The following is a 115,343-nucleotide window of genomic DNA, read 5'->3' on the forward strand; positions in this document are numbered from 1 at the left end:
ACACCGGCGGGTCGATCCGGATACCCGCCGCGCTCACCGGCGTGGTCGGCCTCAAACCCACCTACGGCCTGGTCTCCCGGCACGGCGTCGCCTCGCTGTCCTGGTCCCTCGACCACGTCGGCCCGATCACCCGCACCGTGCGCGACGCGGCCCTGGTGCTGGACACGATCGCCGGACACGACCCGCGCGACGAGGCGAGCCTGGACGTCGTGCGCGGCACGTACGTCCCGCGACGCGACGGCGACATCGCGGGCCTGCGCGTCGGCGTGCCCACCAACTTCTACTTCGACCGGGTGCACCCCGAGATCGAGGGCGCGGTGCGCGCGGCCGTCGACGACCTGGTCGCGCTCGGCGCCACCGCCGTCCCGGTCGAGATCCCGATGGCGAGGTACGTCCAGGCCGCGGAATCCGCCCTGATGGTCCCCGAGGCCACCGCCTACCACCGGGAAACCCTGCGCACCGTCCCCGAGTTGTACTCGGACGAGGTGCGGATCCTGCTGGAGGCGGGCGAGTTCGTCCCGGCCACCGACTACATCCGGGCCCAGCGCGCCAGGACGTTGATGCGCCGCGCCTGGTGCGACCTCTTCCACGACGTCGACCTCGTCGCCGCGCCCACCGTCGCCTCGCCGGCGGCGCGCGTGGGCGAGACATCCCTGGAGTGGCCCGACGGGAGCGTGGAGTCGGTGTCCGACGCCTATGTACGCCTGTCGGCGCCCGCGAACCTGACCGGACTGCCGGCGTTGTCGCTGCCGGTGGGCTTCGACGGGCACGGCCTGCCGATCGGCATGCAGCTCATCGGCAGGCCGCTCGGCGAGGCGCTGCTGCTGCGGGCCGGCGACGTGTACGAGAGCGCGCACCGCCCGACGGCGCGGCTCGCGCCGCTGCGGGTGGGCACACCCGCAGGAGGTCCGCCGGGTACGGCGGGGTGATCCGCCGCTCTTCCCGAACGGCGGGGAGGCCCGACGTCCGCCCGGCGCGGCGTCGACCATGGCGTCCGAGTGAACCGGTGGGGCGTGTCCGGGGATTCGGCGGGACGTGGAGACGTATCGCGCGGAGACTGGGAGCGGCCGGGCGCACGCGCGGCATGCCGGACAGCAGGAGGTGACCCCATGCGGGTGACGTTGGCGACGTGGAACCTCGAGAACCTGTTCCTGCCGGGGGAGCAGGACGGCCCGAAGACGCAAGCCGAGTTCGACGCGAAGCTGGATTCGCTCGCGGCCACGATCGATCGGCTGAAGCCGGACCTGCTCGGGGTGCAGGAGGTCGGCAACCCGGACGCGCTGCAGGACCTGGTCGCCCGCCTGGACGGGACGTGGCACACCGAGTTGTCCGCGCACCCGGACGGCCGGCGCATCCGGGTGGGGTTCCTCAGCCGCCACCCGCTCACGGTGACCGCCGATGTCACCGCCTTCCCGAGCCAGTTCGCCCCGCTGCAGACCGCCGACACCGGGGCGCCGCTGAACGCGATGGGTCGCGGCGGGCTCGCGGTATCCCTGGAACCGGTGCCCGGCCGGACCCTGCACGCGGCGGTGTGCCACCTGAAGTCGAAGCTGCTGACCTATCCGGGAAATCGGCACAACCCGAAGAACGAGGGCGAACGCGCCCGCTACGCCGCGTACGCGCTGTGGCGGCGCGGCGCCGAGGCGACCACGATGCGCGCCCTCGCGGACGAACTCCTGGGCGGCGACGGTCGCACCCGCGACGTGATCGTGATGGGCGACCTCAACGACACCCCGCTGGCCGCGACCACGCAGATCCTGTACGGCCCGCCCGGATCGCAGATCGGCACCGGCGGATTCCACACGCCGGACAAGGGGGACGCGGCGCGGTTGTGGAACCTCGGCCTGAAGATCCCCGTGGAGCACCGGGTCTCCCGCGTCTTCGAGGGCCAGGGCGAACTGATCGACCATCTCCTGGTCAGCCACCAACTGCTGCAACGCCTCGAGGAGGTGTTCACCGGCGCCGACGGCCCCCTGCCGTCGATCAACGCGCAACCCGTCGAACGCCAGGGCGCGGCCGGCTCCGACCACGCCCCGGTGGCCGCGCGTCTGACCTTCTGAACCCCGCCCGCGCGGCGCCGCGATCGACCCGTCGACGGCCGGGCGGCATCGAAAGCCGGCCTCGGGGCAGGCGCGAGGAGACCGACACGAAAGGGTCTCTTCGCGATGAGGACAACGACGACCGGACTACGAAACACCGCCGTGGGGCGTTCCGCGGTGGGCGGTACCGCGGTGGCCGCCGCGGGGCGCGCGGGGTTCGTGGCGCGCGGCGTGGTGTACCTCCTGGTCGGCGTCCTGGCCCTGCGCATCGCCGTCGGCGATGGCGGCCGGCAGGCCGACCGGGGCGGTGCGGTCCAGGAGTTGGCCGGGCGGCCGTTCGGCGGCTTCCTGGTCTGGGCACTGGGGATCGGCCTGGCCGGCATGGCGCTGTGGCGGCTGTCCGAGGCGGTGTTCGGCGCGGCCGGGCCCGGCGGGCGCGACGCCTCCACACGGCTCGCGTCGCTGGCCCGATTCGGGTTCTACGCGTTCGTCGCCGCCTCGGTGATCGCGCTGGCCGCCGGGCGCAAGGACGGCTCCGGCGGCTCGGGCGGCTCCGAGGAGGGAGCGTCCGACGCGCAGTCCAAGGGCGCCACCGCCGAGGCGCTGGATCTGCCCGCCGGCCGCTGGCTGGTGGCCGGGGCCGGGCTCGTGGTGGTCGTCGTCGGGGTCTGCGTCGGGGTCCGGGCGCTGCTGCGCAAGTATCGCGACCACCTCGAACTCGGGCGCATGTCGGCCCGCACCGAGCGGCTGGTCGACACGCTCGGCGTCGCCGGCGGGGCCAGCCGGGGCGCCGTGTTCACCGCGGCCGGGGTGTTCGTCCTGGTCGCGGCGGCCAGGTACGACCCGGACAGGGCCAAGGGCCTCGACGACACGCTGCGCACGTTCGCCGACACGCCGGTGGGTCCGCCGCTGCTCGGGGTGATCGCGGTCGGGCTGATGTTGTTCGGAGCGTTCTCGTTCGCCATGGCACGGTGGCGAAAGGTGTGACGCCGCCCCCGGCCCGGCGGGCGGGGTCGGCTCCCGCGGATGCGCTTTTGTAGGAGTCTACGGAAAGCCGCCCCCGGCCCCCGGGCGATTTCGGGTCTTCGACCGCTGACCGGGGCCACCGGACCTGCTGTGTACTCCTCGCACAGGTATCCGGACAGTGGAGGCTCCCCGATGGTCGTTCCGACCTCACCCGCGCGCAGCCCGCAGGACCTCGACGAGGTGATCACCGGCGGGATCGGCGACAGCCCGCCGCGGCCGGACGGCACGCTCAAGGTGCGCGGGGAGTTCGCCTACTCCTCCGACCTGTGGGCGCGGGACATGTTGTGGGGCGCGACGCTGCGCAGCCCGCACCCCTACGCGCGGATCGTCTCGATCGACATCGGCCCGGCGCTCGCGCATCCGGGCGTGTACGCGGTGCTGACCCACGAGGACGTGCCCGGCGAGAACGTCTACGGCCTCAAGGTCGCCGACACGCCGGCGCTCGCCGAGGACGTCGTGCGCTACGAGGGCGAGCCGATCGCGCTGGTGGCCGCCGACCACCCGGAGACGGCGCGGCGCGCGCTGCGGGCGATCGTGGTCGACTACGAGGTGTTCGAGCCGATCACCGACCCGGAACGGGCCGCGCACGACGACACGTTGCCCCACCTGCATCCCGGTGGCAACGTGGTGCGCCACCAGCCGATCACCCGGGGCGACCCGAACGCCCGAGCCGACGTCGTGGTGTCGGACGTGTACACCGTGGGCATGCAGGACCAGGCGTTCCTCGGGCCCGAATCCGGCCTCGCCGTCCCGGACGAGGACGGCGGCGTCGACCTGTTCCTGGCCACGCAGTGGCTGCACGTGGACCAGCGGCAGACCGCGCGGGCGCTCGGACTCCCGTTGGAGAAGGTGCGCTTCACCATGTCCGGGGTCGGCGGCGCCTTCGGGGGCCGCGAGGACCTGTCCATGCAGATCCACTGCTGCATGTTGGCACTGCGCACCGGCCGCCCGGTGAAGATGGTCTACAACCGCGAGGAGTCCTTCTTCGGCCACGTGCACCGGCACCCGGCGAAGATGTACTACGAGCACGGCGCGACCAGGGACGGCAGACTCGTCTACGTCAAGGCCCGGATGTACTTCGACGGCGGCGCGTACGCCTCCAAGACCCCGGTCGTGGTCGGCAACGCCACCTCGCTCGGCGTGGGACCGTACGAGGTGCCCAACGTCGCGATCGAGGCGTGGGGCCTGTACACCAACAACCCGCCGTGCGGCGCGATGCGCGGACTGGGCGCGGTACAGCCCGCCTTCGCCTACGAGTCGCAGATGGACAGGCTCGCGGACGCGTTGGGCATGGACCCGGTGCGGCTGCGCCGGATCAACGCCGTCGCCGAGGGCTCGACCACGCACACCGGGCAGGTGCTGGACTACCCGGCGCCGGTCGCCGAGTTGTTGGAACGCCTGGAACGCCTCCCCCTGCCGCCGGAGCACCGGGCCGGGCCGGTGGACGTGCGGGAGTTGCCGGGCGGCGGATCCAACACCACGCACGGCGAGGGCGTCGTGCGCGGCGTCGGCTACGGCGTGATCATCAAGAACATCTCCTACGCGGAGGGCGCCGACGACTACTCCACGGCGCGGGTGCGGTTGGAGGTCGTCGGCGGCGCCCCGATCGCGATGGTGCACACCGCGGCGGCCGAGGTCGGCCAGGGCCTGGTCACCGTGCAGCAGCAGATCGCACGCAGCGAACTCGGGGTGGAGCGGGTGAACATCCACCCGAACGACACCGACGTCGGTGACGCGGGCTCGAGTTCGGCGTCCCGGCAGACCTACCTCACCGGCGGCGCGGTCCGTGACGCGTGTCGGGCGGTGCGCGAGACGCTCTTCGCGCGCGTCGCCCGGCGGTTCGGCGAGGACCCCGCCGACCTGTCGCTGAGCGGCGGCAAGGTCGTCTCCGCGACGGCCGGTGTGCTCGCCGATCTCGTCGACGTGCTCGGCGACGACGCGATCGAGGAGACCCGGGAGTACCACCATCGGCCGACCTGGGCGATGGACCCGGTGAGCGGGCAGAGTCCACGCGTGCATGTGCAACACGCCTTCTCCGCACACCGGGCGGTGGTGGACGTGGACACCGAACTGGGCCTGGTCAAGGTCGTGCGACTGGACTGCGCGCAGGACGTCGGCAGGGCGGTCAACCCGGACGCCGTCGTCGGGCAGATCCACGGCGGCTCCGCGCAGGGCCTGGGTCTCGCGGTGATGGAGGAGATCCGGGTGCGGGACGGCCGGGTGCGCAATCCCTCGTTCACCGACTATCTGATCCCGACCATCGTGGACATGCCGCCGATGACGGTGGACGTGATCGAGCGGGCCGACCCGCACGCGCCCTATGGGGTGCGCGGTGTCGGTGAGCCGCCGACGATCTCCGCCACCCCGGCGATCGTGAACGCCATCCGCGACGCGACGGGACTGAATCTCACGCACATCCCGGTCGGCCCGGAGCACATCTGCCGCATCGAGCCGTGACGACCGCGCCGAGACGGCGCGTCCCCGCGCCCTCGACGCACCCTCGATTCCCCGAACCCACGAATGGAGTCACCGTGACCGCGCATGCCCGGGAAACACCCGTCCGAGAGCTCGAACGCGCCTGGATGGACGAGGCGATCAGGGTCGCCACCACCAGCGTGAGCGATGGCGGCGGTCCGTTCGGCGCGCTCGTCGCCAAGGCCGACAAGGTGATCGCGATCGGACACAACCGGGTCACCGCGACGCTGGACCCGACCGCCCACGCCGAGGTGAGCGCGATGCGGGCCGCCTGCCGGGAGTTGCGCACCTTCTCGCTGGAGGGCTGTGTCCTGGTCACCTCGTGCGAGCCGTGTCCGATGTGCCTGTCCTCCGCGCTGTGGGCGCGTGTCGACCGGATCGTCTACTCCGCCGACCGGCACGACGCCGCGGTGGCCGGTTTCGACGACCGCAAGTTCCACGACCTGTTCGAGAAGAAGCCGAGGTCGATGTGGCCGACGCGGGTCGAGCGGTTGGAACTGCCCGACCGCACCGCGCCGTTCGACGCGTGGCTGGCCAAACCCGACCGCGTCGACTACTGACCCGGCGGCCGCCGCGGCTCGGAGCGGCGATACCCGGGGTCGCGTCGGCACCCCGCCGTGGCGGGGTGCCGACGCGGACGGGGATCCGGGGGTCAACGTGTCCAGGCCTGGTTCCAGGTGCCGTGGCAGGCGTAGAGGCGGATCGCCGCGCCGTCGCCGGAGTTGTTGTTCCAGATGTCGGCGCACATGTTGGCGGTCTTCGTGTAGAGCGTGTTGTTGCGCAGCGCGAACTGCTGGGCGGGATTGCCGCTGCAGTAGGCGAGTTGCACGACGGTGCCGGACGCGGTGCCGCCCCAGGCCGCGTCCATGCACAGGCCCTTGGTGCGGATCGTGCCGTCGGAGCGGATGTCCCACTTCTGGTTCACGTCGCCGTTGCACGACCACAGGATCAGTGGCGTGCCGTCGGAACCCGCCGAGCCGCTCAGGCACTTCCCTGAGGCCGGGTTGCGCAGGGGGCTGCCGGGGGCGTCGTTCTTCGGCGGCGGCATTAGCGGCCCCGGGCCGCCGACCATGGGTTTGGGCGCCTCGCTCCGCGGTTCCTGCCTGGCCGGCGTCTGCTTGGGCGCGGGCGGCGCGGCGGGGCGCTGCGTCGTGGGCGGCGGATCGGCGGCGGGCGGGGTCGTCGCCGCGGCGCCGGCCTGGCCGGGCGCGCCCGGTGCGCCCGGCGATCCGTCGGCTCCGGGCAGACCGTTCGCCCCGGGCAGTCCGTCCGCCCCGGGGGCTCCCGGTGCCCCGGGCGCTCCGGGTGATCCCGGCAGGCCGTTCGCCCCGTTCGCCCCGGGTGTGCCGCCCTTGCCGGGCGCGCCGGTCTTGGCGCCGACGGCCGAGACCGTGCGGTTGTGGGTCGCCGTGTCGCCGCTCGCGCTGCTCTGGGCCAGGGTCACCGCCAGCGTGCTGACGGTGACGATGCCGGCGGCGGAGGCGAGGGAGATCCACACCCGCCGCCCGGGCAGGAGGCCGCGCGCGGGACGGGGCGGCCGGCGGGCGTACGCCTGCGCGAACGACGGCGCGGCCCCGGCCGCCGCCGAGGGCGCCGACGAACTGCCCGGCGGGGCAGGGGTGTTGGGTTCATTGGGTTCGGACACGAAGTACTCCTCTATCAGCCACGGCCATCGGCCACAAGCCATGCGTCGGCACCGGGATCGGCCGACGGAACCCGGTCAATCGGAGCCCACCAACCGCGGCAGATCCATGTCGTCCAGGACCATCAACTGCCGCGCGTCCGGAGCGTCGAGATCGGCCATCCGCATTGCCTGACGTTCCGTCATCTGCTGGAACACCTGCCGCGCGGTCCGGCCGTTGCCGAACTGCGCGCCACGCGGCATCGCGGTGAACAGCTCGCCGAGCGCCTTGCGCGCGGCGGTGCTCAGTTCGTAGCGGTGCAGGCCCGCGTGGTGTTCGACGATGCGCACCAGGTCGTCGGCGGAGTAGTCGTCGAACAGCAGGCTGCGGGTGAAGCGGGAGGACAGACCCGGGTTCGACGCGATGAACCGCTCCATCTCGTCCGGGTATCCGGCGACGATCACCACGACCTCGTCCCGGTGGTCCTCCATGAGTTTGACGAGGGTCGCGACGGCCTCGCCGCCGAAGTCGTTCGCCACGCCGGCGGGTACGAGGGCGTACGCCTCGTCGATGAACAACACGCCGCCCCGGGCCCGATTGAACGACTCGGTCGTCTTCGGGCCGGTGTGTCCGACGTATTCGCCGACCAGGGCGCTGCGGTCGACCTCGACGAGGTGGCCGCGCTCCAGCAGCCCGAGGGCCTTGAGCAGTCGGCCGTACAGGCGGGCGATGGTGGTCTTGCCGGTGCCGGGGTTGCCCGCGAAGACCAGGTGGCGGCTGAGCGGCGGCGCGGGCAGACCGGCCTCCTGGCGCATGCGGACCGTCTGCATCAGCTTGACCATGCCGCCGACGTCGCGCTTGACGCCGCCGAGGCCGACGAGTTCGTCGAGTTCGGCGAGCAGGTCGTCCAGGGTCTCCGGCGGCGGCGGTGCCTCGCCGAGTTCGGCCAGGTCGACCACCGCCGGCGCGGCGGGGGCGGGGCCCGCGCCGCCCGGGGCGACCCCGCCGACCGGGGCCGGTGTCGTGGGCCGGGGCGGCGCGCCCGGGGCGCCCGGCGACGACTCGGGCAGGGTCGAGGTCTCGACCCGGACGGACACGCAGTCCTCGAACACCGGGCGGGCGCCGTCGGAGTGGCCGACGTCGCGCGCGCAGTCGAAGATTCGGCAGCCGACGAACCTCGGCTCGGCGTCGCGGCCGATGTGCAGCGCGGGGTAGGCGCACGCCGACAGGTCGCTGTGTTCGATCAGGCCGCCCGCGCCGTCGCCGAACAGGATGCCGTTCTTGCCGGTCCCGTCCACCCGGATGCCGCGCACGGTCGGTGTCGTGTCGCGCCCGAGCACCAGGCCGCTGCCGGCGACGGCGAAGATGCCGCCGCCGTCCATGCGCAGCCGGGCACCGGACTCGACGCTGACCCCGGCGCTGCCGCTCTCGGCGATCCGGGTCGCGTACAGCGTGGCGACCGCGTCCGCCCCGATCTCGACGCCGGTGCGGCGGGATCGGCTCACCACACACTCGCGCAGTTCGGATTCGCCGGCCGAGCGCAGCCGAACCCCCGTCTCGCCACCCTCGATCCGGGAGGCGACCATGGTCAGCCCGGCCGCGTCGGCCACATGCACCCCGCACATGCCGGCGTCGGTGACGGTGAGGTCGGCGATCTTCGCCTCGGCGTACGCGACCACCGCGAGACCGTGTTCGTCGCTGCGGTCGAGTCGGCAACCGCCGATGCGGGCGCGGGAGTTCTCGCCGAGATGGACCGCGGTGAAGCCGGAGCGGGCGATCAGCGACGCGGTCATCGTCACCTCGGAGACGCCGAGCGCGACGACGCCGTTGCCGGCCGGGGCCTCGATCCGGCAGCCGTCCGCGCTCAGGTGCGCCGCACCGCCCGTGGCGATCGCGCTGGCCCCGGCGTCGGTGATCCGGCAGTCGTTCAGGTGTACGCGGGCCTCGTGGTCGGCCTGCACGCCGCTGCGGCCCGCCGCGCGGATCCGGCAGTCGAGCAGGCGCAGTTCGCCCCGGTCCTCGACCAGGGTGCCGTTGCGGCCGGCGCGGTCGAGGGTGGTGTCCAGGGCGAACAGCCGGGCGTCGCCGCGTATCCGCAGCGCCGAGCCGGAGGTGTCGCGCACCCGCAACCGGTCGGCGATCAGCACCGCGTGGTCCGACAGTGCCACGCCGATGCCGTCGATCGTCTCCAGGAGCGTGTCCTCGACGCGGGCCCGGGCATCGCCCGCCAGGACCAGCGCGCCGTGCCGGGCCCCGCGCAGCCGGCCGCGACGGATCACCAGGACGCCGCCGCCGGTCGGATCGCCGAGATCGGCCTCCAGGGTGTCGGCGAACCCGAGCGCGGCGTTGTGCGCGGCGCCGGCCGCGCTCGTCGAGCCGACCACCTCCACCCGGCCCTGCTCGAGTTCGCACCCGTCCAGGGTCAGGCCCGCCGCGTCCTCGACCCGCACCACCGGCTCCGCCGGGTCGGCGCCGCGCAGCACGAGGCCGCGGACCACGCAGTCGGGGGCGGCCGCGGTCAGCGCGACGCCGCCGGGCGCGCGCAGCACGACCGTGCCCGCGCCGTGCTCCGCGCGCAGCACCACACGCCGCTCCAGGCGCAGCGTCTCCGGGTACTCGCCGGGGGCGATCAGGATCTCGGCGCCGGCGGGCGCGGCGGCGAGCGCCGCCGCGATGGTGCGCCGGCTCCGGCGGCCCCCGGGGTCGACGTGGATTGCCGTAGTGCTCATCCGCTACCCGTTCCCGATCCCGGCAGGAGGTTGTCGGACGACGTCCCGTCCGGTACATGGCCGATCCAGCGCACGGTCGCGGGGCTGACCACCAGCAGGCCGAAGAGTTTCTCGACCATCTTGCCCAGTCCGCCGATGACGAAGATGTCCATCGGACCCTGGCGGTGGATCAACCGGCTACCCATCGAGTGCTGGATCAGCGCTCGTAGCGCGCCCACGGAGACGGTGCCGAGGACCCCGCCGACCGAGGAGGCCAGACCCGCCAACGCGGCGTCGCCGCCGGTGAGTTTGATGATCGCGCCGTCGGCGCCGCGGACCCCGAAGATCGCCGACTGCGCCGCGCCGCTGACGAACCCGGCCACCGAGCCGGTACCCAGGCCCAGGGCGAACTCGTAGGTGCCCCCGCGCCAGCGCACCGGGCGCTCGTTCGCTCCCCACTCGGTGTTGTGACTGTCGTCGTTGGGCCGCCAACTCCCGGGCATCCCATAGTCGATGTTCGACCAGTACACCTTCCAGCCGCCCCGGTCGGCGGCCAGGTGCGCGGCCGCGACGGTGCCCTTGGTCATCGAGCTCAACGCGGCGCCGAACGCGGCGCGGCCGACGTCGACCATGCTCAACCCGCCGCCGGAGAGCACCCGGACCATGGAGAGCACCACGAGGTTCACGGTGAAGTCGAGCAGGAACTCGTGGGTCATGTCGATGCCGATGGACTGGATCGCCCTGAGCATGAAGGGCTCCGGCACCACCTCGCCGTCCCTGGACGGGCCGTAGCCCCAGCGGTTCGGCTCGCGGAACGTGCGGTTCAGGGCGCGGTATTCGTTGGCGAGACCGGTGAAGTGGGTCTCGCGGCCGATGATGAGACCGCCGTCGGCGTTGTACTCGTGGATGTAGCCGGGGATCGTGCGCTCGTTGATGACGGTGATGCCGTCGATGTCGTAGCGCCGGGCGTGCTTGTTGAAGTTGTTGATCTCCAGGAACGTGTCGTCCGCGAGTTTGATCTTCGCCTGCGCGATGATGCCCTGGTCGGACTCCTGCCACAGGTGCCGGTTGAACTGCGTCGTGGGGGTGGGGCGGAAGTCGCGGACCCGGAACGGGCTGTCGGTGAAGAAGTCCCGGAAGGCGTTGGTGTACTTGCGCGCCGGGATCTCCTGGACGACCTGATGGTCCAGACTGGTGATCCGATCGGACCACCGGGCGCCCTTCTCCCAGCCGGGGAGCGGGTTGCCGTTCCGGTCGAACCAGTGCCGGACCCGATCGCCCACCCCGTCGCCGAAGTGCATCACGTTGTTGTTCGCGTCCAGCTTGTTCCAGTGCCACACCGTGTTGCCCGCGCCGTCGACGCCGCGCCAACCCTGGACGCTCAGGCCCTCGCCGAGTTGTCGGTGGTCGCGGATGAGGTTGCCGCCCGCGTCGAAGTCCTGGAACGACTCGCGGTCGAAGTGCCACGGCGTGATCTGCCGTTCGAACGCGGTGATGCGCTTGCCGCCGATGGTGGGATCGAGCGCGTCGTGCCACCGGAACTCGCGCGAGTTGCGTCCCATGGTGCCGATGATGTCGACGCGTCCCACCCCGTCGGGCGCGGGGAAGGCGTCCATGCGGGCGACGACCACGCCGTGGTGGTCGTACCGGATCCAGTTCCCGGCGTGGGTGTCGATCAGGCCGCGGGTGTTGGGCCCCGTGCCGCCGGCGGCGCCGGGGGTGGGCCTGGGCCGGTAGTCGATGAACGTGCCGTCGGAGAGGCCGGTGCGCACGACCCGCCACTCCTTGGTGCCGGGGGAATACCAGTCGCCGTCTTCCACGTCGTCGGTGACCCGGTCCTGCCAGGTGATCTGCCGATCACCCGTGCCCGGGGTGACGGCGAAGTCGCCCTCGTGGAAGGTGCGGTGGCCGTGCAGGCCGTCGACGCCCTCGGTCCACGGCAGGTAGCCGGGGCGGTGCGCCACCTGTGCTCCGGCGACGTCGGGCAGCCGGACGTCACCGACGGTGAGGGTGCTGCCGTTGTGCAGGGGCCGCACCTCGCGGACGATGTCGCCGGTGTGCGCGACGTCGATGACCGTCTTGTTGTTGGAGATGAACTGTACGCCGTGCCCCTCGGGACCGCCGCCCGCCGGCTCCTGCTTCCAGGTGCCCACGCGCAGCCGGTTGTCCTGGGCCAGCCACGGGTGCCGGGTCAGGTCGGCGACGCGGAACTCGCCGCTGAACAGGTTGCGGAAGAACACGGGGGGCCGCTGCTCGGCGAAACGTTCGAACTTGAGGAAGTCGCCGTTGTGCAGGGTCTTGCCGAGCCCGTTGATGTTGCCGTCGGCGTGCCGGGAGACCCAGTCGCGCGAGGGGACACCGTCCGGTCCCAGTTCGAGCTGGTGGTAGCGGCGCACGTCGTGCAGGCCGAATTGGAAGCGGCTGAACTTCTTCTGGGCGGTGACGATCTCGTTGGTGATCGGGTGGCGCATGGTGTCGGTCCAGCCGCGCCCGAGGCCGGAGTCCCAGTGCCGGTCGCCGGACGCGATGGCCCGGAAGTCGGCGTCGAACCGCACCCACCTGGTGTCGGCGGCGAACCCCTGGGTCGCCGGCAGGTGGCGCAGATCGGCCAGCACGTGCCCGCCGTCCGCGCTGAGCTGGAAGTGCCGGATCCGCACGTCGAAGCCGAACACGCTCTTGACGTCGAACCAGCTGCGGGTGCTCTCGCCCCAGTGCCGGGTGCCGTCGTGCACGAGGTTGCCGTCGATGTCGAACTCGGCCCACCGACCCCGCTGATTGACCAGACTGAACGTGCCAAGGGAGGCGGACGAGTGGTGGGCGTCGAGGATGCCGCCCTCGGGCAGGATACGACGTTCGAACACGGTGACCTTGAGGTGGCTGATCAGGTGCACGTGGCCGGCGTCCGCCCCCTTCGTGTCCACCACGCCGCCTTCGAACCACTTCGGTCGGCCCGGCGTGGGGACATGGACACCGTGGGCGTCGGTGCGTATCAGCGACCACGTGGCCTCGCCGCCGCCCGCCGGGTACGTGACCTCGAAGTGCCGGTTCGGGTCGATGCCGCCCCGGGCGCCGACCACGTCGATGCGCTGGAACTCCAGGCGTCCGCCCGGGTCGAACCGCTGGAACTCGCCGGCGCGCGCGCCGACACCGCCGATCCGGTATCCGCCGCCGGGCTCCGGGGTCGCGCGCAGGCCCGGGAGGTGGTCGAGATGGCCGCTCAGGACCCGCAGGTCGCCCGGTGTGGTGCTGAGGAACCGGGTGTGCAGGGGGTCGCCGATGCGGGCGTCGGACAGCCCGATCATGTCGAACCGGTGGACCCCCGCGCCGTCGTCCACCCGGAACACGGTGATGCCGCCTTCCTCGGTCACCGGGCGCGTGGTCACGTGGAAGTCGAGGCGGCCGTTCGGGCCGAACAGACGGAACTCGCCGTCGGCGCCGCCGACCCGGAACCCGCCGCCGGGGCGGATGTGCACGGTGGTGTTCGCGATGCCGGCGAGCGTGTCGTCGACCAGCGTGTGTGCCCCGCCGGGGTGTACCCGGACGAGTTGCGACAGGTCGACGCCGTCCACGCCGGTCAGGCGCAAAACCTGGAACTCGAACGCGCCGCCGGCGGAGAACCCCCGGACCATGCCGGTGTCCCCGTGGACGACCCGGAGCGTGCCGTCGGGGCGGGCGACCACCGAGAATCCGAGGTTGTGGCCATCGGCGCCCTTGAGCACGGGCAGCGGGCCGGGCGCCGCCTCCCCGGCGACCGGGGCCGGGGTGAAGACGAACTCGTGTGTCGCGGCGCCGTCGGCCCCGCGCAGGCCGACCACGTCGTAGCGGTGTGCGCCGCGCATGTCGACGACGACGTGGCCGGTGCCGTCGCCGATCCGGAATCCGCTCCCCGTCGTCGCCCCCTCCCGCCGGAACCCCTCGGTGATGATCCCCGGTTGGCGTACGACGTGTGCGTCGGGGACCGCGGCGAGGTGCCCGTCGACGAGCGTGTCGGTGCCGCGTTCGATGCGCACGAACCGGCCGTCGAACGGGCCGCCGCTCAGGTGCTTCGCGTCGTAGCGGTGCGCGCCGTCGAGACCGTGTGCGGTGAACGACCCGTCGGGGTCGGTGAGGCGCAACTCGTCGCCGGCCCGGGTGACGGTGAGGTTCGTGTCGGGTACGCCGTTCAGGTCGCTCGGGTGCGGCACGGGGACGTCGGGGGTGCCCACCGGGGTGTGCACGAACCGTCCGGCCTCGGGACCGCCGGTCAGCGTGAGCGTGTTGTGGGTGTGCGCCCCGACGTTGTTCACGACGATCTTGCCGCCGGGGTGATCCACCAGGTATCCGCCGCCGTGTTGGGGGGTGACGGTGGCGCCCGGCACGATCCGGCCGTCGCCGTGCACCAGTTGCGGCGCTCCGCCGGCGGCGTCGGGCAGTCGGATGAAGCCGCCGGGCGCGCCGCCGCCGGTCAGCGGCAGCGCGTCGTGCGAGAACGCCCCTCCCGGGGTGTACACCCGCACCACATGGGGCTGCCCGCTCGTGCCGGTGACGTGGAAGGTGTGGTCGACGGTGCCCACGTGAGCGGTCGTGGACGGTGTGCCGTCGTCCGCGCGCAGGTGCGGCAGCCGGCCCTGGCCGCCGATCGGGGTGAACACGTGCAGGCCCGTGCCGGTGCCGCCGGGGGTGGTGAGGGTCACCACGTCGTGGGCGCGGGCACCGCCGGCGTCGACGTGGAACCGGCCGCCGGGGTGCTCGATCCGGAACTCGTTGCCGATCTGGCGGATGACGTTCGTGTCGGGCACCGGCCTGCCGTCGGCGTGGGCGATCTGCGGTGTGCCGACGTGCGGCGAGCGGATGTGGCCGCCGGCCAGGCCCAGTCGGTCGATGCCGGTCAGCGTCAGCGAGTTGTGCGAGAACCGGCCGTCGGCGCCGAAGACCCGTACGGTCGGGCCGGTGCCGGTCGGGACGACGTGGAGCATGCCGCCCGCGTGTTCCGGCACGGACACGACGCCGAGTGTCCGGGTGGCGTCGGGGCCGACGAGGGTGCGGCCGCCGACGCCGTCCGGGGTCAGTACGTGCAGCGCCAGGGGGTGGCCGTCGGAGCCGATCAGGCGCAGGCCGGTGCCCGACGGGGCACCGGTCGCCGGATCGTAGAGCCGGAAACCCCCGGGTGAGGGCACCACGATGCCCGCGTCGTTGAACCGCACGGGCGGTCCGCCCGCGTTCAGGATGTTGCCCTCGTCGTCGAAGTGGGTGACGCCGAGGGTGCGGTTGTCCGGATCGACATGGATCGCGACCAGGGTGTCGCCGTGTTCACCGCCCGTGAGGGTGATGCGCCGCTCGATGCGGTCGAGCCGCCCGCTCTCGCCCGACACGTCGAAGTCCCAGCGGCGCACCTCGACGTTCGGCACGACCTGCCGCTCGACCCGCACGATGTCGTTCCCGGACGGGCCGGTCACGCGCGTGGGGGTCGGGTGTGCCGCGTCCGCGCCGCCGGTGATCCGGATGCCGTCGATGCCGCCGCCGTCGCCGACGCGGTATTCGAGGCGGGCGCCGGACAGCCCGGGGATGTCGACGACACGCTGCCCGGGGCCGGCGACGGTCGGCACGGTCGACCCGGTGGTGGTGACGTGCGGGAGCTGCGGGGCGGGCAGCGTGGTCAGTTCGACGGCCTGCCCGGGGACGGGGCCGGTCACGTGGGTGTCGATGATCTGGTCGTCGAGGAGGCGATGGTTGTTCGCCGCGCTCAGCTCGTAGTCCCAGCGTTGGGTGCCGCCGTCCCCGAGGTGGCGCTCGATCCGCAGCACCTCCCGGTCGCCGACGGTGATGTGGTTCGCGGAGAGGTCGGTGCGACCGCCGGGCTCGATGTGGATGTCGACGGTGCGGCCGGCCTGCGTGCTCGGCAGGACCCGCACCTCGATGCCGTTCAGGCCGGGGATGGTGCGGAACGTGTGCGCGAAGTCGTAGCTCACGCCCTGCATCATGAACACGTTCAGGTTGTGGGTCGCCCCGTTCGCCGGGACGAAGTGCGCGCCGCCGGTGAGGCCGCCGGACACGGTCGGCACACCCGGCAGGCCGCCCGGAGTGGTGTGGACCACCGGGCCCGACGCCGGGCCGCCGAGGACCACCCGGCTGCCGTTGAGGTCGATGTGCGTGCCGGTGCCGCCCAGGCCCTGGACACCCTTGACGTCGACCCCGCTCGCGCCGGGCCCGACCAGTGCGGTCTCGCCGTCGGCGCCGGTACGCAACCCGCCGAGGTGGGACGAGTTCACGTCGGCCACGTGGATCGGCGCGCCGGTGTGGGCGGTCGCCGGCTGGGCGATCGCGGGCAGGCCGCCGACGTTGGGCGTCGCGACGTGTCCGAGGGCGCCGACGCCGGTCACCGAGGGGACCGTGACGTGGCCGGTGTTCGGTATCGCGCCGACGTTCGGAGTCTGGATGTGGCCGGTGAGCGGGAGGGCGCCGACCCCGGACACATTGACGTGCGGCAGGGCCGGCGTGGTGACGTCCGGCATCGCGATGTGGCCCGGTTGCGGGAGGGCGACGGTGCCGAGGCCGTCGAGTCCGGTGTGCGTGTTCGTCCCGGGCGTGGGCAGGTCGTGCACCAGCGCGCTCGAAGCGGGCAGGCCCAGTTGGATCTTGCCGGCCACGCCGGCGCCGACGGTGTCCAGGTTGGGGATGCTGACGTGTCCGAGCGCGGGCGGCAGCGCGTGCACGCCGGTGACGCCGAGGCCGGTGATCCCCTGCGGGATCGAGAAGTTGCCGGAGAGGTGGGTCAGGCCCAACCCGGTGAACGAGAACGAGGGGATGTCGGCGATTCGGGCGCCGACTCCGGGAAGGTGCGCGAGCGCGTTCAGGCCGCCCGCGTCGTTGATGAAGGTGCCCAGGCCGGGGAGGTTTCCGGCGTGGAAACCGGTGCCGAACGTGTTCAGGGACGGCAGGTTGATCACGTCGAAGTGACCGAAGCCGTTGGTGAACTTCGCGGACAGCGGCGGCATGTCGAACGCGCCGCCGAGCGGACCCGTGTGCACCGAGTCGAACGAGCCCAGGTGCACGTTGGGCAGCTTGACCAGATCGCCGCCGTGCCCGAAGGCGTTGAACCCGGCGTTGGCGCCGGCGGAGATCTTGGAGCCCGCACCGATGAACTTGCCGTCGAGGAAGGCCCCGTAGCGGTACATGCCGAACACGCCGCGGTCGATGAAGCCGATCCGGAAGGCGAGCCCGAGGCCGTTGGGCATCTCGTCGACCGCCACCGGCAGGAACAGCCGCAGACCCTTGAAGCCGCTCAGACCGTGCGCGATGGAGGTGCCCAGATTCTTGAACGTGTTGAGCGTGGTCGCCACCGCCCGCAGGCCGAAGAACGTCTTGGCCCCGGCCAGATTGATCACGGTGAGTTCGGCGGCGAGCGGGAAGAACTTGAGACCGCCGCCCAGTTTCGCGAAACCGGGCCCCATGGTCAGCAGCGGACCCAGCTTGAGTCCCTGCGCGCCGCCCTTGATCCACGCGCCCGCCGCGGCCACCGCGTCGTCGATGCCCAACCCGACCCGGCCGAACAGGCCGAACGAGTTGGCGCCGCCGCCGAAGAAGTTCTTGGTGCCGGTGATCCCGCGTCCGCCGATGCCCTTGATGCCGCTCCACAGCTGACCCAGGTGCAGGCCCTTGGTCGTGGGCGCGATCATGCCCAGGATGCCCAACACGAGCTGGGTGACGCTCGCCTTGCCGTGCGCGAAGTCGATCGCGGTCTTGATCAGGAGCGCGACGTTGAGGGCGATGCTGAGCAGCGCCAGCGGCCCGCCGATGAAGATCGCGGGAATGGCCAGGATCAACGCGATCCAGCCGAGCGCCTTCCAGAACTCCTCGCACTCGTCCACGGGGGAGGCGATGGACTGGCCGGCGGCCATGATCTTGCGCGCGGCGGTGTCGGCCGCGGTCGACAGGATCGACTTGGCGTCCTCCGCGGTGGTCTTGTGCGCGGCCCGCCCCTCCTTGTCGTCCTCCGACAGCGCGGCGGCGGCGGACAACGCGGTGTCCGCGCGGTGTTGCTCGTGACGCATGACGCCGACGTAGGCGGTCAGCGCGGCGCGCACGTCCTCGTGGGCCTTCTTGAACGTGGAGATGTAGTTGCGCAGATTCCCGTCGATGACGCCGCGCAGCGCCTCGGCGGTCTTGCCGACGAAGATCACGCTGGAGGTGTTCTTGACCTCGGTCAGACCGCTGTCGATGGTCTTGGCGAGTTCGACGAACGTCAGTTCCGCGGCGATCACGCGGTCGATGCGATCGGCGTCGCCGGGAGTCGGATCGTTGTCGAGGCCGAGCGCACTCCAGTCCCCGGGACGAGCCATCGAAGCGCCTCTCGCTCGATTCGTGCAACCACGGCGCTCTTTTGTACGCGCCATTGGTTCGCCGGGTTCATTCTTCCTCGCGACAATCTCGGTTGAACCCTCGATGGTTGCGACGCGTACAGAAATGGGAGCGGTTCGCGGCGCGGGCACGCACCACGCGAGTCGGGCGAGGAACAGGAGGTCCGAATGGCGGATTTCGCCATCGACTACACCAACCTGCACGAGATCAACACCAAGCTCAGAGAACTCGCCAAGCAGGCCGATTCGGGCTCCGGCGGGGCTTTTCGCGAACTGGGCGACGCCGGCGCCGCCGAACGCCGCGCCGCCCTGGGCACCTCCGGCCTCTCGACCTCGTTCAACAGCTTCTTTCACCATTCCAAGTCCCGTACCGCCAAGGCCAAGGAGGGGCTGAACAAGCTCGCCGACAGCTTCAAGGCGGTCTCCGACCTCTTCTTCGACCAGGACTCCAGGATCTCCGGCTCGGCGGGACTGATCACCACCGGACTGGGCATCGACCAATGGCGCAACACCAAGGCCGCGCACGACAAGTGGCTCGCGGACAAGGCCAAGTGGGACGACTACCTGGCCTCGATCGGGGCCACCCAGTACTTCCGCGATCACCCGAACGAGAGCATCCGACACGTATGCCACGATCCGGAGGCGCCCGCGTGGTGTGCCGCCTGGATCGCCAAGGGCGAGGACAGCGCACCCCCCAAGCCCGGCGACGAGCCCCCCAAGCCCAGTGACAAGCCGCCGACTTCGCACCACTACGAGGACGAACACGGCAAGATCGACGTCAGTGTCGAGTTGGACAAGGACAACAACATCGTCAAGGAGACGTCGAAGATCACCAATCCGCAGGGGCAGACCTACGAGACGACCACCACGTACAAGGGTCCCCCGGAATGGGTCGACAACGTACCGGGCGCCGGCAAGGACGGAAGGCCGGGACGGATCGACGTCCGCGACTACTCGATCACCACCACGTTGAGCGACGGCACCAAGAGCACGTCGGACTTCACCATCGACAAGGACGGCAGTGGCACCATGATCAGCCACTCCGGGAAGACGACCGAGCACTACATTCGCGACGGACCCAAGGGCGAGTGGAAGCGCGATCCCAAGTACGCCGACGAGGACGCCGGCAGGGACGGTACCGAAAAGGGCGGGGGCGTGCAGAAGCCGCCGCCCGGAGGCAAGCTCAACTGATCCCCGTCACACCGTCGTTCATGACGACCCATCCGATTCCGCTCCCGAGGAGACGCACCATGGGCGCCAACATCAAACTCACCTACTCCGAGATCACCCGGGTGTCCAACCTCTTGGACAACAGCGTCGAGCACACGCTCGTGCCCCGGATGAAGGAGGCCAAGACCGAGGTCGACAACGTGCTGACCACCAACCTCGTGCTCGTCAAGGCCAGTCCCGCGCTCCAGGCGCAGTACGAGAAGTTCAGCACGGCGCTCCAGGCCGCGACGGAGAGCATCAAGGGCTACGCGCAGCAGTTCCGGCAGATCATGCAGTCGGTCCAGGACATGGACAAGGACATCGCCGACAAGGTCAACTCCTCCCAGTAGCGGCCCGCCCGCGCGTCCCCACCCGACAACCGAACCCTCGGAGGACCCGATGGCCGACATCAAGGTCGACTACGACGAGATCCGCAGCGCCGCCACCAGGATGGGCGCCAAGCTGACCGACATCTCCAAGGAGCTCGGCGACCTGGAGCACCAGGTCGCCACCCTGCTCCACGACGGCCTGGTGTTCGAGAAGGCCAGCCCCGCCCTGCAGGAGGCGTACCAGACCTTCAGCACGCAGATGAAGAACTCGGCGGGCAACATCCAGGCCTACGCCAAGAACTTCACCGACATCGCCGACTCGTTGAGCAGCTCCGACACCAAGCTGATGGGCGACATCAACGCCGCCATCGCGAAGATGAAGGCGGAGGCCGCGGCCCACAAGTAGTCGCCGGGCGGCCCCACTTCGGGTGGGGCGCCGCGCCAGGGCCGGTCGGCACGTCCCGCGATTCGCAGTGGACGCGAACGTGCCGACGGGCCCGGCGCCTCCGGTCAGCCGTCCAGGACCGTCAGCGGCACCTGGACCGCGATCGCCGCGCCCGAGTCGCCCGCGGTCCAGCCCCGGCCCGGGCCGAGCGCCGTGCGCACCTGCTCGGCCGACAGCCGGGCCCCGATCAGGTCCGCCTCGCCGAGCGTCTTGGGCCCGAGCAGCAGGCCGCGCCGCGAGCGCCGGGCCATGCCGACCCAACCCAGCGAACTCATCGACTCGGCCAACCCGGCCAACAGCAGCCCCTGACCGTGGTCCCGGCCGGACGTCGCGATCCGGCGCAACACCGAGTCGGCGGCGCAGGCCAGCATCAGATCGGCGTCGTCCACCACGACCACCACCGGATGCTCGCGCACCGAGGTCAACGCCTCCACCAACACCTCCGGCTCCGGATCGGGGTCGGTGAGCACCTGCGCCAGGCCGTGCGCGGACAACTTGCGCAACTGCGAGTCGCGCGGGGTGAGTACGACCAGCCGGGTGCCGCCCATCAGCAGCGACACACACATCGCGGCCAGTGCCGTGGTGCGCCCGCTGCGCGGTGGACCGGCGACCATGAACGACCCGCCGCCGTCCGCGAAGTCGTAGGTCAGCGGTGCGACCGCGTCGCCGCCCACGCCCAACAACGCGTGGAACGGCTTGCGCAGCGACTGCGGCATCCGGTCGTGCGCCTCCTGGAAGCCGATCAGCGTCGGCATCTCGTCGACCCGGAACGGGCGCCGTGCGTCCGGCACGGTGCTGTCGCGGACGGTCGCCCGTCGACCCAACTCCCGCATCGCCTCGGCCTGGTCGCTCTGGTCGTTCGCCGACGGGTCCTCCCCGTCGACGCCCGCCGCGACCGGCGTCTCGGCGATCGACGGCAACAACGCGATCTGCGCCTCGATCGCCCCCGGCGCGAGCCAACCCCGCCCCGGCGCCACCGCCGCCGGGATGCTGTTGCGGGGCATCCCGATGAGCGTGTAGTCGCCCGGGTCGGTCTGGCGCAGCAGCAGCCGATGGTCGTTGTGCGCGGCCAGGCGTCCGCCCAGCAACAGTCGCTCCGACGTGGCGATCACGTGGATCCCGGCACCCTGGCCCTCGCGCAGGAGTCGGACGACGTCGGCGTACAACCGGCCGCCGTCGTAGTCGTCGAGCATGGTGCTCAGCGCGTCCCAGCCGTCCACCATGAGCACCAGGTGCGCGGGCCGTTGGTCCTTGCCGACCTTGCCCCGGAGTTCGGTGACGTCCGCGCAGTCGTGCCGGGCGATCAGCCGCTGCCGAAGGGTCAGTTCGGCGGTCAGCCGGTTGATCAGCCGCTCCATGCGCTCCGCGTCGTGGCGGGAGACGACCGCGCCGCAGTGCGGAAGCGCCTCCAGCACACTCAGGCCCCCGCCGGCCGCGTCGATCGCGTAGATGTGCAGGTCGGAGCATGGGATGGTGAGCGCCGCCGCGCCCGCGACGGTGCGCAGCACCTGGGTGCGGCCCGAGCGTGGTGCGCCGATGACGTACAGGTGACCGAAGGACGCGAAGTCGATCGCGGCCAGCCGCCGGGCCTGCAACTGCGGGATGTCGAGCAGGGCGTAGGGGACCATCGGCAGTGCGCCGGGCGCCGGCTCCGGGATGGCGGGCAACTCGTCCAGCCGCATGCGGTCGTCCAGCGGCGGCAGCCAGGGGCTGGGCTGCGGCCGGAAGTCGGGCAGCCGGTCCGCGGCCTCGCGCAGCGCGTCCACCAGGGCGCGCAGGTCCGTCGGCAATTCCTCGGACTGCCCGGTCATCGGGTTCTCGTGCGGGTCGAACCGCGACTCGGGTCCGGTGTCCACGTCGGTCTCGGCGTCGGCTTCGGAGAAGTCGAGCGGGCGGCCCAGGCGCTGCCAGCCGACCCGGATGCCGCGTACCGGCCGGGACACGGCGGCCTTGGCCACCGAACTCGGCAGCGCGCCGGGGCGTTCCGCGCCGACGAACGCGGTCTGGAACGGCGTGGGCGGGCCCTCGCCGCGGCGGACCAGGGCCCGTCCCGGGTTGTTCGGCGAGATGCCGGCGGCCTCGATGCCGTCGATGATGTCCTGGCTCTCCGAGCGGTCGGTCACCCGCAGGGCCATCCGCAGGTTGGTGTTGGCCTTGATCTCGTTGCTGACCGAGCCGCCGGGCCGCTGGGTGGCCAGCAGCAGATGCAGCCCCAGCGAACGGCCGCGCTGGGCGAGGCTGATCAAGCCGGGTACGAAGTCCGGCAGTTCCCGGACCAGGGTGGCGAACTCGTCGATCACCAGCAGCAGTCGGGGCAGCGGGGCCAGGCGCGGATCACGCGCGCGCTTGATCCGGTACTCGGTGTGGTCCTTGGCCTCGACCTCGTTCAGGACCGTCTCGCGGCGGCGGAGTTCGGCGTCGAGGGAGGCCAGCGCGCGTTTGACCAGGTGGCCGTCGAGGTCGGTGATCATGCCGAGCGTGTGCGGGAGTTCGGCGCATTCGCGGAACGCGCTGCCGCCCTTGTAGTCGACCAGTACGAAGGTCAGTTCGTCGGGCCGGTTGACCGCGGCCAGCGACGCGATCATCGTCTGGAGCAGTTCCGACTTGCCCGAGCCGGTGGTGCCGCCGATCAGGCCGTGCGGGCCGTCGCGGACCAGGTCCAGGCGCAACACGCCCTCGTACCCGCTGCCCAGGACGAACGAGGTGGACGCCGGGCGGCGCGCCCAGGTCCGGAGCAGCACCTCGGCGTCCGGCGGTTCCTGGCCGATCAGCGGCAACAGCGCGACCTCGGAGGGCAGTCCGGAATCGCTCTCCACGGTGACGTCGAGCACCGGCGCGAGGGCACGCGCGACCTCCTCGCACCAGGCGGGGTCGACCAGATCCGCCCGGATGCCCTTCACCTCCGGCACGTGTGACGCCTTCAGGTCGAGCCGGCCGCCGTTCGCCGTCACCACCGCCGTGCACTCCTCCGGCAGCATGTGTTCGCGCTCCTCCAGGCACAGGCTGAACACCCGCACGGCCGGGCCGTTGCTCAACACGTCGATCATGCCCGGCACATCGCGCAGGCGGCGGGCGCCGTCCAGGATCACCAGCACGTCGGGCTCGCGCTGCAACGTGGGGCCGAGCGCCGACTGCGAGGAGTCCAGGCGGGTCTGCACGTCGGAGATCAACTCGTTGACCCGGTGTGCGGTGCTCTCCGGGTCGGTGCCCAGGGCCACCACCGCGGCGCCGGCCCGGCCGGGCCGCAGGTGCGGCAGCCACCGTACCCACTGCCAGGCGTCGGCGTGTTCGTCCTCGGTCAACACGACGATGCGCACGTCGCGCGGGCTGTGCAGGACGGCGGTCTGGATCACCGCCCAACTCGCGATCCGGCGCGGCAACTCCCCGGAAGCGCCGATCCCGACCACCCCGAAGGCGGTCATCTCGACCCCGAACGGCACGTCCGCGATGCGCCAGTTGACGTTGCGGTAGTGGTTTTCCCGGGCCTGGTCGTCGATGCTCTTGAGGGACGCGCGGGTGAGTGTGCCCAGTCGGATGGTCAGATGGTCGGAGTCGCGCCGCCGGCGCTGCCACAGGGCCAGGCCCGGGCCGGTCGCGGTCAGCAACAACGCCGCGGGGTCGGGGAACGTCGAGTTGCGCAGCCCGCGTTCGTCCACGGTCGCCCGGCGCATCTCGGTTTCGAGGGCCGAGCGGCGGATGCGGTAGACCCGCTTCGCCTCCTGGTAGTCCCGGCGTCCGGTGCGTTTGCCGGAGATCCAGTTGCCGACCGCCATCAGCGGGGTGAAGAACACGAAGATGACGAAGAACAGGCTCCGGAACAGGAACATCATCGCCAGGCCCATCAGGAGCGGGGCGATCATCATCAGGAAGGGGAACGGCCGCTTGCTGTTGTCCGTCGGCGGACCCATCATCCGGATGGACTCGGCGTCCAGGTGCGGGGCGATGCGCGGCGGCCGGTTGTATTCGATGCCGAGGCCGTCCGGGGCCGGGCGGACCGCGGCCTCGGGTTCGTCCGGTGGGCCCGGACGCAGCAGGTGCTCGCCGAGGGACAGGTCGGCGTAGGTCGGCCAGGGCAGCGAGCCGTCGTCGAGTGCCGGCAGCCGGCCGACGGGTGGCGGCGGGGGCACTACGGGTTGTCCGTCCGGGCCCGTCGGCGGGGGCTCCGTCGAGTGCCCGCCGGGGCCGCCCTCCTGCGTGCCGGCGGGCTCCTCGGCGGACAGCGGCGTGCCGGTGATCGGGTCGACGGGCGGGGGCGGGGTGAGGCTGCGCAGGCCGCAGTCGTCCGCGTCGACGTCGTCCGGGAGGGTGACCGTGACGGAGCCGTCCGCGCCGACCGTGATCCAGGTGCCCTGCGCGGGGGCTCCGCCGCCGTCCAGGCGCAACGCGCACGCGCGATCGGTGCCGACCTCGTGCCGGCCGGGGCCGAGTCGCCATACCCGGCCCGCGCCGGGGCCCGAGACGTGCCGGACGGTGACCAGGACCGGATCGGACCCGGGCGGTCGCCACGCGCGGGTCGCGGTCTCGGTCGGCGCGGGACCGCCGAGGCCGATCACCGCGCCGGCGCGGATGCCGCTCGCGCCCACGCGCGCGTCGGGATTGAGCCGCCGATCGCCCAGGAACAGATCGGCGGCGCCCAGCACCGCCCCGAGGTCGGCGACGGTCGCCGAATCGGGCACGTCCAGCAGGTGATCGGAGCGTCGGCCCTGCGGATCGGTGGTGGTGAGAGCGAGATTCACGGGCATGCAACTCTCTCGCGGGGTGGGGGAGGGGGGAGTGGGCCCCGCCCCGCCCCCCGGCGGGGGTGGTCCGGGGGTGGGGCGGGGCCGCGGTGGGCCTGTGCGGCGGATCTCGGTGGATCGGCCGCGCCGTTCGGTACCGGTTGGCGCGGCCCCTTCGAGATCCCGCGGGACAGGCCCTCAGGCCCGAGAGCCGGGGGGGAACGGCTCCCGGGCGGGATCGGGGGTTTGGTCGGTGGGGGTGTCGGTGGCCGGATCGGGTCCGTCGGGGGTCGGTTCGTCGGGGGGAGACGCGTCGGGCCCGGGAGTCGGTTCGTCGGGGGGAGACGCGTCGAGCCGGTGGGTCGGTTCGGCGGGGGGAGACGCGTCGGGTCCGTGGGTCGGTTCGGTCGGGGGAGAGGGGTCGGGCCTGTGGGTGGGCTCGATGATCGGGGCGGGATCGCGGCCGGTGGGCGGTTCGGTGATGGGAGGTCGGCCGGAGGTGCCGGCCGGTTCCCGGCGGGGGGTTGCCTCTCGGCGGGCCGAGACGGCGGGTGATCCCGTGGGTGTGGTGGGGGCCGGGGCGCGGAACGTGCCCGCCGCCGTCGATTCGTGTGCGGGGCGGGCCGAGGCGGGCTCGGCGGTCGAGGATCGTGCCGAGACGGCCGAGGCCATGGATTCGACCGGTTCCGTGACGGCCGCGGGCGCCGCCGTCCGCGGTTGGGCGACGGGGGTTTCGGCCCCGCTCTCCTCCTCGGCGAACCACGTGGCGTGGTCCGCTCCGGAGCGGGCCACGGGCGCGGGTACCGGTGGCAGCACCGGCGGAACGGTCGGCAGTACCCGGGCCAGCGCCGCGCCGAGGGCGTGGCACACCACCAGCAGCGGGGTGCCGGGCAGACCGACCCGACCGTGTCGATCGGTGAGCAGCGTCCGGATGTGTCCCCGTCCCGGCCCGCCGAGCAGCAGCCGCAACGGGAGTTCGTCGCCGGGTGGTTCGGTCAGCTCGGGCGGCAGTGGATCGGGCAGCTCCGGGGTCACCAGGAACACGGGCAGCCCCAGCCGTGGCGGTCGGCCGCGGGCGGTCCGGTACGCCTCCCGCACCGGCTGTCCGGCCACATCGCGGTGCACCCCGTCGGCGACCACGACCTGTCCGCTCGGCAGCCTGGCGTCCAATTGGGCCGCGACCGCCTGGAACAGGGCCGGTCCCGAACGCGGATCGCCCTGTACGCACACCATCGCCGGGCCGACCACGAGGTCGAGGAACACGCACTCCCGGTCGCGCTCGCCCAGGGTGACGACGATCGGCCTGGCCCCGTCCGCGTCCGGCGTGACCGACGGCAACTCCGCCCGGACGGCCGTCCAGGACCAAGGGTCGTCGGGCACCGGCCGCCAGACGCCCCGAGGCGACGGCATCCCGGCGGCGGCGAACAGCACCGTCACCGTGTCCTCGCCGACGACGGCGGCGTACGGTTGGGCGGGCGCGGCGGCGAACTTCGCGGCCACCAGGGCACGTTCCGCGTCCCGCCAGGTCGCCCCCGCACCCAGGCCCCGTACCAGCACCCGAACCGAGCGCCGATATCGCAGCCAGGCCCGCACCGGGCCGGCGAACGCGTAGGCCGTCAGCGCGATTTCCCGCCACAACCGCCGTGTCGCCGCCTTCCATCCGCCCATTCGCATCGCGAAGAACCGGAGGATCAGGAAGACCACGAGCGCGGCGGCCGAGATGCCGCCCCAACGGAGGATCGTTTCGCGGTGGTTCGCGAAGAAGTCGAGCGGATCGGTGTTCCTCATCTGCCGGGTAGCTCCCCACATCGGGCATCCACGACAGCACCCGACCGTGCTGCCGCGTGGTCCGCGCGAAACTGTATGGAATTTCGGGTGTTCATCCGCCGCCGCGCTCCTCCAGAGCCTGCCGCAGGGCGCGGATCGCGTAGTACGTACGGGATTTCGCCGTGCCGACCGGGATGCCGAGCAGTTCGGCGGCCTGTTTGAGATCGCGATCGCTCAACACCGTCTCGGCGATGATCTCGCGATGCGCGGCGGTGAGCGAGGGCAGTGCGTCGGCGACGGCCATCTTCCAGAGCAGGGGCTCCCATTGGTCGTCGGCCAAAACGTACTCCAGGGGCTCCGGGCTGCACTCCTGCGGCCGGGAACGGCGCGCGCGGCGGTCGTCCATCACGATCCGGCGCGCCACCGTCGCCAGCCACGGCATCAGGTTGGACGTGTCGTCGGCGATCGTGCCCGCGTGCCGCCACGCGCGCAACATGGTCTCCTGGACCACGTCCTCGGCCCACGGCCGGTCCCCGCCGGTGAGCTTGAGGCAGAACGACAACAGGGGGGTGGAGTATTGCCGATAGACGCGTTCGGCGAGGTCCGCGGGTTCCGCGAGGTCCGCGGGCTCGCCGTCGGGTGTCGAGCAGGCCTGGCCGCCGGTGTCACGGCCTCGGGTACAAAAAGACGTCACGGGCCCGGACCCTCGCTTCCCGGATGTGTGTCGGCTCGAACCGCGAACACTAACCACGGCGCGTTACAAGGTTGTTGGATCTGCGCTGAATTTGAGGATTCGCAACCACCGCCGAAAAGGCCGAGTACCGGCCTCGACAGGGCCGTTGGCGAGCGTCGATCTCGTGTGTTCCCATCCGGAACCCCCTCTCTCCGGCGACCGCGACAAACCGTGTTCATCCACACCTCTCCGAACCGAGGTTTCCCTCCGCACACGCGCTCCGCCGCTCGCGGGTTGCATCCCGGTCGACGTGAGGAACACGGGCGGAGGACAGACGTGTCCGAGGCCGCCGGTACCTTCCCCGCGTGGATCGGACGGCCGTCGGCCGGCCGAACAGGCGGAAGGGAAGCCGAGAGCGCATGTCCATGTGGTTGACCCTCGCGAAGGTCGAACCGTCGGTGCCGGCGGCGGTACGGGAGCGGCCCGAACTGATCGGGACACTCTTCTTCGACCCGTCCGACGAACCCGACCGAAACGACCCGTCCGACGGATCCGATCCGGAGGAAGCGGCCGTGCTCCCCGGCGCGTTTCGTCCGCGCGCGGACTCCTACATGTGCGACTACCGCCTCCTGGCCGCGGTCGCCGAGAGCCGGGCGCGGGCCGAGGAGGGCACGGCCGACTGGGAGTCGGCCTACCCGTGGCTGGCCAGGGCGACCGGGAACGATGGCGACGTCGTCGAGGAGTACGAGTTCTGCTACGGGCCCGCCTTCGTCCTCGCCCCGGACGAGGTCCGTCGGGTGGCCGAGGGTCTGGTCGCCGAAGGCTGGGTCCGCGGCGGCCGGGCGGCTCGGTGGGAGGAGGAGCGCGAGGACCACGAATTGGAGGACCTGGGCCCGTTCTTCGCCGCCGCCGCGGCCGAGGGCAGGGCCGTGATCGGCGGGGTGGACTGAGCCGGGTGGGCCCTGTCGTATCCACCGATGAGCGCAGCCCGGCGCGCCTTCGACCGATTCGGGGGTAAAGCTTGCGATAACACAGGGTATGCGTCACCGGCACGCGGGACGCACGGGTCGCCGGGAGATGTGGCTGTATGACGATCGATCGACGAGGATTCCTGACCGCCCTGGGGGTCGGCGGCGCGTTGGTGCTCACGGGGTCGACGGCCGGCGGATCGGTGCGGGGCGCCGTGAGCCGGCCGGCGCCCTGGGCCGGGACGCCGGCCGGGACGCGGGCGCCGACGGCCGGGCCGCCGGACTGGTCGGCGTTGAAGGCGCGCCTCGACGGTCGGTTGCTGCTGCCCGCGGACCAGGGATACGACGTGGCCCGGCTCGGCTTCAACGAGCTGTACGACGGCCGAATGCCGGCGGCGGTGGCCCGATGTACCTCGGCGACGGATGTACAGAGCTGCCTGGACGCGGCCCGAGGGCACGGCGTGCCGATCGCCGCGCGCAGCGGAGGGCACAGCTACCTCGGATACAGCGTGCCCGACGACGGGCTGGTGATGGACCTGCGACCGATGGCGCGGATCGAGGTGCGCGACGACGGGACGGTGGACGTCGGCGCGGGCGCCCGGCTGATCGAGGTCTACGCCGGACTGGCGCAGGCGGGCCGGCTGCTGCCGGGCGGCTCGTGCCCGACGGTGGGGATCGGCGGGCTGACCCTGGGCGGCGGGATCGGGGTGCTGACCCGCAAGTACGGGCTCACCTGCGACCGGCTGGTCGCGGCCGAGGTGGTCACCGCCGACTCGCGCGTGCTCACCGTGTCCGAGTGCGCCGAGCCGGACCTGTACTGGGCGCTGCGCGGTGGGGGCGGCGGCAACTTCGGCGTGGTCACGCGGTTCACGTTCCGCACGGAGCCGGCGCCCCCGCTCACCGTGTTCTCGCTGCGTTTCCCGGCCGGCGCGACGCCCTCGGTGGTCGGGGCCTGGCAGGCATGGATCGCGGACGCGCGACCGGAGTTGTGGTCGAACTGCGTGATCTCCGGCGGCACGCCGCCGACGTGTCGGGTGGGCGGCTGCTACGTCGGCACGCCCGACGCGCTGAACCCGCTCCTGGACGCGCTGATCGCGGCCGTCGGAACGCAGCCCGGAACCCGCGGTGTGCAGCCGAAGAACTACCTGGACGCGATGAAGTACATGGCCGGCTGTTCGACGGACACCATCGCCCAGTGCCACCCGACGTTCGAGGGCGGACGACTGACCCGCGCGGCCTTCGTCGCCGTCTCCCGCGTACTGACCGCCGCGGTGGACGGCGAGGCGGTGGTGGGTCTGATGGCCGGCCGCGTCGGGCTGGACCTGCTCCTCGACTCGATGGGCGGCGCCGTGGCCGAACTCGCCCCCGACGCGACCGCCTTCCCGCACCGCAACGCCCTGGCCACCGCCCAGATCTACGCGAACACCACGCCGGCCGGCCAGGCGGCGGCCACCGAGGCGGTGGACGCGGTCCGCGACGGCCTCGCCGCACTGGGCGCGACGGGCGCCTACGTCAACTACATCGACGCGACCCTCCCCGACTGGGGCACCGCCTACTACGCCGGCAACCTCCCACGCCTGAAGTCGGTGGCCCACCGCTACGACCCGACGGGCGTCCTCGCCTTCCCGCAGTCGGTCGCCAACGCCTGATCGGCTGCCGGGCCCTCGACGCGGGAGCGCTCCCGTCGCGGCGCGGATGTGCGCCCGGATCCGGCCGTCGCGGTGGGCCTCGAGGAGGTCGCCGCACCAGCCCGGGTCGATGTCGCCCCGACACAGGGGGCAGCCGATCCGCTCCGGATCGGCCCCGCGGTCGACGGCGTTCGGCGCGTCGTGCCACGTCACGTCGATCTCCGCGGCCACGCCCTCGTACGAACCCCGTCGACCGTCGCGGGGTCGGCGGCCGACGGGTGCGGAGGCCGGGGGCGCGCCGTGGCGCCTCCGCGCGGCCTCCGCACCGGGCCTGTCCCGCGTCCGCGCGAGCGCGTCCGGGTCAGTGCGCCGCCTGGTACTTCGCCACGATGTCACCCGGTACCCGGCCGCGTGCGTTGATCTCGATGCCCTGTGCCTTGGCCCACTCCCTGACCTTCACCGGGTCCGGACCGTCGCCGGTCCTGTGGGCCTTGACGGCGGTGCGGCGCGACGTGCCGGTCTTGCGGCCGGCGTGGAAGTACGGGCCGAGGGCGTCCAGCAGTTGCTGGTACGTGTCCTGGCCGAGGTCGATCTCGTAGGTGACGCCGTCCAAGCCGAAGGTGTGCGTTGCGATGTCTTCACCCTCGTTGCCGGTGATGTCATCCGTGTAGAGCGTGACTACGCGCTGAGCCATTGGTGAGAATCCCCTTCCTGGGAGCGGGCTGATCGTAACGGAAAGGGGGTCCACGTCGCCTACCCGACGACCGGGAGATCAGGTGATTCGGTTCGCTTCGGAATTGTCGGGCGGCGAAAACGGCTTTGGATACGATCCGATCTTTATCCCGATCGCGCATCGGAGAGAGGGATCGCATTTCCACGCGTCGCTATTGTCGTCGGGACGAAGTGCCGGCGTCGACACTTTTGGCATTGCCCCGGAAGTGGCGGGGGATCGGGTTGCCGGCGCGGGGTCAGCCGGCGCGGGTGGTCCAGGTCGTGCGTCGGGTTCGCAGGGCCAGGTCGTCGCGGTTGCGCAGGCTTTGCGGGGACTCGGGGTCGAGGAGGCGGTCCAGGGCGGTGCGGTCCTCGGGGGTCAGCAGCCGGCCGATCCTGGTGCGCAGCCCGGTGAAGGTGGTGTGGGCGTAGCGGGTCACCGCCGGGTTCCGCGCGGCGGGGACGTGCAGAGTTCGGGTGTTCTCGGATTCGATGGTGAAGCCGGCGGCGGTGAGTTTGGGGGTCCAGTCCGCGCCGCGGTGGGAGGTCGTCGCCGCGTGTTCGCGATCGATCGCGGCGTGGCAGCGGTCTTCGAGGCCGGGGCTGTCCGCCGGGGCCGCGGGGGGCAGGAAGCGCGGGAAGGCGGCCAGTTCGATCATCAGGAACACGCCGCCCGGGGAAAGCAGTTCGCGGACCTGACGCAGGGTTCGGTCGGGGTCGCTCATGTGGTGCATCGAGGCGGACGCCCAGACCAGCTCCGGGCGGCCGAGGTCGGGCAGGGTCGGGGTGTCGAGGTCGGCCCGCACGATGCGCAGACGCTCGTCCACGCCGTCGGCGACCGCCTTGTCCCGCAGGCGATCCAGGTGGGCGGGGGCGGAGTCGACGGCCGTCACCCGGGAGTTCGGGAAACGTCGGAGCAGGGCGAGCGTACCGGCGCCGGTTCCGCAGCCCAGGTCCACGATGTGCCGGGGGTCGGTTTCCGTGGGCAGCGACGCGGTGACGGCCGCGATGTGCTCGGCGAGGACTTCCGCGTCCAGGTCCAGGATCTCCGCGAGGTCGGTCTCGACGTGTACGTGCTCGTGGGCGGTGTGCGTGCCGTGGGGCGCGGGGTGGGTCATGCCGTCACGCTAGGCGGATCGCGCGCCGCCGACCCGATGGGTTGCCGGATGCGCAAGGCGATGCCGAGCCGGGTTGCCCGGTACGCAAGACGACGGCCCGGGACGGGTGGCCCGGCGCGCGAGGCGCGCGGCGGTGCGCGCACGCGGCGGCGGGCCGGGCGCGAATCCGCGCCCGGCCCGCCGCCCGTACCGCCGTGCTCAGACGCCCGCCGAGTCCTTCGCGCTCGCCGCGCCGACCAGTGGCTTGGGCGCGGTGGCCGGCGCCGGGCCGCCCTCGCTCAGGCCGAAGCGGTCGTGGAACCTGCGCAGCGGGCCGGGCGCGTACCAGGCCGCGCGGCCGAGCAGCCGCATCGCGACGGGGACCAGCACGCCCCGCACGGCGATCGCGTCGATCAGGATGGCCAGTCCCGTACCCATGCCGAACATCTGCATGAAGCCGATCTCGGCCGTTCCGAAGGCGAAGAAGCTGACCGCGAGCAGCGCGGCCGCGGCGCTGACGATGCGTCCCGTGTGGCCGAGGCCGTTGACCACGGCCGACTCGGTGCCCTCGCCCTCGTCGTGCAGTTCCTTGATCCGGCTGAGGACGAACACCTCGTAGTCCATCGACAGGCCGAAGGCGATGCAGAACATCAACACGGTCATCGACGTGTCCATCGGCTGCGCGGTGAAGCCGAACAGGGAGGCGAGGTGACCGTCCTGGAACATCCAGGTCATCACGCCCAGGGCCGCGCCCAGGCTGATCATGTTCAGGAGCAGTGCGCGCAGCGGCTGTACGACGCTGCCGGTGAACAGGAAGAGCAGGAGGAAGGTGGTGACGGCGACCAGGGCGATCGCGGCGGGGAGTCGGCCGCCGATCGAGTCCTTGGAGTCGACCAGTTCGGCGTCGGTGCCGCTGACCAGCGGATGGGTCCCCGGGGGCGGCGTGACCGACCGTACGTCGGCGACCAGGTCCTGGGCGGCGTCCGACTTGGGGGCCAGGGCGCTCACCACGTCGATGCGCTGGGCGTCCGGGCGGCCCATCGCCGGGTTGCCGGTGCCGGGCGCGGCGGGCCGGCCGCCGATGTACGTGCCGGCGGAGGTCGCCACGCGGACCACGTTCTCGTGCCGGGACAGTTCGCTCGCGTACGCCGCCAACGGGCCCTCGGTCACCGGACCGTCGATGACGATGTGTACGGCCGCGGCGTCGTTGCCGTCGAAGTTCGCCCGCAGCGCGGTCGAGACCTCACGGCTCTGCGCGTCCTCGGGCAGCACCCGTTCGTCGGCCGTGCCGAAGGTGATGCCGAGCAGCGGGCTCGCGGCCAGCAGCAGTACGGCGAGCACCGGAATCGCGGTGAGCGCGGGACGCCGCATGACGGTGCCGGCGATCCGTCCCCACAGGGGCGTGCGGGCGGAGGCGGGGCGGTCGAACCTCACCCACGGCATGCGGCCGCTGTTGACCCGGTGCCCCAGGAGGGCGAGCAGCGCGGGCATCACGAACAGGGTGGCGACCGCGGCGACGACGATCACGCCGACCCCGGCGTAGGCGAACGAGCGGAGGAAGAACTGCGGGAACACCAGGAGTGAGCCGAGCGCGGCGGCGACCGTGGCCGCGGAGAACGCCACCGTGCGGCCCGCGGTGCGCACGGTGTGCCGGACGGCGTCGTCCACCTCCGCCCCGGCCGCGAGGTGTTCGCGGAATCGGTTGATCATCAACAGGGCGTAGTCGATGCCCAGGCCGAGGCCGAGGGCCGTGGTCAGGTTGATCGCGAAGACCGAGACGTCGGTGAGGCCGCCGAGGACCGCGAGTTCGGCGAACGTGCCGACGACCGCGACGGTACCGATCACCAGCGGCAGCAGCGCCGCGACCACGCTGCCGAAGACGACCAGGAGCAGCAGCAGGGTCAGCGGTACGGCGATCGCCTCGGCCAGGACGAGGTCCTTCACCACCTGCTTGGACAACTCGTCGCCCACGGCGGTGGCGCCGCCGGCCCGGACGGTGAGCCCGGGCCCGTAGTGTCCGGTGTAGTGCTCGAGGATGCCCTTGACGTTCTCCGCACGCTCGCTGTCGTCGCCCTTCACGTGGGCGAGCACCATGGCCTGTTGGCCGTTCTTGGAGCGCAGTTCCGGGATGCCCGCGTCCCAGTAGGAGATCACGTTGTCGAGGTGTTTCTCCTTCTTGAGGTCGGCGACCAGGTTCTGCCCGCCCTGCTTGGCCGCGGGGCCGTCGACGCCGCCGCCGTCGGGGGCGCGGACCAGCAGGACCAGGTTGGTCTCCCCGCCGAACTTCTTGTCGATGATCTGTTTGGCGCGGGTGGACTCCGAGGCCGAGTCGTCGAACCCGCCCCCGCTCAGCAGTTTGCCGAACGCGCCGGTGCCCAGGACGCCCATCAGGACCACGAGCAGACCCGCGACGACGAGTACCGATTTCGGCCGGCGAACCGTGAGTTCGGCTATGCGTTCAAACACGGGTTGTCTCCTTGGGCTCTTGCCGTAAACAACAGAAAAGACAGGAAATGCGCCGATCGCGGCGCGCGTGGGTGGGTGGCCCATCGGCGGTGTCCGGGTCCGGGAGGGGAGGCGCTTCCGCTTTCCCCGTCGCCCTTGACGACCCTAGTGAGGTACAAGAAACTTTGGCAGTGTTAGATTTTCTTCACAGGGCTCGCCCGGGTCGTGGCGTGCCGGAACCTTCGTCGTAAGGTCGTCGCATGTCTCCAGTCGAAGCCGGTTCGACCGGGCCCACGCCGCCCGCGTCGTCCGAGCCGTCCGCGTCGTCCGCCCCGCCGGCACCCGCGCCGCCCACGCTGCGTGAGCGGCGCCGGGCCGTCGCCGTGCGGGAGATCCTGAGCGCCGCCGAGGACCACATCGACCGGGAGGGGCCGCACTCGTTGTCGCTGCGCGCGGTCGCGCGCGGCCTGGGGATGACCGTGCAGGCGCTCTACCACTACTTCCCGAGCCGGGACGACCTCGTCACCGCGCTCATCACCAAGGCGTACGACGACCTGGCCGACGCGGTACAGGTCGCGGTGGACGCCGTGGCCGAACCGGGCCTGTCACGCATGGTGGCGGCGGCGGAGGGCTACCGCCGGTGGGCCGTCGCCAATCCGGAACGCTTCCAGCTGATCTACGGCGCGCCGCTGCGCCACTACGCGGCACCCACCGACGGCCCGACCACCCAGGCCGTGCGTCGGATGAGCGCGATCTTCGAGCGCGAACTGTTCGGCGGGTCGACCACCGAGCAATTGGCCGCCGCGGACATCCCACCGCTGTCGCCGGCGCTGCTCGAGGAGTTGGAGCGGCTGCCACCGGACGGGCTGGGCTCGCTGCCGCCGCCCGCCGTCGCCATCATCCTGAGCGCCTGGGGACACATGCACGGCCTGGTCGCCCTGGAGGTGTTCGGCCACACCTCGTTCCTGGACACCCACCAGGCGGAGATCTTCCGCATCGCGATGCACACGATGCTCGCCGACATCCACCACCGCATCCCCCCGGCGGATCGGGCCGTTCGGGCACGAAAGCCCCGCCCGTGAGCGGTGCGGCCCGCCGGGGACGGCGTCGGGGGCGTGGTCAGGGGATGATCGGGACGTCCGCGTCGACCAGGCCGTTGCCGCCGACGACCGTGTTGTCGGCGGTGACGGTGGTGGGGCAGGCGGCGGTGTACGAGAAGGCGTGGATGGCGAGTCGGTCCGGGCCCGTCGCGCCGGTCAGGTCGGCACGGTTGGCGTGAAAGACGGTGCCGCAGCCCCAACCCGGGAACTGCGCGTGCACCTGGAAGCCGTCGTTCGTGCTGTTGCGGCCCGTGTTGTCCTCGATCAGGTAGCCGTTGCCCTTCACGTCGACCCACGAGTCGTCGTAGTTGTTCCCGGTCAGGCCCGTGCCGTCGAAGACGTTGCCCGCGACCCGGCCGCCGGTGGTGCCCTCCTTCAGGTCCACCGCCTCGCCGCGCACGTCGGGGCCGATCACGTTGCGCAGGATCTGCACCCGATCGCTGCGGTCGGCAAGCGTGTTGGCGGTGCCGACGTACACGCCCTCGCCCATGCCGCGATCGTCCCGGCCGGTGTCGTGGATCCGTGAGTCGACGATCGCGCCGTCGCTGCTGGAGTTGCGGAAGTGCACGCCCTCCATGGTGAGTTCGTGCACGGTGACGGAGTCGATCAGGACGCCGCGGGCGGCGTCGATCATGATGCCCTTCTGGGCGTGGGTGAGGGTGACGCCGCGCACGGTCCAGTAGGCGGCGCCGTCGAGGTGCAGGGCGTTGCCGCCGCCGGTGTTGGTGCGCAGTACGGCGTTCGCGGAGCCGACGAGGGTGATCCGGGCGTCGGCGCGACCGGCCCTGGTGGTCCGGAAGTTGCCGGTGTACGTGCCGTCGGCGAGGCGGATGGTGGTGCCCGGGACGACCGCGGCCAACGCCGACTTGAGCTGCGCCGAGGTCGACACGAGCAGGACCGGGTCGGTCGCGGACGCGGCGGCGTGGCCGGGCGGCGCGGCGGCGAGCACGGTGCCGAGCGTGGTCACCAGGGCGAGCGACAGGGTACGGATGCGCATCGGGCAACCTTCCGTCGAGACGGTGACGGGACGCGTGCGGGCGATTCGGGCCGGTGCCTCCACCAGCGTGCGGCATGAGCGTGCAGAGGTCTAGACCAGCGCGGGCCGGATACCTGCTCCTCGGCGAATTCTGCGGCACGACCCCCCCGTCACCCGGCGCTCACAGGCCGGCCACCCACGCACCCAGGACCGCGTAGTCGGCCGCGGTGAGCCCGTGCACGGCGTCGACGCGGTGCAGCAGGGCCGGCGCGGGATGGTGCGCGGCCACCCAGGCCCGGTCGGCGTCGCCGATCTCGTCGTCGACCCACACGAACGGCCGCCCCGCCGCCCAGGCGACGAGCGCCCGAGTCTTCCAGTGCGTCCCGACCCGCTCGGCGTGCGCGGCGGCATCGACATGATCCGGCTCCGGCCAAATCACCACGGGCAGCCGGGAAAGCCCGATCCGGGGCGACACACACTCGTTCGCCTCGTGCATCCAGGACGTCGCCCACACCACGTCACAGCCCAGCGCCGTCAACCGTGCACCGTGCGTGGGATCGATCCTGGCCAACAGCGGATTCGCGAAGGCGTCCGGGAGTCGGGGAACGAATCGGTAGGTCGGATAGCCATCCGGATACTGCTCCGCCGACGCACCGAAGGGTATGAGGGGTCCGTCGACATCGAGAAAGAGAAGCGGCCGGCCGCCGGAGTCGATCACATGTGCACGATAGCGGCGAACGGGTCGAAGGTGGGGGCGACTTGACTTCAAGCCAAGTTGAACTTCTAGCGTCGTTGGAAACGAGAGGGGTTCGGCTGTGACGACGCTTGTTACGGGTGCCACCGGGAACACCGGTCGGCATGTGGTGGCGGAGTTGGTTCGGCGAGGGGAGAAGGTTCGGGCGTTGACGCGCGATCCGGCCGCAGCCGCGGGGAGGCTGCCGGCGGGGGTCGAAGTGGTGGCCGGGACGCATACGGCGCCGGAGGGATTGGGTGCCGCCCTCGACGGTGTGGATCGGCTGCACGTCACGGTGACGGCGGGAACGGCCGAGGCCGGGCCGGAGTTGGTGCGGCGAGCGGTCGACGCGGGTGTACGACGCATCACGGTGGTGTGGGGCGGTTGGGTCGGGCCGGCCGAGCAGGCCGTGGCGGACTCGGGGGTGGAGTGGACGCGCCTGGAGCCGCAGGAGTTCATGTCCAACACCTTGACCTGGATCGACTCGATCCGGGCCGAGGGCGTGGTGCGCGAGCCGTACGACTTCCCCAGCGCGATGGTGCACGAGGCCGACATCGGCGCGGTGGCCGCGGTCGCCCTGCTCGACGACGGCCACGCGGGGCGCGCGTACAACCTCACCGGGCCCGAAGTGCTGACCACACGCGAGCGGATCGCGATCCTGGCCCGGGCGATCCGCCGCGACGTCGACTTCGTCGCGATCACGCACGAACAGGCCGTGGACAGGCTGACGGCCGCCGGCGTGTCGCGGCAGGACGCCGACTACGTGATCGGCTGGTACGCCGACCCGCCCGTCGACGCCGGCACGGTGGTCGACACCGTCGAACGGGTCACCGGTCGGCCCGCCCGCACGTTCGGTCGGTGGAGTGCCGATCACGCGGATCGGTTCCGGTGAGGGTGACGCTGTCGGCGAAGGCTCGGGCCAGGGGGGTCAGGTCCTCCCAGCGGCGCACGGCCCAGCCGACCGGCAGGCGGGGCAGGGCCGGTATGGGCAGGAAGCGCACCGGGTCGGTGTCCGCGGGGGCCCGCCGGTCGGGCAGGGCGGGCACGATGGCGTGTCCCAGGCCCAGTTCGACCAGCAGGACGGCGGTGTCCCAGTCGGCGACGCCCGATTCGGCCGCGATACGGATGTCCAGTCTCGTGAAGGCCGCGTCGAGGTGGGCCCGCGAGGAGGAGTCCTCCGGAGGTCGGATGTAGCGGATGCCGGCCAGGTCGGCGGTGTCGACGTGGGCGCGTTCGGCCAGCGGGTCGTCGGCCCGGACCGCCAACACCCAGGGCAGTTCGGCCACGCGGCGCTGTTGGATGCCGGGAATCGCACCTCCGACGGTGATCCAGGCGAGGTCGAGGGTGTTGGAGGCGAGCGCGTCGAAGCAGCCGCGGCTGGACGTCTCGGTGCGAAACTCCAGACTGGCCCTCGGGTATCGGCCGCGGAAGGCGACGACCGCCTCGGACATGAAGTGCCGCACGGTCGTCGCCCCCGTGGTGACCCGGACCGATCCCGTTTCCCCACGGGCCAGTTCGTCGAGCCGACGAAGGGCCACGTCCAGTCCGGCGATCCCGTCGGCCGCTGCCGCGTGCAGCAGTCGACCCGCCGCCGTGGGGGCCGCTCCAGGAGTTGCACCTTCGTCTCCCGTTCCAACCGCTTCACGTGCTGGCTCACCGCCGACTGGGTGCACGAGAGGTCCCGGGCGACGGCGCTCAGGCTCCCGGCCCGGCACACCGCGACGAAGATGCGAAGGTCATCGAGGGTCATGGCCCCAAGGTAAGGCTTGGGAAGTCGGCAGTGAACCCGAGGATTGACTCGGGTCGCCGCTCGGTTCGATCATCGGAACCGGGCGGCAACCCGACCCGACCACGCGTCCCCGTCCGGACGGGGGAGCGCCCGGCGGGACGGGTGCCGACCCTCGTCGCCATCGAAAGGAAACCGTCCGTGCCCGCTTCGACGTCGTCCCACGATCCCGCCGCCGTGCCTCCCCGGAGCGTGGCGGTCCTCGGGCCGGGAGGAGTGGGCGGGCTGCTCGCCGCCCTGCTGTCCCGGGCCGGCCACCGCGTGATCTGCGTCGCCGGCAAGGAAACCGCAAGCGCCCTGCGCCAGGGCGGAATTCGGGTACGCAGTGGGCAGTTCGGCGAGTTCACCGCCCGGGTCGAGGCGGACACGCACCTGCGCGAACCCGTCGATCTGTGCCTGATCACGGTCAAGCACACGGGACTGCGCGACGCGCTGGAACGTATCCCGGCGGGCGCGATCGGGGACGGGGCGATCCTGCCGCTGCTCAACGGCGTCGAACACCCGGCCCTGCTGCGCGAACACTACGGCGATCAGGCCGTCGTCCCGGGCGCGATCCGCGTCGAGTCCACCCGCCTCGCGCCGGGCGTGATCGAACACGGCAGCCCGTTCACGGAGATCGACCTGGCCGGACCGCCGGAGCGCGTCGAGCCGTTGGCGGAGATCTTCACCGACGCCGGTGTGCGCACCCGGGCGGTGGGCGGCGAGGCGGCCGCGTTGTGGGCGAAGTTGGCCTTCCTCGCGCCCTTCGCGCTGCTCACCACCCGCTACGGGCTCACCATCGGCGAGGTGCGGACCGGGCGGCGCGCGGAACTGCTCGCGCTCGTCGCCGAGGCCGCCGCGGTGAGCCGGGCCTGCGGCGTCCCCGTCGATCCGGCGCGCTCCCTGGCGCTCTACGACGCGTTCCCGGCGCAGACCAAGTCGTCCATGCAGCGTGACGTCGAGGCGGGCCGCCCCACCGAACTCGACGCGATCGGCGGCGCGTTGCTGCGCGCGGCCGCACGACACGGCATCCCCGTCCCCGTCGCGACCCGGCTGGTGGCCGAACCGACCTCGCGGTGAGGCGTGCTTTTTCGGCCCGTGCGGGTGTGACGCGGGTCGGAAGAGCACGCCTCAGCGGAACACCGTCCACTCCACGTCGATCCGACGTGCGCCCGCCACGTCGGTGACGGCGAGGGCGGAGGCGACGCGGTCGTCGATCACCACCTCCTCGCCGGGGTCGAGCGGTCGCGAGGTCCGTCCCCGGCGCAGGGTGGTCACGCCGTCCGCCGTCGCCGAGGTGGGGCGGGACACGCGCCAGTGGCCGGGTTCGATCCGTTCGAGCACCGCGTGCACCGGCGCGACGAACTCCCAGTCCGCGGGCACCGACAGCGTGTGGCCCGTCCGGTCACGGCCGATCACGAACCGGTCGGGGCCCTCGCGCATGCCGAGGACGCCGAGTTCGGCCACGACCCGGGTCCACGTGCCGTCCTCCTCGTTCCGGAGCTTCACGTCGCAGGCCCGACACCACCACCGCGGGCGATCCGGCCACACCACACACCCGCCGAGCCGGACCTCCCCGGCCCGGGCGCGCTCGCGCAGGGGCGCCGCGGGCATGCCGTACACGATCGGCACGACCGCCGCCGCACACACCGGGCACCGCGTCGACATCGACCGCCCTCCCCGTCATCCGTCCGCCGAACCACCTGCATACCACCCCCGGCGTGCGGCGGCCCGGGCGGCCCGGTCCGGGACCGGGCCGGGGCGGGACCGTCAGGGGGTGACCACGGTGTGGGTCGGGTAGATCCTGGGCCGCGGATCGGGTACGCCGAGTTCCTGGAGGATGGGGATGATGGTCTTGCCGAACTCCCGGAAGGCCTCCTCCGATTCCCAGACGTCGACGACGAGCCAGCCGTCCGGGGTGGCGGCGGAGGTGTGCGAGATGAGGCCGGACACGGGCCAGTCCGAGGGGTTCTTCACCGGCCCGGGACGGCCGGAGACCTTCTCCGCGCTCTGCTCGTACTGGCTGCGGGTCATCCCCGGGACGTCGAAGACGGCGACGATCGGCATGCTTGGCTCCTGTTCGGGATGTGGACGTGGTCGAGGACCCGGAAGAGTCCGACCAGCCGAGTGCACCATCCGGCCCGACCCCCCGCATGCCGACTGACCCGAACGGGCGTGCCGGAACACCGTGGGCCACGCGCCGCATCCCACCGGCGACGGCCCGCCGGGTCAGGTCGCCGGCGGCCGACGGGCATGCGGACCACCGTCGACCACCATGCGCTCGCGACCGGCCCGGTCCACCCGACGTACCACCGCAGGACGACGCCCCGCCGACTCTCGGGTTGACCTTGACACGGTGGCAACGTTTTGACTGTGGCCGAGGAGGTGGTCGCGATGACCATGGGAAAACAGGACACGGGCCCGACGCGAGGTCTCCGAGGGCTGGAGGACGGCGATCCGTCGGTCCGGGTGCGGGTGGCGCTGGCGGCCGGCACGAACCCGGACCCGGGGTTCGTCGGCACGCTCGTGGCGCGGTGCGGGATCGACCCCGACTTCCAGGTGCGCGAGACGTTGACGTGGGCGCTCACCCGCCACCCGGCGTCGGTGACGGTCCCGCTGCTGGTCGAGGAGGTGCGCTCGGAGCGGGCGCAGGCACGTGGTCAGGCGTTGCACACGCTGTCCAAGATCGGGGATCGGCGGGCGTGGCCGGCGATCACGCCGGCGCTGCTGTCCGACGCCGACGACGAGGTGGCGCGCAGCGCCTGGCGGGCGGCGGTGGTACTGGTGCCCGAGGACGCCCGGCACGAGCTGGCCGTAGTGTTGGCGACGCAGCTCGGGCGCGGCGAAGCCGAGACGCGGCTGAGCCTCAGCCGGGCGCTGATCGCGCTCGGGGAGGCGATGTTGCCGACACTCGGCGTCGCGACGACGGACCTCGACCCCCGCGTGCGTGCGCACGCGATCGCGACCGAGCGGCTGTGGCGCGACCCGGACGCCGGGTTCGAGTTCGCGATCGAGGAGGCGAAGCGCGTCGCGGCCCTCGGCGGGGCCGGTGGGGAAGGGCGGTAGGCAGTGTTGATCGGTGACGTCGCGCGACGGTCCGGGGTCAGTGCCCGCATGCTCAGGCATTACGAATCGCTCGGACTGGTGCGGCCGACGGGTCGCACCGGTTCGGGCTATCGGGAGTATTCCGGCGAGGACATCCGGCGGATCTTCCACATCGAGAGCCTGCGGTCGTTGGGACTGTCGCTGCGCGACGTCGGGCGGGCGCTCGACGACCCCGCCTTCGTGCCCGCCGAACTCGTCGACGATCTGATCGGGCGCACACGCGAGCGCATCGCCGCGGAGACGCGGTTGCTCACCCGACTGCGGCGCATCGGTGCCGCCGAACCCGCCGGCTGGGAGGACGTGCTCCAGATCGTCGCGCTCCTCCAGGCGCTGGGGTCGCAGAGCGCGGGCGCGCGGCAGCGGGCGGCGCTGTCCGCGATCGACGAGGGGCCCGTGCCGGTGGAAGCGCTGGTCGAGGCCGTGCTGGGCGAGTCGGACCCGAACGTGGCCGGTGCCCTGCGCTGGGCCCTGGCGCAGGCGGGCGAGGACGCGCCGGTACTGCTGGCGGCGGGGCTCGACGCGCCGGAGGCCGAGGTGCGGGAGCGTGCCGTCCGCTCCATCGCCGAGATCGCGAACGCCGAGGCGACCGAGGTGCTCCGGGACGCGCTCACGCACTCCGACGCGGTGGTCCGCGCGCAGGCGGCGTTGGCGCTGGGCGCACGCGGCGTGGCGGACGCGATTCCGACGCTTCTCGACATGATCGTGGCGGGGCGGAACGACGCCGACGCGGCCGATGCGCTGAGCGTGCCGGCGAGCGATCCGGCGATGGCGGATCACATCGCCGGCGGCCTGGTCGACCGCCTCGCGCATGCCGAGGTGGGGTCGTCGGCGCGTCGCCGGCTGACCCAGGCCCTGGCGGACATTCCGGGGGGCGCGTCGTCACGGGCCCTGGCGGAGCTGTCCCGGGACGAGGACCGCGTCGTTGCGTCGACCGCGACGTACATTCTGGATCTGCGCGGCGCACGATAGCGGTGGGCGTGGGGTGCGTCGGCGAAGTGCGGTGATCCGGTGCCTTGTTCGCGGGAACGATCGGGCATCTCGCTTATGCGTGACCGGTATTCGGCACGTAGACCGTCGGAGCCCCGACTCCGCCTCGGAATTCGCCGCCGCCTAACCTGTCGATCGACTCGGGAGGTCGATGGACATGACGAACTACGCTCGTATGTACCGCTTCGGGATGACGCCCTGGGAGTCGTACGGGAAAGCCTCGGGGGATAGCATCTCGGCGGTAATCGCTCGTGAGGACGTCGACCGACCGCGACCGCTCGGCCGAGCACTCGATCTGGGTTGCGGGCGTGGCCGGTTCACCCCGGAACTCGCCCGGCGGGGTTGGCAGGCAGTGGGCGTCGACTACGTGCCGGCCGCGATCGAGGCGGCCCGACAGCGGGGCGACGAAGGGGTCACCTACGTCGTGGGCGACGTGACCGACCTCGGGTCGGGCGACCTGGGAACCTTCGACCTCTTCCTCGACATCGGCTGCTTCCAGGGCTTCGACGCCGACGAACGACAGGCCGTCGGCCGCGGTGTCACGGCCCTGGCCGAGCCGGATGCCACGCTGCTGATCCTCGCGTTCGGCCCGACCCGGTTCCGCTCCTTCGTGGGCGGCACGAGTCGGGACGAGATCGTGGCCGCGTTCCCCGACTGGGAGTTGTCGAGCGTCGAACCGGCCCCCACAGCGGGCCTCGGCTGGCCGATGAACCGGACCGAACCCCAGTGGTTCCGGCTGCGCCGCCGGTCCTGATTCGCGCGGACGCCGGCGCGCCGCGGGCGGTGCCGCGGCGCGCCGTGCGTCTCGGCACGGTCGGGCTACGACTCGCCGCTGATCCTGGCCGAGCCGATCGAGGCGGCGGCGATGGTCCTGGCGGCGGTCTGGGTCGAGGAGCCGGAGTTCAGCTCGGTCAGCGACGTCCGGTTGAGCGCGTGGACGACGAACTCGTAGGTGTTCACGGTCGACGGCGAGCAGGGCCCCTGGTAGCCGTACAGGCTCGCGCTGCCCCGGTAGTAGACCTGCCTGGTTCCCGCCGGGACCGACGGCCGGTAGGCGTGGTCGACGTTTTGGGGCAGCGAGGTGGCGCCGACCGGGATGTCGTAGGCGACCCAGTGGATGAGGTTGGCGTTGTCGAGATCGCGCATGACGATCGCGTAGCTCTTGGCGGCGGCCGGCGCGCCCGACCAGGCGAGCGGTGGGGACTCGTTCTTCTTGCCCGGATCGTGGCCGCCACCACTGGTGCACTCGTGGACCTTGGGGATGAGGCCGCCGTCCGCGAACGCGGCGCTGGAGAGGGTGAAGGCGTTCCGATCCGCCGGGGACGCCGGCGCCGACGATGCCGACGCGGCGACGGGCGAGAGGCCGACGGCACAGGTGACGAGCAGGGCGCACAGCACGATTCGTGTGCTTCTCACTGGAGGCTCCCGAGGATGCTTTTGTCGTGCGGTGATTCAGCCTAGGCATCCCGGATTCCGGCGGCCAACACCTCGCGTGCAGGCCGAGTTTTCCATTTCGGTCAACATCTCAGCCGGATTCCGGTCCGACAGCGGCTCCCCCGACGGGCGGGTGGGGGCCGCGCTCGCCGCGATCGGGGGCGCGAGGAGTGTGTCGGCCGGCGGGGATAGGTTGGCGACATGAGTCTTTCGCTGTCGTTGTTCCTGGTCGACCCCGAAGTCGCCCGTGCCGTGGTGGGATCGGGTGACGTGCGGGTTCGCCGCGCGATCGGTGGGCGGTTCAAGCAGGAGATGTCGCGGGACGACGACTACTTCGCGCACGAGATCGAGAACGGCGCGCCGACGCGATACGAGGCGCTGACGGCGGTCGTGGAAGGCGGCCCGTTCGAGGAGCGGCACGCCTTCCAGTACGGGTACGCGTACCGGATGATCTGCGCCTTCCACGGGCGCCGGTTGTGGGGCAACAGCTTCTCGCCCTTCAGGTTCGCGTGGCTGGGGCACGTGGACGAGGCCCTGAAGTTCCTCGGCATCGAGGCCGTCACGGTGTCGGAACTCGGCTACCGGCTGCCCGAGCCGTTGCCGAGCGCCGATCTGCCCGGCCACGGCGTCTGGTCGCCGGATGCCTGCGCCGTCGCACTCGCCCAGTACGAGGCGGTGGGCGAGGAACAACTCGCCGCCCTGGACGGCGACGTGCGCGAGGCGGTCGAGGAACTCGGCACCTGGCTCCAGGAAGCCCGCACCCACCCGGGCCGCGGCATCGTGGGCTTCCTGTCCTGACGCCCCCGCGCGCCGCCGGCTGCCGGCATCACCGCCCGGTCGTGGTGGGGGCCGTGCCGGTCCAGCGGTGGTAGGAGGGCATGTCGACGTTGCCGCCGCAGACGATGGTTGCCACGTGGCGGTCGGCGAAGCGGTCGCGGTCTTCGAGGATCGCGGCTATGCCGAGCGCGGCCGATGGTTCGACCACCAGGCCGGCGTGGTCGAGGAGCATGCGCATGCCGGTCCTGATCGACTCCTCGCGGACCAGGACGGCGTCGTCGGCGACCACGAGGAGGTCGTCCAGGACGGCCCGGATGGGGCGCCGGCTCGCGACGCCGTCGGCGATGGTGTCGGTCGAGTCGGTGGTGACGACGCGGCGGCTGTGCCAGGAGCGGGTCATCGCCGGTGCGCCCAGCGGTTGTACGCAGATCACCTCGACGCCGGGCGCCGATGCCTTCAGCACGTGGCCGACGCCGGTGGCCATCGCGCCGCCGCCGAGGGCGATCAGGACCGCGTCGAACGCCGGTGCGGCGGAGACCAGTTCCAGGCCGATCGTGGCCGCGCCCTCGCAGGTTTCGAGGTCCAGGCTGTCCTCGACCAGTCGGATGCCGTGGTGGCGCGCGACGGCCGCCGCCCGCTCGCGTGCCGCGTCGAAGTCGCCGTCCACCAGTTCCAACCCGGCGCCGAGCGCGCGGATGCGGTCGAGTTTGGCCGCGGGCGCGGAGCGGGGGGCCACGACGGTGACGTCGAGCCCTCGGCCGCGCGCCGACCAGGCGAGAGCCTGGCCGAGGTTGCCCGCGCTCGCGCACACCGCGGCACGTGCGCCGGCGTCGGCGAGGCGGCTCGTGACCAGTTCGGTGCCTCGGCCCTTGAAGCTGCGGATCGGGTTCGCCGTTTCGAGCTTGATGCTCACCGCACACCCGAGGCCGGGTTCGAGCGCGTCGCAGCGGTACAGCGGAGTGTCGAGAAAAACCGGGTCGATCACCCGCCGAGCCGCCCGGATCCGTGCTGTGTCGAGCCGCGTCCGCCGCATGGGACGACAGCGTAGTGCCGCCCGTCGCGGAGGTGTTCGGTGTTTGCTGGTCAGTGTCATGTGTGAGGATCTGACTATTGCCGAGGGTGATCGAACCCTTGCGTACCGTCCGGTTGTCCATCGAGCCTGAAGGGGTACGGCCGGACCGGATCGCGGGTGTCCGAGGGGGAAGCGTGGCAGTGACGTGGGGGCGGCGATCCGTGCGCGAGTGTGCCCGAGCGCGGGATCCCGCGGTGCGATCCGGGCGTCGGTCGTGAGCCTTCGCTCCACCCTCCGGCGCCCGTTCCGCGCCGGAGGCGTGCTGTGCCCGGGGCCTCGGCCGAGCCCGCGCGCCGAGTCGGGTGGCGCCGAAACCGGGCCTTCCGAACGGGAGTTGTGGTTGCAGGGCCACCGCCACGCGGCCATCGGGCGGATCTCGCTCCTGGCCGTCGTCGCGGTACTCGCGCTGACGACGGCCCCCGCCGGGCGACTGCCGGCCACCGCGCTGGGAGTGGCCGCGGCCCTCGCGGGCGCGTCGGTGTACTCGTCGCGACTGCTGAGCGGGCGATTGCGCGGCCTGCCGACCCTGGACCTGGTCGTCGTCTGCCTCGTGTGCCTCGGCCAGTCCTGGACCGTCTCCCCGAACATGTCCCGCGACCACCCGAACTGGGTCTGGTACGCCGCCACGGTCGCGGTGGTGGCCTATCAGTGGCACACCACGTCCCGCGAGGGGGCGACCACCATCGTGGTGGTGACGCTCGCCTACCTGATCGGATCCGTCCCGACCGGCGACGTCGCGTGGCCCCGAGCCCTGTGGCTGCTCGTGACGGCGACCCTGTCCCGCGCGCTCTACCTGCGGGTGCGCCAGGGCGGGCGGCAGGCGGACGCGGTGCGCGGCCGCCGGGAGCGGGTGCGCCGCACGCTGACCGTGCACCGGGCCCGACGCACCGACGCGCGCGAACACCTGGCCGCCCTGCACGACACGGCCGCGTCCACGCTCTTGATGGTCGGCATGGGCGCGGTGGACGGGCGCGAACACCTGCCGGCCCGGCAGGCCCGCCGCGACCTCGCCGTGCTGCGCTCCGCGCGCCCGGACACCACGACGCGCGAGACCGCCCCGGACGAGTTGCTGGCCGGTGTCGTACGGCACAGCGGAGTGCGGGTGGCCGTGACCCGGTCCGGTACGACGCCGCTGCCCGCCGGCGTGACCGAGGCCCTGCGCGGGAGCGTGCGCGAGGCGCTGACCAATGTGGCCCGACACGCCGGCGTGGGCGACGCGGAGGTGCGCGTCGAGCGGGACGCGGACGCCGTCACGGTCACGGTGTCCGACTCCGGGCGCGGGTTCGTGCCCGCCGACGTGCCCGCGGCGCGCCGGGGTGTGTCGGATTCGATCGTGGCTCGGATGGCGAGCGTCGGCGGCCGCGCGTACGTCGACTCCGCGCCGGGGCGCGGCACCCTCGTACGCCTGGAATGGTCGGCGAGCGAACCCGACATCGCCGCATCGGCAGCCGTCGAGCCCCGAGCCGCCGAGGAGTTCGCGGAGCCGACCGCGGACTACTTCCTGCACGGGCTTCGGGTCGCGGCGCTGACCATCGCGGTGGTCACCCTCTTCGTCTGGGAACTCCCCATGCTGCTGGGGAACATCGACCACTACGCGTCGCCCACCCGGCAGTTCCTCGCCTTCGGCGGCACGGTCGTCGTCGCGGCGGGCTGTGCCGTGCCGGTGGCCTGTCGCCGGTCCACGGACCGATGGCGCCTGCCGTTGACGATCGTGGTGCTCGCGATGTCGGTGCTGTCGCAGCAGGGAGTGGCGACGCGGGATCTGGGCACACCCGCGCACTGGACCTTCGGGAATCCCGGATGGTTCGCGCTGGTTCTGTTCCTGGGACGGGGCGTGGCGCCGCTGGTCGTGGTGTCCACGGTCGAACTGGTCCCGACGGTGGTGTCGCTGTGCCGTGCCGACGGGGACGATTCCGGATCGTTGTCGGCGGTCCTGTTCGGCGGTTTGGTCTTCTGGAGCGGCCAACTCGCCATCGGGCTCTCGGCGAAGGCGCTGCGGCGCACGGCGGACACCGCGATGCGACACGCGGCGGAGGAGGAGCGGATGCGTGCCGAACACCTCGTGTCCGAAAGCGTCGAGCACGATCGACGACAGCGCTTCGCGGCGCTGGAGGAGAACGTGGTACCGCTCCTGGAACGCCTCGCCGCCGGCGAACTGGACCCGCGCGCGGAATCGGTACGCCGTGCCTGCGCGGTCGAAGCGGCGCGGCTGCGCCGGTTGTTCGCCGAACACGACGACGCGCCGGATCCGCTCGTGCACGAACTGCGGGCGGCCATCGACGTGGTGGAGCGCCGGGGCGTGGTGGTGACGCTCGCGATGCGGGGGCGGCGGCCGGCGCTGGCGCGGGAGGTGCGTCGGGCGCTGATCGATCCGGCGATCACCGCGCTGGCGGTCGCCGAGGCCACCGCCCGGGTGACCGTGCTGGCCACGGTCGGCACGGTCACGGTGAGCGTGGTGGCCGACGCACGGCCGAAACACGGTGTGCTCGTCGACGACCGCGCGCGTGAGCGGGTGTCGGTCTCGGCGATGACGATGGAGAACCGACTGTGGGTGGAGGCGACATGGACGACGAAGGATTCGCGCGAGCCGACGCGGGACGCGTCCGCGTGGTGATCGTCGACGATCATCCGGCCGTGGTGGCGGGCATCGAGGGTTGGTACGCCGGGGCGGATCCACCGATCGAAGTGGTCGCCGCCGGTCCGGACGTGGGGGTGGCCTGGGCCGGTCCCGGACTCGGTGTGGAGGTGGTCGTCTTCGATCTGATGCTGGGCAACCCGACGCCGGCCTACGGGGATCTGAAACGTCTGGTCGACCACGGGCGTCGGGTCGTCGTCTACAGCATGCGCGAGGACCAGGACACCGCGCTGAACTGCCTCGACATCGGCGCGTTCACCTACCTGACCAAGGCGGAGGGTGGTGCCCACCTGGTGGCCGCCACCCGCGCCGCGGCCGAGTTGCGGCCGTACACCCCGCCCGCGCTCGGCGGGGCCTTCGGGGCGGACCGCCGACCCGGGCGGCCGAGACTGTCCGATCGGGAGATCGACGTCATGGTCGAGTGGTTCAAGTCCGAGTCCAAGGAACTGGTGGCCGCGAAGCTGAATCTGTCGCCGCGCACGGTGGCCGGGTACATCGACCGGGTTCGGATCAAGTACGCCAACGCGGGCCGCAGAGCGTCGACGAAGGCCGCCCTGGTCGCCCGCGCGATCCAGGACGGGCTGGTGCGCCTCGACGACCTGTGAGCGGGTGTCGGCGCACCGTCCGCGGCACGCGGTACGCCGGCCGTGACGTACGGCGCTCGACGCTCGGGTCAGGCCGCGTGGTCCGAACCCGCCGCCCGGCCGGCCCGGGCGTCGAGCGCCCACAGGCGGGCGTAGCGGCCGCCCGCCGCCAGGAGTTCCGCGTGGTCGCCGACCTCGACGATCCGGCCGTCGTGCAGGACCACGATCCGGTCCGCCCGGGCGGCCGCAGCCGGTCGGTGTGTGACCAGCACCGTCGTGCGCCGCTCGGCGAGTCGCCGGCTCGCGGCGAGCACCGTCGCCTCGGTCGCCGGATCCAGGCCCGCCGTCGCCTCGTCCAGCAACAACAGTCCGGGATCGGCGAGTTCGGCCCGGGCCAGGGCGACGAGTTGTTGTTGTCCGGCGGACAGCCCGTGGCCGCGTTCGCCGATCGGCCGACGGAATCCGAGCGGCAGGGCCGCGATCGTCGCGAGCGCGTCCACGCGTGTCGCGGCGGCCTCGATGTCGGCGGGGGAGGCGTCCGGGCGGGCGTAGCCGATGTTGCCGGCGATGTCGCCGGTGAACAGGTGCGGTTCCTGCGGCACCACGCCCAGGCGCCGCCGATACGCGGAGGGTTCGTAGCGGCGGATGTCCACGCCGTCCACGAGCACCCGTCCGGTGTCGGGGTCGTGGGCCCGGGACAGGAGCTTCACCAGCGTCGACTTGCCCGCGCCGGTGGCGCCGACCAGGGCGACGGTCTCGCCGCCGGCGATCCGCAGCGACACGTTCCGCAGCGCGGCGTGGTCGGCTCCCGGGTAGCGGAAGGTGACGTCGACCAACTCCACGTCTCCGCTCAGGCGTTCGGGCAGCGGCGCGGGATGTTCGGGCGCGGCGACCGAGACGGGCGTGGCCAGCAACTCGCCGATCCGACGCAGGCCCACGGCGGCCTGTTGATAGCCGTCGAACGCGGTGGACAGCTGCTGGATCGGCGCGTAGAGCAGGGCGAGGTAGAGCAGGAACGCGACGAGCGTGCCGACGGACAGACTGCCGGCGGCCACCCGGGTCGCGCCCACGGCCAGGACCGCGGCCTGGCCGATGTCGAACAGCAGGGTCACGAACGGGAAGTAGAGGGCCAGGTGCCGCCGGGCCCGCAGCCCGGCCCGCCGATAGGCCTCGCTCAGCCGGCCGAACGCGTCCGTCGATCGTTGCCGCCCGGAGTGCGCCTGGGTGACGCGTACCGCCGAAGCACCCTCCTGGAAGCCCGCGTTGACCTCGCCGACCCGCTCGCGCGCCGTGGTGTAGGCGCGAGTGGAGAAGCGGCGGAAGACGAGCGTGGCCAGGACGACGGGCGGCAGTACCGCCAGTGCCGGCAGCGCGAGCCCGGGGTCGGTCAGCAGCAGTACGACGCAGACGCCCGCGAGGAGCAGCGCCTCGACCAGTCCCATGGCGAGGTGCTCGGTCACGAACACCGAGACCGCGTCCATGTCGGTGGTCATCCGGGTCATGATCCGACCGGCGGGGTGGCGCTGGTGGTAGTCCGGGCCGAGCCGTTGCAGGTGGGCGAACGCCCGGACGCGCAGCAGGTAGAGCGCGCTCTCGCCGGCGCGTGCGACGGTCACCGTCTGGACACCGAGGGCGGGCGCGTTGACGGCGACGATCAGCAGGGCCAGGCCCGTGACGGTCCACAGGACCGCCGGCGATCCGGCCGAGACCCCGTCGTCGATGCCGGCGCGGATCAGCGAGGGCAGGGCGATGGCGGCCAGCGCGTTCAGCGCGAGCAGGCCGGCGGCCGCGGCGACGTGCCGACGGATCGGCCGGGTCAGGTGTACCGGTCGCACATCGGGATCGGGCGCACGCGGGTCGAGGCCGGCGGGCAGCGCCGGTTGTTCGCGGGCCGGGGGCAGCGCGGCCAACGTGTGCTCGGGCCACGGGCCCTCCGGTGCGGGTGGTGCCACCTCGGGCCACAGCGCCGGCATCGTGCCCGCCGGCCGCGTCGGGGACCGGTCCGCTTCGCCGTCGTCTTCCCGCTCCGCCCACAACGCCGTGAACTGTGGGCAGCGCACCTCGAGTTCGGCGCGCGTGCCGACGTCCACGATCCGGCCCCGATGCAGGACCGCGATCCGGTCGGCGAGGGCGAGTGTGGAGCGGCGGTGGGCGATCAGCAGCGTCGTTCGGTCCCGGGCGGCGGTCGCCAGGGCCGCGTGCACCGCCGCCTCGGTCTCGCCGTCCACCGCCGAGGTGGCCTCGTCCAGGATCAGCAGGCGCGGCTCGGTCAGCAACGCCCGGGCCAGGGCGATCCGTTGGCGCTGACCGCCCGACAGGGTGAGCCCCCGTTCCCCGACGACCGTGTCGTAGCCGTCGGGCAGCGCGGTGACGAAGTCGTGCACGGCGGCGGCCCGGGCGGCGGCCGTGACCCGTTCGTCGCTCGCGTCGGGGCGTCCGTAGGCGATATTGGCCCGGATGGTGTCCGCGAACAGGAACGCCTCCTGGAACACGATGCCGACGTCGGCCCGCAGCCCGTCCAGGCGCAGGCCACGCACGTCGCACTCCGCGCCCGGCGGGCCGATCCGGACGGCCCCTGCGTCCACGTCGTGGAAACGGGGCAACAGCAGGCCCAGGGTGGACTTTCCCGATCCGGAGCCGCCGACCACGGCGAGGGTTTCGCCCGCACGGATCGTCAGGGACAGGTCCGCCAGCACGGGTTCGTCCGGCCGGTAGCCGAAGCACACCTTCTCCAGACGTACGCCGCACGGTCCCGGCGGCAGGTCCTGCGCGTCGGGCGCCTCGGTGATCGAGGGGCGTGTGTCGATCAGTTCGTGAACACGTTCGGCCGCGGTCCGGCTCGTCTGGATCGTGAGGAACAGTTGGGTGGCCGCTCCGGCCGGACCGATCAACGACGCACTGTAGGCGGAGAACGCCAGGAACGTGCCGAGGCTGAGCGCGCCGTCCATCGCCAACCGGCCGCCCAGGCCGAGGAGCGCGACCTGGCCGAGGCCGGGCAGTGCGACCATCAGCACCACGGGACGGGCCTTGAGCGCGGCCACCCGGATCTGTTCGGAGTACAGGCGGCGGGCCACCGTATCGAGCCGGTCCACCTCGCGGGATTCCTGACCGAAGCCGTGCACGACCCGGACGCCGGCGACCCGTTCGGCGATGTGCTGGGCGAGGTCGGCCTGGCGTTCCCGAGCGGACCACGTGGCGGGTGGCAACACCCGCCCCGCACGCGCGGTGGCGAGCCCGAGCAGGCCGATCGTGCCGAGGGTGACCAGGGTCAACCAGGGCGAGAGGTACACCATCGCCGCGACGGAGAAACCGCCCATCAGCAACGCGCCCACGATGGAGGGGAGTTCGGCCAGGAAGCGGCGCACCGCCTCGAGGTCGACGACGGCTCGGGAGACCAGTTGCCCGGTGCGCATGCCGTCGTGCCGCTCGCCGTCCAGCCGTTGCACCGAGGCGAACACGGCGCGCCGCAGGTCGTGTTGCACCCCGAGCGCGAGTCGGTCGATGGCGTAGTGCGCCACGAACGACCCGACGAAACGCAGCACCGCGAGGCCGACCAGCGCGCCGACGAGGCCCCGAAGTGCCGTCGTACGCCCGGCCGCCGCGTCGTCCACGATGCGCCGGGCGATCAGCGGGCCGATCGCGCTCAGTCCGATGATCGCCAGGGAGGCGACGGCGGACTGGAGCAGCGCCGAAGGGTGGCGTCGGCACTGTGCGAGCAGCCGCGAACCCCACCGGGCCCGGGTGTGCGAAGTCGGGGAGTTCATCGCGCGATCCGGGCCTCAGCCGTCCGCCGACACCAGGACGCCGGCCGCGAGCAGGTCCGCGACCACGCCGTTCGCGTCCGCCTCGGCGATCGCGCGTTCCACCGCGAACTCGGCGAGCAGCGCGCCGACGGCGCTGTCCAGGTCGCCGGTGGCCAGCATCGACTTCAGCACCAGGGCGCCGCTGGGATTGAGGGTGAAGTACACCCCGCGCTTCTCGTCGAGGAGCACGACGCCGTAGTCCGTCTCGACCGTGGAGACGTGGTGGGCGAGCCTGTACATGGTCGTTCCTCCTCATCCGTGCCGCGGCGCGCCGACGGCGATGCCGCCGGGGGCGCCGGGGAGCACGATGGTCGCGGTGACGGTGGCGGTGCCCGCGTCGATGACCGAGACGCTGTGGCTCTCCCGGTTGGTGACCAGGATTTCGGTGCCGTCGGGGGTGATCGCCAGGTTCTCCGGGTTCGCGCCGACGGCGACGCGGGCGTAGGTACGCGGCTCGTGGGTGGTGTCGACGGCGACCACCGTGCCGGTGTAGTAGCTGCCGACGAAGCACCGTCGCCCGTCGGCGGTGAGCGCGATGCCGAACGGGCCGGCCGGCGTCGCGAACGTGCCCACGACGGTGTCGGATCGGGTGTCCAGGACCGCGACGCTCCCGGTGCGCCGCTGCGCGTGGGTGACGTAGACCCGGGTGCCGTCCGGCGCGGCGACGATGCCGTTCGGATGGGTCCCGGTGCGGAGCGTGGTGGAGACGGTGGCGGTCGCGGTGTCGACGACCGACACGTCGTGGCCGCCGTAGTTGCTCACGTAGACGCGCCGCCCGTCCGGAGTGATCGCCGGGTGGCCGGGGTTGCGGCCGACGCGGATCCGGTGCGTGACGGTCAGCGAGGCGGGGTCCAGGACGCAGACGTCGTCGCCGCGGTAGTTGGTGACGTAGACGCTCGCGCCGTCCGGCGACACGGCGATGCCGCCCGGACCACTGCCCACCGGGACGGTCGCCGTCACCACGTCGCCGGCCCGGTCGAGGACCGACACCGTGCCGGATTCGAAGTTCGTCACGTACGCGTGGGCCCCGTCCGGGGACACCGCCACGCCGTAGGGGCTCTCCCCCACGCGGAGCGCGTCCACCAGCGTTCGGGAGGACACGTCGATGACGCACACCCGACCGTGCGACAGCAGGGGTACGTACGCGCGCGGTCCGGGGGGCGTCATTGCGGCCCCGCCGGTGCCGCCGTCGGCGCGCCGGTGGTGGGCGCGTCCCAGGTGACGGGCAGTTCGGTGATGCCGCGCAGACCGGGCGCGGGCTTGGCGGGTACCCGGTCGAGCGGGACGGCCGGGCGCAGGGTGGGGACGCGGGTCGCCAACGCGGCGAAGGCGACGCCCAGTTCGAGCCGGGCCAGGGTATTGCCCAGGCATAGGTGGAACCCGTGCCCGAAGGCGAGGTGGCGCGGTCCCGCCCGCAGGATGTCGAAGGTGTCCGGCAGCGGGAAGGCCGCGCCGTCGCGATTCGCGGCGGCCAGCCACAGCAGGACGCCCTCTCCGGCGCGGATCCGTACTCCGGCGATCTCGACGGGCGCGGTGGCGACACGGGAGAGCACGTCGGCGGTGCTGACGTGGCGCAGCACCTCCTCGACCGCGGCGGGCATCGCCTCCGGGTCGCGGCGCAGCGCCGCGAAGCGCCCGGGATGGGCGAGCAGCAGCGGGGTGCCGACGGCGAGGGTGTTCTCGGTCGTCTCGTGGCCGGCGACGAGCAACATCATGGCGGTCGCCAGGGCCTGACGATGGGTCAGGGTGCCGGTGCGGGCGTGGGCGGCGAGGGTGTCGAGGATGTTCTCGGCGGGTTCGTCGCCCGGGCCGGTGTGCGGTTGCGGGTGCGGTCGCCCGCCCGGGTCGTGGCCGGCCCGGTCGGGGAGGGCGTCGGCCCGGTCGCGGAGTACACGGTCCAGATACGGGGCCAACGCGCCGATCCCGGACGGGCCTCGGGCCAGCCGCTCCGCGAAGAACGCTCGGTCCGCGTCCGCTATCCCGAGGAGTTCGGTGAGGACCCGGGCCGGGAGCGGGGCGGCGAACTCCGCGACGAGGTCGACCGGCGGACCGGCGGTGAGCATGCGGTCCAGCAGCGCGTCGACGGTCGCCGTGACCATGGGCCGCAGCGCCGCGATCCGTCGACCGCCGAAGTGCGGGACCAACAGGCTTCGGTGCGCGCCCTGTTCCGGTGGGTCCATCTGGACGAACGTGCGGGTCTGGGCGGCGGATCGGCGATCCGGCGGCGATTCCTCGGGCACGTGGACGAGTTCCGGGTAGTTCGGATGGGTCGCGTCCGCGGAGATCCTCGAGTCGGTCGCCAACGCGCGCACCTCCCGGTATCCGGTCACCAGCCAGGCGCGATCCCCGCTCGGCAGCGTCACGCGCGTGAGCGGCCCGTGCCCGGTCGACGCCGCCCATTCGGGACGGAGTTCGCCGGGGTTCCCGTGCCGCGCGGGGCACGACGGAGGATCGTCCACCGGGTCGTGGTCGACGGGCGCCCGCGCGGCCGCCGCCGGGCAGGCCGCGGCCGTCGTGCAGGCCGTGTGAGCCGCGGAAGCCTCAGTGCCCATGGGGATCGACCCGGATCAGGACGCGCAGGTAGCCCTCGGGCACCTGCTCGTCGACGTCCCGGCCCTCGGCGCGCACCCACGCGTGCGCGCCGAACGGCGGCATGACCCGGGGACCCGCGCACCACGTGGGCCAACTGCCGTGCATGCGGCACAGGATCGCCGTGGCCAGCGAGCGGGGCAGGCAGCCGTCGGGGCCGCTGCACGTCCAACTCGTCCGCACGACCATCGAGCGCGCGCGGGCGGCCTCCTCGTACGTGGCGGGACGTGCCCCGCGACGCAGTACCAGCAGGACGCCACGGATACGATCCGGCGAGCGGTGCTCCAGTCTGCCCGCCACGAACACCGCCAGCCGAGTCAGCACCCGATCCGTGCGCGTCAGTGAGCGCGGATCGATGGAAATGGTCTGCTGCACAGTCGTGCTTCCTTCCGATCGGGTCAGGTCCGGGTGTGCGCCCGGTCGTGGTCGCGCAACCAGATCTCGCAGGCGATCGTCGGCTCCAGGCGGCGGGAGAACTCCTCGACCTCGATCGGCCCGTGGCAGGCGTGCCGCAGCCCGGCCGGGTCGGCGATGCCGAGCCGGACCAGCGCGCTGTCCCGGGCGAGGCCGACGAGTTGATCGCGGTGTTCGCGGCTGCCCAGCACGGCGTTCGCGGGTGTGCTCGCCTTCGTGGTGCGACCCAGCGTGGCGTCCGGGACGATGCCGCGCATCGCCTCGACCAGGAGCGGCTTGTACCGGGTCGGGTCGTAGCGCTCGGCCAGTCGTACCGAGGCCACCGCGTTCAGGACCCGATCGTCGAAGAAGGGAGCGGAGACCGGAACCCCCTCGGCCGCCGCGATGTGTTGGAATCCGCGGGTGATCTGTGCCCCGGCATGGATCGAGGAGAGCATGATGTGCACGCCCCGGTCGGTGTCGATGATCGGGTTCGCCTCGGCCGCGCGGCGCAGTTCGCCGCGCACCGCGTCCACCGCGTCGTCGCTCACCCAGCCGGGCAGCACCGGCAGTGTTCCCCAGCCGAACTCCGGCTGCCGCAGGTCGATCCGGTGGTTCGGGAGGCTGTTCGCGGCGTGCCGCAACCACTGCGGATAGCTCGACCGGTCCAGGATGCTGCGGGCCACGCCGGGCCAGGACCAGCGGTACTTCGCGGTGACGGCGCGCAGATGGCGGAAACCGAGGGAGGGATGCCGGCGCAGCAGCAGCGGCAGCCACTGGTAGGCGGTCGCGCACGTCTCGTCGCCGCCGAAGCCGGCGAAGTGCAGGCGCGGGTCGTGCCGTTGGCCGCGATGCAGGATGTGGCGGTACGGCTCGCGGTTGTGCTGCATCAGGAAGGGTTCGTCGAACCCGTCGCGGGCGGTGAGGATGCCGTCGTAGACCAGGGGCACCTCGGCGGCGGCCAGCACCTCGTGCCGCACCGGGCGTCCCGCGCGGGCCAGTTCGGCGACGGTGCGTCGAGCCCAGGCGACGTCGTCGTCCAGGACGTCCGGTTGTGCGGCGGTCAACGCCACCACGTCGGCGCCCCGTTGCGCGGCCGCGGAGACCAGGGCACTGGAGTCCAGGCCGCTCAGGTGCGCGGCGACGGTCTCGCCGGGTGCGGTCCGTACGGCCACCGCCTCGGTCAACGCCTCGCGCAGCGCCTTCGCGGCCTCGGCGAGGGACAGCTCGGGCGGCGGCGGGGACCACCAACGGCTCTCGCGCGCCGTGCCGTTCCGGTCGAACGTGAGGTGATCGCCGGGGCGGACCGCCCGTACGGTGTCCCAGACCGAATCCCAACCCATCGGCCACGGCGCGGACATGAACAACATGCGGGCGGCCAGCCTGCCGGGATCCACGCTCGCCCCGGAGAGCGCGGCCGGCACGTCCGCCCGATCGCTCGCCACCGGCACGCCGTCGACGCGGGCGTGGAACACGCGGCGCAGCCCCGTCGCCGTGCCCTGGACCCGAACCGTGCCGCCGAACGAGGCGAGCACGTGCGTACTGCCGGCGAGCGCCGCGACGAGAGCGTCGACGCCGTGCATGTCCCGCGTGCGTGACAGCCGGGCCGTCAACCACTCCTCGGTGACGTCATGTTCACCGGACAGGGCGACCACACGCTCCCCGACCCGGGCGACGGTGAGGCGTTCGTGGCTCCACCGACCGAGCAGCCAGGGGCGGCCCGAGGCGTGCGGGAAGTCTCGGAGTTCGGCGGGCGCTTCGTCGCGCAGCCGCTCGGCGACGCGCGCACCCGCGTCGGTGTCCGGAAGGACCACGAACCATGGGACGCCTACTGGAAACACGATCGTGCCCTTCTCGGACGACGGGCCGGGGGATCACGGACGCGGCCGCCGCGTTCGGCGGTGATCCGCAAGTGGCGTGCGGCGCGCTCGCGCGCCGCACGCCACCGATCCGTTCAGGTGCCGCACTTACGGATCACTCGGATCAGTCGAGGTAGTTCGGACCGATCCACTCCCACCACGGGCCGGGCTTGCGGCGGGTCTTGGCACGGAAGCCACCCGCCATCACCAGCGTCGGACGTTCGTATGCGCGCATCTCGATTCACCTCCCTGGACACGGAACTCGACGGGGCTCGGCGACGGACCCGACCACGCCCCGCTCGGCATTGCGATGCTTCGAAGGTCCGTCTCCAAGAACGCTAGCGACCGTTCGGCGTCGGGAATGACGGTCGTTCGACCCGCAATTCGGCGTGGGCCGCGGTGGTTCCGTGGGGGTGGCCGTGCCGGCCGCTCCGAACGGCCTCGACGGCCCGCCGGGCACGCGCACCACGGTCCACGATTCCCGCGGCGGGTTGGACGGCGGACTCGAGGCCGGTGCCACCGAGGGGCCGGACGCCCGCGACCACTCGTTCGCCGGCCCGCCGATGCGGGAGGCCGACGCGCCGGTCGAGGCGATGGAGGCCGTCGTGCGGCGCGGGTGGCGCGGGTGGCGCGTCGGTACGCGCGCCTACGGCGACCGCGCGGTGCGGGTTGCGCTCGATGTGTACGAACGGGTCCCGAAGTCCCGTCGGGTGGTTCACACGATGTGCTCGGTCCGGGGCCCGATCACCCGGCGGACCGCCGTCGGCGTCAAGGGCCCGAACACGTCGTCGGTTACGCCGAAGCCCTCGCCCCGCATACGACGGAGGCAGCGCGTCCGAACGGGGTGGAGGGGCTTCGCGGCATGCTCACCCCGGCCGCCTCGCCGACGTCACGGCCTGGGACCGAGAGCCCGCGACCTCGACCCCGTCCAACGTTCGGCGGCGGCCCCGATCGGCTCGCCCGGCGAACAGCGGTTCGTCCGGCGGCTATTCGGCGATGCGTGTGGAATAGCTCCAGCGGTAGAGCGGAAGGTGCGCGCCGTCCAACTCCACCGCGCCACCGGTGTATTCGTAGTGTTCCCGCCCGTTGCGGAAGGCCACGGACACCTTTTCGGGTATACCCGGCCCGTTCACCACGAGGACCGCGGGCATCTCGGGGATCCCACCCGTCAGGGCCACCCGCACCTCTTCGCCCGGATGGGTCGGAATCGCGCCACTGTTCATCGTCCACCTCGCATCTTCCACCTCGCATCACCCGTCACCGCGCAAGGGCCGCACGGCGAGACCGACCGGGAGCTGCTCGCCCTGCACACACAACATCACGGGAGGCGTCCGGCACAGGGCGCACGAACGCATCGCGGGCGCACGGACGGCCGGGGAATCGCCGGAATGCCTTCGATCACTTCTTCCACGCCCTTGCGTGTCCCACGAGACCGCGTGTACGTGGCGAACCTCGACGTGGCGCGACGGCGATCCCGGGGCGGCGTGAGCGCGGCCGCGCGGGGCAGACATCCGGTCGACGGCTACGGAGCGAGAGGAGCATGACATGGCGGACCTGCGAGCGGTCGGGTGGGCGCACTCCTTTCCGATCGGCGGCGGCGTGGAGGCGGGTCGGCGCTGGGCCCGGGAGCGGCTGGCCTGCCTGGCGTGGACGGCGGACGCCCCGGAGACGGTGGACGACATCCTCCTCACGGTCTCGGAACTGATCACCAACGCCCACGTCCACGCGCACAGCACGGCCCGGCTGGTCCTGGCCTGGGACAGCCGCTGCCTGAACGTCTACGTCGCCGACACCGGCCCCGGGCTGCCGGCCCCGCGCGGCCCCGAAAGTCTCGCCACATCGGGCCGGGGCCTGGCCATCGTCGACGCGATCGCCGACGAATGGGACACCCGCCCCACCCCGCACGGCAAGGCCGTCACCGCCTGCTTCCGCCCACCGGGCACCTCTCCGCACGACGGATGAACAACCGTCGCCCTCCGCGACCACCGCCCGTTCGGTCGCGGAGAGCGACGATCTAGCCGCGCTCAGATGCCTACACAGGCACCCACCGGCTCGCGCGAATCGGCCCAGCCGACGAGGGTGGCGTCGGCCAACGTGGGCACCCACATGTCGACGAGGGCCAGTTCCTCGTCGCGCGGGGCGGCCCCCACGCCCAGGATTCGCAGGCCCGCGCGTGAGGCGGACAGGATGCCGCAGTAGGAATCCTCGACCGCCAGGCACACGGACGGCGGAACGCCGCAGGCCCGCGCTGCCGCGAGATAGACGTCCGGGTCGGGCTTGGGACGCAACGTCGCGTCCGGGACCACGATGTCGGTGAAGTACGGGAGCAGCCCGGCGTGCGCCAGCCCCGACTCCACGACGTCGCGCGGACAGTTGCTCGCCACGGCCAACGGCGCGAAATCGGCCGCCAGACGTACCAGTTCAGCCGCCCCGGGAATGGTCACCGGCGCGGCGGCGACCAACTTCCGGAAGTGGTCGAGGAGTTGTGCCGTCACCTGGTCGGCCTGGCCGGCGGAGAGCCCCGCCACCTCGGTCATGACCCGTCCGCATTCGGTGAAATGCAGCCCCTTGGTGCGTTCGCCGAAGTCGTCCGGGGTCTCCACGCCGTATCCGCGCAGCACCAGTTCGCGCGCCTCTTCCCAGTGGCACTCGCTGTCCATCAGCGTGCCGTCGCAGTCGAACACGATTGCCGCGGGGGTCCAGGAGAGAAGGGAGTTTCCTGCCATCGATGAGCCGTCCGATCGAGAGATGTGGATCGCGGGGCGAGGCTCCGCCGAAGCGTCGGCGAGCGGGTTTCGCCCCGAAACATAACGATCATTACGCTAGATCGAGTACTCTTCGTATTCAAAGAACCACGGAATGTCTGCGTGTCGACGTCGGGGTCAGCGGTAGCGCGCCGCCCCCAGGGCCGTGTACGCCCCGCCCTGACGGAAGCGGAACGAGGCCTGTCGACCGTGGTGCAGCGTGCACTCGATCCGTGCGAGCGGGTGGAACTCGGTGAACCGGGGAGCGCGCAGGCGAAACGCCGTCGGCCGGAGCAATTCGCCGCCGCTCACGAGCGCGATCGCCTGTCGGGCGGCTTCGACGAGCACCATCCCGGGCATGTGGTCGCCGGGGTGATCGAAGAAGAACGGATGCAGGTGGTCGGCCGGATCCACCTCCAGGACACCGCCGTGGAATCCGGCGATCAGCACGTCCCGGGGCAGTGTGACGTCCACGGCCTCCGGCGTCGGCCGTACCCGCGGAGCCGCCGGTCGCGCCCGCGTGGCGCCCCGGCGCAGCGCCGCGTACGCGTGGGGGTCCAGGAAGCGTGCGTTGCCCCCCGCGCGGGCGAAGGTCGTGGTGCCGACCGACAGCCGCACCCGCAGCCGTACTCCGCGCAATCCGCGCCCGTCGGGCGTGGGGCGGAAGTCGTCGACCTCCGCCAAACAGGTGATATCACTGGCGCCACTCGTCGAACGTGGCTCCGCCGAGGCGTCGACACCGTAGAAAAGGTCTTTGATCAGGAAGTGTGCCTCCGGAGGCACCGCATAGAACTGCGCCGGAATGAAGATTCCGAGCTGACGGAGGGTTTCCAGTACCATCAGCCGACTGTGGCCACCGTCGTCGGTGGGGCGAAACGTGGGATGGGAGCGGGGCCACTGGGCGGCGGCCAGGAAGGTCGTGTCCGCGACCCGGACCACGTCGGTGAGCAGCACCTCGGCCACCGACACCCGATGTACCGATTCCCGTTTCACGGTGCGCGACCAGCTCAGGAGCCTCGCCGACGAGCGCGAGGACTCCGTGTCGCCGCCAAAGGCAACCATGAATACAAGCAGAACCCAGGTGGCGGGAAGGTGCATGTCGTCTTCGCTCCACCCGTCGGGTGACGGCGCGCGAGGCCCGGCGATCCGGCCCGCCGGCGCGGCCCGAGGGCAGACGATTCCCAACCGGGCGTTCGAGTTGGAGGTGGCACGTGCAGGCACGGGCAGGGGCGACTCGCCGCTCTCTTCTGGAGAGCGCGGCATGTCTGTTCCACGAGCGAGGTTTCGCGGGTACGAGCATCAGCGACATCGGCAACGCGTCGGGACTCACCAGCGGGGCCATCTATTTCCACTTCTCGAACAAGGACGCCCTGGCCCGCGCGATCGTCGAGGCACACTTCGACACGTGGCCGGTGCTGATCGAACGACACACCGGGGCCGGTGCGCCGGCGACGGTGTCCCTGGTGCGATTGAGCTTCGCCGTGGCCCGGGCGTTTCGCGACGATCCGCTCGTGCGCGGTGGTGCGCGGTTGTGGAGCGAGCGGTACGGGATCGACGCGACGCTGCCCGCCCCGTTCGTGGGTTGGATCGCCGCCGTGCGAGCCCTGCTGGAGCGGGCGCGGGAGGAGGGCGAACTCGCGGACCGGATCGACCCGGCCGGGGCGGCGAAATCGATCATCCACGCGTTCTTCGGCCTGCATACGGTCTCCGACGCGCTCTCCGGCCGTGCCGAGATCGAGAACGACCTCGCCGACCTGTGGCGTCTGCTCCTCCCGGCCCTGCTGGCCGATCCGGGCGCGGCGGAGGACACGTTGCGGCGCGCCCTCCCGGCCGTCGACGAAGTGCGGGCGTGAGAGTCGGCCGCACCAGTCGTCGACGCGGGTGTGTCGCCGCGCCGCGGCGCGGTGGCCGGGATCGGCGAACTCGTGGCGGATTCCGCCGACTCGGCCGGTTGGGTGGAGGTATCCCGGGCAGCAGGGCCGAGAACCCGAACCGCAGGGTCGCGCCCGTCGGCGCGGCCGGAAAGGAAGACATGGACTGGCGATCCGCCGCTGCCTGTACGCACGAAGACCCCGAACTGTTCTTCCCGGTCGGCAACTCCGGTCCGGCCGCGGAGCAGATCGACCGGGCGAAATCCGTCTGCCGACGGTGCCCCGTGATCGATCGTTGCCTCTCCTGGGCGATGGCGACCAGGCAGGAGAGCGGTGTGTGGGGCGGTCTCGACGAGGACGAACGCCGTGCGCGACGCGGAGGAAACACCCGTCGGCGCCACGGCCGCCACGCGGCCTGAGGCCGGATCCGGCCTCGACGGTCACGGCTCCGGGTGCAGGCGCGCGTCGAACCGTCGCGTCGGCGGCGGCGGTACCGCCTGGGTGAAGTTGGCGAACGGCTCCGCGGCGGCGACGAGGGCGGCCAGGGCCGGGGAGGTCGCGGCGTCCGGATGCGTGGTGAGCGCCTCGCGGGCCCGCACGATCGCAGCCCGCAGTTCCTCGTGGCGAGTGGTCGGCATCGCGCATTCCCTCCCGGACCGGCACGAGGATCGTCCGACAGGTTCCGACCTCGGTACGGCGAACATTATCCGAGGCGGACGATGCGAAGCGGGGGTGATCTCCCACCCGCCGTCGTGGCGAAACGGCCACGACGGCGGTGGGCTCCCGAGTGGACCGGGCGAGACGGCGCGACCCCGGCGCGAGGGGTGCGCCGGGGTCGCGGTGTCGCCGGTGGTTCGTGTGGTCGGGCCCGGGATCAGGCCCGGACGGTCCAGGTCAGAGTCGTCCGCAGGGTCTCGGCGACGGCCGGGTCACGGACCGAGTCGGTCGGGTCGACGACCACCACGGTCAACCGGTGCGGCCCCGCGCGACGCGGGTCGAGGCGCAGTTCCGAGACCTGCACCGCGTCCTCCCGCGCCGGTGGCCGCAGCGGCTCGTCGTCGAGGTACCACCGCACCCGAAGCGGCCGCGCGGCCGGACCGACGGGTCGGGCCAGGGCGATGCGCGCACTGTCCCCGGCCCGCAACGTGCGCGCCGTCGGGGTGAGGGCGCGTGCCGCGGAGGCGTGTCGATGGAAACCGGCGATCATCGCCTCGACACCGGGCAGGTTGAAGGGTTTGCCGGTGAACCGCATCAGCGAGCCGTCCGTCGGCCGGTTCAGGCCGGTCACGTAGTAGCCGCCGCCCGTGTACGCGCCGACCGTGCCGCCGTCGGGTGAGGTTCGGCCCAGCCAGCGGTACCACTTGGTGCGGGTGCTTCGCATCCGCGCGGCGGTGAGTTCGGTGATGTTGGACTCGCCCGGTTCGGGGCCGGTGTAGTGCTCGTAGCCGGGGACACCGGGGTAGAAGTACTCGTCGGCGAGCTTGCCGAGCGAGTGCCCCGTCTCGTGGATGGCCACCTGACCCGACTGGGCGTTGTGCGCGGAGGAGGTGGCGATGCCCTCGTAACCCAGCGTCGGGCTGGGCGTGTTGTAGCCGGCGCCGCCGTACTTGCCGCTGTTGGCGAGCACCATCACCAGGTCGACGGCGGGGGCGTTGTCGACGTACGAGTCGACCTTGGCCTCGTCGACGCACAGCAGCCGTTCCGTGTTCTCGCACCAGAAGTAGGATCCGAGCGCCGTGTCCCGGACCACGTCCCGGGACGGATCTCCGGACACTCCCGACTGGCGGGAAACCGCGTCCACCGCCCAGACGTTGAAGAGATTCGCGTACGTGGTGTACGGCTCGACGGCCACGATCTCCGCCCAGCGCTCCTTGACGTCCGTATGGAAGCGCGCGAGTTCGCCCGCGGTGTAGCCGTCGCCGACGAAGACGATGTCGAGGCGGTCCGAGGTGGGGCCGTTGTCGACGACCTTGGTGACCGCGCCGTCGCCCGGCGCGGTTTCGGGGGAGAGGGTGCCCGCCGGCGATCCGTCCCGGCCCTGCCGGGGGACCCGGATGTACCCGGAGCCCGCCTCGGTGTGCGTTTGCGAGAGCGCGGTGGGTCCCGCGTTTTCGGGGCCGGGGATCTCGACGAGGACCCGGTCGGTGGTCGATGGGACCCCGGCGGCACCGGCGGCCGTACCCGGGGCGGTGACGACGGTGCACACGAGGGCGGCGGCCGCGGCGACCGCCACCACGGGTCCGCGAAGGGATGTACTCGATCTGCGCAAGGGATTCTCCTTGGCACGCGAGGGAGATAGATCCGGACTTCAGTGAATCCAAGTCCGAACTTAAGCTAAACGCCGCAGCGTTGCCGCACAATGCCTCGAAGTGAGGAACCAGCGCAGGGGGGACCCGATGGACGAGCCGGCCGAGATCGGAAGCCGCATCCAACGCATGCGCAACCGACTGGGATTGACGCAACGTCAGCTTGCCGAGCCGAGGTACACCGCGGCCCACATCTCCACCCTGGAATCGGGCAAGGCACGCCCGTCGGAGGCCGCCCTGCGCTTCCTCGCGGGGCGGCTCGGCACCACCTACGAGGAGCTGACCACCGGTCACCCCGCCCACCTCGCCACCGAGCTGCGGCTCGCGCTCACCGACGCCCAGCGCCTGCTCGCCACCGGCACCCCCGAGCGGGCCGCCCTGCGCTACGGGGAACTGCTCGCCGACGCCGAGCGGCTGGCGCTGCCGGCGGAGCAGGCCGGCGCCCGGATCGGACTCGGCGAGTGTGCGCTGGTGACCGGGGAACCGGCTCGGGCGCGCGCCCACTTCGAGCAGGCCGAGCGGCAACTCGCCGGCGAACCCGCGCCCCGCCGGGCCCGCGCGATCCGCGGCCGGGCCGTGGCCCACTTTCTGGCCGGTGAACTCCGCTACGCGTGCTACGTGTTGGAGACCGCGCTGGACGAACTCGCGGCCGGCGACCTGCACGACCCCGACGCCCTCGTCCTGCTGCACGCCGCCTCCATCGCGCCCTACATGGACATGGGGGCGTACGTCCGCGCCGCACACGCCGCCGAGGTCGCCCTCGCGCTGGCGCCGCGGGTCTCCGATCCCGCCCTGGTCGCCGGCATGCACCGCAGCGTCGCCCGCACGCTGCTCGCGGAGGGCCGCATCGCCGACGCGGACGCCTCGCTGGCCAAGGCGCAGGAGCTCTACGGCCGGCTGCATCTGCGTACCGAACTCGCGCACTGCCACTGGATGCGCGGCTACGTCCACGCCCAGCACGACGCGCTCGACGCCGCCGAAGCCGAACTGCGCACCGCGCGCGAGATGCTGGTGGACCGGCACGCCCGACTGTTCGTCGCGCAGGTCGAGGTGGAGCTGGCCGACGTACTGCGCCGCCTCGGCCGCCACGAGGAGGCGCGGGAATTGTTGTCCGGCGTGCTCGATCTCGACGACACCCGAGGCGCGGTGCACGCGGCGGGCGCCCACCGGCTGCTCGGTCTGATGGCCGAGGAGCGGGGCGAGCCGGAATCCGCCGAGGAGCACTACGTCGACGCGCTCGGCTTCCTGAAGCGCAGCGGCGCGGCGGGGGACCTGGCCGACCTGTGCATGCTCCTGGGCGACCTGCTGCGCCGCATGGGCCGCACCGAGGCCGCGATGGACGCCTACCGCACCGGCCTCCGCAACCGCGCGATTCCGGGCACCACCACACTCGGGCCCGCCCCCGGCCACCCGGCACCGTACGGGGACGTGGGGGCCGGGCCGGCGTCGGTGTATCCGTTCGCGCTCTGACCTAGCCCCTCGCACGCCATCAACTTTTGTTGACGGCCCGATCGCCCATCAACTAAAGTTGATGTGTGATCGACGCCAAGGACGTTCCCTCGCCCGAGCAACCCGAGGACGCGTTCGCGGCCGTGGTCGCACTGCGCGGCCTCGCCGCGGCGCTGGAGCGAGCGGCGGTGGACCACGCCCTCGCCCAGGGCTGGACCTGGAACCACATCGGTCAGGCGCTGGGCATGAGCGCCCAGGCCGCCCACAAACGACTGTCACCCTCCCGGCGAACACCACCACCCCAGGACCGGTGAGCCACCGGACCGGCAAGGAGATCCACCGTGGGCATCCGCACCGCGATACACGACATGGGCGCGATGAAGCGTCTCCTCACCGGCGCCGAGGAGCAGGCCCGCGTGCTCGGCGAGGAAACCCCGGGCCCCGAGCACCTGCTCCTGGCCGCCCTCACGCTCCCCGACGACTCCGCCCGGACGGCGCTGGCCGCATCCGGCGCCACCGTCGAGGACGTCCACCGCGCCCTGGCCGAATCCCATGCCGCCGCGCTGCGTTCGGTCGGCATCGACACCGACACGATCCCCGCCCCCACTCCCGCCCCCACCCCGCGCGGACCGTACCGCGCTTCCGGTACCGCGAACGAGGTATTCCGCCGCGCGACCGCCCTGGCCAGGGCCGACCGTCCCAGGAACCTGCGCACGGCCCACGTCCTGATCGCCGTGGCCGAACTCGAACACGGCACGGCCGCCCGCGTGTTGCGCACCCTCCACATCGACCCCCCGACCCTGATCCAAGCCGCCCACGCGACCATCCGCGCCTAGGGCCTTCGGTATCCCGATCGCGCGGGGGCGGGGTCGGGTTGCGCGGGTGTCGTGGGGGCGAAAATCGTTGCGACTCGTGACCTGTACGGTGTTTTTCGGCCGGTGCCGAAAGGTGCGTTCACGGCCTTGAACGAAGGGTTACGGGGATTTGAAAGTCACGGGGAAGCGCCGAATATCGTTGGTCGCCGCGTTCGCGGCGACCGCCGCGATCGTCGGTGGATTGCAACTTTCGGGCTCGGCGTTCGGCGACCAGGACGACCGGGACGCCTCGCCGGATCCGGTGCCGGTTCAGCAGCCGCTGGACGGGGTCGAGGCGCCCGACTCCGGCTGGTCGGATGTCGACGGCACCACGTTCGTCAAGGGACGGATGACGATTCCGGCCCTGGCTCCCGCCGGGCAGCGTACGGCCGTCTCCGCCGCCGCGGCGGCGCCGTCCGGTCCCGGGTGGAAGTCGGCCGGCGCGACGAAACTGCTGTCGACCGGCTACACGATCAAGTTCTACGATCAGAAGTCGGTCGACTGGCTGGCGCCGTACGTCAAACGCTCCGCGGCCGAGATCCAGCGCGAGACGGCGCTGCCGATCAAGGTCGACACCAAGCCGGTCGGTCACGACTACGCCCGCCCCAAGGGCGAGATCGTGATCGGCGCGTTCCTGAACCCGTGTGTGCGAACCACCGACGGCAGTCCGTGGAAGGTCGTCATGGACGGGTCCGGGACGCCGGGGTGGAGTTGCGGGTTCCACTCGCGCAGCATCCCGGACACGGTGACCAGCGGGCACGCGTACATCAACACGTCCTTCTTCACCGCCGACGGCAAGCCCACCGCGCGCTTCGGCGAGGTCGGCATGCGCAACCACGTCAGCCACGAACTGGGTCACACCCTGGGTCTGGCGCACGCCGACGACGCGCCCGGTAAGTGCGTCACCGGGACCGACTCGGGTGAGAACCCGGTCATGTGCACACTCCTGAACGCCTACCCGGACTCCCGAGCGGGCCAGTACGTGCAGCAGTTCGACGTACAGGGGCTGCGCACGCTGGCCGCCGGGGCCGGTGCGCCGGTGCCTGCGCAGGGCAGGATCACCGGGATCGCCGGCAAGTGCCTGGACGTCAAGGGCGGCAAGCCGGCCAACGGCACCCAGATCCAGATCTACACCTGCAACACCGGCCCGGGTCAGTCCTGGATCCGGTACCCGGACGGCACACTGCGCTCGATGGGCAAGTGCCTGGACGACGCGCGCAACGCGTCCGCCGACGGCACCAAGATCTCGCTGTACGACTGCAACGGCAGCGCCGCGCAGAAGTGGCGGATCGACGCCAACGGCCGCATCGTGCACGTGGCGAGCGGCAAGGTCCTGGACGTGAAGGGCGGAAGCACCGCCAACAGCACGGTGGTGCAGCTCCATTCCGCCAACGCGGGCAAGGGGCAACTCTGGAACGTGCCCAAGTAGTCGGGCGGCGTTTCGACAACGAGGCGGCCCGGGTCGGATCCACCGACCCGGGCCGTCGCGCGTCCGGCCCCCGCGGGCCGGGGACTTCGTCGGTCAGCGACCGGGCGCCGGGCGCTTCGGCGGACGGATGCGCACGCGTCGCTCGGCCGGGGCGGCCTCGATGTCGTCGAGTTGCGCGACGATCGTGCGCCGCAGGTCGTCGTAGTCCTCGAAGCGGTGGTCGTTGAACAGGGTGTAGCCCGTCCACATCAGGTTGGCGCACACCCGTGCCGGCACCCGGCCGGTTCGCGCGCCCATGCCGACCAGTGCCACCGACGTGATGCTCCCCGGCGCCTGTTCGTTCTGCCGGTGGATCGCCTGGAACGCGGCCGCACACGCCAGCGCCACGTTGAGCGTCTCACCGACGTTCTCCGACGAGGTCTCCATCGTCGGGGTCGAGATCAGGAACCTCGGGTCGACCGCGCCCGACGGCACACACACCGCGCCGCCGACCGGGAGCCGTCCCGCGAACCGGTCCCGAATCGCCCGCTGTACGCGCAGTTGGATGCCCGCCCCGAGGTGGCGCTTGATCGCCGCGTCGACCCCGCCGTCCATCCGCCCGCGCGAATTGGTCGGGGCGACCCAGGCGTCGACCTTCTCGTCGAGGATCGAGCCTTTGCGAATCGCGACCCCGGGGGTGTCGGCAAAGGCCGCGCGCCATGCCTGCACCACATCCGCGTTGAGGTCCGTCAGCACCACTTCCAGCGGCGATTGCGCGCGATTCATCGGCATGACTGAAACTCCGATCGACGAAGATATTGCCCCGTGTTCTCCACTGGACACGAACGTTACCGGGGCGCACCGACACCGTGAATGTCGGAGATCGAGGGTCGGTTGTCGGTACGACTGCATAGCCTCTCGGCATGCTTATCACCGGCGGGTGCCGGGCTTTCGCGTGAAAGTCGCCCGGTTCGCCGATCCTGCCCATTTCCGTACGGTTCGACAAATCGGAGCCCGTCCATCATGAGCGACGCCAACGTCACCGCGAACGACCCCGCGACGCCCGACGCGAACGACCCGCTGGCCCTCGCCGCCCTGTTCGAGGGCGGCGGCGAACCGTGGCTCCCGCTGCTGAAGCCGGTCATCGAGGCGCAGTCGGAGGCGGCCGCGTTCATCGGCGCGGGACGCGGCCCCGAGGTCGTCCCCGTCCGCGAACTGACCTTCCAGGCGCTCAAGCCCAATCCGCCGCACAAGTGGAAGGTCGTCGTCTTCGGCCAGAATCCCTACCCGCGACCGGAGAGCGCCACCGGTATCGCGATGTTCGACAACACCTTCCACGACTGGAAGGACAGCCAGTTCGGCAGGGTGGTCAGTATCCGCTGCATCATCAAGGCGGCGGCGATGTGGAAATACGGGATTCCGAAGAAAACACCCATCGCCGATATACGCACCCTCTTGGCGAAGCAGGACGCCGTACAGCCGCCGGAATGGTTCCAGGCGATGCTCACGCAGGGCGTACTGCTGTTGAACGCGGCACTCACCGCCAACAGCGACGGGGCGAAGGGGCCCGACCGGCACACCGCGTTCTGGCGTCCGGTGATCGAGCGGATCGTGGAGGGAATCCTCGAAGCCAAGCAGAACGCCGACGAGGAGGACCGCAGTGTCGTCTTCGCGTGGTGGGGGGCTCACGCGCGCAACCTGAAGAAGGTCGTGCAGCGGCTCGAGAAGAAGTATCCCGCCGTCGAGGTCCGGCACATCGACCACGCCAATCCGGCGGCGCAGGGCGACATCTTCTGCGACAACGACCACTTCGCCATGGTGAACGACGCGCTCGCGTCGCTGGGCGCGCCCGCGATCGACTGGCTGCCGAGCCAGGGGTGGAACAACCCCTCCGTCGGTGCCGGCGGGGCGAACGCCGGCACCGCCGAACGGATGGGCGCGTTCATCGCGTCCACCATGGAGTTGCACCAGCTCTACCTCGAACGACTCGCCGGCGTCAAGGACGAGGGGCTTGAACTCCCGCCGATCACCGGCGTGTTCGACACCGCGCTGATGGACTTCCGGGATGCCGTCACCCCGGTCGCCGAACTGCTGTCCGGCCTGGACCGACACGTCGAGCGCTCGCACGAGTTCGGCAGGAAGCGGGCGGACGAGACGGACGGCGGCCTGTCCGCCGACGCGATCGCGGCCCTGTACCTCTACACCTGCGAGTCCACGTTCTACCGGGAGATCAACGCCATCCTGCGCGCCCCGGACCGGGCCGGGGTCGTCCCCTACCTCCCGTATCTGCGGCTGCTGTTCGCGGCGGTGTCGCACCTTCCCGCCCGTACCGAGCCGCTGTGGCGCGGAGTGCCGATGGACCTGCGCGCGCAGTACCCGCTCGGCCGGACCGTGACGTGGTGGGGCGTGTCCTCGTGCACCTCGGAGGTGGGCGTGGCCCGGGCGTTCCTCGGCAGCCGAGGCAAGCGCACCCTCTTCGAGGTGACTCCGGCCCGGGCCGTGGGCATCCGCCGCTTCTCCGCGTTCACCGGCGAGGAGGAGTTCATCCTCCTGCCGGGCACGCAGCTCCGCGTGACGAGCGTCAAGGCCGAGCGCGGCGGTCTGTGCACGGTACATCTGACCGAACTCGAGGAGCGGACCCTCGTGTCGTGAGCCGGCGCCGGTAGCGGCCCGGGAGGTCACGCCCGGTCGGCCCGCGGGGCGACCGGGCGGGCCCGGAAGGCCAGAGCGGCCCGGCGGGCGAGGCGTCGGCAGGTTCGTTCCCCGGTCGGGTCGATGCCCAGGGCGCGGTTGTGGTGCAGGCGCAGGAGCGCGTCCAGGATGCCGTCGACGTCGGCCTCGGCGGGCAGCGACTCGCGGTAGCCGGCCAGGGCGTGCGCGCGGGCCGCCCGGGCCGCGGTCAACTCCGCCGGCAGGCCCGCCGGATCGACGCCGTCGACGGTGATCCGGGCCGCGACGGTGTCCGCGATCGCCCGCTCCACCCCCGGCGCCGCGGCGATCGGTCGTGCGGCCAGACGCCGCATGCCCTCGCCGGGGTCGCCGTGGAACGCGCACGCGATGTCCACCATCGACAACGCGGCCCACGCGACGGGCGCGAGGTCGATCGTGGCCGCGTGCACCAGCCATGCGGCCACCGCGCGCGAGTCGGCGGCGAAGACCCGCTCGGCCGCCGCCATGGCCGCTCCGGCGCCGTAGCGGCCGACTTCGGGCCGGTAGGTGTCCAGCACGAGATGGGACACGACCCGCCCGGCACACAACTCCCGGGTCCATCGTTCGACGGCCGCCATCACGGCGGCTCGGTCGTGCGGGTCCGGGGTGTGGAGGTACAGCCGGAGATGGTCGCGCTCGTGGCCGCCGCGGTGGCGCACGAACCACCGGGCACGGTCCCGATCCAGGGTGGCCGCGAGTTCGGGCAGGCGGTGGGCGATGATCTCGTCGAAGCGCTCGGGGTGCGTGTGGATCCTCGCGTACACCCACTCCGCGCTCGCCGATCCGGGCGCCGCGCCGCACACCGGGCCGGCCGCGAGGTCCGGCGGGCCGAGCAGCGGCGAGGGCGCGGGCGGCCGACGGGCGACCAGGGGGAGGGCGATCTCGTGGACATGGCCGCCGATCCACCCGAACTCGGCGGCGGGCGCGGCCTCGTGCACGACCGCGTGTCCGCGCCCGGCCAGGTGGACGCGCAACAGTTCGGCGTGCGCGGGCTCGTCCAGGGACAGCCGCAGGGTGCGGTCGGCGGCGTCGCGCAACTCGACGGTGTCCGGGCACTTCCAGCGGGTGCGCCAGGCGTCCAGGGCGAGTCGCCACGAGTTTCCGTCGACGCTCGCGGCCGGCAGGTCGTCCTCGGCCACCCGCCATCGTGCCGGGGAGAGCACCGAACGTCCGTGACGCACCCTCGGCAACCAGGGCAGCAGTCGCGCCCGAGGTCCCCAGTCGAACTCGTACCATTGGGCCCCCAACGCCCGCGGCAACCGGGCGAGGAAGCGGGCGAGCGGGGACACCTGCCGGTGCAGGGCGAGGGCGTGGAACACCTGGGGCTCCACGACGACATGCCGTGATCGATCGACCAGGTGCAGGCCGGTCGAGGTGGCCGACACGGCGAGGTCCCGGACATCCACCGCGATGTGCCGGTCGTCGGATCCGCGGTGTTCGCCCAGGGACAGGACGTGGGGCAGATACCGCGGGACACGCCCGACGTTCTGCGCGTGGGCGTACACCGGCGGTGTGCTCAACTGCACCCGCAACGCGCCCTCGGTCGCGGGCGGCAGCGTCCGGTACACGTCTTCCAGGCCCGAACCGCCCACCGTCGGGGTGAAGCGCGAGGTGAGCGTCCCGGCCGCGCCCGCCGGCGCCACCACGAGGGTGAACTCCCCACGATCCAACGCCCGGGCGCTGCGGGCGTGTACGCGCGCGGACAGTTCGAGGTGCGGAGGTATTCGCCGTTCGTCGAAGCCCGTGCCGTCGGCGAGGGTACGAACGTCCGAGTCGGTCAACACGACCTCGCCGACGCCGACACCGTCCGCCATGGCCCGCCACGCCATCGCGAGCAGACGGTCGTCGCGCGGCGTCGCCGTCTCGACCGGCGCGACCTCGGTGGCGGTGGGGTAGCCGGCGGGATAGCCGAGCCCGGTGTCCGGGCAGACGACGTCGGCCAGGGGCACCGCGGCCCCCACGCCGTAGCGGTCGAGGAACGCGGCGTGGTACGCCCGCCACGCGGACTCGCCCGCGGGCCGACGCGTCGTACGCAACAACGCGCTCGCGGCCCGCTCCATCTCCCACGCCACCGCATGGGGAACGTCGACCCGGCAGTCGAGCCGCGTGTCCACGCCGAGCACGGTACGGCCCGCATCGGAAAGCGTCCGCATCCGGGTGCCCAGATCGGCGCGCAGCACGGCACGGTCGGCGAGCGACGCCTCGTTGTGTCGACGCACATCCTCGGCCACCAGGCGCAGCCCGGCCACCAGCGGGGCGACCGCGGGCACCTCCTCCGCGCGCACCCGCCCGAGTTCGTCCACGAGCCGCGCGAGCGGGTCGGTGACGGTCATCGGCGCGCGCAACGAGCTGATCAGGAAGCCGCGCCGCACGAGGCCGGCCGACAGGGCTTCGATCCGGGCGCGGTCGACCCGGGGAAACGCCGCGGCCATGGTATCGACGAGGGTGCCGAAGCGCACCGGTGACGCCGCCGCCTCCCGCGCCGCGAGCACGGCCCGCGTACGGCGCACACTCACCCGGAGCGGGCCGTTCGCCCGCTCCAACCGGTCGCCCCGCTCGGTGACCGGACGGCCGAACACCACGTCCACGCGGGCCAACAGCTCCGGGCACGCCTCCAGTCGCTCGACGATGTCGGCGAGCCATTCGGTGTCGACCCGGGCCAGTGGTCGATGCTCCGTCCCCCAGTCGACCCGGGTGCGCGAACCCACGGTCGTCGGCGCGACGCCGGCGAACAGGCCGAACGGCGTGGGGCGTCCCGCGCCGCGCAGCACGTAGCGGACCACGGAGGCGGTCGCCCGGCGCACCCGTTTCGGGTCGCCGTCGTCGGCGCCGGCGATCAGCGTCTCGACCCGGCGCGCGAGCGTCGGGCCGGCCGCGGTGATGCCGGCGGCGAGGCCGGGCCGCGCCCACGTCCGGCGCAACCACGCGACGCAGTCGGGTACTTCGTCGAGGTCGGGCCACCGCGTGGGGATCTCGCCCAGCGGTGTCAGGGCGGCCCGGAGCAGGGCGACCCCGGTGCTGCGGTAGAGCTGCGTCCCGTCCGACACACGATCCTCCGGTCGTTCGATCCGCCGCGTCGCGCACACTCCGACCCGGCAGGTGAGCCGAAACACCACTGATCGGTTACTGCCTACCCGGGAGTTCGGCGCGAGGATGGGGAAGAATCATGCCCATGGTCTCGGTATTGCAGAATGTGGCGATCGACTGTGCGGATGCCTACGGATTGGCTCGGTTCTGGAGCGGGGTGACGGGACGTCCGCTGCACCCGGAGGACAAACCGGGCGCGCGGGAGACCGAGGTGCAACTCGCGGACGGCCCGGTGTTGTTCTTCAACCAGGTGCCCGAGGCCAAGACGGTCAAGAACCGGGTCCATCTGTGTCTGCGCCCCGAGACCTCGCGGGACGAGGAGGTGGAGCGACTGCTCGGTCTGGGGGCCACGCTGTTCGCCGACCACCGGAATCCGGACGGCTCGGGCTGGGTGATCCTCGCCGATCCCGAGGGCAACGAATTCTGTGTCCTGCGCAGTGCGGCCGAACGAGCCGCGATGGATACCTGACGAATCCGCCGGTGCATTGCTCGGTCGGAATACGGGATTTCTTTATCCATATGCCGGAGGTCTCGCAAAGGGACAAAACTGCCGTATCAATTCGGTGCGGTGGTACGCTGGCGCGGTGCGTAAAGATGCTCGTGAAGACGATTCGGTGATCACGGGAATGCCGCATATCCCCGCATTGTTGTTGGTCGGCGCGGAAGAGGCCGGCCTCGATCGCACGAACCAGGCCTACCGGGCGATCAGACGCCAGCTCATCGACCTGACGCTGTCGCCCGGCAGCAGCTTCACCGAGACCTCGCTCGCGCGGCAGTGGGACATCAGCAAGACGCCGGTGCGCGAGGCGCTGGCTCGACTGCGGCGCGACGGGCTCGTGGCCGCCCTGCCCCGCGCGGGTTACGTCGTCAGGCCGATCACCCTCCAGGACACCGACGACCTGTGCGCATTGCGCACGCTGTTGTCCGGCGAAGCCGCGTCCGCGGCGGCGCGCCGAGGTCTCGACGGGCCCGCGCTGGAGCGGCTCGAAGTGTTGTCCCGGGTGCATTTCGCGCTGGCGGCGGGCGAGTTGGGGCAGGAGGAGGCGCTGCGGGCCTCGATCGAATTCGAGGCCGTCATCGCCAACTCCGGCGGCAACAACCGTCTGGCGAAGGCGATCGTCGACGTACTCGACGAACTGGAACGGGTCCTGCGGATGGCCGCGCTGATCTCCCCCGACGTCGCGAGCCCGCCCGGAGAACTGGCGGCCGTCTTCGAACGGCTGCGCGCTCGGGACGTGGCCGGCACCCACGAGGCGATGCGCACCCGCTGCGAGCGCGTACATCGCGACGTGCTCCGGGTCCTGGCCCGAAGCGCCTCCGTCAACAAGGCACCCATCGAAATGCCGACATCACCGCTGCCGCCGGGCTAGGACTCGACGACGTGCTCCGGGCGGTGACGGGGCGCTCGGGGCGGTTCCGGGTGCCAGGCGGCGCAGGGCATCACCGCGAAGCCGCGGCTGGGGAAGACGGCGTCCATGAAGAAGTCGTGGATGGCCGGATCGCCGTCGGCGCAGCCGTCGCGCAGCACGGTCACCCGGTATCCGCGATCGGCCGCGTCGTAGGCGGTGGCGGCGACCATGGCGCCGGTGGCCACGCCGCCGATCGCGATCGTGTCGACGCCGCGCGCCCGGAGTACGAGGTCGAGGTCCGTGCCGGCGAACGCGCTCGTGCGGCGCTTGAGCACGACGACGTCCTCGTCGGCGATCGGCAGGGTGATCTCGGTGCCGGCGGTGCCCTCGTGGAAGGTGTCCCCGGCCTCGTAGAAGGTCCGGTACAGCGCGTTGTCGGGGAGGAGATCGGCCCCGTTGCCGCGGAACGCGAAGTGCACGAACACCACGAGAGCACCGGCGGAACGGGCCCGCGGCAGCAACTCGGTGAGCTGGGGCAGGACTTGCCTGGCGAAGGGGTAGCTGCCGGTGATGCCCTGCTGGAGGTCACCGATGATCAGTGCGGTGGTCACGACAAACTCCCGTCCGAAGTGGGATCACAATAGTCGATTCTTGAGATATCAACAAGATCTCAACCGTCGGCGAGGCGCTGGATGGTGGTGGCCAGCCAGGCGCGCAGGGCGGCCGGGTCGCCGAGTTCGGAGCGCAGGACACGCCGGCGGGCGGAGACGCCGAGGACGAAGGCGTCGATGGCCGCGGCTCGGCTGTGCGCCTCCGCGTCGGGCAGGCCGGTGTCGCGCAGGTAGCGGTGCAGGGGTTCCAGGGAGTTCCTGTCGAGGAAGGCGGCCAACGCCTCCGCCGCCTCCGGGCGTTCGCCGGACGCGCGATGCAGGACCAGTAGCGGATCCTCCCCGGATGTACCGAACCAGCGTCGCACGATGCTTGCCGCGAGGCGTGAACCGAGCGTGGAGCGGTCGCCGTCGACGGAGTTCCCGACCGGCAGTTCGACTCGGGTCGCCGCCAGGAAGAGACCGTCCTTGCCGCCGAAATAGCGGGTGATGAGGTTGGGCGACACGCCGGCGGCGTCGGCCACACCCTTGACCGTGACCGCCGTGTACCCGTGCCGGGCGAACTGACGTTGTGCGTGTTCCAGGATTCGGCGCCTGGTCGCGGTCGCGTCACGAGAGATCATGTGTATGAGCATATACATCGTGTGTATGCTCGTACACATGATGGACGAACTGCGAGAGCGAATCCGGCGGACACGACGCGTGGCGACCCCGTGGAACGACGACGCCACGCGCGGCCTCGGCGGCACCCGCCTCGACGAACTGCTCGAACGCTGGGCGAACGGATACGACTGGGACGCGCACGAGCGCCGGATCGCCGAACTCCCGTGGGTGACCGTCCGGACGGGCGACACCGACCTGCGGCTGATCCACCAGCGGTCCGCGCGTCCCGGCGCTCCGGTGGTCGTGTTGCTGCACGGCTGGCCGGACTCGGTGTTGCGGTTCGAGCGGGTCCTGCCGCTGCTCGCGGACATGCACGTGGTGGTTCCCGCGCTGCCGGGCTTCCCGTTCGCGGCACCGCTCACCACGCCCGGCATGTCGGCCGACGTGATCGCCCGGATCCTCGCGGACGCGCTCGACGCCCTCGGCCACCCCCGCTACACCGTGTCCGGCGGCGACGTGGGCGGCACCATCGCGGAACTCCTCGCGGCCGAACACCCGGACCGGGTGGCCGCGTTGCACCTCACGAACATCGCCCCGCAGCACGCGCTCACCGCCGACCCGGCGAAGCTCGCGCCCGACGCGGTCGACTACCTCCGCCGGACCGCACAGTGGTTTCGGACCGAAGGCGGGTACATCGCCGAGCAGTCCACGCGGCCGAACACACTGGCCGCGGCCCTGGGCGACTCGCCCGCCGGCCTCGCCGCGTGGATCGTCGAGAAACTGGAATCCTGGTCCGACGAGGCGGCGTTCACCCCGGACGAGCTGCTCACCTGGGTCACCGCCTACTGGGCCACGGGCACGATCGGCACCTCTTTCGCCACCTATGCCGAACCGGTCGTCCTTCCCGGCCGCATCGACACGCCGACCGTGCTCTCCGTGTTCGCGCACGACCTCAAACCGGAACCCCGAAGCTACGCCGAGGCGTTCCTCGACATCCGCGAATACGTGGAGCACCACGCCGGCGGCCACTTCGCGGCCTGGGAGCGGCCCGAAGCGTACGTCGGCGACCTGCGGCGGGCGGTCGACCTCGCCCGCTGAGGGCGCCCGGCGCCCGTCCCCCGCACACCTGGCGCGGTGTGCGGGGGACGGGCGTGCCGCGGATCTAGACCGGGCGGCAGGGGCCGTACGTCTGTTCCTTGATGTGGGCCGTGTAGTCGTTGCCGACCTTCACGTACATCGGCCCCTGGGGACTCGCCGAGAAGTACGAGGTCCACTCCTTGCCCCAGGGGAGGAAGCTCTCGAAGAAGACCTTGTAGCACCAGTTGGTGTCCACGCGGAATGTGTCCCAGTCCTCGTCCTGCGGTGTGCGCTCACCGGCGGCGAGCGTCCGCCACTCCTGGGGTTCGTCGGCCGAGGAACAGGTCGGCTGCGTGCTCGTGTAGTCCCCGGTACTCCCCGCCTCGCAATAGTTGCGCGCCACGGTCGCGGGGAGATTCGACTGATTCATCGTCTCCGAGCAGATCAGGGTGCATCCCCCGGCATACGCCGGGGTCGGGACGGCGACGATCGCCGCGGCGCCCAGTACCGCCACCACCGCGAGCGAACGTACTCCACGGGTCACGGCCGTCGAACCGCCGTAGGTCATGGGAATCCTCCTCGTCATCGCTTCGATCCGAGCCCGGTCACCACCAGACTCCGGGTGGGGAGGCGGACGGAACAAGGGCCGTTCCACGCCGAAATCGGCCATGGAAGGCACATGCAAGCCCCCGGGTTCCCCACGGTCTCCCCAAGCGCGCGTGTGTTCGGGTCAGGGACGGGAGTTCGTGTTCGGTGTCGCCGGTGACCTGCCGTCCAGGACCGGGCGCTGTGGCAGTGACGCGCGCGGCACCTCGAAGCGGGCCAGCCGGACGTACGGGGCGAGGCATTCCGGCGGGGGGCTGCGATCGGGGAGGCGTACGTCGAGCCGGAGCCGGTTCCCGGTCGCGAACAGCCGGGCGCCCTCGGGGTCGAGGCAGCCCGCGTCGACGGTCGCGGTCACCACGACGTTGCGGGCGAAGTCCGTCGCGGGGGTGGGCTCGGCCGGGCGCTTGTTCGGGCTGCCGGCGAATACGCCCGCGAGGACGTCCGCGTCCTGTGCCGCCGATTCGGCGACGGCGAACACCTTGGGCAGGCCGCGTGCCTCGGCGAAGGAGATGGTGCGCGTGTCGACGCGCCCGCCGGCGGGGACGGCGGGGGTTCGGGTGCCCGTGGGTTCGGCACCCGGTGGCGTGGTGCCCGGAAGGATCGCCGTTTCGGCGGGGGACACGGCAGGGGTGGCGGCGGGCGAGCCCGCGGGGGCGGTGCCCGATGCGCCGACCGGTGTGTCGGACACCGAGCGGATCGGCTCTCCCACCGTATGCTTTTCCTCGCCGTCGTCCGCGAACAGGAACCACAGGGCGATTCCGACGCAGGCGACGGCGATCAGTCCGGCGGCGACGACGAGGATCGTCCGGGTGGTGGCGGGTGGTCGTGCATTCGACTCGGCCATGGTGATGTGACGTCGGCGCCCGAGGGACGGTTCCCCGCGGCGACAAGTCGCAGGGCTTCCTTCCGGTTCGGCGCCGGGCGTGGCGAACCCGGACCTCGGTGCGACCGGTAACTCCGCGACGTACGCGATCAGTCGCCGTTCGCGGCCCGGATCAGGCGGTCGAGCGTGCGAGCGTCGCCGAGCAGCGGCGCGTCGAATTCCCGGGAGCCGGAATACGCGGCATCGACCACCCGGTCCAGGAAGAGCCTCATGCTGTCGGCAGGGGGGATTCGGTGCACACGTTCCTCGCCGTCCCTTCGGATCGTCACGGTGGTTTCCTGCTCCGGTGGCATGGAGAACGGGCGCTCGACGTCGACGACCTCGTGTCGGCCCAGCAGTTGTAGCGCATTGCGGTACGTGTTGGTGAAGCCGAAGTGGCCGACGACGGTTCTTCCTTCGGCGTAGCGGAGCAGTGCGCTGTACGAGAGGTCGAGGCCGTCCGCCGTGCGGTCGGCCACCATGACACCGACCTCCTCCGGCTCCAGACCCCACAACACCCGCCCCAGCGACGCGAGATAGGGCCCGGTGTCGAGCAGCGCGCCGCCGCCGCGCCCCCGATCATGGCGGAAGTCCGCCGCCGGCACGGGCGGGGTGAAGACGGCCACCGCCTTGGTGGCATCGGCCGCCGACTCCCGGACGACGGGGAACATCGGGTGGAACGAATAGCACGTCGCCTCGGCGAGCACCAGGGACGACGATCTCGCCAGTTCCACCATCTCGGCCGCCACCCGCAGGCTCGACAGAGCCGGTTTGTCGACCACGACATGCCACCCCTGCCCCAGTGCCTCCCGGACCGCGAGGGCGTGTTCGCTGTTGACCAGCGACACATACGCCAGGCCCGGTGCGCGCGACCTCAACGCGCCGCGCCAGTCGCCGTGGAGCCGGCCCGGCTTCGGGATCCCGGCCACGTCGTCCGGCGTGGCGTGGCGGCTGGCGATGTCGACGGTGGTGATCTCGGGCATCGACGCGGCGGCGGGCAACACCCGACGCCGGGCGAACCTCGACAGTCCGATCAGCAGCAGTTCCATGGCTCTCACGCGGAACCACGGCCGTAGATCCGCTCGGCCACGGCCAGTTTGGCGGTGCGCAGTTCGGTCAACCGCTCGGCGCGGTACCCGCCGGTGGTGGGGCGTTCGGGAATCTCCGGCGGTCGAAGCAGCCGCCAGGCGGAGCCGGAGTCGATCAGCGAACGATGTTTGACGTCGTAGTAGTCGTCCCGTACCACCAGGGCCACGCCGTGCGCGCCGGCCGCGCCGGCCACCACGTGCGGATGGAAGCGGGTGCTGATCCAGCACTGGCCGGCGCGTGCGGGCAGGCCGCGGGCCAGGACGTCGCCGAGCGAGTATCGGCGGGCACCGGGCAGCAGTGTCCCGGCGATGGCCAGTACGTCCCGATCCTTGTCGGGAGAGCACTCCAGCAGGCCCACGTCGGTCACCCGCCAGGCGCGCAGCACCTCGGCCACGAAGCGGACCGTCGCCTCGGCCGCGCCCTCGTTCTCGGCCAACAGCGACTGCACGCTCACCATGACCTCCGGCACCTCCTCGTCCGCGCGCAGCAGGTGCGGGCCGAATCCGAGGAACACGTCGTCGCAGTGGTCGGCGGAGGCGGCGAGTCCGACGAACTCCGCCGAGGCCGCGTCCCGTACGTCGACCACGTCGAAGTCCCCGATCAGCGACCGGGTCAGCCCGGAGGCGTCGGCGGGCGGCCACAACCCCTGCCCGGACATCGCCGTCCTGGCGCGGCCCGTCTCGGCGGCGGCGGTGATGCCCGCCAACAGGCCCGCGAAGACCGGCCAGATGCCGTTGAGGAAGCCGCCGCCGACCAGGTGCACCACCGCCGCGCCGCGCAGTACCGCGATCCCGTCGGCCAGTTCGGGCACGGAGATCGGGTCGCGCACCGCGCCCGCCACCCCCGCGCAGGTCACCGCCGGGTCGTCGCCGGGCCAGTGGCGCAGGCACAACCGCCACAGCACGCTGGTGAAACGGGCGCGCGGATGCACGTCGCCCATGTGCCCCACGGCCACCTCGGGATAGAGGCAGTCCACGACGACGTCCACCTCGGGAGCCACCCGGGCCAGATGCCGCAGCCAGGTGCCGGCGATGAGTTCGTCGCCGTAGTTGGGAATTCCCGCCGGACAGACGAGGTAGTACGGGCGGTGCTCGCCGTCGCTCGTGACATGCATGAAGGGCCGATTCCTCAGGCGCGATGGAGTGCGGTCAGTTGCTCCAGTCGGGATACGCAGTCCGTCGGCGCGGGGTCGGACATCGTGTCGACGTACAGGCGGTGGGCGCCGGTTCCGAAGTCCGGATCGTCCAGCACACGAACCAGCGCCTTGCACACGCTCGCTCCGTCCAGTCCCGCCGGATCCAGCGCGAGTCCCGCCCCGTAGCCGATCACCTGGCGCGCGGTGACCATCTCGTCCCACATCGGCTGCGGAACGATCACCTGCGGCACGCGGAAGCCGGCGGCCGCGGAGAAGGTCCCGCGGCCACCGTTGTGCACGATCGCCGAACAACTCGGCAGGAGCAGGCCGAACGGTACGTATCCGATGGGCCGCACATTGTCCGGAAGCCGGCCCAGAGCGGACATGCGCTCGGCCGTCATCGTGGTCAGCAGATCCGCGTCCAGTTCCGCCGCCGCGTCGAGGAAGTCCCGCAGCGGGAACGTCAGCGTGCGCCGGTGGATCTCCTCCCTGGTCGTCCCGAGCGTGAGCACGACCCTGGGCCGTGACGGCTTCTCCCGCAGCCACGGAAGGAGTTCGGCCGCTCCGCCGAAGGGGATCCGCCGCATCGGCACGGTCGTGCCGTGCGAGCGGTACGGGTGGGGTCGGCACAGATCGACGGACCACTGGCCGAGCAGGGTCTCCTCGGTGAAGTCCAGGCCGTACGGATCGAGCAGCGGCCGCAACCACTCGGCGCACGGATCCTCGACGTCCTCCGCCGAGGCGGCGCGTCGGTCGTCCAGGTCCGCGCGGATCCGGTCCCGGAGCATGCCGATCGTGTCCATGCCCCAGACGATCCGGGCATGCGCGGCGCCGCAGAGCCGGGCGGCCACCGGAGCGGGGAACACGAGGGCGTCCCAGAGCAGGAGATCCGGCCGCCAGGAGTCGGTGAACGCGACGAGATGCCGCAACAGGTCGCCCTGTCGGCCCACTTCGGAATCCGGCGCGTACACCTGCCGGTACATGAAGCGCACGGCCTCGCGGAAACCGCGCCAATGACTCTCGTCCCGGTCGTCCGGGTCCATCGCCAGGAAGTCGGACCGGTTGTGCTCGCCCGGGCGCACCGGGGACACGTCGCCCGGGCCGCCCAGGGGTACGGCGTTCAGGCCGGCCGCCTCGAGGTATCGCGTCGAGTCCCGCTCCGGGCCCCAGTCGCCGGTCGTCACCACCTCGTGCCCGGCGCTCTGCAGGGCCCACGCGAGCGGAATCACCGTATTCAGATGCGCTTTCACGGGCAGAGTCGCGAACACGACGCGCATGCGGATCTCCGTTGTGTGAGCCGGCCGTCCCTCGAACCGGAGCCCAGCCTCACGGGGTTCGTCGGTGAATGCACGCTTCGTTGGGCCGAACGAGTTCAAATCCACGCCCCGAGTACTCCATATGGGTTACGCGCTCGTCGTCCGCAACCCGGCACCCCGCGCGGCCGGCAAGGATGGTGCCGATCACACCAGTTGCCGTCGGCAGCCCGGCGATGATCCGACGGTTGTGGCGGGTTGCCCCGCGCATGGACCGTACGCGCGTACCACCGACGGGAGTTGTCCCGAGATGCGGAGGACGTCCATGACGAGAGCCACCGTCGTCGGAGCCGGATTTCTGGGAACCGCCCTCGCCGTCGGTGCCGAACGCCGCGGCTGGGACGTGACCGTCATCGGCCGCTCCGATCCGTACGCGCTGCGCGAACGGACCACATCCACCGGAACGCTGCGACTCGTCCTGGGCGGCGGAGCCGACGAACTGCCGTCCGTGCTCGGCCGGGACACCGGTGTCGTCGTCATCGCCGCCGGCGGCCGATTCCCGGTGCCGTCGGCGCACGAGCCGGCCGCCGACGCCGTGGATACGCTGTCGCTGCTGATCAACGTCTGCGAGGCGGTGCGCACGCACAGCCCCGACGCCCGGATCGTGTTCCTCTCCTCCGCCGGCGGCGTCTACGCGCCGGGGCCCGAGCCGGGGCTGCGGGCCGAGACGCATCGCGCGGAGCCCACCTCCCCGTACGGCATGTCGCGGCTGACGGGCGAGCACTACCTGGAGTTCTATCGAAGGGTGCACGGGCTGGCCGGTACCGCCCTGCGCTGCTCCAACGTCTACGGCCGACTGCTGCCGGCCGCACGGGGACAGGGCGTGGTGTCGGCGGCGTTCCGCTGCGCGCTGTCGGGCGAACCGTTCCGGCTGCACGGAAGCGGGGCCCAGCGGCGGGACTTCGTGCACGTGGACGACTTCGTGCGCGCGACCCTCGATCTGCTCTCGCTGCCGGCGAGCCCGCCCGCGACGGTCAACATCGGATCCGGGGTGGGCTATTCGGTGGCACAGGTCGTCGACCGGGTCGCCACCGTGCTGAAGAAGGACATCACGATCGCGCGGGGACCCAGTGCCGGTACCGACCTCGGGAGCCTGGTGGTGGACACCTCCCTGCTGCGATCGCTCGTCGATTTCGCGCCGTTGGACCCGGACACCGGCATCGAGAGGATGGCGCGCGCGCTCCGGGCCGACGCCGGTGGGGAGTCGTCGTGAGCAGGATCCCGATGGACACGCCGCGCGAAGGGCGAGTGGGATGTCGATTCTGATCCGCGGCGCCGAGGACTTCCTCTCCTCGGCGCGAACACTCCGGACGCCGCTGACCCCGGACCCGGAGGCCTTTCTCAAGGAACGCGAGGCCGCGTCCACGTTCCGCACGGACGAGGTCCCGCTCGGCTCGCTCGCGAACTGGCATCTCGGCGACCGGATCAGCCATTCCTCGGGCCGCTTCTTCGCCATCGAGGGGCTTTGCGTCCGGACGAACTTCGGCCCGACGCCACAGTGGTACCAGCCGATCATCGTGCAGCCGGAGATCGGCATCCTCGGGATCCTGGTCAAGCGCATCGGCGGCGTGCACCACTTCCTGATGCAGGCGAAGATGGAGCCGGGAAACAGCGCCCTGGTCCAGTACTGCGCCACCGTGCAGGCGACACCCAGCAACTACCAGCGGGTGCACGGGGGTCGGTCGACCCCCTACCTCGACTACTTCCTCGACCCGGGCGCCCGGGTCGTCGTCTTCGACCAACTCCTCTCCGAACACTCCTCGTGGTACCTCTACAAGCGCAACCGCAACATGATCGTGGAGGTGCCCGAGCACGAAGAGGTGCCGGTCGTCGACGACTTCACCTGGTTGACCCTGGGTCAGCTCCGGGGCCTGCTCGCGCGGGGCGACCGGGTGAACATGAACGCGCGGACGGTGTTGTCGTCCATCGCCTACACGACGCCCGACCCGTCGGCGGGCGGCGGACCGGAACCCGGCGAATTCCATGGTGAGATCGTCCGGTCGCATCGCAGCGGGGCCGCGGACGACGCGCTCGCCTCGGCGATGACCTGGCTCATCGACCAGAAGGCCACGTTCAGCCTCGACGTCAGGCGGATCGACCTGTCCCGGATGCCCGGATGGGTCTGTGACGAGCGGGGCGTCCGGCACCACGAGGGACGCTACTTCCGCATCGTCGGCCTGTCGGTCGGGGCGACGAGCCGGGAAGTGGGCACTTGGGCGCAGCCGATGTTGCAACCCAACCCGGGAAACGTCGTCTGCTTCGTCTGCCGGCGCCATCGGGGCACCCTGATGTTCCTGGTCCAGGCGATGGCGCAGCCGGGTGCCACCGACCGGGTCGAACTCGCCGCGACGGTGCAGCTGACCCCGGGCAGCTACCGCGGCCCACGCGATCTGCCCCCGTTGGCCGAGGTGTTGGACTGCGACCGGTCGTGGGTGATGGTGGACGCCGTGCAGTCCGAGGACGGCGGACGCTTCCGGCACGCCGACACCAGGCACCTGGTCGTCCGGGTCCCGGACGACCAGGTGATCGAGGCACCGGCGAACTACCGGTGGATGACGCTGGGGTTGCTCAACCGACTCATGCGCCTCGGCTACTACGTCAACGTCGAGGCGCGCAGTCTGATGGCCTGCCTGCTCTGACCCGGCGCCGCGCCCGCCCGTCAGCCTCGTGGTTCCCCGGCCGGGCGCGGCGCCGCCGCGTACTTCCCCAACTCGCTGCCGCGCAGGGCCGCGTTGTCGTGAATGCCGATGACGTAGCCGTCGATGTCGCGGAAGTAGAACACGCGTTGCCCCACGTCGTCGGTGAGCGGGCCCTTGATCACCGTGGTGTGCCGGGCGACGTGATCGTGGAATCCGTCGAAGTCCTCGACACCCATGTACAGCATGCCGGCCAGACCGATCGGGGTGTGCGCGAGTTCGGGCAGCCAGTTCCCCAGGTCGGCGTTGCTGTACAACAGCCCGCAGAAATCGCCCTGGTACAGCAGCATGTGGATGTCGTCGCCGGGGCGCGAGAGCGCCGAGTCCACGTCGAATCCTAGCTTCTCGTAGAACTCAATGCTGGCCGCTGTGTCCTTGACGCTGATGCACGTCGCAAACGGCATGACAATCTCCCGCGGTAGTCGCCGGTGGTGTGGAGTAGAACTGTTCGGCCCACTTGCGATATCGGCCGATGGGCCCGTCGCCGGGCGCCAGGCGTGGGGTCTCGCGATATTTCTGGTAGTGCCACACCGGCAGGTCCATGGAACCGCCGTGGGCGTGGACGGCGTAGAAGACGTCGCGAATCAGGCGCGCGGCCAGGGCGTTTGCCGCTTCCGACCACACCTTCGGCGGTCGGGCGCTCGGTGCGACCCTCGCGGTGGCCGCGAACCGGAATTGGGCCAGCCAGGGGTCGACGGGATTGGGAAGCGCGAAGAACCTGGTCGCGACGCGGTCCGACAGGGCGCATTCGATGACGGTCAGGCCGAGGCCGTACACCCGGAAGCCGTAGTCCGCCGAGACCTGCCCGACGCGCGGGAGCGTTCGCACGACCCGGAAGCGCCCGCGGCACTCCCGGCCGTCGAAGGACACGTCCGGGGCGGCGGCGAGGGTCGCTCCGTGCAGATGCTCCAGGTGCCCGAAGTCGACGACGTTCTCGGTGATCTGCTGTGGGTGCCCGGCGACCTCGTACATGTTCCAACGAGGGATCCGCCAGCCGGCGGTCGGGATGGCCGGCGGCTCCCACGTCGGCGGCGAGCCGTCGCGGGCCCGCCAGACGAGGATGAGGCCGCCGGTCTCGCGCACGGGCAGTGTGTCGAGCGTCGCCCTGGGCGGCGGCCCGCCATGGGGGGTGCGTCGGCAGGGCCCGTCCAGGCCGAACGCGAACCGGTGGAACCCGCAGACGATGTCGTCGCCGGAGACGGTTCCCATCACGCCCAGGTGCGCGCCGAGGTGCGGACAGTGCGGGCGCAGCGCGTGGAGTCGGCCGCTCGCCCCTCGGGCCAGGACCACGTCCTCGCCCGTGGACCGCCGGGTGATCACCTCACCCGCGGCGACCTCGTGGCCGAACCCGACGCAGAACCACCCGTCGGGGTGGGGCAGCGGTGCCGACGGGAAGGCCACGTGCGCCGGCGTGGCGCCCGCTCCGTCCCGGAACCGCCGCAGGGACCTGCGATGGCCCGGAGTCCTCCAGGACATGATCCACTCCGTTTTCTCGGGTATCGGTGCGGGCGGGTGCCGCGCACCGGGGAGCGCGGCACCCGCCCGTGCTCGATGTCACCACCGCACCGGGAGTTCGGCCGGCCCGCCGGTCACCGCGTCGGGGCGCATGCGCACCGCGTCCGGCTCCACCGCCAATCGCAACGTCGGGAGCCGGGTGGCGATTCGGGTGAACACCGCGTGCAGTTCGATGCGGGCCAGGGGGGCGCCGAGGCAGTAGCGCAGGCCGTGCCCGAAGGTGACGTGCGCCGAGGCGGGGCGGGTGATGTCCATGCGGTCGGGGTCCGGGAAGGCCGCGGGGTCGTGGTTGGCGGAGCCGTTGTCCAGCAGCACCAACTCGCCCGCCCGGACCGCGACCCCGTCGATCTCCAGGTCCCGGCGCGCGTAGCGGGGGATGCCGCCGCCTCCCGTGTTCGAGGCACGCAGGATCTCCTCGACCGCGCCGGCGACCAGGCCGGGGTCGTGCACCAGCGCCCGCCACTGGTCCGGGTTGCTCAGCAACAGCAGCACACCCATCCCGATCTGGACCACCGTGGTCTCCTGCCCGGCGAACAGCAGCGCCATCGACAACCCGGCGATCTCGGCGTCGGAGACGCCCTCGGCCGCGCACAGCCGCGAGATCACGTCGTCGCCCGGCTCGACCCGCTTACGGGCGACCAACTCGTGTCCGTAGGCGTACAGTTCGGCCAGCCCGCGCTGCGATCGGGCGGGATCGCCGACGTCCGCGGCCTCGGCGGTCCAGGCGCGAAATCGCTCGCAGTCGCGGTACGGAACGCCGAGCAGCGCACAGATGACCAGGATCGGCAGCGGCACCGCGACCATGGCGTGCAGGTCCGCCGGCGGCCCGTGTTCGATCAACTCGTCCAGGAGCCGGGTCGTCAGGGCCTCCACGCGTGGGCGCAGCGGTCGCATGCGCCCGGGCGAGAAGTGCGGTCGCAGCAGGGCACGGGTGCGCGCGTGATCGGCCGCCTCCGTGGCGAAGTCGCCGAGGACCGCGTCGAACAACGTCTCCCCGGTGCGGGCCGCGGTCTCGGGGGTCGGATGGGTGCGGCCGAGCCGGTCGTCGTCCAGCAGCCGCCGGACCTGCGCGTGACCGGTGACCAGCCACGCCTCGTCGCCCATGGCGGTGCGCACGCGGTGCACCGTGCCCAGGGACCGCAACTCGCGCAGCCGGGGCGCGGTCTGCAACGCTCCCTGCCGGAACGGTAATTGCGCCACGACCTCCATGCCACCTCCGGGTGTTCGGTTCACGGGCGCGGTTCAGTCGTCGAGTGGCCGCTGTGCGACGACGAGGAGGTACCCGAGTGCGGGCACGTCGATCACGGACCGCGGGTTGTAGAAGCAGGCCGCTTCGGTGTCGTCGAACTCGAAGCGGAGCCGGTCCGCGCGCTCGGCCAGGAAGGCGAACGACTTGGGCAGGGTCTCGTCGGTGATGTCCCGCAGCTCCAGGAACCGCAGGCCCGACGTGCGCATCAGCTGCGGATAGTCGTCGATCCGCACGGTCGTCGACCCCATCGTCCGTTGCAGGGCCAACCGGTCGGGGGAGGGCGACGCGCTGCGGCCGTGGAAGTCGGTGGCCACGATCCTGCCCCCGGGGCGGAGCACACGCCGCATCTCGCGGTAGACCTGCCCCCGGTCGGGCATGTGGCACATCGATTCGAGCGCCATCACGGCGTCGAACGAGGCGTCCGGGAACGGTAGTTCCATGGCGTCGGCCACGCCGAAGTCGAGGCGTTCCGGAAACGGTGTCTCCCGTGCCAGTGCCTCGGCGCGCGCGATCTGCTCCCTGCTCACCGAGATGCCCGTCACGCTCGCCCCGGTGAGGCGGGCGATCCGCACCGCCGGCGCGCCGACGCCGCAGCCGACGTCGAGCAGCCGGTCGCCGGCGCCGATCCGCAGGCGTTCCAGCATGACGTCGGTGAGTCGATCGGTGGCCTCGTCGTAGGCGAGTTCGCTGTCGGGGGTGTCCCAATAGCCCAGGTGCGCGTTGTAGCCCTGCCGTGCGTCGTCGCCGAGGAAGTCGGCGGCGATGTCGGTCATGCGGTCGTACAGCCGCCCGACCTCCTCGGCCACGGGTGCGGTCGGCGCCGCGGTGCGTTCTTCCTTCACTGGTCCTCCTCAGGGATGGTGGATGCCCTGCCGACGTTGGCGCGTGATGAGGTCGCGGGGCACCGTGGGGTCCGTTCGGTTCGCGCCCGACGTGCGCTCGCGCAGGGACATCGGGAGCGAGCGGGGTGTCGACGTCAGGCGGGGGGTGAGGCGTTCGCGGGCGCCGGGCAGGGGATCGAGTTCCCATCGGGCCGCGATGGAGGCCAGTGCGAGGGTGGCCTCGGTCAGGGCGAAGACCTCCCCGATGCACTTGCGGGCGCCGGCGCCGAAGGGGGTGAACACTCCCCGGGCCGGCCGGTGGGCGTCGTCGAGCCAGCGGTCCGGGTCGAAACGTTCGGGCTCGGGGAACAGGTCGGCGCGGTGCTGCACGATGTGCGGGCTGTACAGGACGACCGAACCCGCCGGCAGCCGGCGGCCCGCCAGTTCGGTGTCCTTGGTGGTCACCCGGGTGAACAGCCAGCCCGGTGGGTACAGGCGCAGCGACTCCATGATCACCCGCCGGGTCAGGTCCAGTCTCGGGATGTCGTGGAACTCCGCGACCCGCCCGGAGAGCACGGCGTCGACCTCGTCGTGTAGTCGCCGGCGGACGGCCGGGTTGCGGCCCAGCAGGTAGAGCGACCAGGCCAGCGACGGGGCCGTGGTCTCACTGCCGCCGAGGTAGAACGTGAAGACCTGGTCGTGGATCTCGGCGTCGGTCAGTCCCCGGCCGTCCTCGTCGCGGACGGCCAGCAGGATGGACAGCAGGTCCCCGTGATCCACGCCCGCGCGCCGGTAGTCGGCGGTGAGTTGGACGACGTAGCGCCGCAGCCGTGCGCGGGCCTGCTCGAAACGGCGGTTGGCCGGGGTCGGCAACCGGTTCAGGAAGGACCAGGGCAGGAGCATTCGGCGCATCATGCCGGTCATGACGGTGTGCATGCACAGCCGCAACTCCTCGAAGGTGGCGTCGTCGAGTTCGGCGGCGAACAGGGTGCGGGTGGCCAGGCTCGCGGCGAACTCGTTCACGGTGACCAGCACGTCGAGTTCGCGGTTGGCCGACCAGCCGTCGAGCATCGTGGCGACCTCGGCGGACATCACCTTGGCGTAGCCGGGCAGCCGATTGCGGTGGAACGCCGGTTGCAGCAGCCGACGTTGCTGGCGGTGGTCGTCGTGTGGGCAGGTCGCCAGGCCGTTGCCGGCCACCGTGCGCACGAGGTCGAAGATCGCCCCGCCCTTGTCGTAGGTCCGGTCGTCCACGAGGACCTGGTGCACCAGATCCGGATCGCAGAGCACATGGAACGACACGGGGCCGAGCCTGATCTCGACCAGATCGCCGTGCGCCGGCAGGGAGGCGAGGAAATCGAGGGGTCGCCTGCCGAGTTGCACCGCGTGACCGAGCAGGGGCAGTGCTCCCGGAACCGAGCCGAACCTCGCGTTGTCCGTCATGTTCGCTCTTTCGTTCGGAAGGACGGTTCGCGGCGTCGTCACCCTCGTCCGCGGGCGACCCAGCAGCCCATGATCACTTTGCCCTCGCGGCACGCGTCGCGCAGCGCGGGTACCGACGCCCGCAACAGGGACTCGAAACTCTCCGGTCGCGAGCCGGAGTCGGCGCCGGCCGCGGCCTCGGTGCCGCCGGCCGCGCCCGCCGAGTTCTCCGCGCACAACCGCCAGTTGGGGGCGACGTCGCCGTGGTCGTCGTAGCGGGACACCGACTCGACCTCGAACCCGGCGCTCTCCAGGTGTGCGCGGACCGCGCCGAACGGGATCACGCGCGGGATGGCGAACGCCCGACACATCGGCTCCACCCACCGCGCGTAGTCCGCGTCCGAAAGGTCGTCCGCACAGAACCAGTCCGCGCCGACGAACGCGCCGCCCGGCTTCACGACCCGGGCCACCTCCGCGTAGGCGCGGTGCTTGTCGGGCGTGTAGCACAGCGCCTCGATCGAGTAGACGCCGTCGAACTCCGCCGGACCGTACGGGAGTTTCATCGCGTCGGCCTCGACGAAGGTCAGCCGGGTGCCGACGTCGCCGGTGTGCAGGGATCGGGCGACCCGGACCTGGTGGCCGCAGATGTTCACGCCCGTCACCGTGGCACCGGTGTACTCGGCCACGTTCGCCGCCGGGCCGCCGATGCCGCAGCCGACATCGAGGAGTGCGTCACCCGCCGTGAACCCGCCGCGATCCGCGAGCCACCGCTGCATCGTCCGCTGCGCCTCGTGCAGTTGTTGCCCCTCGGCGAACCACGCGAGGTGGAACGAATCCGACCACACGTCACGGCACATCGGGGTCACGAGTTCGTAGTACCGATCGACGACACGCGCGTAGTGGTCCTCCCGGCCGCCGGCCGTCTCCACCAACTCGAGATATTCGGTGTTCTGCATGCGATGCCCCTTTCGGCAACGGGGATGACGATCGACGGGGACGGCGTCGTCGACGGCCCTTCCCCCGTGGGATCCTTCGTGTGCGGGGCACGTGCGCGTCGGCCACATGCCCGGGAACCGTCAGTCGCGCGGGCCGATCACCCGTCCGTTCTCCGTCACGGTGATGGCCCGCGCCGGGCAGGAGTCGGCCGCGTCGAGCACCGTCTCGTCCGGGGCGACGAACTCGACCGGCGCCCGGGAGCGTTCGTCGTCCAGGACGAACAGCGAGGCGGCCAGGGCCACACAGACGCCCGAACCCATGCAGCGGTCGCGATCCACCGTCGTCCGCCAGACCGGCACCGCCCTCACCACCCCACCGACATGGTGTGTGGACCGCGGACGAGCGAACGGCGCTTCCAGACGACCTCGCCGGCCGGGTGCAGGCTCGGCATCCGCAGGGCCAGGGCGCGCAGCGCCTCCTGCAACTCCAGGCGGGCCAGCGGCGCGCCGACGCAGTGGTGCACACCGTGGCCGAACGCCACGTGCCGATTGCCCTCGCGGCCCAGGTCGAGCGTGTCGGGAGTGGTGAATCGCCGCGCATCGTGGTTGGCGGCGCCCACCGAGACCATGACGGGCTCGCCCGCACGTACCAACACGCCCCCCACCTCGACGTCCTCGGTGGCCCAACGGGCCGCGAGCGCCCCGGTGCGCAGCGGGACGAACCGCAACAACTCCTCGACCGCCGCCGGGATACGATCGGGATCGTCGCGCAGCCACCCGAGCCCGCCGTGCCGATCGAGCAGCAGGTGGACGAAGTTCGGAATCAGCATCGCGGTGGCCTCGTGGCCCGCGATCAGCAGCCCCATGCACTGCTCGACCAACTCGGCCTCGGAAAGCCGCTCCTCGACGTCGCGGGCCTCGATCAGCTCGGTGATCAGGTCGTCCGCGGGTCGCGCGCGGTGTTCGGCGATCAACTCGACCATGTAGGCGCTCAACTCACGCATGCTGGCGGCGACCTGCTCCGCGGCGTTGCTGGACACCGCGTCGTCGCTCCACGCGCGAAAGAGCGCACGATCGGCTTCGGGTACCCCGAGCAGCCGGCAGATCACGGCGACGGGGAGCGGGAGCGCGAAGGACTCCACGAGGTCGGCGGGCGGGCCCGAGTCCGCCATGTCCTGCGCCAAACCCTCGGCCAGCGCGCGGATGCCCGGACGCAGCCGCTCCATCCGTTGCACCGTGAACGCCTTGGCGACCAGTCCGCGCAACCGGGTGTGGTCCGGCGGGTCGGTGGCACCGATGCCCGCGGTGACCCGGCCCGGTTGCTCGCGGGGCTCGTCGTGCGCGGTGCACGCGGCGCGGCTGAACCGCGGATCGCCCAGGACGAGCCTGGCGTCCGCGTAGCGCGTGACGAGCCAGGCGGGCTCGCCGTAGGGCAGCCGCACCCGCTCCAGTCCGTCGGCCCGTTGCGCCCGGGCGTACCGTGCGGACAACTCCAGGCCGGCGGCCTCGTTGAAGGGGTAGGCGACGGGGTCGCCGACGGGAACGGGCATGCGTACCTCGTCTCTCCTCACCTGGTGGTCGACCCGAGGACTATGCGGTCGTCGGGCGTCGGGGGGACCGACCGCGCTCCGCCGGAGGCACCGGAGCCGGCGTCAGGGAGAAGAAGCGCCGCCGCCACAGGGCCCGCAGTTCCGTCCTGATCGGTTCGGTCGGGGCGCCGGCCGCGAGGGCGGCGAACGTGCGGGTGCCGTCCGCCCGTTCCAGCAGCGCGAACATCTCCGGTGACACCGGGGCCCGGGGACCGGTGGCGTAGTCGAGGACGATCTCGTGGGAGACGACGCTCCCCCCGGAATCCGTCGCCCTGGTGGTCCTGACCAGTCGTGTGACCGGGCGAAGACGCGGGACGAACTCGTCGAGGGCGGCCGGGAATCCGGGGCGCCGCCGCACCACGAACTCGTCGACGACCAGACCGTCGAGTTCGGTGGTCAGCAGACAGGTCAACGCGTCCTCGACGCTCTGTACGACGGGTTCCGCGTCGTTGTTCATCGACGTGTTCAACAGGACCGGGGTGCCGGTGAGTTCGCCGAAGCGGGCGACGAGGCGGTGGACCAACGCGTTCACCTCCGGCTCGACGATCTGGATCCGGGCGGTGCCGTCGACGTGGGTGACCGCGCCGAGCGCTTGCCGATGCTCGGGACGAACCCGCACCACGAACGACATGAAGTCGTAGTTGGCGGCCGTCTCCGGCAGTTCGAAGTAGGTGTGGGCCGCCTCCGAGACGACCATCGGCGCGAAGGGCCGGAAGCTCTCCCGTTTCTTGATCATCGCGTTGATCCGGGTCCGGTTCTCCGCCGGCCGGGGATCGGCGAGGATGCTGCGGTGACCCAGCGCGCGGGGGCCGAACTCGGAGCGGCCCTGCGCCCAGCCGAGCACGGCGCCGCCGGCGAGCAGCCGGGCCGTCGTGTCGACGAGGTCGGCGGGCCGCTCGTACTCGATCAGCCCGTTCCAGGCGGCGAGTCGCGCTTCGATCGTGTGCGTGTCGCCGAGGGCGGGGCCCACACTCGCGCTGCGCAACCGCTCCTTGAGCCGCACCGGGGCGGCCGACCTCTCCTGCGCCAGCAGGGCCGCACCCTCCGCCGCGCCCGCGTCGTGCGAGGCGGGATGTACGAACACCTCGTCGAAGAGCCCCGAGCGGAGAATGACGCCGTTGAGACTGCAGTTGTGCGCGACGCCGCCGCTGAACACCAAAGCGGTGTGCCGCGTGGTCCGGCTCCAGTGCCCCAGCAGGTGCAGCACGATGCGTTCCAACGTCTCCTGCAGTCCGGCGGCGAAGTCCTTGTGCCGCTGCTCCACCGGGTCCGTCGAGCGTCGGGGCGGCAGTCCGTGGGCGAGGAACACGCCGCCGACGTAGTCCAGGGACAGTGCCTCCCGGTCGAAGTCGTAGCCCCCGTCCGCGGTCAGCCTGTACATCGACTCGAACACGGCGCGGTGGACGGCGGGATCCCCGTACGGCGCCAGGCCCATCACCTTGTATTCGTCACCGAAACGGAATCCGAGATGCCGGGTGGCGCCCAGGTAGAGCAGGCCCAGCGAGTTGTGCATCGGCAGCTTGGCCAGGGTTTCCAGTCGGCCGTCCGGCGCGCCGAAGATCGTTCCGGAGGAGTCCTCGCCCATGCCGTCGAGGACCACGACCAGCGCGTCCGTCAGGCCGGAGCGGGTGAGGCCGGACATCGCGTGGGCTCGATGGTGCGACGCGAAGAAGAGTTTGTCGTCGGCGAGTTCCCAGCCCAGGTCCCGGCTCAACCGGTCCTTGACGAGCTGCCGCGAATAGCGGGCGGGCACCGCGGGGTTGTCGACGTAGAGCCCGTTGAGCATGAAGTCCAGGTAGGGCTCGGGAAAGTAGTAGCCGACCGCGTCGATGTCGGCCGGGGTCACCCCCGCCGTTTCCAGGCAGGCCCGGATGGCGTTGCTCGGGAACTTGGTCGTGTGCTTGATCCGGTTGAGGCGCTCCTCCTCGACCGCCGCGATCAGGACGCCGTCGCGCACCAGGGCCGCGGCCGCGTCGTGGTACATGTACTCCCGTAAGCCGGGGACGAGATCCGAATCCCCGGGGGAGAAATTTCCGTTCAGCCCGATCGTCAACACGATCGTGAAGCTAACCGCAACGTTGGATGGGCACAACGCGGATCGGCGAATCCGGCGACGGCTTCACACGTTCGGCTTAAGACGGAGTGTCGCGGTCGATCGTGGTGGGTAGGCAACCCGGCCTCGGGTGGCGGGAGTTTGCTGGTCCCGGGGTCAAGTCCGCTGTTGTCGGGGCGACTTGCATCGGTTCCGTCGGTGGATTTCAGTCCTGCGGGTCGGGGCTCGCGTGCGCGTCGTCGATGAGGTCGCGCAGTTGGGAGCGGGTGGTGACGGCCAGCTTGGGGAAGCTGCGGTACAGGTGCGAGCCGACCGTGCGCGGGGACAGGAACAGCTTCTCGCCGATCTCGCGGTTGGTCAGTCCGCGGGCGGCGAGCCGGATGATCTGCTGTTGTTGCGGGGAGAGTTCGGCGAGCGCGTCGGGCGTGGAGTCGGCGACGTCGAGGCCGGCGGCGCGCGCCTCGGCCCGAGCCCGCTCGGTCCACGGGCGGGCGCCCAGGCGCCGGAACGTCTCCAGGGCCTCGGCGAGGGGCACGCGCGCCTCGGCGATGCGCCGACGCCGGCGCAGCCACTCGGCGAAGTCCAGGAGGGTTTGCGCTCGTTCGAACGGCCGGTGCGCGGACTGCGGGTCGGCCAGCGCCGCGCGGAAGTACGGCTCGGCGTCCTCGGCGTCGGCCAGCAGACCGCGAGCGCGGTCGATCAGCGCACGCAGGCGGGGCGAGGCATCGGCGCCGAGCGTGCGTGCGGCGCGCTCGACGATGCCGGCGGCCTCGTCGCGACGCCCGGTGCGTACCGCCACCGCGGCCAGGTCGGCAAGGGCCGGATAGGCGGCGTGGTAGTGCACGGGCTCGCCGTCCGCGGTGAAAACGGCGCGCAGTTGGTGATACGCCGCCTCGTACGCGCCTTCCGCGAGGGCCGCCGCGCCGAGGGCGCGACGGGCGTAGACGGCGACCGAGCGGCTCTCCGACGGGTCGATCAGGGCGAGCGCCTCCTCGGCCCGGACCCGAGCCGCCGCCGGGTCCCCCTGGTAGGCGAGGATCGTGGCGTCCACCGCGGCCGCGCACGCCACCGCGTGGTCGAGGCCGGCCCTCGCGCCGAGCGCGCCGCTGCGGGCACACGCCTCCCGGGCCCGCCCCCACCTGCCCAGTTCCACATAGCTCCAGGCGGCCGCGCCGCCCAGCCCCTCCGGCAGCGGGCCGCGCACCCCCCAGCGGTCGAAGGCCTCGTCGAAGGCGCGGGCGGCCCGCGGGGTCTCGTCCAACAACCACGCCACGACCGCGAACGCGGTGAGCCGGTCGGGGCGGCGTCGCGCCTGTTCCGCGAGGTGCGGGAGCAGGGACAGGAGTTCGGCCCGGTCGTCGAAGGGGTCCGACACCGCCCGCACCCAGACGCGCAACCACGACGCGTCGTCGGGGATGCCGGCCAGGACGTCCCGTACGCGTCGCCGTTGCGTGTCCTCGCCGCAGTAGAAGCGGACCACGGCGGCGCCGGCCAGGAGGTCGAGCGCGGTGGCGGGCCGCGTGGGGGCCGACTCCTCGGCGGCGTCGGCCAGTCGGGCGAAGACGAGGGTGTGCCGCACGGTCAGCGTCGCCAGCCGGCCGACCTCGGTGGCGGCGCGGGCCAGGAGCGACGCGTCGTCCGTGTGCGCCCGCACCTCGGCGGCCAGCTCCTCGACCCACGGGAGGTCACCGGTGAGCGCGGCGGCCTCGGCGGCCTCGACCAGGAGCCGGGCGCCGTCCTCGCGCGGTGCGAGGTGGGCGGCACGGTGCAGGGCCTCGGCCGCCGCCGCGTGGCCGCCGCGACGTCGGGCCCGGTCGGCGGTGCGCTCCAGCTCCGCCGAGACGGCCGCGTCCGGCGGTGTGCTCGCGGCGGCGAGGTGCCAGGCGCGCCGGTCGGGCTCGTCCCGCAGCGCCTCGGCGAGCGTGCGGTGGGCGGCGCGCCGGGCGTCGACGGGGGCGGCGTGATAGACGGCCGAGCGGGCCAGGGGGTGGCCGAACCGTACGCCGCGACCGGTGCGCCGGATCAGCCCGGCGCGTTCGGCGGGCCCCCACGCGGTGGCGTCCTCGGGGCCCGGGAGGGCGGCGGGGGCGGCGATGGCGGAGTCGACGGTGTCCATGGCGGCCAGGAGCAGCACGGCCCGCGCGGTGGTGGACGGCAGGTCGCGCAGGCGAGCCGCGAAGAGGCGTTCCAGGTGCTCGGTCGGCGGGAGCGGACCGCCGTCGAGCGGCCCGGCGGCCGGGTCGGGGGCGCCCGCCGTCCTCGCCAATTCGGTGAGCGCCAGCGGGTTGCCGCCGGCCTGGGCCAGGATCCGGGCCCTGGTCCGGCCGGTCGGGCGTTGTGGCCGTAGATCCAGCAGCCGCCCCGCCGCGGCGTCGTCCAGCGGTCCGAGGGTGAGCGTCGGGATGTGCCGGTCGAAGCCGGGCAGGTGATCGCCCGTGCGGGCGGCGACCAGCACCGTGACCGGTTCGCCGGCCAGCCGCCGGGCGGCGAAGGACAACGCGTCCAGGGACGCGCGGTCGAACCACTGCGCGTCGTCCAGGACCACGAGCACCCGCCCCCGGTCCGCCAGGGCGGAGAGCAGGCCCAGTACGGCGACGCCGATCAGCATCGGATCGGTGTCGGCCGGGATCGGACCGGTGCCGAACGCGCCGTACAGCGCGGCGCGTTGCCGCTCCGGCAGGTCGTCCACCCCGGCCGACACCGGGCGCAGCAGCTGATGCAGGGCGGCGAACGCCAGGCTCGACTCGGACTCGCTGCCGCCGGCGCGAAGGACGCGGGCGTGGTCGGTCTCGGCCCGGCGCACGACCAGGTCGAGCAGGGCGCTCTTGCCCATGCCCACGTCGCCGAGCAGCAGCAGGAGCGGTTCGGCCGAGGCGGGGTCCAGCGTGTGGAGCAGGCGGGCCGCCTCCCGGTCGCGGCCGACGATCGGCTCGGCGGGTTCCGGCCGCGCTCGGGTGACCGGACGGGGGGCGCCTGCGGGTGTGCTCACGGGTCTCCGGTGATCGGGGCCCGTCGACCGACCGAGCCGTCCTGTCTGGTCGCCTCCAGGCTACAAGCGGGCGGGCCGACGCCCCGCGCGGTGCGCTCACGTGACGGCCGCCGCAGCCGACCGGGCCGTTCGTACGCGCTCGGAAAGCCCTCGAACGCATGGTCGTGGGTCAGGACAGGATCTCGACGTATCCGTCGGTGCCGTGGACGCGGATCCGCTGTCCGTCGCGGATCAGCCGGGTGGCCCGCTCCACACCCACGACCGCCGGCAGGCCGTACTCCCGGGCGATCACCGCGCCGTGCGTCATCAGGCCGCCCACCTCCGTCACCAGGCCCGTGATCCCGACGAACAGGGGCGACCAGCTGGGGTCGGTGTGGGCCGTGACCAGGATGTCGCCCGCCTCGAGATCGGCCTCCGCCATGTTCGGGACGACCCGGGCCCGACCCTCGACGGTGCCGGCGGAGACCGGCAGCCCGACCAGGGCATCGGCCGGCACGTCGTCGCGGTGGTACGACCCGGTGACGGCCTCGCCGTCCGAGGTGAGCACCCGGGGCGGGGTGAGCGCGTGGTACGACCGGAAGGCGTCCTCGCGCTCCCGGATGAGCCGGTAGTCCACCCGCTGCGAGCGCACGACGTCGTGGAATTCCCGGAAGGTGAGGTGGAAGGCGTCCTCCCGGTCGGCCAGCACGCCCGCCCGCACCAGGCGGTCGGCCTCCGCCAGCAGGGCCCGCTTGTAGACGAAGTAGCGGGTGACGATGCCGTACTTCGGGTACTCCCGGTATCCGATGAAGGTGCGGACCCGGTCGATCATCCGCTTGGTCTCGTCGGCCCTGCGGTCGCCGTCGGGCAGCGCCCGCAGGCGCGCCAGCACGTCCCGTTCCTTCGCCAGCGCCCGCTGCCGGCCCGCCTCGAAACGCCGTGCGGCGGCGCCCGGTTCGAAGTTCCGCACGTTGTCCAGGAGCACCGGGACGAGTGTGGTGGGACGTTCGCGCCACCTCGGCCTCGTGATGTCGATCTCGCCGACGCAGCGCATGCCGTATCGGTCGAGGTAGGCCTCCACGGCGTCGCGCGCCTCGGCCCCGCCCGCGAGTTCGGGCAGTTCGTCCAGGAAGCCGTCGTCCTCGACGCCCCGCAGGTAGGCGACCACCTCCTCGTGCGGGCGGATCACATCGGCGACGTCGAGCAGCGCCAGGCCCATCTCGGAGGTGACGTTGCCGGGCGCGGACAGCGTGAGCGTGTCGGCCGCGTTCTTCTCGCCCAGCCACTCCCACAGCTTGTCGTTGAGCCACCACGTGGCCTCCATCCCCGCCATGATGACCCGAAGACCGAGCGGATCCGCGAGGGCTCGCTTGTGCTCCTCGAAGGCCTCCGCCAGGAAGTCGAACAGCGCCGGTCCGGACTTGCCCCGGATGTCGCGCCGCAGGGCCTCGACGGACGCCCGGCCGCGCTCGATCAGTTCGGCGACGATGGCCGGATCCGTCTCGATCGGGGTGGGCCCCGCGTCGACGACCAGCGGCGCCGGGGGACCCGTGTCCGGGAGCGACGGAACGAAGCCGTCGCGCTTCAGGACGGTCTCCAACGCGTCCCTGACCAGCGGATCACCCCGCCCGACGAGGTCCAGGAAGCCGGTGCGGCTCGCGGGCGAGGCCAGGCGCCGGGTGACGTCGACGAACAACCTCCCGCCGGCGACGTGCATCGGGGCCATGGCCGTCAGCTGCCACACGGACAGCCCCAGGGGCTTCATGGGGTCGGTCATCATCTGCCCGTGACCGACCGAGACGTAGACGTGGTTCGCTCCGTCGTCGCTCTCCGGAATGGGGAACAACGTGGTGATCGGCCGGCTCTGCACGATCCGGAAGCCGTCGTCGTCCAGACACCACTCGATGTCCTGCGGGCGGCCGAAGTGCGCCTCGATCCGCCGCCCGAGCCGCACCAGATCCACGACCTGCGCGTCCGTCAGGGCCGGCTGCCGCCGTCGGTGCGGGTCGATCGCCACCTCCCGCGTGCCGCCGCCCGGCAGGGCGTGGAGGGCGCGCCGCTTGGTGGCGATCGTCCTGGCGACGATCCCGCCGTCGCGCACGGTGAAGACGTCCGGGTTCACCAGGCCGGAGACCAGCGCCTCGGCCAGGCCCGGGCCGGCGTCGACGGTGGCGACCCTGCGGTTGCCCGTGACGGGATCGGCGGTGAACAGGACGCCGGCCGCGTGTGGGAAGACCATGCGCTGGACGACCACGGCCATCCGGACCGAACGGTCGTCGATGCCGTTGCGCCGACGGTAGGCCACCGCCCGCTCGGTGAACAACGAGGCCCAGCACCGGCCGACATGCCGCAGGATCGCCGTCGGCCCGACCACGTTCAGGTACGAGTCCTGTTGGCCGGCGAACGACGCCGTCGGCAGGTCCTCCGCCGTCGCGCTGGATCGTACGGCGTAGCCGGCCTGCTCGCCGAACCGGGCGAGCGCGCCGGTGATCGCCGTCGCGACGTCGTCCGGAACGGCGATCTCCTCGATGATCCGGCGAATCTCCGCGCTCAGCGTGCGGATCCCCTCCCGGTCGTCCGGGTTCGAGCGGGACAGCCGGTCCAGTCGATCGTCGAGCGACGGCGCCTTCGCGACGACCCGCCGGAAGGCGTCGGTGGTCACACAGAAGCCTGCCGGCACCCGGACGCCTTCGATCCCCGACAGCGCGCCCAACTGCGCGGCCTTGCCGCCGACGACGGCGACCCGTGTCGCGCCGATCCCACCGAGATCCGATACGTAGCGGTCGATCACCGCGATACCTCCGAGACGGTCCTGCTCCGGTGCCGCACCGCACCGATCGATCGCATCACCGGTGCCGCCGGTTGCGCCGAACCTGTTGTCGGGCACGTCCTCATCCCTCGTCGTCGTCCTTCCCGTTTCCGCGGGCAGTGGCCACGGCCGACGATTCTGCGCCTCGACCGGGGCCTTGCCGCAAGCCCCCGGGTGCGCTATAAGTTGAGAGAGGCAGGGAGAGGAATCTCCTTGCCTTCGCCTTTTTTCCGGCCACGTCGACTCATTACGTTTGCCGGCATGAGCCATCCCCTCCCTCCCGCCGAGTACTACGCCGGCCTGCCCCGCCACATCGGCAGCGCCGGCGCGATCCTGCACGCCCCCGAGGGCCGAATCCTCCTGGTCGAACCCGTGTACGGCGACGGCCACTGGGAGATCCCCGGCGGCGCCATGGACCACGGCGAATTCCCCTGGGACACCGCCCGCCGCGAGGTCCGGGAGGAACTGGGCCTCGACCTCCACCCGGGGCGCCTCCTGGTCGTCGACTGGATGCCGGCGCGGGCCGACGGACGGCCCGCCCTGGCGAATCACCTCTTCGACGGCGGACCCGTCACCGAGGCCGAGGCGCGTGCGCGTATCCGCCTGGCCGGCGACGAACTCGCGGCTTGGCGCCTGGCGCACCCCGCCGAATGGGACACCCTGATGGCTCCCCACATGGCCCGTCGGCTGCGGGCGTGCGCCGCGGCACTGGCCGACGGGACCACCGCCTATCTGCATCAGGGCACCGCCCCCGACGTGCGCCCGCGTTGATCCGGGGTGCCTCGGGCGGCGACTTCGTGGCGGAACTGTCACAGGGGCGGGGCGAGGCGGTGACATTTCGTCCGTGTGCAAAGGGCGTTCGTATGCTGGCCCGGTGATGCCGGACCGCTGTCGGGGTACATGGCCGACCGATTGTCACGCCATCGTGCTCCGGTACGCGCACGTCCGAGGATGTCGGGGAACGGCGATGGTCCGCTCCGGGACATCGACACGCATCCGGACAGCGACCTGAGGAGTCCTTTCCTTGAGCACCCATCTTCGACGCGACACTCGCCCACGAAACGTACTGGCCCTGGTGACCGCACTGTTCGGGATCATCGGTGCCACCCTGCTCGGCACGACCCCGGCGGCGGCGGCCGATCAGCGTCAGGCGATCTACGCCATCGCACACCGCGTGGACACCCTCGACGGCGTGGACTTCGCCATCAACCACGGTGCCAACGCCATCGAGATCGACGTCTGCGCCTGGTGGCAGCCGAACGAATGGCGGGCCTGGCACGACTGTTCCTCCGCCGGGGACAACCGGTACGGACCCAGCTTCGACAGCATGATCGACCGCATCCTCGACAACGCCAACCGCGGACGCCGACTGGCGCTGGTGTGGCTGGACATCAAGGACCCGAACTACTGCGGGGAGGCCCCGAACCGCACCTGCAGCGTCGCCGGACTGCGGGACAAGGCGCAGCGGTTGACGAACGCCGGGATCCAGGTGCTCTACGGCTTCTACGAGTACCACGGCGGCAACACCCCCGACGTCGGCGGCAGGGGTTGGCAGAGCCTGGAGAACCGGCTCGGCAAGTTGGAGGGCATCACCACGACCGGGAGCCGGGACCGGGTCCGCGACGCCTTCAACCGGTCCGGATCCGGGTTCCCGAACGGTCGCCGCGTGATGGACTACGGCGACAGCGACATCACCAACGGGTTCGGCAACTGCACGGAACCCACCTGGAACACGTGCGCGGAGCTGAAGAAGGGCGCCGCCGACCGCGCGGCGGGACAACTCGCGGCGACGCTGTCCTGGACGACCACCTACAACGACCCGTGGTACATCGACAAGCTGCTCGGTGACGCGCGCGTGGACGGGATCATCGCGGGCTACGGGGCGTTCACCGGAGTGCGCGACTACGACAACAGCTGGCAGTGCGCCAACGCGATCAACCTCATCCGCGACTGGGTGAACCGCCACAGCGGCACACATCGGATGGCCACCAGCGCCGACCGCATGTTCCGGTAGCGGACGCACCGTTCGGTGCGGGGGCGTGGCGTTCGAGCCCTCGCGGGCCGTCGGCCGGGATTCCGGCCGGCGGCCCCGGTCGGGGTCGCCCTCGGCACCGATACCCGCGCCCGGGTCACATCGCGATGACGACCTTCGCGCGGGCGTGTTCCACTTCGAGCCGGCGGATGGCCTCGGGGGCTTCGCCGAAGGAGTAGACCCGCTCGATGCTCGCCGTGATCCGGCCCGAACCGGCAAGCTCGGCAAGGGCGTTCAGATTCTCCCGAGTCGGCTTGGCGGTCAGCACCAGCACCCGTCCGCGGCCGAATCGCGACGCCAGCCGCCCCCTGAGGAGCAGACCCATCGGGCCGACCAGGCTGCCGCCCTCGGACGTCCCGCCGCCGGAGAGCACGAGGGCTCCCTCCGGGGCCAGCACCCGCCGGCAGTCCGCCAGGGTCCGGTTTCCCACCAGGTCGAACACCACGTCGTAGCGCACGTCGGTCCCGGCGAAGTCCGTTCGGGTGTAGTCGACCACGTGGTCCGCGCCGAGCGACTCGACCAGGGACACGTTCCGGGTGCTGCACACGCCGGTGACCTCCGCGCCGAACGCCTTGGCCATCTGTACCGCGAACGTGCCCACGCCGCCGGACGCGCCGTTGATCAGGACCCGGTGTCCCGGCCGTACCCCGGCCAGATCCCGCAGGCCCATCAGCGCGGTGTACCCGGCCAGGGGCAACGCGGCGGCCTGTTCGAAGGTCAGGTCGGCCGGCTTCGGCCCCACCGTGTCCTCGGGCGCGGCGACGTATTCCGCGAAGGTGCCCTCCGCCTCGCCGAACACCTCGTCGCCGGGGGCGAACCGGCGCACGTTCGTGCCGACCGCCTCGACCACACCCGCGAAGTCCGTGCCCCGGATCCGCGTCCTGGGCCTGGTCGGCCCGAAGACGAGTCGGGCGAGGTACGGGTCGCCCCGCATGATGTGCCAGTCGCGCGCGTTGACCGACGCCGCCCGGACCCGGACCAGGACCCGGTTCGCGCCGACCGTCGGCGTGTCCACCTCCTCGACGCGCAGTACGTCGGGTGAGCCGTACCGGTCCTGGACGATCGCCTGCATGGGAATCTCCGTCCCCCGCGATGGGTGCCGGACGCACCGCCCGGCGCAAGACGACGCTAGGGGAGCGAAGTCGGCGCCGGTATCGGGGACTTCCCTTAGTGGGCCGCATCGCCCGGACCGGGCCGCGCCCGGCGGACGGCGCGCGTGGGCGGCGTCGGTACACGACGGCGGGTTCGGCACTGCGTACGATGGCCGAATGATCACAGTGCTGCTGCGGACCTCAAGCGGGGACATCACCCTGGAGCTCGACGAGTCGAAGGCTCCGAAGTCGGTGGCGAATTTCGTCGACTACGTCAAGGCCGGTCACTACGACGGCACCATCTTCCACCGGGTGATCCCGGGCTTCATGATCCAGGGCGGCGGCCTGACCGCGGACATGGAGCGGAAGCCGGCGCCGAACCTGGTGGAGAACGAGGCCAAGAACGGTCTGCGCAACGACAAGTACACGGTGGCGATGGCGCGGACGTCCGATCCGCACTCGGCCAGTGCGCAGTTCTTCGTCAACGCGGCGGCCAACGAGTTCCTCGATTATCCGGGCCAGGACGGCTGGGGCTACGCGGTGTTCGGCAAGGTCGTGGACGGCAAGGACGTGGTGGACGCCATCGAGGGCGTGCCCACCACGTCGAGGAACGGCAGTCGCGACGTGCCGGTGGAGCCGGTGACGATCGTGTCGGCGCGACTGGTCTGACCCGTGCGTACGGCGCCCGGCCGCTCGGGTGTGCGGGCCACGAGCGCGCCGGGCGCGGTCGCCTCCCCGACCGGGCGGCGGATGTGACCCGGGGTGGTGCCGAAGTGTTCGCGGAAGACCCTGGTGAAGTGGGACTGGCTGGAGAAGCCCCATCGATGCGCCACGTCGGCGACGGTGGGTGCGGGTGAGGCCGGATCGACGAGTTGGGCGCGGGCCGATTCGAGGCGCCGGGTCAGGATGTACCGCGCGGGTGTGTCGCCCTCGGCGGTGAAGATCCGGCTCAGGTGGCGTACGGAGATCCCCAGCGCGCCCGCGACCCGTCCGGTGTCCAGGCGTGGATCGTGCAGGTGGCGCTCGATGTGGCGCTTCGCGAGCGCCAGTCGCGCGGCTCGGGTCGAGGAGGAGCCCGCCGACGGGTCGTCGACGCCGGCCGACCGCTCGGCGGTGAGCAGTCGGAGCAGGCCGAGCACGGTGTCCCGGGCCGCGAGCGCGTCGGTGGTGTGCGGTTCGCGGGCCAGGTCCAGAAGCACCGAGCGCAGTGTCGCGGTGTTCCCGGCTTCGCGCGCCGCGCCGCGGCCGAAACGGGTCGGCGCCGAGACTGCGGATCCCGGGCAGTGTTCGGTGAACAGTTCGCGGGGGATGTCCACGAGCAACTGCCGCATCACCGACGAGAATCCGAACAGATAGGGCTGCCTGGTGTCGTACAGGAGCAGGTCGCCCGGGGCGACGCGCACACTGCCGTGCCGGTGATAGAAGACGCCGTCACCGGCGAGCAGCAGACTCGCGAAGACGGAGTCCTTCGGGAGCGCCCGACAGGTCGCCGGGGGCCGTTCGATGACATGCTCGTTGCCCGCGATGTCGGCCATCCGCAATTCCGCGAACCGTACGTTGACCTGGGTCGCGAGCAGGCCCTCCTCGGCGTAGGAGGAGCAGGTCAGACCGACGAGGGCCCGCGAGTTGTAGTCCTCCCACAGGCTCTCGCGGTCGGCGGGCGCGACGGAGCGCGTCGAGACGCGGGAGGTCACCGCGGCGGTTCGGTCGGCCATGTCGGTCTCCTCGCGGTGGTCCTCACCGAGCGCGGATCGAGTCCGGGCACGGCCAGGATCGTACGCCGCGGGGCTCAGCGGAAGAGCGCGTCGACGTATTCGGCGCCCAGGCCCACCTTCGTGTAGTGCCGACGGCACAGGGCGATGTAGTCGTGGACGTCGAAGTAGCCGGTGGCTTCGCCGTTCTCGTCCAGCCAGACGAGCGGGCCCTTGACGATGAACATGGTCTTCATCGGTTCGTCGCTCTCGTAGGCCACGAGCGTGTGGCCCTCGCCCGGGGCCTCGTACACGAAGTCGCCGGCGGAGGCCGTCCACGGGCGTTCCAGGTAGCCCCACTTGCCCGAGATGGTGTACGCGAACACCTCGTGCGGGTGGTAGTGCCGGTTGACCAGGCCGGCCTCCTTGGCGCGCAGGATGTCGCACCAGGAGTTGTCCTTGACGTTGATCCACAGCGGGCGGGACCCGACCGTCTCGGTGAACGGCGCGTAGTAACGATCGTCGTCGGTGGCGACCTGGGGCAGGTAGACCTCCGGGAGGGCGTCCGGCTTGAACGAGTTCTCGATCGGCCTGAGTCCCTTCCAGAACTCGCCGCGGGGGGCCTCTGGCATCTCGGTGTCCAATCGTGGAGCGACGGGTGGCGCGGGGTGGGGCGCGTGGCACGAGTGAACTCGGACCGCGGCGGGGCGTCTTTCCGATTTCGGACCTGCGCGCCGGCCGATTCGGGACATCGGCACGGGCCGACGTGCACACGGCGACGCGCCGGACGGGGGTCGAGCCCACCCGTCCGGCGCCCGGTCGCGCGACTGTTCGGACGATCAGGGATGCACCGTCCAGTGGTGGTTCTGCGCGGCCCGGGTGAAGGTCAGCGACGGGCACAGGTAGTCGCTGCCGCGCGGGCTGGTGCTGGTCCACGGGGAGTCGGTGGGGGTCGCGAGTTGCCACGCGCCGCCCCTGCGGAGCTTGATGTCGGTGCTGTCGAACGTGGTGTTGCGGGCCTCGGTGCAGTAGTAGCCCTTACCGGTGGCGGGGTTGACCGTGGCGTAGATCTCGAAGATGTCCCAGCCGTAGTTCAGTGCGCTCTGATCGGTGCCGGACGAGCGGAACAGGGACTCCCAGGACTGCGTCCTGTAGTTGTACAGGAACGACGACCACGCGTTGCCCGAGGTCGCGTCCTTGCTCAACTGCACGCTGTAGGAGGTGATTCCGTTGACGGTGGTGGTGTACTTGGCCAGGAACGCGGCGTCCACCTTCAGGGTCTTGGCGGGGCCGCTCGTGCCGCACCAGTCCCACGCCCATATCTCGGCGCCCTGGCTCCAGTAGGCGGTGACGACCTCCATGCACGACTTCAGCGCCTTGGTGGTCGGGGCGTAGGTGAAGTTCTGCGAGTCGGTCACCTTGTACGAGGGGTCCACGCTGTGTGTCGCGGTGATGCCGTCGTGGGTGCCCGCCTGCGGGAAGATGCCCCAGAAGTTGTGCGTCGGCGCGAGGCTCGCGCCGGAGGCGGCGGTCGCGGCGTCGTTCGCGGTGCCCGCGGAGTCGCCGGACAGGGTCGCGCGGAGCTTGGCGCGCTGCTCGACGAAGGCCTGAACGGCCTTGTCGCGCCCGGGAGTCGGCGCGTCGGACGCGTTCTGCGCGACGACCCCTCGGTGCGGCGCGGTGGGGGAGGGGACGGCACCGGACGGCCGCGAGCCCGTCGCGCCGGCGGGCCCGGCCGGAGCCAGGGCGAGGAAGGCGACGAGCGCGGCGACCAGGGTGGTCACCAGGCCGATGGGGAAGGGACGGGGATGTGTGCGTGGCGTGGCGCGGCGAGACATACGTCTCCTCGGGAGGGGGGAAGGGGTGTGGAACCGGAGGACGGGCACCGCCGCAGGGTCCGAACCAACCACCGTCGAGCGGGACGTTCTCGTACAGCTCCGGTCGGACGGCCCCAAGGTAGGGGACGGTTCCGCTCCGGGGGTAATCACATCTGCCGATAGCATCACAAGAGCCGCACACGGTGCGGCCGTTCGGGGGTGGTGGCGAGGAGGGGAGTGGTGGTCGTGGCGCTGCGGTACTCGACGAACGGCGAGCGGTACGACTTTCCGCCGTTCGCCGGCCCGCCGCCGGTGCGCTACGTCCTGGCGTCGAGCCCGCGCTGCGGCAGCAACATGCTCGCCCGTGCGCTGTGGCATACCGGGGTGGCCGGTTTTCCCGAGGACTACCTTGCCGACACCTACGTCCTCGACTACTTCGAACGCTGGGGATTCGACGCCGACGACCCGGACGGGCTGCCCGCGGGCCATGTCCGCGCCCTGATGCGGTGCCGGACCAGTCCCAACGGCGTCTTCGGCATCAAGGTGCACGCCGGCCATCTGGCCGCCTTGGAAGTCGACCCGCACGAACTGCTGGGCGCGCCGCGGTACATCCACATGGTGCGCCGGGACCGGCTGCGGCAGGCGATCTCGTACACCGTGGCCGAGCAGACCGGTGTCTGGATCGTCGACGGAACCCACCTGCCGACGGGGCGGGCGAGCTCGACCCCGCGCTACGACCACGACGGCATCCGTCGGCACCTGCGCCTGCTCGACCGCGACGCGGCGACCTGGGCGCGGTACTTCGACCGCCACGGGATCACACCCCACGTCGTCGTGTACGAGGAGCTGCTCGCGAGGTACGAGGACGGCGTGCGGGGGTGTCTGGCGTTTCTCGGCGTCGAGGCGCCCGAGCGGATTCCCGCGCCCGGCATCGCGCGTCAGGCCGACGAGGCGACGAGTCGGTGGGTGGCGCGCTTCCTCGACGAGGCCGCTCCCTCGGAGCGCAACTCGCTTTTGTCCGGCGGCTGTTGACAGACCACCACACACCGCTACCGTGAAGGCGTCAGCCACCATCACGCGCCAGGGGAGGGATCATGAGTGTTGCACCGCCCGAGGTGACGGTAGAAACCGCCGCCGACGAGGAGTTCGCCGAGCTCGACGACCTCGAAGTGATCGAGACCAGCGAGTTGAAGGTCGGTGGGGCGTACCACTCCTACACCTACATCGCGGCGAACAACGAGGAAGACGTCTCCGTCTGAGACCCCGGACTGCCGAGGTGGGAATGTGCCGTCCGAACGGGCAGGCGGCGGTGATCGGGTCGACGTCCTCCTGATCTTTCCGCCGCAGACCGAGGCCAGGTTCTTCCCGTACCTGAGCCTGCCCTACCTGACCGGCCACCTGCGGCGCCGGGGTCGGCGCGTGCACCAGGCCGATCTCAACATCGGCCTGGTGCACGACGTGCTGCGGCACCCGCAGACGCTGACCGCCGCGGTCGCGGCCCGCGGCGGTACCGGTCTGGACGGCTGGTATCGGCGGGCCATGGCCGACGCCGTGACGCGGCACGCGGGCGAGATCCGGGCCCGGGTCATCGAGCGACAGGCCGAAGAGCCCCACACGCCCGCCGCGTTCGACGCGCTTCGGCTCGCGCGCAACGCCGTCGAGCTGCTTGTCGGCGACACGCTCCTCACCCGTACCTGGCGCGACCTCGGGCAACTCGACGCCGCCGTGCGCGAGGCCGCCGAGGCGCCGCCCGCCGGGTCCGGCGTCGCGGTCGAGCGGCTCCACCGGCACGTCGTGGACCTGCTGACCCGATGCCGGCCCCGCGTGGTCGGCCTGTCCGTGGCGTTCTTCAGCCAATTGGCACCGGCGCTGCTGATCGCCGCCTGGGTGCGGCGGCTGCGACCCGGGACACACGTCTGCCTCGGTGGCCAGCAGGTGATGCTTCGTCACGAGGACTTGGCGGGGCTCACCGGCGTGCGCCGCACCGTCGACGCCCTGTGCCACACGGCGGGCGAGGAGCCGCTGGAACGCTGGCTCGACGCACTGGACGGGAGCGCCGCACGGGCCGACGTACCCGGCATGACCTGGCTCTCGCCCGACGGCGCCGCGCGGCACTCGACGCGCCCGGTACGACTGCGGTTTCGCGATCTCGGCCCACCGGACTTCGCCGGCCTGCCGATCCACGCCTACCTCTCGGAGACCACACAACTGGCCATCGTGTCCTGCGTGGGCTGCTACTGGGGCCGGTGCGCCTTCTGCTCCTACGGCAATCGTTCCCTGCCGCGCGGCGGCTACCAACAGGGCACCCCCGCGCAACTCGCCGACGCCGTCGAGTCGGTGGTCCGGGACACGGGAGCCGAACTCGTGGCGATCGCCGACGAGAACACCAACCTCCGACTGATCGCCCGCGCGATGCGGCTGGCCCGGGCCCGCGGCGTCAGGGTGCGCTTCGACGTCCGCGCCCGCCTCGAACACAGCCTGCTGGAGCCGGAGTTCTGTCGCGAACTGGCCGACCTCGGCTGCGCGCAGATCGCCATCGGCTACGAGGGCACCTCACAGCGCCTGCTCGACCTGCTGGATCGGGGCGTGCGCGCCGCCGACTACCAGCGCATCGTCGACAACCTCGCCGACGCGGGCATCACCATGCGGCTGTCCGTGATGGGTCACGTCCTCGACGAGACCCCTGCCGAGTTCGAGGAATCCCTGCGGTTCCTGACGGACAACCAGGACCGGATCGGCATCGACGCGCTGGAACTGCTGATCGCCGAGCCCGGCAGTCGACTCGCCCGACACCCCGAGCGTTTCGGCCTGGCGCTGGACACCTCCGGGCCGCTCACGGGCAATCCGGAACTCAACTATCTCGGCGGCCGGGTCGGATATCCGATGGCGATCGGCGGCGGCCCCGCCCGCGCCGAGGCACTGGACCGACTGGAACGTGTCTTTCGTACGGTCACCCCGGGCCGGGCCGGCCGGCTGTCGCCCCCGAGCAGCACACCGGGGACCGGCCCGCGCGAGGCCGAACTGGTCGGGCCGCACCCGTGGGTGTGCGTCGTCCCCGCCGAACTCGACGGCGTCCACGACCGGATCGCCATCGCCGATCTGGTTCGGGAACGCTTCTACGCGCTGCCGCGCCGCGACGTCGCACAACGTGCCGACGGCCTGCTCGCGGCGCGCACCGCACGCGGCCGGCTGCTCCTCGGCCGGCTGGTCGGCGCGCTGGCCGGCCGACCCCATCCGGGCACCACCACCGAGGCGGACGTCGAGTACGCCGGGAGGCCGTCGTGACCCAGACATCAGCCACCACGACCAGGCTGGGCCTGGGCCTGGTCATGGACATGCCGTGGAGCGGAGGCACCCTGGGCAATCGCGGCATCGGCTTCGTCGAGACGCCCGACGGCGGCGACATCTCGCCCCGCGTGCGCGCGTTCTTCCGGCGCCACGGCCACGATTTCGCCTACGCGTGCCCCTCGTTCCAGCCGCGCTCGCGGGCCGCCGTACGGATGGCCGACTACGCCCCCGCCTACGACCGCTTCTTCGCCGAACCACCCGCCGGGACCCGCCGCGCGCTGCACCAGACCGAGCTGAACATGGGCTCACCCGAGCGCTACGACCGCGGCCCCACCATCGAGTTCACCAACGAACTCACCGCCCGCCACGACCTGTCCTGGATCGTCGAAGACCTCGGGATCTGGAGCCTGCGCGGCTGCCCGCTGCCGTATCCGCTGCCGCCGCCGCTGACCGAGCGCGGCCTGGAGATCGCCACCGCCAACACGGCGGACACCGCGCGTCGCCTGGTGGCGCCGCTGCACGTGGAGTTCCCCGGCTTCACCGAGGGCGGGTCCTTCCACCTCGGCGGCCTCGACGCGTTCGAGTACTTCGCCAGGTTGGCCGACGACGCCGACGTGTGGGTCACCCTCGACGTCGGCCATCTGCTCAGCTATCAGTGGCTGCGCGGTCGCACCGGCCGCGACATGCTCGACGGGATCGAGGCCCTCCCGCTCGACCGTTGCCGCGAACTGCACCTGTCGGGCTGCCAGATCGTCGGCGGCAAGTTCCGCGACCTGCACCACGGCGTGCTCCTGGACGAGCAGTTACAACTCACCGAATACCTGCTGCCGCGCTGCCCGAACCTGCTCGGGGTCAGCTACGAGGACCCGATGTACCGCGAGGACGGCCGGCTGGTGGAGCGGTCCCGGCCCAACTTCGAGCGGCTGCGCGACCTGGCCGACAGGTGGCGGCAGGGCGACGACCGCCTCGTCGCCACCTCCGCGCCACCGCGCGAGGTGACGCCCGCCCCGCCGGCGACCGGCGCGGGCCTCGCCGGCGGGCAACTCGCCGACCTGCTCATGCGTCTTCTGCTCGACCGCGACCTGCGCGCCCGCCTGGCCGACGAGGGCGCCGCCGAAGTGGCGGCGAACCCGGGCGAGCTGGAGTGTCTGGAGACCGTCGAGCTCGACGAACTCGACGCCGCCGCACGCAGGTTCCGATCCCGGATCTGGCGGCTCGGCCGTGACGGCGGGCTCGCCGGCTCGTTCCCACGCACCCTGCGCACGCTCCGCGAGTCCGGCCGCGGCGACGCGGACCTGCTCGACGGGTTCCTGACCTCGACCCACTTCGGCGCCTTCCGGCTGGTCCCCCACCTCGGCCCCGGCCTGTCGGTGGAGGAGTCCTTCGCGCGGTTCCTGCTCGACCTGCCGGAGGCGACCGCCACGACCGTGCGCGAGACCGTGGACCACGAGCTGCTGCTCTCCCTGTTCACCGCGCTCTGCCACGAGCGGCCGCTGTCGTTCCTGATCGGGGTCGAGGGTGTCGTGCGCACCGACCACGGCCACGCCGCGCTGCGCCGGTATACCCGGGCGGCCATCGCGGGCTGGGGCCAGGGCGTGGCCGGCCCGCCGGAAGAGACCGCGCTCTACGCGTACTTCGCCACCCCCGCCGGACTCGCCCACGGCCCGGTCTCCGCGCGGGTGGCCGCGGCGTTCGAGACCACGCCGACACCCGCGGGCGACGCCGCCCGCGCCGCGCTGAGCCGGCGCGGGCGCTGGTGAGCGACATGCGCGTGGTACTCGTGGACATGCCGTGGTCGTCGATCGACATGCCGTCGTTGGCGCTCGGCATCCTGCGACGCCGCGTCCTCGACGTCTTCCCCGACGCCCACGTCGAGGTCGTGCACGCCAATCTCGACTACGTCGACTGGCTGGTCGCGCGCACCGGTTTCACCGCCGAGGAGTACGAGTTCTGCGCCAACTCCTACTTCTCCGGGCTCAGCGAATGGATCTTCTCGGCCGCGCTGAACGATCGCCCGCACTGGCAGGTACCGGAATTCACCGCCCGCCTGGCCGGCCGAGTGCCCGACGGCATGACCGCGCGGGCGCTGGAACTGCACGAACTCGCCCCGTTGTTCGTCCGCGAGACCGCCGCCCGGATCGTCGCCGAGGCGCCGGACGTGGTCGGCTTCACCACCACGTTCGCGCAGAACGCCGCGACGTTGGCGGCGGCGCGTACCGTCAAGGAGATGGCGCCGCACACGCTCACCGTGTTCGGCGGCGCGAACTGCGACGGCCCGCAGGGCGCCGCGCTGCACCGCAACTTCCCGTACGTGGACGCCGTCGTGCGCGGCGAGGGCGAGGCCGCGTTCCCGCACCTGCTCGCCGCGACCGCGGACGGAGAGCGGGACGAGAAGGCACTGGCCGGTATCGCGGGTCTGTGCTGGCGCACGTCGGAAGGCGGGTGTGTGGTGAACCCGATGGAGGCCGGGCCGCTGCCCCCCGGGGCGCTCGTCGCGCCCGACTACGGCGACTACTTCGAACGGCACGCGAGGTCGACCGCGGGCTCCTGGGTCGAACCCCGGCTCGTCGTGGAGAGTTCGCGCGGCTGCTGGTGGGGCGCGAAGCACCACTGCACGTTCTGCGGGCTCAACGGCTCGTTCATGGAGTTCCGCAGCAAGGACCCGGGCCGGTTCGTCGCCGAACTCCTCGCCCTGGTCGAACGACACCGCGTTCTCGACGTGTGGGTCACCGACAACATCATCGACATGGCCTACCTCGGCTCGATGGCGCCGCGCCTCGCCGAGTCCGGATACGACCTGCGGATCGGCTACGAGATCAAGTCGAACCTGCGTCGGGACCAACTCGAAACCCTGTACGCGGCCGGGATCAGCCATGTGCAGCCGGGGATCGAGAACCTGAGCAGCAAGGTGCTGCGGCTGATGGACAAGGGCGTGACGGCCTGTCGCAACGTCCGACTGCTCCGCGACGCGGAGACGGTCGGTACCGAGGTGAGCTGGAACCACCTCTACGGTTTTCCCGGCGAGACCGACGGGGACTACGACGACGTGATCGACCAACTCCCGGCGCTGCACCACCTCATGCCGCCCGCCGGGGCCACCCGGGTCAAGGTCGAGCGCTTCAGTCCGTACTTCGACCGGCCCGAACTGGGTTTCGGCCCACCCCGACCGGCCGCGCACTACCGGCACATCTACGACCTGCCCGAGGCGGAACTCGCCGATCTCGTGTACATCTTCGATGTGCCCCGGCGCGGCATCTCGGCGGCGTGCCTGGACCGGCTGCGGCCGGCCATCGCGGACTGGATCGCCGCGCGTCCGCGCAGCCGGCTCACCCACCACGACCTCGGGGACCACATCGTCCTGATCGACTCCCGACCCCGCTTCGACTGGCACCTGCTCGAACTCGTCGACCCGGTCGAGACGACGGTGTTCCGGCTGCTCGACACCCCGCACAGCCCCGCGGCGCTGCTGCGCAAGACCGCCGCACGTCACGACGGCGTCACCGCGGCGACGATCGAGGACCTGCTCACCCGATGGCGCTCGCTCGGCGTGGTCTTCGCCGAAGGCGGCGAGGTCGTCCAGGTCGCGCCGGCCGCGCGCAACCCGGCGCCGACGCGGCCGCGACGGCCGACGACGCGACGGCACGAGCCGCTCGTCCCCACCCCGGCCGCCGATGAGCGCTGACCTCCCGCCGGTACGGCTGGCCCTGTGGCGCGACCGCGACCCGGAGGCCATGCGGATACCGGGGATGTACCTCGGCGAGGCGGACGTCGCCGGCGACCCCCTGGACGAGGTCGCGGGGCTTGCCGCGGGCGGTGCGTGCCTGGCTCGTCTGCCCGCCGCGATCGACCTGTCCACCGGCGGGGTCGAGGCGGCCGGCGCGGCGGCCGTGGCGGGACTCGTGGTCGTCCGCGAACTCACCGCGCACGGTATCGCCGTCGACTGGACGCTCCGGCCGGCCGCCGGGCCCTGGGACTGGCGCCCGCTCGGCCACCTGCACCCGCCGACCACCGTGATCGACGGTGCCGGGCTCGCCGCCGCCTGGCGGGACGACTTCCGCCCCGCGAAGTTCGGCTACCGCCACGGCCCCGGCTTCATCGAGGTCCGCGACCACCGCGCCGACCCGTTCCGCCGCCTCGTCATCCGCAACCCCCGCTACGAGCAGGTCATCGAGCCGCTGCTGCGCGGTGTGGCCACGACGGACCTGACCGAGGCGGTGACCGCGCGCTACCACGAGGCGGGCCTCCTGCACCGGGTGGGCGGGTACGTGTGGTGGACCCCGTACCGCGTC

General features: G+C 71.9%; 91 protein-coding genes and 2 pseudogenes (2 of these 93 only partly in view). 41 read left to right on the forward strand and 52 right to left on the reverse strand.

What is annotated here, in order from left to right; genetic code table 11:
• The 5 genes from EMA17_RS01550 to EMA17_RS01570 form a co-directional block, all read left to right on the forward strand.
• Nucleotides 1–929, forward strand: the 3' portion of a protein-coding gene (locus tag EMA17_RS01550; RefSeq protein WP_126635017.1) for an amidase. Its footprint begins 514 nt before the window's first position; 929 of the gene's 1,443 nt are visible here — the last part of the coding sequence; the start codon falls outside the window, past its left edge; the stop codon is at nt 927–929.
• A 186-nt stretch (nt 930–1,115) separates the two neighbouring features.
• Nucleotides 1,116–2,060, forward strand: coding sequence for an endonuclease/exonuclease/phosphatase family protein (locus tag EMA17_RS01555; protein WP_126635519.1), 945 nt, complete (start codon nt 1,116–1,118; stop codon nt 2,058–2,060).
• A 105-nt stretch (nt 2,061–2,165) separates the two neighbouring features.
• Complete coding sequence (locus tag EMA17_RS01560) at nt 2,166–3,026, forward strand: DUF1206 domain-containing protein (protein ID WP_126635018.1); 861 nt, start codon at nt 2,166–2,168, stop codon at nt 3,024–3,026.
• A 171-nt stretch (nt 3,027–3,197) separates the two neighbouring features.
• Complete coding sequence (pucD, locus tag EMA17_RS01565; RefSeq protein ID WP_126635019.1) at nt 3,198–5,522, forward strand: xanthine dehydrogenase subunit D; 2,325 nt, start codon at nt 3,198–3,200, stop codon at nt 5,520–5,522.
• A gap of 125 nt (nt 5,523–5,647) precedes the next feature.
• Nucleotides 5,648–6,100, forward strand: coding sequence for a nucleoside deaminase (locus EMA17_RS01570; RefSeq protein WP_126635520.1), 453 nt, complete (start codon nt 5,648–5,650; stop codon nt 6,098–6,100).
• 92 nt (nt 6,101–6,192) lie between these two features.
• On the opposite strand, the gene EMA17_RS51555 is transcribed toward EMA17_RS01570, so the two are convergent.
• From EMA17_RS51555 to EMA17_RS01590, 3 genes are all read right to left on the reverse strand, one after another.
• On the reverse strand, nt 6,193–7,185 hold the full coding sequence (locus tag EMA17_RS51555; protein ID WP_160161268.1) for a ricin-type beta-trefoil lectin domain protein: 993 nt from the start codon (nt 7,183–7,185) through the stop codon (nt 6,193–6,195).
• A gap of 75 nt (nt 7,186–7,260) precedes the next feature.
• Nucleotides 7,261–9,891, reverse strand: a complete 2,631-nt coding sequence (locus EMA17_RS01585; RefSeq protein ID WP_126635021.1) for a right-handed parallel beta-helix repeat-containing protein — start codon at nt 9,889–9,891, stop codon at nt 7,261–7,263.
• Nucleotides 9,888–18,188 carry an RHS repeat domain-containing protein gene (locus EMA17_RS01590; RefSeq protein ID WP_126635022.1) on the reverse strand — a complete coding sequence of 2,767 codons (8,301 nt, stop codon included), beginning with the start codon at nt 18,186–18,188 and terminating at the stop codon, nt 9,888–9,890. Before EMA17_RS01590 ends, EMA17_RS01585 begins: the two co-directional genes overlap by 4 nt.
• Before the next feature lie 186 nt (nt 18,189–18,374).
• Between EMA17_RS01590 and EMA17_RS01595 the strand changes: the two genes are divergently transcribed.
• From EMA17_RS01595 to EMA17_RS01605, 3 genes are read left to right on the forward strand one after another with little or no spacing between them, the layout of a single operon-like run.
• Nucleotides 18,375–19,397, forward strand: a complete 1,023-nt coding sequence (locus EMA17_RS01595; protein WP_126635023.1) for a serine/arginine repetitive matrix protein 2 — start codon at nt 18,375–18,377, stop codon at nt 19,395–19,397.
• Nucleotides 19,398–19,456: 59 nt separating this feature from the next.
• On the forward strand, nt 19,457–19,765 hold the full coding sequence (locus EMA17_RS01600; protein WP_078982172.1) for a hypothetical protein: 309 nt from the start codon (nt 19,457–19,459) through the stop codon (nt 19,763–19,765).
• 49 nt (nt 19,766–19,814) lie between these two features.
• On the forward strand, nt 19,815–20,150 hold the full coding sequence (locus EMA17_RS01605) for a WXG100 family type VII secretion target (RefSeq protein WP_126635024.1): 336 nt from the start codon (nt 19,815–19,817) through the stop codon (nt 20,148–20,150).
• A 104-nt stretch (nt 20,151–20,254) separates the two neighbouring features.
• On the opposite strand, the gene EMA17_RS01610 is transcribed toward EMA17_RS01605, so the two are convergent.
• The 3 genes from EMA17_RS01610 to EMA17_RS01620 form a co-directional block, all read right to left on the reverse strand.
• Entirely contained in the window at nt 20,255–24,931 is a 4,677-nt protein-coding gene (locus EMA17_RS01610) for an FtsK/SpoIIIE domain-containing protein (protein ID WP_126635025.1), read from the reverse strand.
• 174 nt (nt 24,932–25,105) lie between these two features.
• Nucleotides 25,106–26,695 (reverse strand): hypothetical protein, encoded by a 1,590-nt coding sequence (locus EMA17_RS01615; protein WP_126635026.1) that lies wholly within the window; start codon nt 26,693–26,695, stop codon nt 25,106–25,108.
• Nucleotides 26,696–26,786: 91 nt separating this feature from the next.
• The gene (locus EMA17_RS01620; protein ID WP_126635027.1) at nt 26,787–27,368 is read right to left on the reverse strand and encodes a sigma-70 family RNA polymerase sigma factor; all 582 of its coding nucleotides are present in this window, start codon (nt 27,366–27,368) and stop codon (nt 26,787–26,789) included.
• 398 nt (nt 27,369–27,766) lie between these two features.
• Between EMA17_RS01620 and EMA17_RS01625 the strand changes: the two genes are divergently transcribed.
• Together EMA17_RS01625 and EMA17_RS01630 are read left to right on the forward strand one after the other, a co-directional pair.
• A complete protein-coding gene (locus EMA17_RS01625) occupies nt 27,767–28,297 on the forward strand; it encodes a hypothetical protein (RefSeq protein WP_126635028.1) in 531 nt (176 codons plus the stop codon).
• A 137-nt stretch (nt 28,298–28,434) separates the two neighbouring features.
• Nucleotides 28,435–29,964 carry an FAD-binding oxidoreductase gene (locus EMA17_RS01630; protein ID WP_126635029.1) on the forward strand — a complete coding sequence of 510 codons (1,530 nt, stop codon included), beginning with the start codon at nt 28,435–28,437 and terminating at the stop codon, nt 29,962–29,964.
• A gap of 340 nt (nt 29,965–30,304) precedes the next feature.
• On the opposite strand, the gene EMA17_RS01635 is transcribed toward EMA17_RS01630, so the two are convergent.
• The 3 genes from EMA17_RS01635 to EMA17_RS01645 form a co-directional block, all read right to left on the reverse strand.
• Nucleotides 30,305–30,637 (reverse strand): histone-like nucleoid-structuring protein Lsr2, encoded by a 333-nt coding sequence (locus EMA17_RS01635; protein WP_126635030.1) that lies wholly within the window; start codon nt 30,635–30,637, stop codon nt 30,305–30,307.
• Nucleotides 30,638–30,911: 274 nt separating this feature from the next.
• Entirely contained in the window at nt 30,912–31,772 is an 861-nt protein-coding gene (locus EMA17_RS01640; protein WP_126635031.1) for a class I SAM-dependent methyltransferase, read from the reverse strand.
• 198 nt (nt 31,773–31,970) lie between these two features.
• Nucleotides 31,971–34,217, reverse strand: coding sequence for an MMPL family transporter (locus tag EMA17_RS01645; protein ID WP_126635032.1), 2,247 nt, complete (start codon nt 34,215–34,217; stop codon nt 31,971–31,973).
• Between the two features lie 239 nt (nt 34,218–34,456).
• On the opposite strand from EMA17_RS01645, the gene EMA17_RS01650 reads away from it, so the two are divergent.
• Nucleotides 34,457–35,278 (forward strand): TetR/AcrR family transcriptional regulator, encoded by an 822-nt coding sequence (locus EMA17_RS01650; protein ID WP_126635033.1) that lies wholly within the window; start codon nt 34,457–34,459, stop codon nt 35,276–35,278.
• 37 nt (nt 35,279–35,315) lie between these two features.
• Here the strand turns inward: EMA17_RS01650 and EMA17_RS01655 are convergent, their stop codons facing one another.
• Both EMA17_RS01655 and EMA17_RS01660 read right to left on the reverse strand, forming a co-directional pair.
• Nucleotides 35,316–36,293 carry a right-handed parallel beta-helix repeat-containing protein gene (locus EMA17_RS01655; protein WP_126635034.1) on the reverse strand — a complete coding sequence of 326 codons (978 nt, stop codon included), beginning with the start codon at nt 36,291–36,293 and terminating at the stop codon, nt 35,316–35,318.
• 160 nt (nt 36,294–36,453) lie between these two features.
• Complete coding sequence (locus EMA17_RS01660) at nt 36,454–36,990, reverse strand: HAD domain-containing protein (RefSeq protein WP_126635035.1); 537 nt, start codon at nt 36,988–36,990, stop codon at nt 36,454–36,456.
• A 97-nt stretch (nt 36,991–37,087) separates the two neighbouring features.
• Here EMA17_RS01660 and EMA17_RS01665 point away from each other — a divergent pair, with 97 nt between their 5' ends.
• Nucleotides 37,088–37,897 (forward strand): NmrA family NAD(P)-binding protein, encoded by an 810-nt coding sequence (locus EMA17_RS01665; protein WP_126635036.1) that lies wholly within the window; start codon nt 37,088–37,090, stop codon nt 37,895–37,897.
• Here the strand turns inward: EMA17_RS01665 and EMA17_RS01670 are convergent.
• Nucleotides 37,833–38,755 (reverse strand): annotated as a pseudogene (locus EMA17_RS01670) (LysR family transcriptional regulator). The gene EMA17_RS01665 and the pseudogene EMA17_RS01670 overlap by 65 nt on opposite strands.
• A 177-nt stretch (nt 38,756–38,932) precedes the next feature.
• On the opposite strand from EMA17_RS01670, the gene EMA17_RS01675 reads away from it, so the two are divergent.
• Entirely contained in the window at nt 38,933–39,850 is a 918-nt protein-coding gene (locus EMA17_RS01675; RefSeq protein WP_126635037.1) for a ketopantoate reductase family protein, read from the forward strand.
• A 51-nt stretch (nt 39,851–39,901) separates the two neighbouring features.
• On the opposite strand, the gene EMA17_RS01680 is transcribed toward EMA17_RS01675, so the two are convergent.
• Nucleotides 39,902–40,384 (reverse strand): hypothetical protein, encoded by a 483-nt coding sequence (locus EMA17_RS01680; protein WP_170222074.1) that lies wholly within the window; start codon nt 40,382–40,384, stop codon nt 39,902–39,904.
• Nucleotides 40,385–40,540: 156 nt separating this feature from the next.
• Nucleotides 40,541–40,837 (reverse strand): hypothetical protein, encoded by a 297-nt coding sequence (locus EMA17_RS01685; protein WP_126635039.1) that lies wholly within the window; start codon nt 40,835–40,837, stop codon nt 40,541–40,543.
• A 327-nt stretch (nt 40,838–41,164) separates the two neighbouring features.
• Between EMA17_RS01685 and EMA17_RS01690 the strand changes: the two genes are divergently transcribed.
• The 3 genes from EMA17_RS01690 to EMA17_RS01700 all read left to right on the forward strand — a co-directional run bounded on the left by EMA17_RS01690 (nt 41,165) and on the right by EMA17_RS01700 (nt 43,616).
• Nucleotides 41,165–41,836 carry a HEAT repeat domain-containing protein gene (locus EMA17_RS01690; RefSeq protein ID WP_126635040.1) on the forward strand — a complete coding sequence of 224 codons (672 nt, stop codon included), beginning with the start codon at nt 41,165–41,167 and terminating at the stop codon, nt 41,834–41,836.
• Nucleotides 41,837–41,839: 3 nt separating this feature from the next.
• The gene (locus tag EMA17_RS01695) at nt 41,840–42,844 is read left to right on the forward strand and encodes a HEAT repeat domain-containing protein (RefSeq protein ID WP_126635041.1); all 1,005 of its coding nucleotides are present in this window, start codon (nt 41,840–41,842) and stop codon (nt 42,842–42,844) included.
• A gap of 175 nt (nt 42,845–43,019) precedes the next feature.
• The gene (locus EMA17_RS01700) at nt 43,020–43,616 is read left to right on the forward strand and encodes a class I SAM-dependent methyltransferase (RefSeq protein ID WP_218042587.1); all 597 of its coding nucleotides are present in this window, start codon (nt 43,020–43,022) and stop codon (nt 43,614–43,616) included.
• A gap of 65 nt (nt 43,617–43,681) precedes the next feature.
• Here the strand turns inward: EMA17_RS01700 and EMA17_RS01705 are convergent, their stop codons facing one another.
• Nucleotides 43,682–44,278 carry a YbhB/YbcL family Raf kinase inhibitor-like protein gene (locus tag EMA17_RS01705; protein ID WP_126635042.1) on the reverse strand — a complete coding sequence of 199 codons (597 nt, stop codon included), beginning with the start codon at nt 44,276–44,278 and terminating at the stop codon, nt 43,682–43,684.
• A 219-nt stretch (nt 44,279–44,497) separates the two neighbouring features.
• On the opposite strand from EMA17_RS01705, the gene EMA17_RS01710 reads away from it, so the two are divergent.
• Nucleotides 44,498–45,094 carry a DUF7691 family protein gene (locus EMA17_RS01710; RefSeq protein ID WP_126635043.1) on the forward strand — a complete coding sequence of 199 codons (597 nt, stop codon included), beginning with the start codon at nt 44,498–44,500 and terminating at the stop codon, nt 45,092–45,094.
• A 28-nt stretch (nt 45,095–45,122) separates the two neighbouring features.
• Here the strand turns inward: EMA17_RS01710 and EMA17_RS01715 are convergent, their stop codons facing one another.
• A complete protein-coding gene (locus tag EMA17_RS01715) occupies nt 45,123–46,106 on the reverse strand; it encodes a threonine ammonia-lyase (protein WP_126635044.1) in 984 nt (327 codons plus the stop codon).
• Between the two features lie 379 nt (nt 46,107–46,485).
• On the opposite strand from EMA17_RS01715, the gene EMA17_RS01720 reads away from it, so the two are divergent.
• Entirely contained in the window at nt 46,486–48,759 is a 2,274-nt protein-coding gene (locus EMA17_RS01720; protein WP_126635045.1) for an ATP-binding protein, read from the forward strand.
• Nucleotides 48,708–49,385, forward strand: a complete 678-nt coding sequence (locus tag EMA17_RS01725) for a DNA-binding response regulator (protein WP_126635046.1) — start codon at nt 48,708–48,710, stop codon at nt 49,383–49,385. Before EMA17_RS01720 ends, EMA17_RS01725 begins: the two co-directional genes overlap by 52 nt.
• A 68-nt stretch (nt 49,386–49,453) precedes the next feature.
• Here EMA17_RS01725 and EMA17_RS01730 read toward each other — a convergent pair whose 3' ends face one another.
• The 8 genes from EMA17_RS01730 to EMA17_RS01760 form a co-directional block, all read right to left on the reverse strand.
• Nucleotides 49,454–53,128, reverse strand: a complete 3,675-nt coding sequence (locus EMA17_RS01730; protein WP_126635047.1) for an ABC transporter ATP-binding protein — start codon at nt 53,126–53,128, stop codon at nt 49,454–49,456.
• Between the two features lie 15 nt (nt 53,129–53,143).
• Complete coding sequence (locus EMA17_RS01735) at nt 53,144–53,407, reverse strand: lasso peptide biosynthesis PqqD family chaperone (protein WP_126635048.1); 264 nt, start codon at nt 53,405–53,407, stop codon at nt 53,144–53,146.
• A 12-nt stretch (nt 53,408–53,419) separates the two neighbouring features.
• A complete protein-coding gene (locus EMA17_RS01740; protein ID WP_160161269.1) occupies nt 53,420–54,334 on the reverse strand; it encodes a YVTN family beta-propeller repeat protein in 915 nt (304 codons plus the stop codon).
• Nucleotides 54,331–55,530: a cytochrome P450 gene (locus tag EMA17_RS01745; protein WP_160161270.1), complete on the reverse strand. Its 1,200-nt coding sequence runs from the start codon at nt 55,528–55,530 to the stop codon at nt 54,331–54,333. The genes EMA17_RS01740 and EMA17_RS01745 overlap by 4 nt, the downstream gene beginning before the upstream one ends.
• 178 nt (nt 55,531–55,708) lie before the next feature.
• Nucleotides 55,709–56,131, reverse strand: a complete 423-nt coding sequence (locus EMA17_RS01750; protein WP_218042589.1) for a lasso peptide biosynthesis B2 protein — start codon at nt 56,129–56,131, stop codon at nt 55,709–55,711.
• Between the two features lie 23 nt (nt 56,132–56,154).
• On the reverse strand, nt 56,155–57,963 hold the full coding sequence (locus EMA17_RS01755) for an asparagine synthase-related protein (RefSeq protein ID WP_126635051.1): 1,809 nt from the start codon (nt 57,961–57,963) through the stop codon (nt 56,155–56,157).
• A 169-nt stretch (nt 57,964–58,132) separates the two neighbouring features.
• Nucleotides 58,133–58,243: a keywimysin-related RiPP gene (locus tag EMA17_RS53735; RefSeq protein WP_246126383.1), complete on the reverse strand. Its 111-nt coding sequence runs from the start codon at nt 58,241–58,243 to the stop codon at nt 58,133–58,135.
• Nucleotides 58,244–58,994: 751 nt separating this feature from the next.
• A complete protein-coding gene (locus EMA17_RS01760; RefSeq protein ID WP_126635052.1) occupies nt 58,995–59,231 on the reverse strand; it encodes a DUF5988 family protein in 237 nt (78 codons plus the stop codon).
• A 322-nt stretch (nt 59,232–59,553) separates the two neighbouring features.
• Here EMA17_RS01760 and EMA17_RS01765 point away from each other — a divergent pair, with 322 nt between their 5' ends.
• Entirely contained in the window at nt 59,554–59,970 is a 417-nt protein-coding gene (locus EMA17_RS01765; protein WP_170222080.1) for an ATP-binding protein, read from the forward strand.
• Between the two features lie 62 nt (nt 59,971–60,032).
• Here the strand turns inward: EMA17_RS01765 and EMA17_RS01770 are convergent, their stop codons facing one another.
• Both EMA17_RS01770 and EMA17_RS01775 read right to left on the reverse strand, forming a co-directional pair.
• Nucleotides 60,033–60,734: an HAD family hydrolase gene (locus EMA17_RS01770; RefSeq protein WP_126635053.1), complete on the reverse strand. Its 702-nt coding sequence runs from the start codon at nt 60,732–60,734 to the stop codon at nt 60,033–60,035.
• Nucleotides 60,735–60,890: 156 nt separating this feature from the next.
• Nucleotides 60,891–61,814, reverse strand: coding sequence for a ScbA/BarX family gamma-butyrolactone biosynthesis protein (locus EMA17_RS01775; protein ID WP_126635054.1), 924 nt, complete (start codon nt 61,812–61,814; stop codon nt 60,891–60,893).
• 149 nt (nt 61,815–61,963) lie between these two features.
• On the opposite strand from EMA17_RS01775, the gene EMA17_RS01780 reads away from it, so the two are divergent.
• Both EMA17_RS01780 and EMA17_RS01785 read left to right on the forward strand, forming a co-directional pair.
• The gene (locus tag EMA17_RS01780) at nt 61,964–62,605 is read left to right on the forward strand and encodes a ScbR family autoregulator-binding transcription factor (protein WP_126635055.1); all 642 of its coding nucleotides are present in this window, start codon (nt 61,964–61,966) and stop codon (nt 62,603–62,605) included.
• Nucleotides 62,606–62,784: 179 nt separating this feature from the next.
• Nucleotides 62,785–63,042 (forward strand): WhiB family transcriptional regulator, encoded by a 258-nt coding sequence (locus EMA17_RS01785; protein WP_126635056.1) that lies wholly within the window; start codon nt 62,785–62,787, stop codon nt 63,040–63,042.
• 21 nt (nt 63,043–63,063) lie between these two features.
• Here EMA17_RS01785 and EMA17_RS01790 read toward each other — a convergent pair whose 3' ends face one another.
• Nucleotides 63,064–63,261, reverse strand: coding sequence for a hypothetical protein (locus EMA17_RS01790; RefSeq protein ID WP_126635057.1), 198 nt, complete (start codon nt 63,259–63,261; stop codon nt 63,064–63,066).
• A gap of 236 nt (nt 63,262–63,497) precedes the next feature.
• Nucleotides 63,498–64,892, reverse strand: coding sequence for a M64 family metallopeptidase (locus tag EMA17_RS01795; protein WP_307721515.1), 1,395 nt, complete (start codon nt 64,890–64,892; stop codon nt 63,498–63,500).
• Nucleotides 64,893–65,019: 127 nt separating this feature from the next.
• Here EMA17_RS01795 and EMA17_RS01800 point away from each other — a divergent pair, with 127 nt between their 5' ends.
• The 4 genes from EMA17_RS01800 to EMA17_RS01815 all read left to right on the forward strand — a co-directional run bounded on the left by EMA17_RS01800 (nt 65,020) and on the right by EMA17_RS01815 (nt 68,661).
• Complete coding sequence (locus EMA17_RS01800; protein ID WP_126635058.1) at nt 65,020–66,399, forward strand: helix-turn-helix domain-containing protein; 1,380 nt, start codon at nt 65,020–65,022, stop codon at nt 66,397–66,399.
• Between the two features lie 65 nt (nt 66,400–66,464).
• Entirely contained in the window at nt 66,465–66,692 is a 228-nt protein-coding gene (locus EMA17_RS01805) for a hypothetical protein (protein ID WP_078982148.1), read from the forward strand.
• 27 nt (nt 66,693–66,719) lie between these two features.
• On the forward strand, nt 66,720–67,214 hold the full coding sequence (locus tag EMA17_RS01810; protein ID WP_126635059.1) for a Clp protease N-terminal domain-containing protein: 495 nt from the start codon (nt 66,720–66,722) through the stop codon (nt 67,212–67,214).
• A gap of 148 nt (nt 67,215–67,362) precedes the next feature.
• The gene (locus EMA17_RS01815) at nt 67,363–68,661 is read left to right on the forward strand and encodes a ricin-type beta-trefoil lectin domain protein (protein ID WP_246126384.1); all 1,299 of its coding nucleotides are present in this window, start codon (nt 67,363–67,365) and stop codon (nt 68,659–68,661) included.
• A gap of 93 nt (nt 68,662–68,754) precedes the next feature.
• Here EMA17_RS01815 and EMA17_RS01820 read toward each other — a convergent pair whose 3' ends face one another.
• On the reverse strand, nt 68,755–69,426 hold the full coding sequence (locus tag EMA17_RS01820; RefSeq protein ID WP_126635060.1) for a macro domain-containing protein: 672 nt from the start codon (nt 69,424–69,426) through the stop codon (nt 68,755–68,757).
• A 237-nt stretch (nt 69,427–69,663) separates the two neighbouring features.
• Here EMA17_RS01820 and EMA17_RS01825 point away from each other — a divergent pair, with 237 nt between their 5' ends.
• Nucleotides 69,664–71,292, forward strand: coding sequence for an ADP-ribosyltransferase domain-containing protein (locus EMA17_RS01825; protein ID WP_126635061.1), 1,629 nt, complete (start codon nt 69,664–69,666; stop codon nt 71,290–71,292).
• A 26-nt stretch (nt 71,293–71,318) separates the two neighbouring features.
• Here EMA17_RS01825 and EMA17_RS01830 read toward each other — a convergent pair whose 3' ends face one another.
• Nucleotides 71,319–74,396 carry a lantibiotic dehydratase gene (locus EMA17_RS01830; protein ID WP_126635062.1) on the reverse strand — a complete coding sequence of 1,026 codons (3,078 nt, stop codon included), beginning with the start codon at nt 74,394–74,396 and terminating at the stop codon, nt 71,319–71,321.
• Between the two features lie 125 nt (nt 74,397–74,521).
• Between EMA17_RS01830 and EMA17_RS51560 the strand changes: the two genes are divergently transcribed.
• On the forward strand, nt 74,522–74,905 hold the full coding sequence (locus EMA17_RS51560; RefSeq protein WP_160161314.1) for a VOC family protein: 384 nt from the start codon (nt 74,522–74,524) through the stop codon (nt 74,903–74,905).
• A 157-nt stretch (nt 74,906–75,062) separates the two neighbouring features.
• On the forward strand, nt 75,063–75,806 hold the full coding sequence (locus EMA17_RS01840; RefSeq protein ID WP_126635063.1) for a GntR family transcriptional regulator: 744 nt from the start codon (nt 75,063–75,065) through the stop codon (nt 75,804–75,806).
• On the opposite strand, the gene EMA17_RS01845 is transcribed toward EMA17_RS01840, so the two are convergent.
• Nucleotides 75,803–76,396 (reverse strand): cysteine hydrolase family protein, encoded by a 594-nt coding sequence (locus EMA17_RS01845; protein WP_126635064.1) that lies wholly within the window; start codon nt 76,394–76,396, stop codon nt 75,803–75,805. The two genes, EMA17_RS01840 and EMA17_RS01845, sit on opposite strands and share 4 nt — an antisense overlap.
• Before the next feature lie 59 nt (nt 76,397–76,455).
• A complete protein-coding gene (locus EMA17_RS01850) occupies nt 76,456–77,016 on the reverse strand; it encodes a TetR/AcrR family transcriptional regulator (RefSeq protein ID WP_126635065.1) in 561 nt (186 codons plus the stop codon).
• A gap of 37 nt (nt 77,017–77,053) precedes the next feature.
• Here EMA17_RS01850 and EMA17_RS01855 point away from each other — a divergent pair, with 37 nt between their 5' ends.
• A complete protein-coding gene (locus EMA17_RS01855; RefSeq protein WP_126635066.1) occupies nt 77,054–78,094 on the forward strand; it encodes an epoxide hydrolase family protein in 1,041 nt (346 codons plus the stop codon).
• Nucleotides 78,095–78,158: 64 nt separating this feature from the next.
• Here EMA17_RS01855 and EMA17_RS01860 read toward each other — a convergent pair whose 3' ends face one another.
• The 5 genes from EMA17_RS01860 to EMA17_RS01880 all read right to left on the reverse strand — a co-directional run bounded on the left by EMA17_RS01860 (nt 78,159) and on the right by EMA17_RS01880 (nt 83,042).
• The gene (locus EMA17_RS01860; protein ID WP_126635067.1) at nt 78,159–78,641 is read right to left on the reverse strand and encodes a hypothetical protein; all 483 of its coding nucleotides are present in this window, start codon (nt 78,639–78,641) and stop codon (nt 78,159–78,161) included.
• Nucleotides 78,642–78,803: 162 nt separating this feature from the next.
• Nucleotides 78,804–79,523, reverse strand: a complete 720-nt coding sequence (locus EMA17_RS01865) for a hypothetical protein (RefSeq protein WP_126635068.1) — start codon at nt 79,521–79,523, stop codon at nt 78,804–78,806.
• 128 nt (nt 79,524–79,651) lie between these two features.
• Nucleotides 79,652–80,590: a Gfo/Idh/MocA family protein gene (locus EMA17_RS01870; protein WP_246126440.1), complete on the reverse strand. Its 939-nt coding sequence runs from the start codon at nt 80,588–80,590 to the stop codon at nt 79,652–79,654.
• Nucleotides 80,591–80,595: 5 nt separating this feature from the next.
• Nucleotides 80,596–81,744 carry a polysaccharide pyruvyl transferase family protein gene (locus EMA17_RS01875; protein WP_126635070.1) on the reverse strand — a complete coding sequence of 383 codons (1,149 nt, stop codon included), beginning with the start codon at nt 81,742–81,744 and terminating at the stop codon, nt 80,596–80,598.
• Nucleotides 81,745–81,758: 14 nt separating this feature from the next.
• Nucleotides 81,759–83,042 (reverse strand): nucleotide disphospho-sugar-binding domain-containing protein, encoded by a 1,284-nt coding sequence (locus tag EMA17_RS01880; RefSeq protein ID WP_126635071.1) that lies wholly within the window; start codon nt 83,040–83,042, stop codon nt 81,759–81,761.
• 301 nt (nt 83,043–83,343) lie between these two features.
• On the opposite strand from EMA17_RS01880, the gene EMA17_RS01885 reads away from it, so the two are divergent.
• Together EMA17_RS01885 and EMA17_RS01890 are read left to right on the forward strand one after the other, a co-directional pair.
• Nucleotides 83,344–84,291: an NAD-dependent epimerase/dehydratase family protein gene (locus EMA17_RS01885; RefSeq protein WP_160161271.1), complete on the forward strand. Its 948-nt coding sequence runs from the start codon at nt 83,344–83,346 to the stop codon at nt 84,289–84,291.
• A gap of 40 nt (nt 84,292–84,331) precedes the next feature.
• Entirely contained in the window at nt 84,332–85,717 is a 1,386-nt protein-coding gene (locus tag EMA17_RS01890; protein ID WP_126635073.1) for an NDP-hexose 2,3-dehydratase family protein, read from the forward strand.
• Between the two features lie 20 nt (nt 85,718–85,737).
• Here EMA17_RS01890 and EMA17_RS01895 read toward each other — a convergent pair whose 3' ends face one another.
• The 11 genes from EMA17_RS01895 to rph all read right to left on the reverse strand — a co-directional run bounded on the left by EMA17_RS01895 (nt 85,738) and on the right by rph (nt 101,117).
• Nucleotides 85,738–86,103 (reverse strand): VOC family protein, encoded by a 366-nt coding sequence (locus tag EMA17_RS01895; RefSeq protein WP_246126385.1) that lies wholly within the window; start codon nt 86,101–86,103, stop codon nt 85,738–85,740.
• 25 nt (nt 86,104–86,128) lie between these two features.
• Nucleotides 86,129–87,250 (reverse strand): Rieske 2Fe-2S domain-containing protein, encoded by a 1,122-nt coding sequence (locus EMA17_RS01900; RefSeq protein ID WP_126635075.1) that lies wholly within the window; start codon nt 87,248–87,250, stop codon nt 86,129–86,131.
• 78 nt (nt 87,251–87,328) lie between these two features.
• Nucleotides 87,329–88,498 carry a cytochrome P450 gene (locus EMA17_RS01905; protein ID WP_126635076.1) on the reverse strand — a complete coding sequence of 390 codons (1,170 nt, stop codon included), beginning with the start codon at nt 88,496–88,498 and terminating at the stop codon, nt 87,329–87,331.
• Nucleotides 88,499–88,531: 33 nt separating this feature from the next.
• Nucleotides 88,532–89,380, reverse strand: a complete 849-nt coding sequence (locus EMA17_RS01910) for an SAM-dependent methyltransferase (RefSeq protein WP_246126386.1) — start codon at nt 89,378–89,380, stop codon at nt 88,532–88,534.
• A 9-nt stretch (nt 89,381–89,389) separates the two neighbouring features.
• Nucleotides 89,390–90,802, reverse strand: a complete 1,413-nt coding sequence (locus EMA17_RS01915; RefSeq protein WP_126635077.1) for a cytochrome P450 — start codon at nt 90,800–90,802, stop codon at nt 89,390–89,392.
• 38 nt (nt 90,803–90,840) lie between these two features.
• Nucleotides 90,841–91,737: an SAM-dependent methyltransferase gene (locus tag EMA17_RS01920; RefSeq protein WP_160161272.1), complete on the reverse strand. Its 897-nt coding sequence runs from the start codon at nt 91,735–91,737 to the stop codon at nt 90,841–90,843.
• Between the two features lie 120 nt (nt 91,738–91,857).
• On the reverse strand, nt 91,858–92,076 hold the full coding sequence (locus EMA17_RS01925; protein WP_307721516.1) for a ferredoxin: 219 nt from the start codon (nt 92,074–92,076) through the stop codon (nt 91,858–91,860).
• A gap of 5 nt (nt 92,077–92,081) precedes the next feature.
• Nucleotides 92,082–93,266: a cytochrome P450 gene (locus EMA17_RS01930; protein WP_126635080.1), complete on the reverse strand. Its 1,185-nt coding sequence runs from the start codon at nt 93,264–93,266 to the stop codon at nt 92,082–92,084.
• Nucleotides 93,267–93,306: 40 nt separating this feature from the next.
• Nucleotides 93,307–95,361, reverse strand: a complete 2,055-nt coding sequence (locus EMA17_RS01935) for a carbamoyltransferase family protein (RefSeq protein WP_246126387.1) — start codon at nt 95,359–95,361, stop codon at nt 93,307–93,309.
• A 202-nt stretch (nt 95,362–95,563) separates the two neighbouring features.
• A complete protein-coding gene (locus EMA17_RS01940) occupies nt 95,564–98,347 on the reverse strand; it encodes a helix-turn-helix transcriptional regulator (protein WP_126635081.1) in 2,784 nt (927 codons plus the stop codon).
• Between the two features lie 169 nt (nt 98,348–98,516).
• Complete coding sequence (rph, locus tag EMA17_RS01945; RefSeq protein ID WP_126635528.1) at nt 98,517–101,117, reverse strand: rifamycin-inactivating phosphotransferase; 2,601 nt, start codon at nt 101,115–101,117, stop codon at nt 98,517–98,519.
• 279 nt (nt 101,118–101,396) lie between these two features.
• On the opposite strand from rph, the gene EMA17_RS01950 reads away from it, so the two are divergent.
• Both EMA17_RS01950 and EMA17_RS01955 read left to right on the forward strand, forming a co-directional pair.
• Nucleotides 101,397–101,906: an NUDIX domain-containing protein gene (locus tag EMA17_RS01950; RefSeq protein WP_126635082.1), complete on the forward strand. Its 510-nt coding sequence runs from the start codon at nt 101,397–101,399 to the stop codon at nt 101,904–101,906.
• Between the two features lie 253 nt (nt 101,907–102,159).
• Nucleotides 102,160–103,149, forward strand: coding sequence for a PI-PLC domain-containing protein (locus tag EMA17_RS01955; RefSeq protein WP_126635083.1), 990 nt, complete (start codon nt 102,160–102,162; stop codon nt 103,147–103,149).
• Nucleotides 103,150–103,264: 115 nt separating this feature from the next.
• Here the strand turns inward: EMA17_RS01955 and EMA17_RS01960 are convergent, their stop codons facing one another.
• On the reverse strand, nt 103,265–104,239 hold the full coding sequence (locus tag EMA17_RS01960; RefSeq protein WP_126635084.1) for an NAD(P)-dependent alcohol dehydrogenase: 975 nt from the start codon (nt 104,237–104,239) through the stop codon (nt 103,265–103,267).
• A 196-nt stretch (nt 104,240–104,435) separates the two neighbouring features.
• Here EMA17_RS01960 and EMA17_RS01965 point away from each other — a divergent pair, with 196 nt between their 5' ends.
• Nucleotides 104,436–104,927 (forward strand): peptidylprolyl isomerase, encoded by a 492-nt coding sequence (locus EMA17_RS01965; protein WP_126635085.1) that lies wholly within the window; start codon nt 104,436–104,438, stop codon nt 104,925–104,927.
• 86 nt (nt 104,928–105,013) lie between these two features.
• Here the strand turns inward: EMA17_RS01965 and EMA17_RS01970 are convergent.
• The 3 genes and pseudogenes from EMA17_RS01970 to EMA17_RS01980 all read right to left on the reverse strand — a co-directional run.
• A pseudogene (locus EMA17_RS01970) lies at nt 105,014–105,973 on the reverse strand (helix-turn-helix domain-containing protein); the annotation flags it as partial.
• Between the two features lie 74 nt (nt 105,974–106,047).
• Nucleotides 106,048–106,581 (reverse strand): 2,4'-dihydroxyacetophenone dioxygenase family protein, encoded by a 534-nt coding sequence (locus EMA17_RS01975; RefSeq protein WP_126635086.1) that lies wholly within the window; start codon nt 106,579–106,581, stop codon nt 106,048–106,050.
• Between the two features lie 207 nt (nt 106,582–106,788).
• Nucleotides 106,789–107,787 carry a carbohydrate-binding protein gene (locus tag EMA17_RS01980; RefSeq protein WP_126635087.1) on the reverse strand — a complete coding sequence of 333 codons (999 nt, stop codon included), beginning with the start codon at nt 107,785–107,787 and terminating at the stop codon, nt 106,789–106,791.
• A 219-nt stretch (nt 107,788–108,006) separates the two neighbouring features.
• Here EMA17_RS01980 and EMA17_RS01985 point away from each other — a divergent pair, with 219 nt between their 5' ends.
• The 6 genes from EMA17_RS01985 to EMA17_RS52890 all read left to right on the forward strand — a co-directional run.
• On the forward strand, nt 108,007–108,798 hold the full coding sequence (locus tag EMA17_RS01985) for a Stf0 family sulfotransferase (protein WP_126635088.1): 792 nt from the start codon (nt 108,007–108,009) through the stop codon (nt 108,796–108,798).
• 62 nt (nt 108,799–108,860) lie between these two features.
• Entirely contained in the window at nt 108,861–109,025 is a 165-nt protein-coding gene (locus tag EMA17_RS51565) for a hypothetical protein (protein ID WP_160161273.1), read from the forward strand.
• 25 nt (nt 109,026–109,050) lie between these two features.
• Nucleotides 109,051–111,051, forward strand: a complete 2,001-nt coding sequence (locus tag EMA17_RS01990; protein WP_126635089.1) for a B12-binding domain-containing radical SAM protein — start codon at nt 109,051–109,053, stop codon at nt 111,049–111,051.
• Nucleotides 111,048–112,814: a multinuclear nonheme iron-dependent oxidase gene (locus EMA17_RS53210; RefSeq protein ID WP_218042591.1), complete on the forward strand. Its 1,767-nt coding sequence runs from the start codon at nt 111,048–111,050 to the stop codon at nt 112,812–112,814. The genes EMA17_RS01990 and EMA17_RS53210 overlap by 4 nt, the downstream gene beginning before the upstream one ends.
• Before the next feature lie 5 nt (nt 112,815–112,819).
• Nucleotides 112,820–114,736: a RiPP maturation radical SAM C-methyltransferase gene (locus tag EMA17_RS02000; protein WP_174861283.1), complete on the forward strand. Its 1,917-nt coding sequence runs from the start codon at nt 112,820–112,822 to the stop codon at nt 114,734–114,736.
• Nucleotides 114,726–115,343 carry the 5' portion of a DUF5825 family protein gene (locus EMA17_RS52890; protein WP_174861284.1) on the forward strand. It continues 33 nt past the right edge of the window, so 618 of the gene's 651 nt are visible here — the first part of the coding sequence; its start codon is at nt 114,726–114,728; the stop codon falls past the right edge of the window. Before EMA17_RS02000 ends, EMA17_RS52890 begins: the two co-directional genes overlap by 11 nt.

Source organism: Embleya hyalina (assembly GCF_003967355.1).
GTDB classification, from domain to species: Bacteria; Actinomycetota; Actinomycetes; order Streptomycetales; family Streptomycetaceae; genus Embleya; species Embleya hyalina.

Excerpts from the sequence above, each read along its gene's own strand:
- EMA17_RS01560 (WP_126635018.1), top strand. The coding sequence starts at position 2,166 with ATGAGGACAACGACGACCGGACTACGAAACACCGCCGTGGGGCGTTCC.
- pucD (WP_126635019.1), top strand. The coding sequence starts at position 3,198 with ATGGTCGTTCCGACCTCACCCGCGCGCAGCCCGCAGGACCTCGACGAG.
- EMA17_RS01570 (WP_126635520.1), top strand. The coding sequence starts at position 5,648 with ATGGACGAGGCGATCAGGGTCGCCACCACCAGCGTGAGCGATGGCGGC.
- EMA17_RS01585 (WP_126635021.1), bottom strand. The coding sequence starts at position 9,891 with ATGAGCACTACGGCAATCCACGTCGACCCCGGGGGCCGCCGGAGCCGG.
- EMA17_RS01590 (WP_126635022.1), bottom strand. The coding sequence starts at position 18,188 with ATGGCTCGTCCCGGGGACTGGAGTGCGCTCGGCCTCGACAACGATCCG.
- EMA17_RS01595 (WP_126635023.1), top strand. The coding sequence starts at position 18,375 with ATGGCGGATTTCGCCATCGACTACACCAACCTGCACGAGATCAACACC.
- EMA17_RS01600 (WP_078982172.1), top strand. The coding sequence starts at position 19,457 with ATGGGCGCCAACATCAAACTCACCTACTCCGAGATCACCCGGGTGTCC.
- EMA17_RS01605 (WP_126635024.1), top strand. The coding sequence starts at position 19,815 with ATGGCCGACATCAAGGTCGACTACGACGAGATCCGCAGCGCCGCCACC.
- EMA17_RS01610 (WP_126635025.1), bottom strand. The coding sequence starts at position 24,931 with ATGCCCGTGAATCTCGCTCTCACCACCACCGATCCGCAGGGCCGACGC.
- EMA17_RS01615 (WP_126635026.1), bottom strand. The coding sequence starts at position 26,695 with ATGAGGAACACCGATCCGCTCGACTTCTTCGCGAACCACCGCGAAACG.
- EMA17_RS01625 (WP_126635028.1), top strand. The coding sequence starts at position 27,767 with ATGTCCATGTGGTTGACCCTCGCGAAGGTCGAACCGTCGGTGCCGGCG.
- EMA17_RS01630 (WP_126635029.1), top strand. The coding sequence starts at position 28,435 with ATGACGATCGATCGACGAGGATTCCTGACCGCCCTGGGGGTCGGCGGC.
- EMA17_RS01635 (WP_126635030.1), bottom strand. The coding sequence starts at position 30,637 with ATGGCTCAGCGCGTAGTCACGCTCTACACGGATGACATCACCGGCAAC.
- EMA17_RS01640 (WP_126635031.1), bottom strand. The coding sequence starts at position 31,772 with ATGACCCACCCCGCGCCCCACGGCACGCACACCGCCCACGAGCACGTA.
- EMA17_RS01650 (WP_126635033.1), top strand. The coding sequence starts at position 34,457 with ATGTCTCCAGTCGAAGCCGGTTCGACCGGGCCCACGCCGCCCGCGTCG.
- EMA17_RS01655 (WP_126635034.1), bottom strand. The coding sequence starts at position 36,293 with ATGCGCATCCGTACCCTGTCGCTCGCCCTGGTGACCACGCTCGGCACC.
- EMA17_RS01680 (WP_170222074.1), bottom strand. The coding sequence starts at position 40,384 with ATGCCCGCGGCGCCCCTGCGCGAGCGCGCCCGGGCCGGGGAGGTCCGG.
- EMA17_RS01685 (WP_126635039.1), bottom strand. The coding sequence starts at position 40,837 with ATGCCGATCGTCGCCGTCTTCGACGTCCCGGGGATGACCCGCAGCCAG.
- EMA17_RS01690 (WP_126635040.1), top strand. The coding sequence starts at position 41,165 with ATGACCATGGGAAAACAGGACACGGGCCCGACGCGAGGTCTCCGAGGG.
- EMA17_RS01700 (WP_218042587.1), top strand. The coding sequence starts at position 43,020 with ATGACGAACTACGCTCGTATGTACCGCTTCGGGATGACGCCCTGGGAG.
- EMA17_RS01710 (WP_126635043.1), top strand. The coding sequence starts at position 44,498 with ATGAGTCTTTCGCTGTCGTTGTTCCTGGTCGACCCCGAAGTCGCCCGT.
- EMA17_RS01715 (WP_126635044.1), bottom strand. The coding sequence starts at position 46,106 with ATGCGGCGGACGCGGCTCGACACAGCACGGATCCGGGCGGCTCGGCGG.
- EMA17_RS01725 (WP_126635046.1), top strand. The coding sequence starts at position 48,708 with ATGGACGACGAAGGATTCGCGCGAGCCGACGCGGGACGCGTCCGCGTG.
- EMA17_RS01730 (WP_126635047.1), bottom strand. The coding sequence starts at position 53,128 with ATGAACTCCCCGACTTCGCACACCCGGGCCCGGTGGGGTTCGCGGCTG.
- EMA17_RS01735 (WP_126635048.1), bottom strand. The coding sequence starts at position 53,407 with ATGTACAGGCTCGCCCACCACGTCTCCACGGTCGAGACGGACTACGGC.
- EMA17_RS01740 (WP_160161269.1), bottom strand. The coding sequence starts at position 54,334 with ATGACGCCCCCCGGACCGCGCGCGTACGTACCCCTGCTGTCGCACGGT.
- EMA17_RS53735 (WP_246126383.1), bottom strand. The coding sequence starts at position 58,243 with ATGCGCGCATACGAACGTCCGACGCTGGTGATGGCGGGTGGCTTCCGT.
- EMA17_RS01760 (WP_126635052.1), bottom strand. The coding sequence starts at position 59,231 with ATGAACAGTGGCGCGATTCCGACCCATCCGGGCGAAGAGGTGCGGGTG.
- EMA17_RS01765 (WP_170222080.1), top strand. The coding sequence starts at position 59,554 with ATGGCGGACCTGCGAGCGGTCGGGTGGGCGCACTCCTTTCCGATCGGC.
- EMA17_RS01770 (WP_126635053.1), bottom strand. The coding sequence starts at position 60,734 with ATGGCAGGAAACTCCCTTCTCTCCTGGACCCCCGCGGCAATCGTGTTC.
- EMA17_RS01775 (WP_126635054.1), bottom strand. The coding sequence starts at position 61,814 with ATGGTTGCCTTTGGCGGCGACACGGAGTCCTCGCGCTCGTCGGCGAGG.
- EMA17_RS01785 (WP_126635056.1), top strand. The coding sequence starts at position 62,785 with ATGGACTGGCGATCCGCCGCTGCCTGTACGCACGAAGACCCCGAACTG.
- EMA17_RS01790 (WP_126635057.1), bottom strand. The coding sequence starts at position 63,261 with ATGCCGACCACTCGCCACGAGGAACTGCGGGCTGCGATCGTGCGGGCC.
- EMA17_RS01800 (WP_126635058.1), top strand. The coding sequence starts at position 65,020 with ATGGACGAGCCGGCCGAGATCGGAAGCCGCATCCAACGCATGCGCAAC.
- EMA17_RS01820 (WP_126635060.1), bottom strand. The coding sequence starts at position 69,426 with ATGAATCGCGCGCAATCGCCGCTGGAAGTGGTGCTGACGGACCTCAAC.
- EMA17_RS01825 (WP_126635061.1), top strand. The coding sequence starts at position 69,664 with ATGAGCGACGCCAACGTCACCGCGAACGACCCCGCGACGCCCGACGCG.
- EMA17_RS51560 (WP_160161314.1), top strand. The coding sequence starts at position 74,522 with ATGGTCTCGGTATTGCAGAATGTGGCGATCGACTGTGCGGATGCCTAC.
- EMA17_RS01840 (WP_126635063.1), top strand. The coding sequence starts at position 75,063 with ATGCCGCATATCCCCGCATTGTTGTTGGTCGGCGCGGAAGAGGCCGGC.
- EMA17_RS01850 (WP_126635065.1), bottom strand. The coding sequence starts at position 77,016 with ATGATCTCTCGTGACGCGACCGCGACCAGGCGCCGAATCCTGGAACAC.
- EMA17_RS01855 (WP_126635066.1), top strand. The coding sequence starts at position 77,054 with ATGATGGACGAACTGCGAGAGCGAATCCGGCGGACACGACGCGTGGCG.
- EMA17_RS01860 (WP_126635067.1), bottom strand. The coding sequence starts at position 78,641 with ATGACCTACGGCGGTTCGACGGCCGTGACCCGTGGAGTACGTTCGCTC.
- EMA17_RS01865 (WP_126635068.1), bottom strand. The coding sequence starts at position 79,523 with ATGGCCGAGTCGAATGCACGACCACCCGCCACCACCCGGACGATCCTC.
- EMA17_RS01870 (WP_246126440.1), bottom strand. The coding sequence starts at position 80,590 with ATGGAACTGCTGCTGATCGGACTGTCGAGGTTCGCCCGGCGTCGGGTG.
- EMA17_RS01875 (WP_126635070.1), bottom strand. The coding sequence starts at position 81,744 with ATGCATGTCACGAGCGACGGCGAGCACCGCCCGTACTACCTCGTCTGT.
- EMA17_RS01880 (WP_126635071.1), bottom strand. The coding sequence starts at position 83,042 with ATGCGCGTCGTGTTCGCGACTCTGCCCGTGAAAGCGCATCTGAATACG.
- EMA17_RS01885 (WP_160161271.1), top strand. The coding sequence starts at position 83,344 with ATGACGAGAGCCACCGTCGTCGGAGCCGGATTTCTGGGAACCGCCCTC.
- EMA17_RS01890 (WP_126635073.1), top strand. The coding sequence starts at position 84,332 with ATGTCGATTCTGATCCGCGGCGCCGAGGACTTCCTCTCCTCGGCGCGA.
- EMA17_RS01900 (WP_126635075.1), bottom strand. The coding sequence starts at position 87,250 with ATGTCCTGGAGGACTCCGGGCCATCGCAGGTCCCTGCGGCGGTTCCGG.
- EMA17_RS01905 (WP_126635076.1), bottom strand. The coding sequence starts at position 88,498 with ATGGAGGTCGTGGCGCAATTACCGTTCCGGCAGGGAGCGTTGCAGACC.
- EMA17_RS01915 (WP_126635077.1), bottom strand. The coding sequence starts at position 90,802 with ATGACGGACAACGCGAGGTTCGGCTCGGTTCCGGGAGCACTGCCCCTG.
- EMA17_RS01920 (WP_160161272.1), bottom strand. The coding sequence starts at position 91,737 with ATGCAGAACACCGAATATCTCGAGTTGGTGGAGACGGCCGGCGGCCGG.
- EMA17_RS01930 (WP_126635080.1), bottom strand. The coding sequence starts at position 93,266 with ATGCCCGTTCCCGTCGGCGACCCCGTCGCCTACCCCTTCAACGAGGCC.
- EMA17_RS01950 (WP_126635082.1), top strand. The coding sequence starts at position 101,397 with ATGAGCCATCCCCTCCCTCCCGCCGAGTACTACGCCGGCCTGCCCCGC.
- EMA17_RS01960 (WP_126635084.1), bottom strand. The coding sequence starts at position 104,239 with ATGCAGGCGATCGTCCAGGACCGGTACGGCTCACCCGACGTACTGCGC.
- EMA17_RS01965 (WP_126635085.1), top strand. The coding sequence starts at position 104,436 with ATGATCACAGTGCTGCTGCGGACCTCAAGCGGGGACATCACCCTGGAG.
- EMA17_RS01975 (WP_126635086.1), bottom strand. The coding sequence starts at position 106,581 with ATGCCAGAGGCCCCCCGCGGCGAGTTCTGGAAGGGACTCAGGCCGATC.
- EMA17_RS01980 (WP_126635087.1), bottom strand. The coding sequence starts at position 107,787 with ATGTCTCGCCGCGCCACGCCACGCACACATCCCCGTCCCTTCCCCATC.
- EMA17_RS51565 (WP_160161273.1), top strand. The coding sequence starts at position 108,861 with ATGAGTGTTGCACCGCCCGAGGTGACGGTAGAAACCGCCGCCGACGAG.
- EMA17_RS02000 (WP_174861283.1), top strand. The coding sequence starts at position 112,820 with ATGCGCGTGGTACTCGTGGACATGCCGTGGTCGTCGATCGACATGCCG.